A 107629-nucleotide genomic window follows, 5' to 3' on the forward strand; every position below is an offset into this window, starting at 1 on the left:
CTTTTTCTTGGTGGTGTGATGAGGTTGCGATGCAGAATCTGAATGTGCCGCTCAATGCGGTATGGGACCACGTCCATTTGCGCGTCAGCGATCCGGATGCCGTGGCTGCATGGTTCGAAGCCATGCTCGGGGCGGAGCCGGTGCGCGCGCCCGGCCGCGTCGATGTCGTTCTCGGCGGCCAGAAAATCTTTCTGCTGAAAGCACCGGGCACCGACATGCCGTCGCCGGCCCATCCGCATCGCGGGCTCGATCATTTCGGTCTCAGGGTGAAGGACGTCGATCAGGTCGCGGAGCATTTGAAGGCGAAGGGCGTTCGCTTCACGGCGGAGCCTCATACCCCGCGCCCCGGCATACGCATCGCGTTTCTTGAGGGGCCGGAGGGAATCTCGATCGAGATATTGGAACGGGACGAGAAGTATAAATAAGGGCGCTCAGTCGTCGTCGCGCTCCCGCGACACCGTGATGTTGGTGCCGGTCTTCGTACCGATGCAATGGACGTCGAGCTTGCGGTAGCGGGTCTTGATGTCCTTGCCGCGCAACAGGCCGATACGGCCCAGGCACCGGTTGATGCCGCGCAAGGCGTCCTTTTTCGGAATGGTGAAAATCTGTGCCACGGCACTCGCGACGAACGAGGTGAATTCCGCCGATGGCTTCTTCTGGTTGGTCGCCGCGTAGAAATCGCCCTGCCGGTTGCGGCTGGGGCAACCAAGCGACGCCTGCGTGGCGACGGGGTGCTGCAGATAGATGATGCCGCCGCGCGTTTTTCCGACCTTGAGGTTGTCGATCTGCTGGGAGAGCGAGCGGGCAAGCTCGTCGCAGGGGTCGGCCATGGCGGGAGACGCTACGCCGGACACGAAAAGGATCGTGGCGGCGGTAGCAAGGTGCAGGCGCGCGGGTACAAGGTCCATGGCGGTATTGAAGCGTGGGAACTGTTGTTCGGCAAGCCGTTCTTCGTCCCGCCCGGTACCGCGACTTTCGGGGTCTTTGCCGGGCAGGGGAAAGCGATTAGAACGCTTCGAAATTATCCTGCCGCCCTGAGAGGCTCCGATGAACGCACCTTTCGCCGCTCCCGCCGTGCCGCCTTACAAGCACACCCCGCTGTTTCCGCTCGGCAAGGACGAGACGCCCTACAGGAAGATTTCCGCCGATGGCGTGCGGGTCGAAACGGTGCTGGGCAGGGAGATGCTGGTGGTCTCGCGCGAGGCGCTCAAGGCGCTGGCGGAAGCTGCCTTCGTCGATATCAACCATTATCTGCGTCCCGGCCACCTCGCGCAGTTGCGGAAAATTCTCGCTGACCCCGAGGCGAGCGACAACGACAGATTCGTGGCCTTCGACTTTCTGAAGAACGCTAACATCGCGGCCGGCGGCGTGCTGCCGATGTGCCAGGACACCGGCACCGCGATCATCATGGGCAAGAAGGGCAACCGCGTCCTCACCGAGGGCGACGATGAGGCCGCGCTCTCGGAAGGCGCGCGCGATGCGTATCTCAAGCGCAACCTGCGCTACTCGCAACTCGCGCCGATTTCGATGTTCGAGGAAAAGAACACGCGCAACAACATGCCCGCGCAGTGCGAGATTTATGCCGAGGGTGACGACGCCTACAAATTCATGTTCATGGCCAAGGGCGGCGGCTCGGCCAACAAGAGCTTCCTGTTTCAGGGCACGCCGTCGCTTCTGACGCGCGACCGCCTACTGGCGTTCCTGAAAGAAAAGATTCTCACGCTCGGCACCGCGGCGTGTCCGCCCTATCACCTCGCCATCGTCATCGGCGGCACCTCCGCAGAGTTGACGATGAAGACGGTGAAGCTCGCTTCCGCCCGTTATCTCGATGCGCTGCCGACCCAAGGCAGCGAGGATGCACATGCCTTCCGGGATCTCGAGATGGAGCAGGAAATCTGGAAGATGACGCAGTCGATGGGCGTCGGCGCGCAGTTCGGCGGCAAGTATTTCTGCCACGACGTGCGCGTGATCCGGCTGCCGCGCCACGGCGCATCACTTCCCATCGGTCTTGGTGTGTCGTGCGCGGCGGACCGTCAGGTGCTCGGCAAGATCACCAAGGACGGTGTTTATCTCGAGGAGCTTGAGCACAATCCGGCGCAGTATCTGCCGGAGGTCGAAGGTTCGCTCGGCGGCGAGCCGGTGAAGATCGACCTCAACAAGCCGATGAAGGACATTCTGGCGACGCTGTCGCAATATCCGGTGAAGACGCGCCTTGCGCTCACCGGCACCATCATCGTCGCGCGCGACCTCGCTCACGCCAAGCTACGCGAGCGGCTGGAGAAGGGCGAACCGTTGCCGGATTACTTCAAGAACCATCCGATCTATTACGCAGGCCCCGCCAAGACGCCGGAAGGCTATGCGTCGGGTTCGTTCGGTCCCACGACAGCAGGGCGCATGGATTCGTTCGTCGATCAGTTCCAGGCGGCGGGCGGTTCGATGGTGATGCTCGCCAAGGGCAACCGCGCGCCTGTGGTGCGCGATGCGTGCAAGAAATACGGCGGCTTCTATCTCGGTTCGGTCGGCGGTTCGGCTGCGAATCTCGCCGAGCATTGCATCAAGAAGGTCGAGGTCGTGGAATATCCCGAACTCGGCATGGAAGCGATCTGGCGCATCGAGGTTGTCGATTTCCCGGCCTTCATCATCATCGATGACAAGGGCAGCGACTTCTTCAAGGAATTGAATCTGGGCTAGGTGGTCCCGTTGTTAAACGCGAACTGGGCGTCGAAGGCCCGCTGGTAGGCGGGCCGCGTCTCGCCGCGGGCGACATAGGCGGCCAGAGTCCGGTGCTCGTCCAGAATGCCTGATGGTCTCAGCCGGAGCAGCACCGACACCATCATCAGATCGCCGGCGCTGAATGCGCCGTCGAGCCAGTCGGCCTCGCCCAAACGAGTGGATAGCTGTTTCAGCCGGGTGTGGATGCGGTCCACGACCAGAGTCATGCGCTCCTTGGCCCATGGCTTGTCACCCTCCAGAATTTTGGCGGTGACGAGTTCAAGGATTGGCGGCTCGACCGTGTTGATCGCGGCGAACATCCATGTGATCGCGCGTGCCCGCGCATTGGGATCGTTCGGCAGCAGCCCCGCATGGCGTTCGGCGATGTGGAAGACGATCGATCCTGTCTCGAACAGGGTGAGATCGCCGTCCTGATAGGTCGGAATCTGGCCGAACGGATGCAGCGCGAGATGCGCGGGCTCCTTCATCGCGCGGAACGAAACAGCGCGAACCTCATAAGGCTGTCCCACTTCTTCAAGCGCCCAGCGAACGCGGGTGTCGCGCGCCAGCCCCTTGCCGCCATCCGGCGATTTCTCGAAGGCGGTGATGATGACGGTCATGGTGAAGCAGCTCCGGCAAAATGTTGGGTTGACGTCATGGCTCCTGTATCGTATTTAACTTATAAGTTAAATAAGAGAATACCCCAATGGACCGGCTTTCCAGCACGTTTGCAGCCCTTGCCGACCCGACGCGGCGCGCCATTCTGGCACGGCTCGCGCTCGGCGAAACCTCGGTCAACGAACTCGCAGAGCCGTTCGACATGAGCCTTCCCGCAGTCTCCAAGCATCTCAAAGTGCTGGAAGGGGCAGGGCTGATTACGCGCGGGCGCAACGCGCAATGGCGGCCGTGCAAGCTCGAAGCCGCGCCGTTGAAAGAGGCGGCGGGCTGGATCGATTTCTATCGCAAGTTCTGGGAGGCGAGCTTCGATCGCCTCGACGCCTATCTGCAGCGCCTGCAGGCGGGCGACGACGATGGCAAGGGATCAAAACCGAAAAAGCCGAAAGCGAAAGGAAAGAGCGATGACCGCAAGTGAAACGACCGCTCAGGAATTCACCGTCACGCGCACATTCAATGCGCCGCGCGATGCGGTGTGGAAGGCATGGACGGAGCGCGAGGCGCTGGAAGAATGGTGGGGGCCGAAAAGCTGCGCCATCGAAGTCGAGCAACTCGATGTGTCTCCCGGCGGTATATTTCACTATTCGATGGGCATGCCGGACGGCAGCAAATGGTGGGGCATCTTCCATTACGTGGAGGTGGTGAAGCCGGAACGTATCGTATTCGTCAATTCGTTCTCGAATGAATCGGGCGACATCACCCGCGCGCCGTTCAGCGAAACTTGGCCCAAGGAAATCCGAAACGTTGTGACCTTCCATGAGGAGGGCGGCAAGACGCGGCTCGAATTGCGCGGCCGGCCGATCAATGTCTCCGCGGAAGAGCAGGCGATGTTCGAGAGCATGTTCGGCTCAATGCAGCAGGGCTTCGGCGGCACGTTCGATCAGCTCGACGATTATCTTGCGACACAAAAGTGACGCATCGCGTCTGCACAGTGCGATCAATCACAATCGGAGGACACACCCATGAAGATCAATCCCTATCTGTTTTTCAACGGCCAGTGCGAAGAAGCAATCAAATTCTATGCAAAGGTGCTCGGCGGCAAGATCGAGATGATGATGCCCTACAAGGACATGCCGGGCGATGAAAAGGTTCCGGCGGAATTCGCCAATCACATCATGCATGCTCGCCTGTCGGTCGGCGATCAGGCCATCATGGCCTCCGATGCCGGGCCGGGCCGCTACAACAAGCCGCAGGGTTTCGATGTCAGTCTGAATGTCGATACGGTGGAGGAGGCCGAGCGGATTTTCAAAGGGCTGTCGCAAGGCGCTCAATCCATCGGCATGCCGCTTGGCGAAACGTTCTGGGCGCAGCGGTTCGGTGCGTTCGTGGACAAGTTCGGCACCAATTGGATGATCAACTGCAGCAAGCCGATGTAATCGCCGCAGACAGAGCCTTTCATGTCCCGACACATGTCAGCATCCGCCAGCCCGTTGCCGCTCGCCGAGCAGGAGCTTGTCGTCTCGCGCATCTTCAAGGCGCCGCGCGAGCTTGTCTGGAAGGCGTGGACCGATCCGTATCACGCCAAGCACTGGTGGGGCCCGCCGATGTGCCCCGCCATCGAGATGCACATGGATCTGCGCGTCGGCGGGAAATGGCGTCACTGCCTTCAGTCGGCGGAGGACGGCTCGCATCTCTGGCAGCACGGCGTGTTCAAGGAGATCGTGCCGCCGGAACGGCTGGTGTTCACCTTCACCTGGGACAACAACAAATACGTTGAATTTCCAAATGCGGACATGATGGTAGCGATCACGTTCGAGGAGCGCAGCGAAGGCACGCTGGTGACATTGCGTCAGATCGGCTTTCATTCGATCGCCGATCGCGACGGCCATGGCGTCGGCTGGACTGGTACCTTCGATCGTTTCGAAGAATATGCCCGGCAGATGTCTGCAAGCGGCGCATAACGGAGTTCAGTGATGTCGAATCTGTTTCCCTGTCTGTGGTTCAAGTCGGAAGCCGAAGAGGCGCTGCGGTATTACGTTTCCATCATCCGCAATTCGAGCATGGAAAATGTGCATCGCGCGGGCGAGGTAGGACCGTTCTCGAAAGGCGCGGTGATTTCCGTCACCGCCTTGCTCGACGGCCAGCGCGTGCTTGCGCTGAACGGCAATCCGCAATTCCAGTTCAGTCCGGCGACCTCGCTGGTGGCGTTGTGCGATACGCAGGCGGAGATCGACGACTATTGGGACAAGCTCGGCGCGGGCGGCCAGACCATGGCCTGCGGCTGGCTGACGGACAAATACGGTGTCGCGTGGCAAATCGCGCCGCGTATTTTCCCGAAGCTGTGGAGCGGCGATCAGGCCTCCACCGACCGCGTGATGACGGCGATGATGAAGATGGTCAAACTTGACATCGCCGGTCTGCAAAAAGCCTTTGACGGTCAATAAATCGTCATCGCCCTTGGGAATATTTGGGAATAGTGCCGATTTGAGGTAGATGCTGTGCATCGCCCCGCAGAAGCGGGGCCGGTCAGCATCCATCCTTTGTATCAAGCATGTCGTGATTTCCGCCCTGATGGAAACCACCAAGAAAGATTTGTCCGTGTCCGCGCGAAGCTACGCCAGAAACGCCATCGTCCTGGGCCTGTTGTCGGCTGTCGGTCCGTTCGCGATCGACATGTATCTGCCGGCGCTGCCCTCGATTGCGGCCGACCTGAAGGCCTCCACGGCCGCGACGCAGATGACGCTGATGGCGTTCTTCATGGCGTTCGGCGTGTGCCAGCTCATTTACGGGCCTCTGTCGGATGTGGTCGGCCGCAAGCCGCCGCTCTATGCCGGACTGACGCTGTTCATCGTGGGTTCGATCGGCTGCGCATTCGCGCCGAGTGTCGAATGGCTGATCGCGGCGCGCGTGGTGCAGGGCATCGGCGCTGCGGCGGGGATGGTCATTCCGCGCGCCATCATTCGCGACCTGCACACCGGCAATGAGGCGACGCGGCTGATGTCGCTGGTGATGCTGGTGTTCAGCGTCTCGCCGATTCTGGCGCCGGTGACCGGCAGCGCGCTGATCGTGCCGTTCGGCTGGCGCGCGGTGTTCGTCGCGGTCACCATCGCGGCGGTGCTGGCGTTCGCGCTGATCCTTGTCTTTCTGCCGGAGACGCGGCTGCATCATCAGCGGCTCGAGGCGAACGTGCGCAGCGTGCTGGGCGGGTTCGGCCATTTGCTGGCCGATCCGCGTTTTCTCGGCCTGACCTTCATCGGCGGGTTCGGCATGGCGAGCTTCTTCGCTTTTCTCGCCAGTTCCTCGTTCATCTATATCGGCCATTACGGCCTGACGCCGACGCAATACAGTTTCGGTTTCTCCATCAACGCGTTCGGCTTCATCGGCGCATCGCAATTCGCCGCGACGCTCGGCAGGCGGTTCGGCCTGTCGCGCGTGGTGATGACCGCGGCCGCGATCTACACGTTTTTCGCGCTGCTGCTGCTCGGCGTGACGCTGGCCGGGGTGGACAGCCTCGCCGTGCTGATCGCGCTGCTGTTCATGAGCTTCGCCTTCCTCGGCCTCGTCATTCCGACCACCATGGTGCTGACCCTGGAGGAGCATGGTCCGATTGCGGGAATCGCCTCGTCGCTGGCCGGGACGCTGCAGATGGTGGCTGGTGGCGCGGTGATCGCGCTGGCGAGCCTGTTTTTCGATGGCCATCCGCTGCCGATGGTGGCGATCATCGCCGCCTGCGCCTGCTGCGCTTTGTGTCTCAGCTTGGTGACGCTGCGGCGTGACGCTCTTGCGCCACAGCCTGCAGAATAGGCGCTTTCCCCGGAACCCGTGGACAGCCTCAATAGATTGGGGACGGTCATGCCAATGTCATATGGAATTTCCTGAAAGGCATGACATGCTGGCCGGAATCGCTCTACTAAGCGGCGTACTCTATCCTGTGGTCGGTCATGCCTGTTATCTCGTCGAATAAGCCCTATCGTATCGGACGCTCCAAGACCGGCCTCGGTCTGTTTGCCACCAAGCCGATCAAGAAAGGCACCAAGATCATCCGCTATTTCGGCCCCATGCTGGATTGCCGGAAGAAGGAGGATGACGCGGTCGAGAACAAGTACCTGTTCCAGATCAACAGCCGCTGGACTATCGACGGGTCGGTCCGCAAGAATACTGCCCGCTACATCAACCACGCCTGCCGGCCGAATGCGGAATCCGACGTCAATTCCCGCAAGCGTACGGTCTATATCCGCGCCATCAAGAACATCGCGCCGGGCGAGGAGATCAACTACGATTACGGCACCGAGTATTTCAAGGAATACCTCAAGCCGATCGGGTGCAAGTGCGCGGCCTGCGAGAAGAAGCGGGCGAAGCAGCGCGCCGAGGCCCGCGCCGAAAAGGCGAAGGAGAAGCTGAAGGCGCAGAAGAAGGCGGCCAAATCCACGAAGGCCAAGCCAACCAAGACCAAGAACGCCAAGAGCAAGAGTGTGAAGGCCTCCACGACGGCTCGTGCCTCGAGCCGCAGGACGGCGGAATACGCGCGGGCGGCCAGCAGCGGCGCGCGTCCCGGCCCGCAGGCGGAGGGTGCCGTGCGCGCATCTCGCGGCACGGCGTTGCGCAGCGGCAGCGTCACCGCCTGAGGCTTGCTTATTCTCCTCTTGCGCTTATCTCGGGATCATTCCCGCGCGAGAGTTTGTCATGGCTTCTTCCCATCCGCTTCAGATCGATGTCGTCTCCGATGTCGTTTGCCCATGGTGCTACATCGGCAAGCACCGTTTCGAGCGCGCGTTGGCGCTCGTGCAGGATATTCCCGTCGAGGTGAACTGGCGGCCGTTCTTCCTCAATCCGTGGGTGCCGCGCGAAGGCATGTCGCGCGAGGATTATCTCGTCACCAAATTCGGATCGGTCGAGGCCTACAAAGGCATTGCCAGCCGCGTCAAGGAAGCGGCGGCGGAGGAGGGGTTGCAGTACAACTCCGAGCGCATGCAGCGCCAGCCCAACACCCTCGATTGCCACCGGCTGATCCACTGGGCGGGCGCGTCTGGCGCGGCGGCGGCCATGAAGCAACGGCTGATGGAGCTTTATTTCCACGACGGCGGGGATCTCACGAAACTGGATGTGCTGGTGCAGGCTGCGGCCGATATCGGCCTCGATGCCGACGAGATGCGTGAGCGCCTTGGCTCCGATACGGATATCGATCTCGTCTCGGCACAGGCGGCTGAAGCCTCAAACAAAGGCATCAGCGGCGTGCCGACCTATGTTTTCGCACAACAATACGCCGTCTCCGGCGCGCAGCCGCCCGAGCAACTGGCGGCGGCAATCCGTCAACTTGCGACGGAGACAAGCCGCCAAGCCTGAAGGATATCAGGCCTTCAGGTAATAATTTGCGTTCTTGCCCAGCGCGATGCGACGAAGCACACGGCGCATCGTCTCCGATTTGCGCAGCGGCTCGATGATGCTGCGGCTTGTGCGGAAGACCGCGAGCTTCACGGCATCCCAGCCCGGATTTTGTCCGGGCGCAGCCTGCGGCAGGCCAAGGCCGCGCAGCATCGAATTGAAAGTGTGAAGGTCGTTCAGGCGGCGGACTTCGGGCGTCTTCCAGGTCACCGCCATCGAGATCGAGTAAGAGTCCGCCGTCCTGACCCAGTGCGGCCACTGGTAGGGCACGTAGCACCCATCGCCGCCGACCAGATGATATTCCACGCCGCGCGGCTTGAAGCTGTCGTTGTAAGGCACGTTGCGGTGCTTGGTGGTGCAGTATTCGACCTGTGCGTTGTCGGCGATTGCGCCGTCGCGGTTGTCGAAAATGGCGAAGGTTTTGTCGCCATGGATCTGCACGAAGAAATTGTCCTCGCCATCGAGATGGAACGGCGTGGTGGAGTTCGGCGAGGATACGAACAGAAAGCCCTCGATCTGCGAGAAGCCCGCCTCGGCGAGGCTGTTGAAGCCGCGGGCGCGCGCGACCGACAGCAGAGTGTCTTCGAGCAACGCGCGGTATTCCGGCGACTTCTCGATGCGCTTGAGCACCATCCATGCGCCCGCCGTCTCGATGCGGTTGACGACCTCGACCGGATCGAGATTGACCGACTGCACCTTGTCGGGGTCCTGGCTGATATTGGCGGCGCCGGAATTGTATTCGATCAGGTCGCGCGGCAGGTCCGAGGCGAGCTTGGCGATGCGCGGCAGCGTCAGCAGCGGATGCCCGGCCAGCATGTGACGGATCGCGAACGGCTTCAGCGGGAAGTCGCGGTTCAGTGAATCGTTCGATGCCATGATCACGGGAGCGACATGAGAGGCGGCGTTCATGAGCGTTTTTCCTTTATGCGTCGAATGAGATGCACGGCCTTGCGCGCAGGCACCATCGCGGCGCGGCGCAGCGCCATTGCGCCGCGGATCAGCGGCACGAACGGATCGTTGCGGTGGAGCGGAATCAGGATGTCACCGACGGCGAGGCGTTCGCGCCAGATCGGATCGATCATGGAGTGGTTGGCGTCGGCGGTGGAGTCGACAGAAGCAATCGCGGGATCGGCGCACATCTGCCGGGTCAGTTCGAGCGTCATCTGCACGCCCGGTGAGTATTTGGCGAAACGCTCATTGACGCCGAGCTTGAAATAGATCGCGCGGTCGAGGTGGCGCAGGACGACCGCCGCCGCCACCGGGGTGTTGCCGGCATACAGCGAGATGACCTGACCATGCCCGCGCGCCGCCATGTCGCGCACGGCGCGGCGGATGAAGGCGAGGTGTCCTTCGTTCTGCAGCAGCGCGGTGCCGCGCTTGCCCTTCCAGCCGCTGGCTTCGAGCTTGAGGAAGACCTCCAGCGCGGGAATGACCTCGTCGGAGGTGGAGGCGATGCGATACGTCACCTCGCCGGACTCGCCGAGCCGGTTGCGCTGACGCCGCAGCTCCTTCAGCTTCTTGGAGCCGAGCGCCTCGTGCAGCAATTCGTCGGCATCGCGCGTCGCGTCGAGCAGCGCGCGCTTGTGCGCTTTCAGAACGATCGGGCGTAGGCCGCTCCAGCCGAGCACGCGGGTGAAGGCCTGCATCACCGCGCCCTCAATCGGCGTATCGCGCAGGATCAGAGCACGGGCACCGTTCTCGCGGGCCTGCTGCATCAATCCGCTGACGGCTTCATCGGCCTTGTCGCGGTCGATCAGGATGGTGCCGAGCGGCGGAAAGGCATCCGCCGTTACAAAAGCGGGCAGCGGCAACTGGTAGGCGCGCAACGCGGAGACCGTAGGCATCAGGCCGATCAGTTCGCCATTGTCAGCATGGCAACTCAGCGCCCTGGCATTGGTGCGACCCGGGGAAAAGGCGTTCACCGCCAATTCCCATTCGGGCAGGTAGCAGGCGTTCGGTTCGGCGGCGCGTTCGGCAAGAGACTGCCACGCGGGAAGGGAAATGCCGGTCAGGGAGATTGCGCGGACGCCATGACGCGGCTGCGCAGCGGCGTTCGCCGAATCCGGCGAGCGGGCCTGGCCTGCAACAGAGGCGGCATGCATGGTGTCGGTCACGTCCGAAGTCCCCAGCCGCCTCGCACGGCAATAGGGTGCGCGGACGGTGGGTGGAACCTAGCGGGGAGATTTCAAGATAGGCTTGGAGCAATGCTCCAAATTCGAGCCCTCGGCTTAGCCGCTTTTTAACCACGAACAGGCGGATGGTGCGGGAAACCGTTATCCTGCAAGGGCTTGATGCAGGTCGAGATCGGCTTGGACCGCCGCTGCCGATTTTGCTATAAGCCGCTCCGGATTGGAGAGTTTGTCCATGAAAAGACAGGATTATTTCGCGGCCTGTCTGGCCGCCGCACTGATCGCTTTGCCGGGCGGGGCCGCAATGGCGCAGGGAATGCCGATGCCGGGCTTCCAACTCGGCGGCGGCAACCAGATGTCGCCAGAGGAAAAGGCGCGGCAGGATAAGCTTGAGAAAGCGGCCCGCGATGCCCAGTCCAAGATTCCGGATCAAAAGGCTAGCAACGATCCCTGGGCGAACGTGCGTTCAGCCGAAACGGCCGCGCCGAAGAGCGGTCATAAAGCCAAGAGCTCAAGCAAGAGCGCCGCGAGGGCTGCGCACTAGCGCTCAGCTTTTTTAATTTTCATTCTGTTCGATGCGGCGTCAGCGTCCGATCGGAGGACGCAAGTCGGAAGCATTCAGCCAGCCTTCGATATGCGCCGACATTTCGAGCAGTTCTGCACGCTCCAGGATTTTGTCGCGGTCGCGCCCTTCGGGAGCGGCGTCCGCTTCCGCGCGTGCCTGCGCGACAAGAGTCTTCCAGTTTAATGGAGCGATGGAGATACGGTCGTTCATGCGAGCGTCTCCGTAAAACGTCTAACGACAGACGGGAGCTCAACGGTCTCTCAGTCACCGCGAATTGCCTGGAGGCTAAGCGGTGATGCCAAGAGTATGAGCGTCGTGCTTTCAAAACGCGAGTCCTAAAAACATCAGTCACGCAAAACATCTGGAATCCGTTCTCACGATTTCGGGATAATGGCTGGCATCCCAGCGTAAAGCGTGCGGCTGCGACAACAGCGCACAGATTCGGCGGAACCTTCAGCTTGATTCAACATTGATGTGTTTGCACATGATTATTTTTACGCGAGGCGTGAAGCCATGCGATACTTTTTCAAAATCGCCGTTGTGGCATTTGCTCTCCTAGCAGCCTTGTCCGTAACGACCGACGCGCGTCCGCGTGGCGGAGGCGGAGGACATGGCGGCGGCGTTCATATGGGCGGCGGCCGCGGTGGCGGCGCGCATTTTGGCGGCGGCCATATCGGTGGTGGACGAGCTTTCCACGGAGGCGGCGCCCGTTTCAGCGGCGGGGCCCGTCATTTCGGCGGAGCGCATGTTGGAGGCGCACGCCATTTTGGCGGTGTGCGCCAATTCCATGGAAACCGTCATGTCGGGGCTTCCCGTTCGTTCGCAAGGCCAAGTGGGCCGCGCAATGCCGGCCGCGCCGTCAACCGCGGGCCCCGGAATGCGGCGCGCACGGCATCGCAGCGCACCGGGATCGCTGCGACGAACCGTGCGGCACGAGTGAATTCGCCCCGGGCGGCTGCGGTGCGTCAGGGATTGCGTTCGCGTTCGGTCAATGGCGCGCTGCGTAATCGCAACGCGCTGCGCAGTCCGGTCGCGCGCACGGCGCTGGTCGCAGCCGCGGCGACGGCCGGCTGGCAGGGGCATCGTCACGGCTGGTGGCGCCATGGCCATGGCGGCTATGGCTGGGTCGGACCGCTGTTCTGGCCGTTCGCTTATTACGACCTCTATGACTACGGTCTGTGGGGCTATGATTACGGTCCGGCCTTCTGGGATTACGGCTATGGCGACATCTATGCCGGGCTGTTCTCACCCTACGGCTACGATTCGCTGAGCGGTTATTTGCCGTCACGTCGAAGCGCACCTTCCGCTGGCTCCGGCAGTCAGGCCGCGCAGACGCCACCGTCCGACGAGGACCAGTTGGCCCAGATGTGCGGAGCCGACAGTGGCGACATCGCCGGTCTGCCGATCGACAAGATCCAGCAGGCAATCTCGCCGGATGACGCGCAGCGCGCGGCGCTCGATGAGCTTGGCAATGCGTCCGTGAAGGCGGCGCAGACCATCCGTGAGGCCTGTCCGACGACGCTTCCGCTCACCGCGCCCGCAAGGCTTGCGGCGATGGAGCGGCGGATCGAGGCGATGAAGTCGGCGATTGGTATCATCCAGCCAGCGATGGAGAAGTTCTACGGCCTGCTCAATGACGACCAGAAGGCGAGGCTTGTTGCGATGTCGCCGCGCGAGAAGCAGGGCGGCAAGGGGACGACTTCGTCCGATGGAAGCTGTGGCATCACCTCGCTCTCGGATGCGGTGGCCTGGCCGACCGATGAGATCAACAAGCGCCTGCAACCCAGTGACGCGCAGAAGGTGAAGCTGACCGCACTGCAGGATGCGACCTTCAAGGCCGCGGATTCGCTGAAAGCGACCTGCCGCCCGTCCACCGCGCTGACCCCGCCCGCTCGGCTTGCGGCGGCGAGCGAGCGCCTCGATGCGCTGCTCGGCGCGGTGAAATCGGTGCATTCAGCGCTGGACGACTTCTACGGCACGCTGAGCGACGAGCAGAAGGCACAGTTCGAAGCCATTGGCCCGGATCGCTCCGGCAGCCAGCAGGCCAGTAACGAGGATGCGGAGGATCAGCCCGCGCAGCGCAGGTCGCGCGGGCGGCGCCACCACCGCCATGGCATCCACGGGGTGGAAAGTGTGCTGAGGCACATCATCACCATCGTCCGTTAAAGGGAATGGTGATAAACTAGAAAGCGTTGCAAAACAGAAATCGTATCCAGTGGAGGCGGCTTATGCATCTTCACTTCAAGGGCGGTTTTGATGCAGTCGATCTGCAGCTTCTGGCCATCGTTGCGGTCATGGTTGCGCTCGGAGGCGCAATCTATCTGTTCGGTGACATCTACGAGATAGGAGCGCAGGCGGAGCGTGTGGCCCGCGCAGTTCCGCCATTTTAGCAAGGTCGGCCAGCCCTTCCGGGTGGCAGCTCATTATATCGCATCACAACATCAGGATGATTTGGGTTCGGGAAAGCTTGCCCCGGGGGCACTTTATTCGCGGAAACTGGTAAAATCGCCCAGTTTCATTTACGGGGCCTTGAGGGTTCGCCGGTACGGTGCCTCCCCATGAAAACCTTGAAACGCTTCTTCCTGGATCAGTCCGGCGCGACCTCGATCGAGTATGCCATCATCGCTGCGGGGCTTTCGATCGTTATCCTCGTGGCGGTCAATGGGATTGGCTCGGCGCTGAACGGCAAGTACGAGATGATCCGCGCCGCCGTACAGTAACGAAGCCGCCGTGCTTGCTTCGGCGGATTGCAGCCGCTAACCTTCTTGAACCATGATGGGGATGGAGTTCCCCCGATAACCGCCGCAAGGCTGATGACTCCTACCAGGCGCTTTCGCGTCGGTAGGAGCGATTCCTCCCAGCGATGCGCCCAGGAAAGGGTGCATGACAATGGCTGGGTCGCCTCGTGAGAGATCTTCTCGTTCAAGACTTCCTCATTCTCTTGCCATCGCACTTTGGATCACAAGCTCGATCTGGGCCGTGACGGTTGCTGCGTATCTGCTCGATGCGGATACGGAGTTGATCGTGCCGTTGATGATGCTCGGCCTGCTGACAGGCATGGCTGAATGGATGATGGGAGGACGAGACAAGTGAACTGGATTTTTATTCTGGCAGTGGCGCTCGGTGGAGCATTGGGTTCGGTGACGCGCTATCTGGTAGGCATCGGCGCGGGCAGGCTGTTTGGCACGGATTTTCCTTGGGGGACGCTCATCATCAACATCACCGGTTCGTTCGTGATTGGGCTCTTTGCGGGCCTGTTCGCGATACGATGGAATCTGCCGCAGGCGGTGCGGATCTTTCTCATCGTTGGCTTTTGCGGCGGCTACACTACGTTCTCGACCTTCTCGCTTGATTCTTTTTATCTGATCGAGCGCGGTGAATTCGCCGCGACCGCCGCCTACATGGTGGCTTCGGCGCTGCTGTCACTCCGCGCTCTGATCGGTGCGATGCATCTGGTGCGGACGATGGCGTGAGCAGAGGATGGAGGATTGGGGTGGTCTTAAGCAGGGTTGGCTCGCAACTCTGCTGACGATCGTCGCAGGACGATGAAGGCCCCCTGCAATGCAAGCATGGCCATGATCGACGCCACAATCACATCCGGCCAGCCCGTTCCGGTGCCGAACACACCGGCGGCGGCTGCAAGAACAGCAAGATTTCCTAGTACGTCATTTCGTGTGCATATCCACGCCGAGCGCATGTTGGCGTCGCCATCGCGATAGGCCCAGAGCAATGCGAACGAGGCTACGTTGGCGAGCAGCGCGGTGAAGCCAACCACGCCCATGGTGTAGGCGTTGGGAAGCGTTCCCTGAACAACATGCCAGATGAGGGTTGCGATCACCCATAGCCCGAATATGGCCATGGTCGCGCCCTTGGCCGTGGCGGCGAGCGCGCGATAGCGGAGAGCCATGCCGACGACGATCAGGCTGATCGCGTAGTTTGCCGTATCGCCGAGAAAGTCGAGGGCGTCTGCTTGGAGCGATGCAGAACCGGCAGCGAGTCCGGCGATGACCTCAACGGCGAACATCGCCCCGTTGATTGCCAGAACAGCCCACAGGGCTTTGCGGTATCCCGGATTTCCTTGGTGAGGATCGGGAGCACAGCAATGATCTGAACTACAACATCCGCTCATGAGATAAGTATAAGGATCATCATTCGAAATTGAACTCGGCTGCGGTTGTTGCGCCATCAGGTTTTGTAAAATTTGGGCCGCTCGCTGCAAGAACATATTGCGAACAAGGAACAAATAGGGTACATTCACCCCATCGGACGTTTTCAGCGATTCCGGTCCGCCGCTTCAGGGAAGCCCGTTTGTCCGGCCGGCGAATCCCGTACATAAGGAGTGACCCCTATGGCCCCAGCCGCCCTGCGTATCGTTGAAGGAACGTCGATGGACAAGACCAAGGCCCTCACGGCCGCCCTGTCGCAGATCGAGCGCCAGTTCGGTAAAGGCTCGGTGATGCGGCTCGGCAAGGCCGACCGCTCCATGGACATCGAGGTGATCTCCTCGGGCTCGCTCGGGCTCGACATCGCGCTCGGCGTCGGCGGGCTACCGAAGGGCCGGGTGGTCGAGATTTACGGTCCTGAATCCTCCGGCAAGACCACGCTGGCGCTGCATACGGTGGCCGAGGCTCAGAAGAAGGGCGGCACCTGTGCCTTCATCGACGCCGAACATGCACTGGACCCGGTCTATGCCCGCAAGCTCGGCGTCAATGTCGATGAACTGCTGATTTCCCAGCCCGACCATGGCGAACAGGCGCTTGAGATCGCCGATACGCTGGTGCGCTCCGGCGCGGTGGACGTGCTGATCGTCGATTCGGTCGCAGCTCTTGTGCCGCGCGCCGAACTCGAGGGTGAGATGGGCGACGCGCTGCCGGGTTTGCAGGCGCGCTTGATGAGCCAGGCGCTGCGCAAGCTGACGGCTTCGATCAACAAGTCCCACACCATGGTGATCTTCATCAACCAAATCCGCATGAAGATCGGGGTGATGTACGGCTCGCCGGAAACCACGACGGGCGGCAATGCCCTGAAATTCTATGCCTCCGTCCGCCTCGACATTCGCCGCATCGGCGCGATCAAGGAGCGCGACGAGGTGATCGGCAACTCCACCCGCGTCAAGGTGGTGAAGAACAAGCTCGCACCGCCGTTCAAGCAGGTCGAATTCGACATCATGTATGGCGAGGGTGTCTCCAAGATGGGCGAGATCCTTGATCTCGGCGTCAAGGCCGGCATCGTCGAGAAGTCCGGCGCCTGGTTTTCCTATGACAGCCAGCGCCTCGGTCAGGGCCGCGAGAATTCCAAGGCATTTCTGCGCGACAACCCGGACATGACCGCCAAGATCGAAGCCGCGATCCGGCAGAATTCCGGCCTGATCGCCGAGCAGATTCTAGCCGGCAAGCCGGAGAGCGATGACGACGAGGAAGCGGAGGACTGATCGTCCTTCTCGTGCGGGATCGCGCTTGGCACGCTTCGCATGAACAGACAAATTCCGGGGCTTGGGAACTGCTCAGGTCCGGGCGATGCGGGCAAGCCGGGAATCCTTGCCCGGACACCATCGTCCTTCGGAAGGCAAAGCGGGCGCTGCGGATGTTGAGTTGCCGACATCCTCAGGGCCCGTTTTGTTTTGGAAACCGGTTACTCCGCCGCCTGCGCGTAATTGCTGATCGGCGGGCAGGAGCAGACAAGGTTACGATCGCCATAGACGTTATCGACGCGGCCGACCGGCGACCAGTATTTGTCCTGCTGCGGGCTGCCGTCGGGGAAGCAGCCTTGCGCGCGTGAGTAAGGCCGCTGCCAGTTGTCGTCGGCGATGTCGTGAACGGTGTGCGGCGCGTAGCGCAGCGGCGAGGCATCGATCGGAAACTTGCCGTCTTCCACCTCGGCGATCTCGCGGCGGATCGCGATCATCGCCTCGCAGAATCGATCCAGCTCCGCCTTCGATTCGGATTCAGTCGGTTCGATCATCAGTGTGCCGGGCACCGGAAAGCTCATGGTCGGCGCATGGAAGCCGTAATCGATCAGCCGCTTGGCGATGTCATCGACGGTGACACCGCACGCGGCTTTCAGCGGGCGAGGATCGATGATGCATTCGTGCGCGACGCGGTCGTTGTGGTTGCGATACAGCACCGGGAAATGCGCATCCAGGCGCTTTGCGATGTAGTTGGCGTTGAGGATCGCCACTTCGGTGGCTCGGCGCAGCCCGTCCGCACCCATCATCAGGATGTACAGATAGGAAATGGTGAGGATCGAGGCCGAGCCGTAGGGCGCAGCGCTGACCGCGCCTGTCTCAAGACTGATCGGCGGCAGGAACGGCGCGAGATGCTTCTTCACGCCGATCGGCCCCATGCCGGGGCCGCCGCCGCCATGCGGAATGCAGAAGGTCTTGTGCAGGTTGAGATGGCTCACGTCGGCGCCGTAATCGCCGGGGCGGGCGAGGCCGACCTGGGCGTTGAGGTTGGCGCCGTCGAGATAGACCTGCCCGCCATGGGCATGGACGATATCGCAGATCTCGCGGATCGCTTCCTCGAACACGCCATGCGTCGAGGGATATGTGATCATGATCGCGGCGAGCGTGTCGGCATGCGCCTCCGCCTTCTTGCGCAAATCGGCGACATCGACATTGCCGTGCGTGTCGCAGGCCACAACCACCACCTTCATACCCGCCATGCTGGCCGACGCCGGGTTGGTGCCGTGCGCGGACGCGGGGATCAGGCAGACATCGCGCTGTGGCTCATTGCGCGAGGCATGATAGGCGCGGATCGCGAGCAGGCCCGCATATTCGCCCTGGGCGCCGGAGTTCGGCTGTAGAGACACCGCGTCATAGCCGGTGATTTCCGCAAGCCACGTCTCCAGCCGTGCGAACAGTGCATGATAGCCGGCGGCCTGTTCTTTCGGGGCAAAGGGATGGACGTTGCCGAATTCGGGCCACGTCAGCGGAATCATCTCTGTGGTCGCGTTCAGCTTCATGGTGCAGGAGCCGAGCGGGATCATCGCGCGGTCGAGTGCGAGGTCGCGGTCGGACAGCTTGCGCATATAGCGCAGCAGTTCCGTTTCCGAGCGATAGGCATGGAACACCGGATGGGTGAGGAACGGGGCGGTGCGCAAGAGCGCGGAGGGAAGTGCGTCATGCGTCTCACGCTCGACCTGTGCGTAGTCGAGCGCGCCGCCGAATGCGCGCCACACCGCCTCGATGATCGCGGGCGTGGTGGTCTCGTCCAGCGCGATGCCGATTTCGTTCTTTCCGATCCTCAGATTGAGCCGCTCGGCTTTTGCGAGGGATAGAATCTCGGCCCGCTGGGCGCCTTCCGCCTTTACCGTTACGGTGTCGAAGAAGGTGTCGCTGGCAAGCGTGAAGCCAAGCTGCCGCAGTCCGCCGGCGAGTGTCGCCGCGCGGCGATGCACGGTCCGCGCGATGTCGATGAGGCCTTCGGGGCCGTGATAGACCGCATACATCGAGGAGATGATCGCGAGCAGCACCTGCGCGGTGCAGATGTTGGAGGTCGCCTTCTCGCGGCGGATATGCTGCTCGCGCGTCTGCAAGGCGAGACGATAGGCGGGCTGCCCGCGCGAATCCACCGACAGGCCGACGAGGCGGCCGGGCAGTGCGCGTTTGAGCGCATCTTTCACCGCCATGTAGGCGGCGTGCGGGCCGCCATAGCCCATCGGCACGCCGAAGCGCTGTGTCGAGCCAATTGCGATGTCGGCGCCAAGTTCGCCGGGCGAGGCGAGCAAGGTCAGCGCCAGAATGTCGGCGGCGATGATGGCGATGCCGCCCTTGGCATGCAGCGCCGCAATGGCGGGGCGGAGATCGCGGATTGCGCCGTCCATGCCGGGATACTGCAACAGCGCGCCAAACACGTCCGCGCCGTCGAGGTCATGCGCGGGATCGCCGACGATGAGCGTCCAGCCGAGCGGCTCGGCGCGCGTGCGCAGCACCGCGAGCGTTTGCGGGAGCACGTTGTGGTCAACGAAGAACGCGCGATTCTTTGTGGTGCTCGAGCGTTCGGCCAGCGCCATCGCTTCGGCTGCCGCGGTTGCCTCATCGAGCAGCGAAGCATTGGCGACATCAAGCCCCGTGAGGTCGCAGATCATGGTCTGGAAATTGAACAATGCCTCCAGCCGGCCCTGGCTGATTTCCGGCTGATACGGCGTATAGGCAGTATACCAGGCCGGATTTTCCAGAATGTTGCGCAGGATCACCGTGGGCAGTTGCGTGCCGTAATAACCTTGTCCGATCAGCGAGGTGAAAACCCGGTTCTGCCCCGCGAGTTCGCGCATGTGCGCGAGCGCGTCGGCTTCGCTCAGGGCAGGCGGAAGATCGAGCGGACGGTTGAGCCGGATATTGGCTGGCAACGTCTCATCCATCAGTGCGTCGAGGCTCGATGCGCCAATCGTCTTCAGCATCGCATCGATGTCACGCGGCGAAGGGCCGATATGGCGCCGGGCGAAGGTGGTGGCGGGCTCGTTGGATGGGCGATGCATCGTCATGGGATATCCTCGAAGGAAATCTGTCTGGTCTCGTCATGCAGAGCGCGTCCCGGCATGACGAAAAGGGTCACTCCGTCTGCGCCTTGTAGGCCGCTTCATCCATTAGCCCGTCCAGTTCGCTCTTGTCGGCGAGCTTAAGCTTGAAGAACCACGCCTTGCCCTGCGGGTCGGAATTGATGAGCGAGGGATCGGCGGCGAGCGCGTCGTTGGACTCGATGACTTCGCCGGACACCGGTGCGTAGACGTCCGATGCCGCCTTCACGCTCTCCACGGTCGCGGCGGTTTCGGCCTTCTTCAGGGTGCGGCCTGCCTTGGGCAGCTCGACGAACACCACGTCGCCGAGCTGGTTCTGTGCGAAGTCGGTGATGCCGATGGTTGCGGTATCGCCGTCGATCTGGAGCCATTCATGATCGGAAGTGAAAAGCGTGGTCATGGATTTCCTCAGCGTTGATAGGTGGGAGCGACGAAAGGCAGTTTGGCGGTCTGCATCGGCAGGCGGCTTCCGCGCACTTCGGTGAACAGTCCGGTACCCGGCGTGGCGAGCGGGGTGGGCACATAGCCCATGGCGACGGGCCCGTTGACGCTCGGGCCGAAACCGCCGGATGTGACGCGGCCGATCTTGTTGGTGGAGGATGCGTCGGCGAATAAAGGCGCGCCTTCACGCACCGGGGCACGTCCTTCCGCCTTCAGGCCGACGCGACGGCGCGGGGCGCCTTCTTCCAATTGGCGCAGGATGGTGGTTGCACCGGGAAATCTGCCCTCGCGCGCGCCGCCCTTGCGGCGGGCTTTCTGGATCGACCATTCAAGCGCCGCTTCAATCGGCGTCGTGGTTGTGTCGATGTCGTGGCCGTAAAGACAGAGACCAGCTTCGAGCCGCAGACTGTCGCGCGCGCCAAGACCCACGGGAAGCACCGCGGCGTCCGCGAGCAACGTCGTCACCAGCCGCTCGGCGTCCGCGGCGGGGACCGAAATCTCAAAACCGTCCTCGCCGGTATAGCCCGAGCGCGAGACGAAGCAGGGGATGCCCATCAGGGTGCGCGGGCCGCTGTCCATGAAGCGCATCGACGCGATAGCGGCATCGAACTTCGCCAGCACGTCCACGGCCTTCGGGCCCTGCAGGGCGATAAGTGCGCGGTCGGGCAGGGGGATGATCTCGCAATCGCGGGCCAGATGGTCGCGCAGATGCGCCTCGTCGGCAGCCTTGCAGGCGGCGTTCACCACCAGAAACAACTCGTCGCCGAAATTAGCGACCATCAGGTCATCAAGGATACCGCCCTCATCATTGGTGAATAGCGCATAGCGCTGGCGCCCCGGTGCGATGCCAAGAATGTCCTGCGGAACGAGACGCTCCAGCGCCGTTGCCGCATCCTCGATCCGGCCCGATTTCGGCCGGAGCCTGATCTGGCCCATGTGTGAGACGTCGAACAGGCCGGCGGAAGTGCGAGTATGGAGGTGTTCTTTCAATACCCCAGCCGCGTATTGCACCGGCATCTCATAGCCGGCGAATGGCACCATTTTGCCGCCGCAAGAGACGTGCAGCGCGTGCAGGGGTACGTTTTTCAGTTCGGAAGGGGTGTTGGGTTGCGCCAGCATGGGTTGCTCCTGTGGGTTTGCGGGAAAAGTCCCGAAACCCTGCCGAAGCCCCACCTGTCGCTGTGCCTGAGAGTATTATCCCGTCGGCGGATACCGCACCGTTTCCGGCCGTATCTCTTTCCAGATGTATCGTCCCTCACACGGTCCTTTTGCCTGAGAGTTTCCGGGGCGGTTGCTCCTTCGGCGCCGGCTGCTTTCCATTTCAAAGCGGCCAGTCTCTCCCGGTGTGCGGGTCGTTATGCTGCAAAGCAAAACACGGGATTCTGGGACTGTCAACGCGGCTGTCTGCCGTCATCCCTCCGTTAAATGATGGTTTGCCGGGTTTCGCCCGTTTTGTGGACAAGGATGGCATCCCCCGTCTAAAAGCGGCTGGAAAATCTGCATTTTGCCCGGCATGGTCCGGCACGGATTCGCAAGGTCGATTGGACGGTTATGAGCGGCGTTAACGAGATCAGGTCTGGGTTTCTCAATTTTTTCGCGAAAAACGGGCACGAGATCGTCCCGTCCTCGCCGCTGGTTCCCCGCAACGATCCGACATTGATGTTCACCAATGCGGGCATGGTGCAGTTCAAGAACGTGTTCACGGGTCTGGAGAAGCGCCCTTACCAGCGCGCCACCACCTCGCAGAAATGCGTCCGCGCCGGCGGCAAGCACAACGACCTCGACAATGTCGGCTACACCGCTCGCCACCACACCTTTTTCGAGATGCTGGGCAACTTCTCGTTCGGCAACTATTTCAAGGATCGAGCGATCGAACTGGCGTGGACGCTGATTACCAAGGATTTTGCGCTTCCCAAGGATCGCCTTCTGGTGACGGTCTATGCCGAGGACGACGAGGCATTCGGGCTGTGGAAGAAGATCGCAGGGCTGCCCGAATCCAGGATTGTTCGCATCGGGACCTCCGACAATTTCTGGCAGATGGGCGACACCGGCCCCTGCGGACCGTGCTCGGAAATCTTCTTCGACCATGGCGACAAGGTGCCGGGTGGTCCTCCCGGATCGCCGGATGAAGATGGCGACCGCTTCATCGAGATCTGGAATCTCGTCTTCATGCAGTTCGATCAGATCGCGCCGGGCAATCGCAACCCGCTGCCGCACCCCTCGATCGATACCGGCATGGGCCTCGAGCGCATCGCCGCCGTGCTGCAGGGCAAGCACGACAATTACGACATCGACCTGTTCGTGGCGTTGATCCGTGCCATCTCCGATCTCACCGGCGCCGATCCGCATGGTGCGCAGAAGGCGTCGCTGCGTGTGATCGCCGATCATCTGCGCGCCTCGTCGTTCCTGATTGCGGATGGTGTGCTGCCCTCGAACGAAGGCCGCGGTTACGTGCTGCGCCGGATCATGCGTCGCGCGATGCGTCATGCGCAGTTGCTCGGCGCAAAGGATCCGCTGATGCATCGCCTCGTCTGGGCGCTGGTGCGCGAGATGGGGCAGGCGTATCCCGAACTGGTGCGTGCCGAAGCGCTGATCGAGGAAACGCTGAAGCTCGAAGAGACCCGCTTCCGCAAGACGCTGGATCGTGGTCTTGCTATTCTCGATGAAAAGAGCGCGGCGCTGCACAAGGGCGATATGTTCGATGGCGAGACGGCGTTCACGCTGTACGACACTTACGGCTTCCCGCTCGATCTGACGCAGGACGCGCTGCGCAATCGCGGCATCGGTGTCGATCTCGCATCCTTCACCGACGCGATGGAACGCCAGAAGGCGAAGGCGCGCGCGTCGTGGGCGGGCTCGGGCGACACCGCGGCGGAGAAGATCTGGTTCCCGCTGCGCGAGGAACTCGGCGCGACTGAATTCCTCGGCTACGACACCGAGATCGCCGAGGGCGTCGTGACGGCGCTGGTGAAGGACGGCGCAAGCGTTGAGAGCCTGAAGGCGGGCGATGCAGCCTCCGTGGTACTGAACCAGACACCGTTCTACGGCGAATCCGGCGGTCAGGTTGGCGACACCGGCGTTCTCACCGGCGACGGCGGTGTGCGCTTCCGCGTGACCGACACGCAGAAGAAGGCTGGCGATCTGTTCGTTCACATCGGCCAGCTTGAGCAGGGCACCCTGAAGAAGGGCGCGCCGCTGCAGCTCGAAGTCGATCACGCGCGTCGCGGTGCGATCCGTGCCAACCACTCGGCAACGCATCTTCTGCACGAAGCGCTGCGTCAGGTGCTCGGCGACCATATCGCCCAGCGCGGCTCGCTGGTATCGCCGGAGCGATTGCGCTTCGACTTCGCGCACACCAAGCCGATCACGCCGGACGAATTGAGCCGCATTGAGGACATCGCCAACGATATCGTGCTCGAGAACGGCGAAGTGACGACGCGGCTGATGGGCATCGAGGATGCCCGCAGCTCGGGCGCGCGGGCGCTGTTCGGCGAGAAATACGGCGACGAAGTGCGCGTCGTGTCGATGGGGCAAGGGAGCGGCAACGCGCTCGGCTGGTCGGTCGAACTGTGCGGCGGCACGCATGTGAGGCGCACCGGCGACATCGGTCTTGTTTCGATCACCGGCGAAAGCGCGGTGGCCTCCGGGGTGCGCCGCATCGAGGCGCTGACCGGCCGAGCCGCGCGTCAGGCCGCCAACCACAGCATCCAGACCGCGAAGACAGCGGCCGCGGAATTGAAGACCACGCTCGAAGACATGCCGGTGCGTGTCGCGGCGCTGATCGAGGAGCGCAAGAAGCTTGAACGCGATCTCTCTGAGGCGCGCAAGAAGCTCGCGATGGGCGGGGGAGGCAGCGCCGGCGGGGCGGCAGCTGCTTCGGACGTGCGCAGTGTCGGCGATGTCAAACTGCTTGCCCGCGCGGTGCAGGGTGTCGAGGTTAAGGATCTCAAGAGCCTCGCCGATCAGGGCAAGAAGCAGATCGGCTCCGGTGTCGTCGCGCTGGTGGCGACCAGTGAAGATGGCAAGGCCAGCGTCGTTGTCGGCGTGACGCCTGACTTGACGTCACGCTTCAGCGCCGTCGATCTCGTGCGCAAAGCCAGCGAAGTGCTGGGCGGCAAGGGCGGCGGCGGCAAGCCGGACATGGCGCAGGCGGGTGGGCCGGACGGCTCGAAGGCCGATGCGGCGCTGAAGGCGATCGAGGCCGCGATGGGCGCCTGACGTTTCAGGCGCGTTCGGAACTATCAATGGACAAAGAGGCATCCACCCATCAGGCCCGATTGGGCGGACTTCTTTTTCTCGCATGTACGGCGATTGGCTGGGGACTGAACTGGCCAGCCATGAAGATCATCCTGCGTGACTGGCCGCCTTTGTTTGCGCGCGGGATTTCCGGTGTTGTAGCGACGCTCATCTTATTCGCGATTGCGGCGGCGAACCGCGAACGCTCGGCTGTGCCGCGAAAGACGTGGGGGGCGCTGCTCCTTGCTTCATTCACCAATGTTTTTGCCTGGATGGGTTTTACCACTATCTCGATGACGACGCTGTCGATCAGCGAGGCTTCACTTCTCGTTTATACAATGCCGATCTGGGCGACGCTTCTTGCGTGGCCCGTTCTCGGTTCGCGCCCGAAACCGCGAGACGTGGCGGGACTCATTTTGGGATTCGCAGGACTCTTCGTTCTCTTTTCAGACCACCCACTTGGGTTTGCATCCGACAAGATCGTCGGCGTCGCTCTGGCACTCGGCGCCGCTATTCTGTTTGCACTCGGCAGCCTTCTGAATGCCCGGCTTGTGCCAGTGGCACCGATTTCCTTTGTAGCCTGGCAGATAGGATTGGGATCTCTCCCAATGGTCGTACTGGGCCTCGCATTCGAACATCCGGACATGGGAGCGCTCAGGATCGACAGCGGCCTTATGCTGGCCTACATGACGCTTGTGCCGATGGGGACATGTTACCTGACGTGGTTCGCGACCATTCGCCGTCTTCCCGCAACGACCGCGGCGGTGGGGATGCTGTCCGTGCCTGTGATCGGCATTCTCGCGGGAGCCCTCTTTCTGGGTGATGGCATCGGCTGGCGCGAAATATGTGCAATTGTACTTACGCTGGCCGGGGTCGCACTGGCGCTTTCAAAGCCGAAGCCCGTAATCGAGCAGGGCGTTTGAGAACGCCAGCGCCTATATGGTCAAGCCGAAAGGCCTGATGGCTCGGAGGCCGCGCGTAGCGCTGATGGATGGCCGGTCATTTTCCTCAGTGTGACATGAAGACGGGTGCCGTCATTGAAGTGAGAATGCTGCGCGTCGCGCCGCCGAGGACGAATTCGCGCAGGCGAGAATGTCCGTAGCCTCCCATGACGATGAGATCGCTGCCGTGTTCGCCGACGTAGGACAGGATCGTGTTGGCGACGCTGACGTCGGGGGCGTGCTGCATCTTCAACCGGGTGTTCAGTCCATGACGGGTGAGGTGCTTCACGATGCCTTCGCCGCTCGCCTGGTGACGGGAATCCTCCGTCTTTTCGTTGGCGATAATCAGGATGTCGATATTTTTGGCCCGAGTCAGGAGCGGTAGGGCGTCGTTGACCGCTCGTGCGGCGGTAGAACTGCCGTCCCAGCAACATACGACATGATCGAGTTTCAGCCCCTCTTTCTGGATGTACGGCACAATCAGGACAGGCCGGCCAGAATCGAACAGTGCGGTCTCGATGATAATCTCGTTGTCGTCGTCGGCGTGTTCTGTCTGCTGAACGACGCTGAGATCGGAGCGGCGAGCCTTTACCGCGAATGCCTGTGCCGATTGAGGCAGGCGGTGGGTGATGATTTCGTGTTCGTAGGAAATGCCATGGCTCTTCGCGATTTCCTCGAAACGCGCGAGGGCTGCGCGTGCATCGCGTTCCTTCTCCGCCCTGATGTTCGAGAGCACCGAGTCTGGTATTGATGGAATGGGGTATTGTGAAAAACTGATCGGATCGCAGGATGCCATCGCGATGATATGCGCGTTAAAAGCCTTGGCTATCGACACTGCATAATCGAGTGAACGGTCGCGGTCCGGGTTGGTTTCGAGCTTGAGGGTGATATCCTTGATCATGAATACCTCCAATCGGCTGGTAAAATGATGAGAGATCATCGCGCGGCGGAATGATAACGCGTTGAGGCATATCAACAGTATGCTTTGTAGGCCGGTTGACGTGTTGCTGTCACATGCTCATCCGGCCGAAACTGCGGCGATGAGTAGCCGGACAACGCTCTGGCCTCTCATTCGGGAATGCCGCAAAATGCCGCATGAATCATAACACTCCTCTGATCTCTACGATTGTCGTTGGCCTTGTACTGGCTTTTGTGTTCGGCGCGCTGGTCCAGCGCGTCCGCATCTCGCCGCTCGTGGGCTATCTGCTTGCGGGCGTGGTGATGGGGCCCTTCACACCTGGGTATGTTGCGGATCAGAACATCGCTAATGAGCTTGCCGAAATCGGCATCATTCTCCTGATGTTCGGCGTCGGGCTTCATTTCTCCCTGAAGGATTTGTGGTCGGTGCGTGCGATCGCGCTGCCCGGTGCGGTTGTCCAGATTTCGGCCGCCACGGTGATGGGCTGGGGCCTTGGCTGGCTTCTCGGCTGGAGCAGCGACAAGGGCATCATGTTCGGCATCGCGCTTTCGACGGCTTCGACCGTCGTGCTGTTGCGCGCGATGCAGGAGCGGCGGCTGATCGATACTGAGCGTGGCCGTATTGCGGTGGGCTGGCTGATCGTCGAGGATATCGCCTGCGTTCTGACGCTAGTGATGTTGCCGCCGCTGGCCGGATTCATGAAAGGCCATGCGGCAGGCGATATGGATATCGTCTCGCTGGCGTGGCCGCTCGCGCTGACGCTCGGCAAGGTCGCGGCGTTCGTGGCGCTGATGCTGGTGGTCGGCCGCCGCGTCATTCCGGCGCTTCTGCATTACGTCGCGCATACGGGTTCGCGCGAATTGTTCCGTCTTGCGGTGTTCGCGATCTCACTTGGCGTAGCCTTCGGCGCGGCGATCCTGTTCGATGTGTCGTTCGCGCTGGGGGCTTTCTTCGCGGGCATGATCCTGAGCGAATCCGAACTCAGCCAGCGCGCCGCCAGCGAAACGCTGCCGCTACGCGATGCGTTCGCGGTGCTATTCTTCGTCTCCGTCGGCATGCTGTTCGATCCCTCGATCATTGTGAAGGAGCCGCTGCCGCTTCTGGCGACGCTGTTCATCATTCTGTTCGGCAAGTCGCTCGCGGCTTACGGCATCGTGCGCGTGTTCGGATATTCCAAGTCCACGGCGCTGACGATCTCGGCGAGTCTCGCGCAGATCGGCGAATTCTCGTTCATCCTTGTCGGTCTCGGCGTCAGTCTGTCGCTGATGACCGAGCGCGGGCGCGACCTCGTGCTCGCCGGGTCGATCATCAGCATCATGCTTAATCCGTTCTGGTTCGCGGTGCTCGATCGCATCCTGGCGGAGAAGAAGGATACGCCACCATTGCCGCCGGACGAGAAACCCGCAGTGCCGCGTGTCGAATTGCCGGTTACCAGGCTCTCGAACCATGTCGTTCTGGTGGGGTACGGCCGGGTTGGCAGCGTGGTCGGCAAGGCGTTGCGTGCGGCGAATACGCCCTTCCTGGTGATCGAGGATAATCCCGGCGCGGTCGAGCGATTGCGGCAGGAGGGCGTCGAGGTCATTAGCGGCAACGCGGCTGCGCCAGGTATGCTGCAGGCGGCCAATCTGGATGTCGCCCACGGCCTGCTTGTCGCGATCCCGGATGCGTTCGAGGGAGGCCAGATCGTCGCCAAGGCGCGCACGATCAGCACGACATTGCCGATTATCGCGCGGGCGCATTCGGAAGAGGAGATCGCCCACCTCAAGCACCACGGTGCGAATTCGGTCATCATGGGCGAGCATGAGATCGCCAAGGCGATGATCGCACAAATCGGTGAGGCGGACGCGCCATCGCTGGCGTCCTGAATTGCCTCTGTTCAAAAAGGTAAAGCAGGGCGGGCTTGTTTAGGCCGGCCGCATGTGCCGTGCGTAAAATGCGAGTTCGATTGAAATAAAGCGTCCGTAGCTGTCGCGCAGATAGGTGGTTGCGCGTGGAGCTCCTGTCTCGTCGGTGGCAAAAAAGCCGAGGCGGCTGCCCTCGGCGATCATGTTCGATACTTGTGTCTTCGACAGCCCGAAACGTTTGGCGATCTGCGCCCGGCTCGGCAGCGGCGTGCCGTTAATATCGGACAGCATGACCGCTAGCACTACAGGGATGGCGCCCTCACGCTTTCCGAAGAAGCAGGTGAATTCGGGCATGCGGTCGATCAGCGGGATGCCTGTCGCATGTTCGTGTCCGGCGGCGGCGGCGAAACGCCGGATGAAATCCGGATCTTCCGCAAGCATCTGCGCGCGGCGCATGTCCGGCTGTACGGCGTCGAGGGCGTTCACCGCATGGGGCATCCAGCTCTTGACGAAATCCACCATGCGCGGCGTCGGATGATAGGATTTCGAGCGGCGGTCGGATGGGTGTCGCAATGTTTTGATGAAGCCTGCCAGCTTCAGCAGGGTCAGCGTTGTCTTGAGGAGACGTGGGCTGAGCTCCTCCCGCTGCGCACATAGTTCGAGCAACTGGGTGTAGGTGACGCCGCCATGCGGGCCATGTCTTTCATAATAGGCAGCAAAACAGAACACATAAGCGGTCAGACGGAAGCGTGTTTCCGAAGCCATCAGCTTGTTGATCAGGCGCGGTGCCTCGCGAAACCGGGCGATTGCGACCGTGTATTCGCGCATGGCGGTGGCGAAGGTCGGCGAGGCGCGTAACTGGGCGGCTTCTGCCAGTAGCGAATCGTTCGGGTCAGCGTCGGCGGGGGCCAGTGAGATGTTGTCTTGCCGCAATGATCTCGCCCGGGGCCGGAGAATAGGGCGCGTTTGTGACCGCGCCAGATACCTATGGACCGTTTATGCCTTTCTATGAGTCGAGGAAACCGGAAATCAATGCGGCGCTGCGGCAGCGCGCGGTTACCGCCGGTCGGGCGGCGAGTTTCAGCAATTTCATTCACGAAACTTTTTCATGACGGAAAAGGCGCGGAGTGATCCGCGCCTTTTATTTTGTGAACCTGCCTTGGGTACCTGAACCGCGTTAGGCGGTAGCCATCGCCTTGGTGAGGTTCTCTGCGACCTTGTCGAGGAAGCCCGTGGTGGAAAGCCACTTCTGGTCGGGGCCGACCAGCAGCGCCAGATCCTTGGTCATGAAACCGCTTTCGACGGTATCGACGCAAACCTTCTCCAGCGTCTTGGCGAACTTCGCCAGTTCGGCGTTGTTGTCGAGCTTGGCGCGGTGGGCCAACCCTTGCGTCCACGCAAAGATCGACGCGATCGAGTTGGTCGAGGTTTCCTTGCCCTTCTGGTGCTCGCGGTAGTGGCGAGTTACCGTGCCGTGAGCGGCTTCGGCTTCCACCACGCTGCCGTCTGGCGTCAGCAGCACCGAGGTCATCAGGCCGAGCGAACCGTAGCCCTGCGCCACGGTGTCGGACTGAACGTCGCCGTCGTAGTTCTTACAGGCCCAGACATAGCCGCCGGACCATTTCAGCGCCGAGGCTACCATGTCATCGATCAGGCGGTGCTCGTAGGTCAGACCCTTGGCCTCGAACTTCGACTTGAACTCGGCGTCGTAGATCTCCTGGAAGATGTCCTTGAAGCGGCCGTCATACACCTTGAGGATGGTGTTCTTGGTCGACAGGTACACCGGATAGCCGCGTGACAGGCCATAATTCATCGAGGCGCGGGCGAAATCGCGGATAGAGTCGTCCAAATTGTACATGCTCATGGCGACGCCGGCGCCCGGGGCCTTGAAGACTTCGCGCTCGATCACGGAGCCGTCCTCGCCGACGAACTTCATCGTCAGAACGCCCTTGCCGGGGAATTTGATGTCGGTGGCGCGATACTGATCGCCGAAGGCATGGCGGCCGATGATGATCGGCTTGGTCCAGCCCGGCACGAGGCGCGGCACGTTCTTGCAGATGATCGGTTCACGGAAGATGACGCCGCCGAGGATGTTGCGGATGGTGCCGTTCGGCGACTTCCACATCTCCTTGAGGCCGAATTCCTTCACGCGGGCCTCGTCCGGGGTGATGGTCGCGCACTTGACGCCGACGCCGTGCTTCTTGATCGCGTTGGCCGCGTCGATGGTGACCTGATCGTTGGTCTTGTCGCGGTATTCCATCCCGAGGTCGTAATATTCGAGCTTCACATCGAGGAAGGGATTGATCAGCTTGTCCTTGATGTACTGCCAGATGATCCGGGTCATCTCATCGCCGTCGAGTTCGACGACCGGGTTGGCTACCTTGATTTTGGCCATGAGGATGCGTGCCTTTTTTGAGGTTTTTGGAGTGTGGTACCGAGGAATGCGCGCCTCTTAGCACCCGCGGAACGGCGGCGGAAGGCAGCTCAAAGCAGCATGCCGGACGGGATTTTCGAGGCGGTATCAGGAGGCGATAGGTCGTGCCGGAGCGTGCCTTTGCCGGGGCGGAATCAGCGATTCAAAAGGGTTCCGTAACCCATTCCGATTACAATCGAATTTGAGGCCTAGCGGGCGCCGTTTTCCGGCGATTTTCCGCCGCCGGCGGGCGTTGAATCGCTTTCTTCAGAAGTTGATTCAACTTCTTAAGCGCTTGAATCATCGTCTTCAGACGTTGATTCCGATTGTTCGCCTTCTGAATCAAAATCTTATTGGGTTGATTCAATGCCTTCACGGCTTGATTCAGCACCTTGAGGGCTTGAATCACCACCTTCGATGGTTGATGCAGACGCTTCAGCCATTGAATCGGAAAGCGAAGACATGTCGGGGACCGACAAGACCAAGCCGCGCACCGATCTGCCGGGCCCCGTGGTGGTGCTGGTGGAGCCGCAGCTTGGCGAGAACATCGGCATGGCCGCGCGCGCCATGGGCAATTTCGGACTGACACGTTTACGTTTGGTGAAGCCGCGTGACGGCTGGCCGAACATGGCGGCCCAGCGGGCGGCGGCAGGTGCCGATCACATTCTGGAACGGGTGGAGTTGTTCGAGACGGTCGAGGCGGCGGTGGCGGATTGCGCGCTGCTGTTCGCCACCACCGCCCGCGCACATGATCAGGCTAAGCCAGTGGTCGCACCGGACGCTGCTGCCCGCGAGATCGTCGGGGGAACGGCGCAGGACATAACAGCGGGCATCCTTTTCGGACGAGAGCGTTCAGGCTTGACCAACGAGGAGGTCGCACTCGCCAACCGGATTGTGACCTTCCCGGTCAATCCGGGATTTGCCTCGCTCAATCTGGCCCAGGCCGTGCTTTTGATGGGATACGAGTGGTTCAAGCTCGCGTCCGGTGGCATGATACCATTTTCAATGCCAGAACGCTCCGAGCCGGCTTCCCAGCATCAGATGCAGGCGTTTTTCGACAATCTGGTCGCGGAACTCGACAAGGTGGAATTTTTGCGTCCGGCCGAGAAGCGCGATGTGATGCTGGTTAATTTACGTAATATTTTCAGTAGGATGGAGCCGAGTAAACAGGACATGCACACTCTGCATGGGGTGGTCATGGCGATTGCCGAGGGCCGCAAGGGTCCGGCCAAGGGTGGGGTGCTCGATGGAACTCAGGCCACGCAGCTACGGGCGCTGTTGGCGGAGCAGGGTTCCCCTGCAACGGAGGGTAGATCGAGTTCCGTGCGAGGACTGGCGCGGCTCCTACGCCGCAATCCGACCGATGCCGAGCGCATCCTGTGGCAGGCGCTGACCAAGGACCGCCGCTTCGCCGCGCAGTTCAAGCGGCAAACGCCGGTCGGCCGCCACATTCCCGATTTTGTCTCGTTTCCCCGGCGGATGGCGGTTGAGATTGTTCACCCGGAGGAAGGTGACGCTGTTGTCCGCGAGCGTGCTGCCCGGGGCGCATGGCTCGCCGAGCGGGGCTATCGCGTGGTCGCACTGCGGGCTGCCGATATAGAGCGCGATCTTGAGGCGGAGTTGAAACGTCTCGAAAGCGCCTGATGCGATCGCCTCCTGCGCGGCGTTCTCATTGCCCAATTTTGCGGCGGCAGGCGCAGGCGTTGAGCAAGGCGACCCGTTTGGCGCGTGAAATCGCATTCCCTGCCGCGAAAAGCGGCTGGCACGACTGTTGCTCTTAATGAGGCATCCACATTTTCAGGAGGCCTCATGAAGCGATCCGATCTCACCGAGAAACTGCTCGACATCAAGCGCGAGAATGGATGGAGCTGGAAGCACATCTGCTCCGAGATCGGCGGTCACTCGGACGTGCTGATTGTGGGCGCCATTCTCGGGCAGATGAAGCTGACCAAGCCGCAGGCGGCGGTCGCGGCGAAGCTGTTCGGTCTCTCGAAGGTCGAGCAGGCGCTGCTCAACGAAGTGCCGATGCGCGGCGAAGGCGTGCCGATGCCGCCGACCGATCCGCTGATCTATCGCTTCTATGAACTGGTAATGATCAACGGCCCCGCGTGGAAGGCGCTGATCGAGGAGGAGTTCGGCGACGGCATCATGTCGGCGATCGATTTCGACATGACGATGCAGCGCGTGGCCGATCCGAAGGGCGACCGAGTCAGCATCGGGATGTCTGGCAAGTTCCTGCCGTACAAGTATTACGGCGCGACCGGTAATAACGCGCCGCTCGGCTACAAGGAGGAATGAGCGGTGGCCGATTCGTCACCCTTCGAGGCTCGGGCTTTGCCCTCGCGCCTTCGCGCTCTCGAAGGATAACGAATCAATGAGCGGCGAAACTACGTCCCGGCCTTGATCTGGGCCACTGCGACGGCAGCCAGTTCATCCATTTTCATGCGAATCTGCTGTTCCGAAACGCCCTTGTCCGCAAGGTCCCGGGTGACCTTGCCCAACACGTCGCTGTCGCCGGAGACCTCGAAATCGGCGGCTACGACCTCCTTGGCATAGGAGGCGGCTGTGTCGCCGGTCAGGCCGAGCTTTTCGGCCGCCCACAGGCCAAGCAGCTTGTTTCGCCGCGCGATCGCCTTGAACTTTTGTTCCTCGTCGACGGCAAACTTCTTTTCAAAGCCTTCCTCGCGCTTATCGAAACTCGACATATATCTGACCTGCCAGTTGAATCCCGGAATTGGGAGCTCATTTGAATATTGTAGGCGGGGGTGGTTCCCGCAACGTCCCGAAAGGTCGCAGGACGCCGATAAGAAGCCGGTAAAACCCCCGAAAATAGCCGGGGTTGCGTTGTAACAGGGGGACCGATCGGTTAGGTTGCCCGTGAGTCTAGGTTCGCGGTTTGTTTTCGTGGATCAAGGGCTTCGCGGCAGCTCCGCCGCGTGTCGCGTAGAGTTTCGGAGCATCCCGATCCATGGATTTCAACAACACTCGGTACATCCCAATGAGCCGTCGGCGTCGCATCTACGAAGGCAAGGGCAAGGTTCTTTATGAAGGACCGGAGCCTGGCACCCTGATTCAGCATTTCAAGGATGACGCCACCGCGTTCAATGCCAAGAAACACCAGGTCATCGAGGGCAAGGGCGTCCTCAACAACCGGATCTCGGAATACGTTTTTCAGCATTTGAACGAGATCGGCGTGCCGACGCATTTCATCAAGCGGCTCAATATGCGCGAGCAGTTGATCCGGGAGGTCGAGATCGTGCCGCTTGAGGTTGTGGTCCGCAATGTCGCCGCAGGCTCGCTGTCGCAGCGCCTCGGCATCGAGGAGGGCACGCAGCTCCCGCGCTCGATCATCGAGTTCTATTACAAGAACGACCAGCTCGGCGATCCGATGGTGTCCGAAGAACATATCACCGCGTTCGGTTGGGCGACGCCGCAGGAGATCGACGACATCATGGCGCTCGCCATTCGCGTCAACGATTTCCTCTCGGGCGTATTCCTCGGCGTCGGCATCCGTCTCGTCGACTTCAAGATGGAATGCGGCCGCCTCTACGAAAACGAGATGATGCGCATCGTCGTCGCCGACGAGATCTCGCCGGATTCGTGCCGGCTGTGGGACATCAAGTCGAACGAGAAGATGGACAAGGATCGCTTCCGCCGCGATCTCGGCGGACTGCTTGAAGCCTATACCGAAGTCGCCAAGCGCCTCGGCATCCTGATCGAGAACGAGCGTCCGGCTGGTTCCGGCCCGGTGCTGGTGAAGAGCTGATTTCAGACACGTCATTCCGGAACGCGCGTGCTTCACGCGCGGACCCGGAATCCTGAAGTTATTGACGAGATTCCGGATCAACCCGCTGCGCGGCTCGTCCGGAATGACGAGGACAAAATGAAAGCGCGCGTCACGGTTACGCTGAAGAACGGAATTCTCGATCCGCAGGGCAAGGCTATTGAAGGCGCGCTGAAATCGCTTGGCGTCGATGGCATCGCCAGCGTGCGGCAGGGCAAGGTTTTCGACATCGAGGTCGAGGGTGGCGACAGGGTGAAGGCCGAGGCCGCGCTGAAGGCTGCCGCCGACAAGCTGCTCGCCAATACGGTGATCGAGAATTATCGCGTCGAGGTGTTGGGCTAGCCGACCGATGAAATCAGCCGTTCTCGTTTTTCCCGGCATCAATCGCGAGCGCGACATGGCGCGCACGCTGAAGCTCGTCTCGGGCCATGAGCCGAAAATGGTCTGGCACGCCGAGACTGAGTTGCCAGCCGGTACCGATCTCGTCGTCATTCCTGGCGGCTTCTCCTACGGCGATTATCTGCGTTGCGGCGCGATCGCGGCGCGCTCGCCGGTGATGGATGCGGTGCGCGTTTTCGCGGCCAAGGGCGGCCTCGTGCTCGGCGTCTGCAACGGTTTTCAAATTCTGTGCGAGAGCGGGCTTCTGCCAGGCATCCTGATGCGCAATGCGCGGCTGCAATTCGTCTGCCGCGACGTGCATCTGCGCGTCGAGCGCTCGGATACGCCGTTCACGCGCGGCTACAATGCAGGGCAGGTGATCCGCGTGCCGGTGGCGCACGGCGAGGGCAACTACGCCGCCGACACCGAAACGCTGAAGCGTCTCGAAGGCGATGGCCGCGTGCTCTATCGCTACTGTTCGGCCAGCGGCGATGTCGGAGATCTGCATAATTTCAACGGCGCGGCGGCGTCCATCGCGGGCATCGTCAGCGAGAAGGGCAACGTGCTCGGCATGATGCCGCACCCCGAGAACCATGTTGAAGATGTGATGGGCTGCACCGATGGCCGCGGGCTGTTCGCCGGCCTTGCCGCGCATCTGGAGAAAGCGGCGTGACCAAGCCTTTGCGTAACGAGCCTGCCATCACGCCTGAGCTGATTGCGTCTCACGGCCTCAAGCCGGATGAGTACGAGCGCATCCTGAAATTGCTGGGTCGTACGCCGACCTTCACCGAACTCGGCATTTTCTCGGCGATGTGGAACGAGCATTGCTCATACAAATCCTCGCGAATCCATCTGCGGGGCCTCCCGACAAAGGCGCCGTGGGTGATCCAGGGACCGGGCGAGAACGCCGGCGTGATCGATATCGGTGATGGCCTCGCCGTGGTTTTCAAGATGGAGAGCCACAACCACCCGAGCTACATCGAGCCGTATCAGGGCGCGACCACCGGCGTCGGCGGCATCCTGCGCGACGTGTTCACGATGGGCGCGCGGCCTATTGCCTGCCTCAATGCGTTGTCGTTTGGCGCACCGGAGCATCCCAAGACCCGGCATCTGGTGTCCGGAGTGGTTGCAGGTGTCGGCGGTTACGGCAACTCGTTTGGTGTGCCGACGGTCGGCGGGCAGATGCGTTTCCATACCCGCTACGACGGCAATAACCTCGTCAACGCGATGGCGGTCGGCCTCGCGGAAGCCGACAAGATTTTCTATGCGGCGGCAAGCGGCGTGAACATGCCGATCGTTTATCTCGGCTCGAAGACGGGCCGCGACGGCATCCATGGCGCGACCATGGCGTCAGCCGAGTTCGACGATGCCAGCGACGAGAAGCGCCCGACCGTGCAGGTCGGAGATCCGTTCGCTGAAAAGCTGTTGCTGGAAGCCTGCCTTGAGATCATGGAAGCAGGCTGCGTCGTTGCAATTCAGGACATGGGTGCTGCGGGTCTCACATGCTCCGCCGTCGAGATGGGTGCCAAGGGCGACCTCGGCGTCGATCTCGATCTTGATACGGTGCCGACGCGCGAAACCGGCATGAGCGCCTACGAGATGATGCTCTCGGAGAGCCAGGAGCGCATGCTCATGGTGCTCAAGCCCGAGAAGGAGAAACAGGCCGAGGCGATCTTCAAAAAGTGGGGGCTGGACTTCGCCATCGTCGGCTACACCACGCCGAGCCAGCGTTTTGTCGTCAAGCACGGTGGCGACGTGATGGCCGATCTGCCGATCAAGGAGCTGGAATCCGAAGCGCCGCTCTACGATCGCCCGCACGTCGCGAGCGAGCCGCTGCCGATGATCCATGCGCGCGACGTGAAGGCGCCGATGCCTGTGACGGACGCGCTGGTGAAGCTGATCGCGACGCCGGAACTATGCTCGAAGCGTTGGGTGTGGGAACAATACGATCATGTCATCGGCGGCAACACCGTGCAGCGTCCAGGTGGCGATGCGGCGGTGGTGCGCGTGCTCGATGGCCCGAAGGCGCTTGCGCTCACCGTCGACGTGACGCCGCGTTATTGCGAGGCTGATCCCATTGAGGGCGGCAAGCAGGCGGTGGCGGAAGCCTGGCGCAATATCACGGCGGTCGGCGGCAAGCCGCTTGCCATCACCGACAACCTCAATTTCGGCAATCCGGAGCGGCCCGAGATCATGGGCCAGCTTGTCGGCTGCCTGAAGGGCATTGCGCAGGCCTGCGTGGCGCTCGATTTCCCGATCGTGTCCGGAAACGTCTCGCTTTACAACGAAACCAACGGGCGTGGCATCCTCCCGACGCCGTCCATTGGCGGTGTCGGCTTGCTCGACGATTTCCAGAAATCGGCGACGTTGGCCTTCAAGGCTAAGGGCGAGGCGATCCTTCTGATTGGCGACACCCAAGGCTGGCTCGGCCAGTCGGTTTATCTGCGCGACATCTGTGGCCGGGAAGAAGGCGCGCCGCCACCGGTCGATCTTGCCGCCGAGAAGCGCAACGGTGACGTGGTGCGCGGCATGATCAAGAGCGGCACCGCGACCGCCGTTCACGACGTGTCCGACGGCGGCCTGTTGGTCGCGCTTGCGGAAATGGCAATGGCCAGCGGCATCGGCGCGATGCTGGATGCGGCACCTGAGCAGACGCTACCGCATGCGTGGTGGTTCGGTGAGGATCAGGCGCGCTACATCGTGACCGTGCCGGTCGATCATCTGCTGACTGTGATGAGCAAGCTCAAGGCGGTCGGCGTGCCGTGTGCCGAGATCGGCAAGACCGGCGGCGATGCGCTCGTGATCGAAGGCGAAGCGCCGATTGAGATCTCAAAGCTCCAGGAAGGCTTTGAAAGCTGGCTGCCGAACTACATGGCAGGCCGCGACTAAGAGCTTGCCTACAGCACGCGCTTTGCGCCCGGCAGGCTGCGCAAGACCAGCGTTGCGAGCCAGCTCACGCCCAATCCGAACACGAGTGACAGTCCTGCCTTGCTGAAGGCTGAGAGGTCCTTGCCGAGCAGCCAGTGCTGCATCCACAGCACCGGAACGTAGTGGATCAGGAAAATGCCGTAGGCGGAGGGCTGCATGGCGTCGAGCAGCGGCGCGCGGGATTTTTTCGAACCCATGAACCACGCGAGCACCGCGAAGGTCATCGCCGCGCTGAATAGCGGAAATGCGAAGGCATAGGCGATCTCCCACCATTCCGGCAGCATGTCGGGATCGGGAAGGATACCGCGCCGGTAATACACCAGCGCCACGATTGCGCTGTAGGCCGCGAGCGCGGCCAACGCCCAGCGGCCCCATTGCCGCGACAAGGCATTGCCCTCACCAAGAAGCCCACGTTCGGAATGGCCATAACCAATACCCGCACCGAACATGAAGCAGGCCGCATAGAGCAGGACGCGGCTCGCCTGAACCGATAGCGGCCCGAACTCGAACCATTTGCTGGGGCCGAAGCAAAGCCGCATCGGCACATAAGCCAGCGTCGTCACCGCGGCAAAGGCGATGAAAAACACCACTGGCCGCGCATATCCTGAAAGCGACAGGCGATTGATAGGGGCGGGGCTATCGGGGGCGACCCGATAGATCGTCGCCGCCAGCACGTCGAACATCAGCAGTACCCAGACGAACCAGACCGGCCCGCTCGGCCACGGCCCGACTGTCACTGTCTTCCACCAGAACGCGGCAAAGCCGAGGTGATCGGGGCGGCGCAGTTCGAGCGCGTAGTAGGCGAGCGGCATCAGCAACAGTGCCGCCACGGCGAACGGCAGCGCCAGCCGCAGCGCCCGGTCGGCCAGAAACTGGCTTGTCGATTTGCGGCGCAGGCTCGGCCAGACGAACAGGCCGGACAGGAAAAAGAATGCCGCCATGAAGAAGCTGTCGTTGGCGAGAACGATGCCGTCGAAACCGAGCCATGTCTGCGCGTCGGCATGCCCATAATAGGTGTAGGGGATGATCGCGTGATGAATGACGACGAGCACCGTCAGGGCGGTGCGGGCGCGGTCGAGGGCGATATTTCGTCCGGACATGGTCCCCGATAGCAGCGCGGCAAGTTCCGGGCAATTCTCAGGCGGGTAATTCCTCGATTTTCACCCGGTCGGGATAGAACGCCAGATGGCTGGCGATGGCTTTCACCGCATCATGCGGCGTCTCATAGGTCCAGACCGCGTTGTCGAGCGTCTCGCCGCCGGCATGGATGGTAAAATAGCCGGCGGCGCCCTTGTAAGGGCAATGGGTGTGGTGATGGGTGGCGGACAGAAGCGTCATGTCGGCATCGGCCCTTGGAATGTACTGGACCGCCGGATAGGAGGCTTCCTGAAGCACAAGGGCTCTCGCCGTCTCGGCGATCACCTTGCCGCCGGCGGTGATACGCACGCGCCGGGGGTTCAGCGCGATGGTGATGGGGTGATCCGGACCCGGGATTTTCATGGAGCACTCTCCTGTGGGTGCTGGCGATATAGGGACGGTTGCGGCGATTGCCCGCGTGACGCGGTGGCTTGATGGGGCTAGAATCACGCATATCTGATACGCACAGCTTGCAGGCTGGAGAGGAGACCCTGGAATGCCTATGGACGCGCGGGATATCGAAACCATGATCAAGGCGGCGATTCCCGATGCCACAGTCACGATCCGCGACCTCGCCGGAGACGGCGATCACTACGCTGCAACCGTGATTTCGGAATCGTTTCGCGGCAAGTCTCGCGTTCAGCAGCACCAGATCGTCTATCAGTCACTGAAGGGTCAGATGGGCGGCGTGCTGCATGCGCTGGCGCTGCAAACGGGCGTGCCGGAGTAACGCGCTGAGAACGGGCTCGCGGCCATGAGCGCGCCACGCTCTTTTCTGCGCCAGAAAAACCCGCACGGCCATCACCGCGTCACCTATGTCGAACTGTTCTTCGACCTCGTTTTCGTGTTCGCGATCACCCAAATCTCGCACACGCTGCTCGCGCGTTTCACCCCGCTGGGCGTCCTGCAGGTTTTGATCCTGTTCTTTGCGGTGTGGTGGGTGTGGATTTACACCTCCTGGATCACCAACTGGCTTGACCCCGAACGCACGCCGACCCGGCTGATGCTATTCGCAATGATGATCGCGGGCCTGTTGCTCTCGACCTCGATTCCGAAAGCATTCGAGAGCAGGGGACTTGCCTTCGCGCTGGCCTTCGTTGCCATGCAGCTTGGCCGCACGGTGTATTCCGCGTTCGCCGTGCCTGCGTCGGAAACCGCGATGCGGAGGAATCTGTGGCGCATCGCGATCTGGCTCGCCTGCAGCGGCATGTTCTGGATCGCGGGCGGCCTCGTTGAGGGTGCGCTACGTCCCATTTTTTGGTGTATCGCGCTGGCGATCGAATATGCGGGCCCCGCGATGCGTTTTCGCACGCCGGGGCTCGGTGCCTCGTCTTTTCAGGATTGGGATGTCGAAGGCGGCCACATGGCGGAGCGCTGTGCGTCCTTCATCATCATCGCTCTCGGCGAATCCATCGTGGTGACCGGCGCGACTTTCTCCGAGATTTCATGGTCGGCGGTGACGATTGCGGCCTTCATGGTCAGCCTGATCGGCAGCATCGCGATGTGGTGGGTTTATTTCCATCTCGGTGTCGAGGCTGGTGCGAAACAGATCAGTCATTCCGAAGAGAGTGGCCGGTTTGCGCGCATCGCCTACACCTATCTGCATCTGCCGATCGTGCTCGGCATCGTAGTGTCGGCGGTGGGAGACGAAGTGCTGCTGGCGCATCCGCAGGGGCACATGGATGCGAAGACTTCGCTCAGCATCATTGGCGGGCCTCTGCTGTTTCTTCTCGGCACGCTTTTGTTCAAGCACGTCATTCGCGGCATCTATCAACTGTCGCATCTGGTCGGAATAACGCTGCTGGTGCTCCTGTTCGCTGTCGCGCCATACCTCACGCCGCTCACGCTGGCGGCGCTGGTCGCCATCGTCCTGATCGTTGTGGGGGTATGGGAAGCGATTTCGCTTGGCGGGGCGGACCGCGCCGAAGCCTAACCCGCGCGCAACGCGTGGACCGAGAACATGTCCCGCGCGTCAGTCCACACCCTGTCCGGCATCCACCCGGCGCGGCGCGCCAGCTTCTGAAAGCGAGTGACGCTGTATTTATAACTCGACTCGGTGTGGATGCTTTCGTCAGCCCCGAACGAAAAAGTGCGTCCCAGCATGCGGACGGCGTGGGCTTTCCGACTGATCAGATGCATCTCGATGCGGTGCAGATGGTGATTGTAGAGTGCATGATGATCGAAGGTCGCCGGATCGAAATTTGCACCTAACTCGCGATTCATTCGCTCCAGCACGTTGAGATTGAATTTCGCAGTTACGCCGGTTGCGTCGTTATAAGCGGCGTGCAGCGTATCCTCGTCTTTTTCAAGATCGACGCCGATGATCATCGCCGCGCCACGGCCAAGGATCGCCCGCGCGCTGCGCAGGAAGGCTTCGGCGTCTGTCGGGTCGAAATTACCGATGGTCGAGCCGGGAAAAAATCCGACCTTCGGCATATTCTGGATTTCGTGGGGAAGCGGGAAGGCCGTGGTGAAATCAGCAGCTACGGGATAGACCTTGAGTTGCGGATGATCCGAGCGGAGTATCCTGGCTTGCTCCGTGAGGAAATCGCCCGAAATGTCCACCGGCACGTAAGCGCCGAACTCGCAAGTTTCCAGCAACAATCGTACCTTGGTGGTGGCGCCCGCCCCGAATTCCACAAGCGCCGCGTTTTCGGGAATCGAATCTGCGATATCCGTCCCGTGCTCGCGCAGAATGCGGAGCTCCGTGCGTGTCGGGTAGTATTCCGGCAGCAGAGTGATCCGCTCGAATAAATGCGATCCGATCTCGTCGTAGAAATATTTCGGTGAAATTTTCTTAGGGTATTGGCTCAGCCCGGAAATCGCATCCCGCGCGAACGCCGGATCGACAGAACTGGGTTCACGACGCTCAGTTCGCGCGGATACATGAATATTCATGCGTTACTCCGTTTGCAGATATGAATGTGAAGCGCGCTGCGCTCAGGTGGCATAATCCGCAAGCCGCAATCCGGTGAATTGCCAGCGATGATGCGGATAGAAGAAGTTGCGGTAGCTCACGCGTGCATGGCCCTCCGGGGTTGCGACCGAGGAGCCACGCAGCACGTACTGGTTGACCATGAACTTGCCGTTGTATTCGCCAAGGGCGCCTTCGATGGCGCGGTAGCCGGGATAGGGCGCGTAGGACGAGCGTGTCCACTGCCAGACGATGCCATAGGTGTCGTTGAGCTGGCTGGCCCGTGCCGCGACTTCCCATTCCATTTCGGTCGGCAGGTGCTTGCCGCTCCAGCGGGCGAACGCATCCGCCTCATAATAGCTGACGTGGCACACCGGGGCATCGGGATCGACCGGCTTCAATCCGGCGAGTGTCATGATGTGCCACTCGCCCCCGATCTTGCGCCAATGGCCCGGGGCATTCCATTCCTCGCGCTCGACAGCGGCAAAGCCATCCATCAACCACAGCGTGGCGGTGCGGTAGCCGCCGTCATTCATGAAGGCGAGCCATTCCTTGTTAGTGACGAGGCTGCGCGCGATCTTCACCGGACCGACCAGAACCCGGTGCGGCGGCTTTTCGTTGTCGAAATGGAAGCTGTCGCCCTGATGGCCGATCGTGTGAATGCCTTCGTTGAGCATGAACCATGGCTCACCGCCGCGATGGGAGGCGGGAAGCGACCAGTTCTCGTCATAGACGGGTGGAATCGGATTCTGCGCGAAGGCATGGAGGATGTCGGTGTGCATCAACTCCTGATGCTGCTGCTCGTGGTTGAAACCGACCTCCATCAGCGGCGCGATCTCGCGCAGCTTCTCCTCGCCGGCGCTTTCGAGAAAAGCGAGCATCTGCGCATCGACATATTGCCGATAGGCTGAGACGGCCTCGACGCCGGGCCGGGTCAGGTGGCCGCGCTGCGCGCGGGCGTGACGCGGGCCAGCGCTGACGTAGTAGGAGTTGAACAGGAAGGCGTAGTCGGGATGAAAGACCTTGTAGCCCGGCACATGCTGGCCGAGCACAAATTGCTCGAAGAACCATGTGGTGTGGGCGCGATGCCATTTCGCCGGGCTCGCGTCGGGCATCGACTGGATGAGTTGATCCTCGGCGGACAGGTGCGCCGCACGCCGCTCGGTTTCATCGCGAACCGTGCGATAGGCGTTTGAAAGCGTACGGGAGAGGGAGGTTTCGGGAAGTGCCGACGCAACGGACACGCCGGAGGCGGCAGAAGCTCGATTTGTCACGAAAATCTCCGGTTTGGGGAAGGAAACAGTGCTTTGGCAGTTAAGTTCCGGAATGAATTTATCTACGCCCGCGACGGGCGATTGTTATCCGGCGCGGCACACTTCGGCGTGATTTGGGGAAAATGCGCTGTTCTGACCGCAGAAAACCCGCTTTTTGGTGCGATTTCGTTGGATGGACATGCGATTCTGGCTACATATATAGGCGAGGCGGCAGCCTGCCCGTGATCCTGACATCGGAGGCTGGACCCGCGCCAAGGGATATGACGATGAGCATCGAACAATTTATCGAAAGTGAAGTGAAGTCGAACGATGTCGTGCTGTTCATGAAGGGCACGCCGCAGTTTCCGCAGTGCGGGTTTTCAGGACAGGTCGTCCAGATCCTCGATCACGTCGGTGTCCCCTACAAGGGCCTGAACGTTCTCGACTCGACTGATCTGCGCAACGGCATCAAGGAATATTCCAACTGGCCGACCATTCCCCAGCTTTATGTGAAGGGTGAATTCGTTGGCGGCTGCGATATCGTCCGCGAGATGTTCCAGAACGGCGAATTGCAGAAGATGTTTTCCGACAAGGGCGTCTCGGTACGCCAGGCGGCGGGCTAGTTTCTGCTCAACTCATGTTTCGCGCCGGCGATTGGCGCAAAGAAAAAGGCCGCCCGATGAGGCGGCCTTTTGATTTTGCAGTTCGCGCGGAAATTAGCGCGAATAGAATTCGATGATGAGGTGCGGCTCCATCTGAACCGGGAACGGAACTTCCGACAGGTTCGGAACGCGCGTGAACTTCGCGGTCTGCTTGCCGTGATCGACTTCGATGAAGTCCGGCACGTCACGCTCAGCGAGCTGATTGGCTTCCAGCACGGTGGCGAGCTGCTTGGAGGCGTCCTTCACCTCGATGACGTCGCCGACCTTGACCTTGTAGCTCGGGATGTTGACGCGCTTGCCGTTCACCTTGATGTGGCCGTGGTTGATGAACTGGCGCGCGGCGAACATCGTCGGCACGAACTTGGCGCGGTAGACGATGGCGTCGAGGCGGCGCTCGAGCAGGCCGATCAGGTTCTCGCCCGAGTCGCCCTTGAGGCGGGTCGCCTCGACGTAGACGGCGTAGAACTGACGCTCGGAAATGTTGGCGTAATAGCCCTTGAGCTTCTGCTTGGCGCGGAGCTGCGTGCCGAAGTCGGAGAGCTTGCCCTTGCGGCGCTGGCCGTGCTGGCCGGGCCCGTATTCGCGCTTATTGACGGGGCTCTTCGGGCGGCCCCAGATGTTCTGGCCCATACGGCGATCGATTTTATACTTCGCCTCACTGCGCTTAGTCATCGCGTCCTCTTTGCGTTGTTGCGCATGATCTGGTCCGAAAACCGGTATCCACTTTTCGGGATCATGCGCGGTTTGAGTTTTGAGGAAACGCGCCCTCCTGTGTAACCGGGAAATCCCGGATACCGACAGGTCGTCCCCATAAGCCTGACAGGGAAAACCACGGGTCGCGAAACACAACGCGGGCCGAAACGGCCCGCGAGCAGGGGTGTTCTTAAGGAAAAAGTGCCGCCAAGTCAAACGTTTGAGGCCTTGGCGGCAGGGAAAATCCGGCCTGAATTTTTACTTCAGGGGAGCCGGGGAAGCGACCGGCTTGCCTTTCTCAACAATGTAAATCCCTAGCAATTTTAAGGGTTTGCCGGGCGCCACCTTGACGTCATGGGGTGCATTGGGAGGCACCTGGATGACGACGCCGGGTTTCAGCGCCTGATCCGGCTTGCCGTCGACGATGAGTGTGCCTTCTCCCTCCAGCACATAGCTGACGTCGTAACCGGGATGGGTGTGGCGGCCTGCACTCGCGGTTCCCGCGGCAATTTCCGCGATCGCCTCGACCACATGATAGTTGCCTTGCAGATCAACATCCTGCAACGGCGTGCGTTTGATGGCCGAGGCCGCCGGAGCCGGTGCCATAGCTGTCTGTGCATTGGCCACGCTCATGCTGGCCAGCGCGATCGAAAAACAAAGTATCGTACCCTTCAACATGGACGTTCTCCCTCGTGCTGCCCTCTCCTGGGGCAGATGCATGAAGGCTAGCAGCGCGGTGAAAGGAAGAAAAAGAACTTAGGCGTGATCCAGGGCCTGTGCGCCGAAGAACGGTTGCAGCGCTCTCATCAGTGCAGGCGAGGGAGACTTGCCCGACGTGAATAAAAATTTGGCGGGGGCTGGAATATTTTCGCTCTCCGATTTGTCGAGCAGGCTTTCGACGCGCCGCGCGATGGCGGGCGAGGGATCGATCCAGTCAACCGTCCAGGGCGCGATGCGCCGGATCTGCTCCAGCAGCAGCGGATAATGGGTGCAGGCCAGCACGACGGTATCGGTGCGAGGAGAGCCCTCGATGAAGCAGGGTGCGATCTCGGTAAGAACGGCGTCGTCGCTCACGCTCTCGCCGCGCAAGGCGGCTTCCGCCAGCGTGGCGAGGTTTCCCGCGCCGACGAGCGTCACCTCGCAATCGTGCGCAAAATCGGCGATCAGTTTCTTGGTGTACTCGCGCTTCACCGTGCCGCGCGTGCCGAGCACGGAGACCCGCTTCGTCTTCGAGGAGGCGCAGGCGGGCTTGATCGCGGGCACGGTGCCGACGAAGGGAACGGAATAGGCCTTGCGCAGGTGATCCATCACCAGCGTCGAGGCGGTGTTGCAGGCGATGACGACGAGATCGGGGGTGTGGCGCTCGATCAGGTCGCCGATCAGCGGCACGACGCGCGCGATGATCGCGCTTTCCTCATGCCGGCCGTAGGGGAAGAAGGCGTCGTCGGCCACATAGGTATAGGCGGCGTCTGGGCGGGCCGTGGTGATTTCGCGCAGCACCGTCAGGCCGCCGAGGCCGGAATCGAATACGAGGATGGCGGGCGGCTTCGACACGAAAAGAATATAGCTGGTCGTTGGTTAGGAATGAGTTGCACAGGCGGATGGCGTCAGTCTGTGCAGGATAACGCTATACTCTTATTTAGAGTAATTCCAAGCCGTTACTCGGCAGCTCGCTTGTTCCTGCCTTTCTTCTATGGCTTCTCCTCGGTTTAACCGGCGGTGGACAAGATGCTGAACACGACACGATCCTGGGGCGCGGTGGCGCGGGTATTCCATTGGGTGCTCGGCGCCGCCATCATCGGCATGATCGCCTATGGCTGGTGGATGAACAATTTTCCGGCGCGGGCGGATCGTTTTTTCTATCGCTCGATCCATGCCGATATCGGTTATCTCGTGCTGCTGTTCACGGCGCTGCGGTTGATCTGGAAGGTCTTTAATCCGACGCCTGCGTTGCCTGCCGGTGCGCCGGTCTGGGAGCGGGCGTTCGCTCGCCTCAACCAGTGGTCGCTCTATGTGCTGACCTTCGTCGTGGTGATGCTCGGCTGGGCGCATTCAGGCGCGCACAAGCCGGATTATGCGGATTTTTTCGGCCTGTTCCGGGTGCCGCAGTTCACGGTCGAGAACCGGCAGAATGCGGGTGACTTCGAGCATTGGCACATCTATGCGGCTTATGTGCTGCTGGCGCTGATCGCACTGCATGTCCTCGGAGCGCTCTACCATCGCTTCATCAAGAAGGACGGTGTGCTGGAGCGGATGGTCGACGGCAGGGTGCAGTAGGCGCCATCAAACCCGGTTGAGCAGTCGTCCGAGTAGCACCAGCCCCTGCGGCCAAAGCCCCAGGCGCGATGCTCCGTTGATGTGGCCAAGTTCCCCGGCATCATGGAAAGCCGAGTCCCAGTCCGAGGCGAGCGCACGGGCACGCTCCAACGTCACGAACGGATCGTTGCTGCTCGCAACCGTGATGGTCGGCACGGGAAGGGGCTTGCGCGGCAGCGGTGCGAAATTCCGAACCGCGTCTGGCGTGTGCTCGGGCGACCCCACATCGGAGGGCGCGACGAGGAACGCACCCTTCACGCGCCCCGGTGCGCGCGAGGTGAGCCAGTGCACCGCGAGCGCGACTCCGAGGCTGTGAGCGATCAGGACGGCGGGGCGCTTGCCTTGCGCGACGGCCTGATCGAGCCGCGCCAGCCAGTCGGCCAGTTGCGGAGTGTCCCAGTCGTCCTGCAGCACACGCGAAGCATTCGGGAATGCCATCGACCAATGCGACTGCCAGTGGTCGACCCCGGAATTGGTCAGGCCGGGGAGGATCAGAAAATCGAAGGCCTCGCAGGACGGGATCATGGCGCGTGCCGCGTCAGGCTTTTCCGAACACCCGGCTGAAGATCGTGTCGACGTGCTTAAAGTGATAGGCGAGATCAAATTGCTCTTCGATCTCCTTGTCGGACAAGTACTTTTTAACGTCCTCATCCTGTTTCAGAAGTGACTGGAAGTCGCCTTCGCCGCGCCAGACCGGCATCGCATTGCGCTGCACGAGCTTGTAAGCATCCTCGCGCGAGGCCCCCTTTTGAGTGAGCGCCAGCAGCAGCCGCTGCGAGTGGACGAGGCCGCCGAGGCGGTCGAGGTTCTTCTGCATGTTCTCAGGATAGACCAGCAGCTTCTCGATCACGCCGGCGAGGCGGTTGAGTCCGAAGTCCAGCGTCACGGTGGCGTCGGGGCCCATCATCCGCTCGGCGGAGGAGTGCGAGATGTCGCGCTCATGCCAGAGCACGACGTTCTCCAGCGCAGGCGTAACGTAGGCGCGGACCATGCGCGACAGGCCGGTGAGGTTTTCCGTCAGTACCGGGTTGCGCTTGTGTGGCATCGCGGAGGAGCCTTTCTGCCCCTGCGAGAAGAATTCCTCGGCCTCCAGCACTTCGGTGCGCTGCATGTGGCGGATTTCGATGGCGAGACGTTCCATCGATGCTGCCACGACGCCGAGGGTTGCGAAGAACATGGCGTGGCGGTCGCGTGGAATGACCTGGGTCGAGATCGGCTCCACGGTCAGTCCCATCGCCTTGGCGACGTGGGCCTCCACGCGCGGATCGATTTGAGCGAAGGTGCCGACCGCGCCGGAGATGGCGCAGGTTGCGATTTCCTTCCGCGCGGCGACGAGGCGAGCGCGGTTGCGATCGAATTCCGCATAAGCGTAAGCGAGCTTGAGGCCGAAAGTGACCGGCTCGGCGTGGATGCCGTGCGAGCGGCCAATCACCGGCGTGAGCTTGTGCTCGAACGCCCGCGTCTTGAGCGCCGCAAGCACACGGTCGATATCGGCGATCAGCAAGTCGGCGGCGCGCGCGAGCTGGACGTTCAGGCAAGTGTCGAGAACGTCCGACGAGGTCATGCCCTGATGCACGAAGCGGGCTTCGGGGCCGACGATTTCCGCCAGATGGGTCAGGAAGGCGATGACGTCGTGCTTGGTCTCGCGCTCGATCTCGTCGATGCGATCCACATTGAAGGTTACGCCCTTGGCCTTTTCCCAGACCTTCTTCGCTGCCTCCTTCGGGATCGTGCCGATCTCGGCCAGCGCGTCGGCAGCATGCGCCTCGATCTCGAACCAGATCTGGAAGCGCGTCTGCGGGTCCCAGATGGAGGTCATTTCGGGGCGGGAATAGCGTGGAATCATCGAAACGTCCTATCGTCTTCAGTTGTCGCGCCTGCATCGCGCCGGATTGTCCCGGCTTCGATCAGATCGCTTCGCCCCGCGCAGTGGCAGCGGCTGTGCGGATCGCAGAAATGTTGGCCTTGTAATGGTCGAACGTGCCGCCCTTGAAAACCGAGGAGCCTGCGACGAACGCATTCGCGCCAGCAGCGGCGATCTGCGCGGCGTTGCCTGCCGTGACACCACCGTCCACCTCGATGTCGATCGGGCGTCCGGCGCACATCGCGCGAATGGTGGTGATCTTCTCCAGCACGGCGGGAATGAAGGACTGGCCCCCGAAGCCCGGATTGACTGACATCACCAGCACGATGTCGACGAGGTCGAGCACATATTCGATGGCATTTGCGGGCGTCGCCGGGTTGAGCGCGACGCCGGCCTTTTTGCCGAGTGCGCGGATCGCCTGCAGCGAGCGGTGCAGATGGGGGCCTGCTTCGGCGTGAACCGTGATGTGGTCGCAACCCGCCTTGGCGAAGGCCTCGAGATAGGGGTCGCAGGGCGCGATCATCAGATGCGCGTCGAAGATCTTGTTGCTGTGAGGGCGCATCGCCTTGATGATGTCCGGCCCATAGGAAATGTTCGGCACGAAATGGCCGTCCATCACGTCCATGTGCAGCCAGTCGGCCCCGGCGGTATCGACGGCGCGGACTTCCTCACCCAGCCGGGCATAGTCGGAGGCGAGGACCGATGGTGCGATAATCAGCGGACGGTGTGCGGACGGCTGGGACATGGCACGAGGGCTTGCTTCGGAGGATGTGGCGGATGGCGTTTCGCTATCATGCCTCAGGCCTCGGCGCAAAACGGGAATGGCCTTTAAGGGCCGGTCTGCACGGCATTTTCTGCCCCTTGCGGCAGCTTTTGCCGGATGACGGCGTGCCGTTTCACCCAAAAATATCGATTTTTCGGGCATTTTGGTCCGGCACGACAATTGCTGGAACTCCTGCAGGGCCGCGCATGCGCGGCGGAGGGAGTATGGCCATGTATCTGGCTTTGGCGGGTGCCGCGTCCACAGCGCTCGATCTGTTGTCGTCGCTGACGTCGTCGAAATCGTCGGCGTCGAAGCCGACGACCGGGGTCACCCAGAATTCGAATCCTTTCAGTCTGACGTCCAGCACGCCCGGTTCGACGGCGTCCTCGACCGCGTCGAATTGGGGGCAGAGCGGGGTGTTGTCGCCGGATACCTGGAGCGCGCTGCTGGCGGCACAGTCTCCATCGGCGAGCACTACGTCCGCGTCGTCATCTGACGCGATGAAGGACCTGTTCTCGCAGCTCGACGTCAATGGCGATGGTTCGATCTCCAAATCGGAATTCGAGCAGCAGCTCGGCGCAGGCGGTACCAATGTCGCGGCGGCCGATAACGTGTTCTCCAAACTTGATACGGACGGAGATGGCTCCGTCAGCATCAATGAGCTGACAAGCGCGCTGCAGACCAGAAAGAGCGGCGGCAGCCATCACGCTCACGGTGGACATGGTGGCGGTGGGGGCGGCGGCCTTGCCGATGCCCTGTCGCAATCGATCGACGGCGCCACGACCGCCACGACAACCAATTCAGATGGATCGGTGACAACGACACTGACCTATGCCGACGGCTCGAAGGTCACCTCGACCAGCGCGGCATCGAGCGCTGGCTCATCCAGCGCGGCATCGTCCTACAATCTGATCGAGAAACTGATCCAGTCGCAGTCTCAGGCGGTCTCCAATGCGGCGAGTTCGTCTGTCAAAGTCTAGCGCGTAGAATACGCGTCTAGCTCACCACCCCGTACGCACACACACGCGGTACCAGTGCGCCCGATGCTTACGTAGCAATACGTGACATCGGGCGATTTTCATGTCTCGCTAACGATAGCCACTGCGTAATCGCCATGAGGTTGGCGTGGCGGGGCGGCATGTTGCGGAATGCGTTGCTGTGCGGAAGTCTGATTGTGGCGGCAATCCATCCTGCGTTGGCGGAGGATGAATTCGCAGCCTCTTTGCGGCTGCGCGGTGGGTTCGATTCCAATCCTCAATTTTCCAACGGTAGTGGTATCGGTGGTTCTGCCTTCATCGGCACCGATGCCTCCATGGCGGCGGCCCATAAGGATGGCGATACGAGTCTTGGGATTGCGGCGGAGGCGAGCCAGACCCAATACGCCAATCCGCAGGCGACGTCTGGCTTAAGCGGCAAGGTCATCATGCGCGGCATGCTCGGGAGCGACGATCTGAACGTCAGTTCGGTCACGACGACTGCCGATGTCACTACCTATAATCTGCGCTCGTCGGACCTTATCCAATCTATCAAAGGCGAAGCGAAAGTCGGCTCATTCAAGCTGTTCGCAACGGGTGAGGGCGCGCGCTCCAGCCTGAACCAGACCAACGCCATCTTTCAGGACTTCCTGCCCGAAGCGCAGCAATATCTGCGCGGGACACTCATTCCTGGCATGGCTTATGTTCGCGGCAAGTTCGAGGTGGGGGCTTCAATCAATCTGTCGATGCGCCGCTACGCGCAGGAGTTTGATGTGTTCGGTTATCGACGCGATAACGAACGGATCCAGCCGTTCGTATTCGCTAAATATGCCGACAAGGATTTCAGCGTTACCGGATCGTTGTCGCAGTTACGCGGCACCTGGCACGATCCCGATTTTAGCAATGTAAAGACGTTGCTTTATGAAAGCAATCTGCATTGGCGTCGCGATGCGTGGACGCTGGATCTGACGGCATGGAAGCGGGCCAACGAGACGACGTTCCCGATTTCGCCGATCACTATCGATGCAGCCTATACCGGCAAATTATCGTGGACGGTGACGCCTCAACTGACGCTGAGTGCGGCTGCCGGATATGCGACGACGCGCTATCTCGATTCGCCGTTCGATGCGCAGACCGCGACGGTGGCGTTCGGCGGTTCCTACGATCTGGGCAATGATTATGCGCTGGGGGTCGACCTGACCTATGCGCGCGGCATTCTGATTTCCGGGGACAAAGCCGATGCGTTGATCCTGTCATCGTCGATCACCAAGAAATTCTCGCCATTTGTTAGCGCGGCGGCAGATGACGGCAAGGGGAGCGTTGCTCGCAAAATATAGGTGCGGATGGGAAGCTCCCATCCGCGTTATCGTAGGCTCGCGCTCAGTAACCGCAGCCGCAACCGCCGCCATGGCCGCCACCGAGGATGCCGCCGCGGCCAAGCACGGCGCCGAGCACGCCACCCTTGCCGGTGGTCGCCGCCGTGTTGACGACGAGGGTGCTGCGCCCGTTGAGCAGACCAAGCACGCCGCTTTTGCCGGTCAGCACGTTTGCGCCGATGCCGATACCGCCACCTTTCGCAAAGCTCGGGGTTGCGGCGAGAGCCGTTGCGGCGATGGCGAGGATCAGGATTTTCTTCATGACGTTTGCTCCACTGTTGATGTGCGCAATGTGCACACGCAACTCACCGTGGAGAGGCGAGAGAGCTGCGCCAACTGAAACCGGAAGCTAACCTTAAACTCTACGGAAAGAAGCGTATGCCGTTCAGATTTGACGTCAGAACGCTACCGCCTGCCGTGCAGGGATCGGGAACCTGTTTTGTTAACTCGCCTGACGATGGGGAGTGAGGATTTCGCGACAGCCATAATGGTCGCGGATTTCACGGTTGAAAAATCCACCGCGTGACTCAGCGTGACTGAATGCAGAGAATTTCTCCGGCGGGACATCGAAATAAACGTACTGGCGGCCGGATACGAATGTGACCCACAATTCGCGATCGATCGGATCGTACATGATGCGGCGGATAGCGGTCGAAGACATTGGCGCTCTCCTCTCGGAGAGATAACGCGCCGAGTGTTGCGAAGTTCAAACGAAAAGTTCAAAAAAGAGGCCCGGCGGGAGGGTCGGAGATCTCGCCGGGCCATGATCCTTCCAGGGACGCAGTTACATTCTTGGAAGGATCTTGTCGCCGTGGCCCATCGAGGGATCGGCCTTGTTGCTAAACATGATCACCGCAATAGAGCCGGAGAGCGCGGCACGCATCGAGTGGTTCACGAGTGCATAAGCGCCTTCCTTCGGTGAGATGATGTCGAAGGTCGCGGCATCGCCGGGAGCAACGGTGTAGTTTTGCATCCCGACCAGTACGTTCTTTGGATTGCCGGACGGATAGACGCGATCCCAGATGCCCGCGATCGGGTGGAAGCCGGAGAATTCGTTCGGGCCGGCGTTGATCAGGTAGATGCGTACGCGCTCGCCGGGCTTGGCCTCGAGCGTCTGCGTGGCGTTCACGTCATGGACCGGATCATACTGGAAGGGAACGGCGTTGAAGGCGTCGTGCTGCCAGTTGTTGGCCATCATGCCCTTGACGTCCTCCGGATTATCGAAGGTCTGGTGCTCGACCAGGACGTATTCGCGATCCGCCTTCGGCATCTCGTTCGAATCTTTCGGGTCGATAATGATCGCGCCGATCATGCCGCGCGCGATGTGCTGGATCATCGGGTCGGCGCCGCAATGGTAGAAGAATGCGCCTGGATGGTCGGCGGTGAACGTGAAGCTCTTGGTCTCGCCGGGCTTGATCGGAGCGAAGGCCGTCAACACGTCGGCGCGTGCTGCGTGAAAGTCGATCGAATGCGAGTTCTTGTTGCCCGGATCGTTGGTCAGCGTGAACTCGATGGTGTCGCCTTCGGTGGCGCGGACCACGGGGCCGGGAATCTGGCCGTCATAGGTCCAGCCGATCGCCTTGTGGCCCTCATTGTCGATCGGCACCATGGTCTCCTTGGCCGTGAGATGGACCTTGACGGTCTTGGCCTCGGCGTCACTGGCAACGGCGCTCGCGCAGGCTGCCATCGCCACCACGCCGCCTGCCATCAGCGTGGCCCGTAAAGTTCTGTTCATCGTATGCTCCTTTATGAAACTGATTTCGTTGTGTCGTTGCGCGCGGGATCACTTGCCGCAATGGCAAACCGTTCTGAGGTACTTCACCATTTCGGTGATCTGTTTATCCGAGAGGACCGCGCCCCAACTCGGCATCAACACGGACTTGTTGACCGCGAGGCCGCCTTCCTTGATCGCCTTGAACAGTTCGTCGTCAGGCGTATCGCCCATGCCTTTACTGTCGGTGTGGTCGCGCGGCCGAACCGAGAGGCCGGGAAGATTGACGCCAGTGCCGTTGCGCTTGAGACCGTGGCACTGTGCGCAATAGACGTTGTAGACCTGATCAATCGGCGGATCGGCGCGACTGATTTCCGGTGTGAGAAGCAGGGCGGCGCCCGCAAGCGCAGGAATAAGCGCGAGGCTTTTCCATGTCCGTGTAGCGGGAGCCGGATGGTTCGCGAAGGTGCTCATTTTTTGTCTCCCCGGCCTTGTACCGACAGGTATGCGGTGATCCGCTGGATGTCCTGATCCTTCAGGCTGAGAGTCGGCATCCAGATGTGCGGATCGAAGCGCTGCGGATCGATGGTGTAGGCGGCGATGAAGTCCGGCTGCAGCCGCGCGCCGGCATCGGTGAGTTCAGGCCCCGAGAAGCCGCCTTGCCCGTTCTCGCCCTGATGGCAGGTCACGCAGCCACGCAACTTGGTGAAGGCAAGTGCGCCCATGCGCGCACCGGCGGTGTCACCCTTGAAGGTGCCCGCAGGCACGAGGTCGGGCGCTTTCAGTGCCATCAGCGCGGCAGCGGCACTTTCCGCTGCGGCCTTCGTGAGCTTGGGATGCGGAGTGATTTTGGATGGATCCGGCACATCGTGGTCAGGCCCTTCCTTGATCGTCTTGAAATAAGGATAGCCCGCCGGACGGATCGGCTTCGGATCCTGCAGCCAGGCCACTAGCCAGTCGGCATTGAATTTGTTGCCGGCGTACCAGAGGTCGGGTCCCTTGCGGGACATCAGCCGCTCGAGCGACGTATCGGTCGGCTTGGTGAGGGCGTGGCAGGAGGCGCAACTGGCGTCGAGCTTGTCGGCGGCATGAGCCCCGCTGAGCAGAGCCACGGTCAGCACCGCGGTTGCCCAAGGCAGTTTGTATTTCATCTTGATTTTCCTCGTTCGGCACTATGGTGCCGGTACTCCCTTGAACACGGAGCTCTCGTACATGCCGAGTGGCTTCTTCAGCGATTCCTCGTAGTAGAAGTCGGGCACGAATTGCTTGTTCTTCCAGGTGTAGAAGGACTGTTCCTTCACCGGGATTTCTTCGTATTCGATGGTGGTCATGATGCCGCCCATCGGCGACTTGCCGTTTACGGTGTGACGATCGATGTGATCGTGAACCATCCAGATGCCTGGATTGTCGGCGCGCAGAATCAGGTCGTAGCGTTCGCCGGGGCCGAACAGGATAGTGTCGGCAAGATAGGGGTTGGCGAGCGGCCGTCCGTCCTTGGCGTAGACTTCGAAGTCATGCCCGTGGATGTGAATGGAGTGCATTTCGTCGCCGGCGCCGATCAGGCGAATCCGGATGACGTCGCCTTTCTTGATGCGCAGTGGCTGGGTATCGGGAAATGCCTTGCCGTTGACGGTGAAGAAGTCGGGCTCGTCGCCAGGAATGCCGCCCTGGCCGGGCTTGTTCGCCCACTGGGAGACCCAGCTTGAGAACATCATGATGTAGTCTTTGGTGACTTCCTTCTCGATCGCGGGCGGATCTTTCGGATCGACGATCAGAGGTCCCCACATGCCGCGCATCGCGACATGTTCATTCACGTTGACGTGGCAGTGGTACCACATCGTGCCGGAAGGTTCGGCCTTGAAGCGATAGGTGAAAGTTTCGCCGGGCGCGATCGCGGGTTGTGTCGTATCCGGAACGCCGTCGTTCTTCCAGCTCCCGCGCTGAAACATGCCGTGCCAATGGATCGTATGCGGCAGCGTGGTCTGGTTCTCGACGTCGATGACGAGATCGTCGCCTTCTTTGACGTGAATCAACGGTCCCGGTGTTTGGCCGTTGAACGAGAATGTGTGGAAGGTCTGCTTATCCACCAGTGTGAGGACGGTGTCCTCGATCGTCATCGAGAAATGGCGGGTTTCTGCGATGGCGGGAGAGACGAACATCGTCAGTCCCGAGGCGATAACGGCAGAGAGGAAGGTAGCGATAGGCAAGCGTCGTCCGTAGGCAGTCATGGCGAGCCTTTAAGATATATTTATAATAGATGTTTTGTGGCGAGAGCGACAGGAAACGTCCGGCAGGGAGAGGAGGGTTGCCGGACGCTCCCTGTCAGGCCCCCGAAGATGTGGAAGGATGTTTCATGATCGATCCCCAAATCGAATTTGATGAGAGGCACCCTGTCACTGTTATTGTTTCAAAGCAATATTTAAAATACATCTTTTAACATTCCTCCCGATAAAATATTTCGGGCCACGATGTTTTTCGTTTCACATTCCTGCAACGCACAACGCTTCGAGAGCGAGTCGACTGACGCCAACCTGTTCGGCGGCTTCAGGCATGATTTGCCACAGCCGCGCGTACCATAATGGATCGTTTCCGACGGTACGCATCAGTCCGACGAACTTGACGAGTGCAGGTTTGGGCTTGCCATTCTGCAGCATCCAGTGCGCCATATAGAAGCGGGCCACGAGATCGTTCGGGTTTGCCTGCAGGACGTCTTCAAACTCGATTCGTGCCCGTTCGCTGATTTTCCCATTATCAGAGAGTGCAAGAGCTTCGCCGAGGGCTGCGCGCAAAGACGTATTGGCCTGATCGTCGGCAACCGCCTGTTCGAGAGCCGGGACGGCGAGCGAAGGCAAGCCGCTTTCAAGCAGGGCGCCGCCAAGAATGGTCCATTTTTGAGGTGGTTTGGACGTCAGGAGCTTGGGTAGATCAGGCAGGCTTCCAATCGGGTCGGGTGCAATGGTCGCGGCACTGTTGAGTGGCGTGGTGATGCGGTGGGTTGTGAGCGGCGGCAGTCTCGTCAATGCGATAGCGGCGATAGCTCCGATGCCGATGCCTGCCACAGAGGCAGCGATATAAAGCTGCCGTCCGGCGCAAATGCTACGCAAGGTGAAAGCCATGTTCGACTCCGCAAAAAGGATTGTCTCTTACGGCTTCCGATTTAAGATGTAAACGAAATATATGTTTTAGAACAAATATTGCGAAGTGTTGTATCGATGATTCAAATATCAAGCGTGACGATCTCGCCATGCGGGAAGCGCGTCCGCAAAGGGCAGGGCGCGACCTTCGTAAACGCCACGGGCAATGGCGCGCGCAACTACGTTGGCTGCCTCCATCCCCAGTTGCGTCAGACCGTAAAGTGGATCAACCGGTTTGTCGCCGAGCGAGACGGCGAACACAATGTCGCCGTCGAGCGGAGCATGGGCCGGATAGATCGCGCGCGCAAAGCCGGTCTGCGCGAGGATCGCAAGCCGGCGGGCCTGCGGTTTGGTCAGGGCCGCATCGGTTGCGACGACGACAAGCGTGGTGTTTTCGCCAGCGTTGGCACGATCGGCACCCTTCAGGCGAGCCGCAAGCATGTCAGGCGTGAAGATCTGCGGCAGACCGCGGCCGCCGAATTCGCCGTTCTGCTCGAAGGGCGCGGACCAGAACCAGGGGCCGTCGCCGACAGTGACAGTGCCGACCGCGTTGACCACGGCCAGTGCTGCGACGCCGATGCCGCCGAGCGTAGTCGCCGACGCGGAGCCGAGGCCGCCTTTGAAATTCGCGGTAGTCGCGCCATATCCCGCACCCGCATTGCCCAGCGTGAAGGTGCCGTCCGTGGCGCTCATTGCCGCCTCGAAGCCGAGATCGCGGTACGGAGAGAAGCGGCCCCATTTCTTGTTGCCGCCATTCAAAAGGTCGAACACCACCGCACCCGGCACGATCGGCACGCGCGCGTCCCCGATGGCGAAACCACGCCCTTGTTCGGCAAGGCAGGCCTGCACGCCGCCGCCGGTCTCCAACCCGAAAGCCGAACCACCAGACAGCGCCAGCCCATCGATCCGCTCCACCGTGTTGGCGAGATCGAGCAGCGCGCTGTCCCGCGTGCCGGGTCCGCCGCCGCGAATGTCGAGTGCCGCGACCGCAGGCGTGTCGAACAGGATCGCGGTTGCGCCAGACGCCAGAATCTCGTTATGCGCGTGGCCGACTTTAATGCCTTCGATATCTGTGAGCAGATTTTTCATGGTGTCTCCCGGCACCAGATGAGCGCGTCCATCGCATGTGGTCAATCCGCCCGTGTTACGGGCGCGGAGACGATCACACGTAAAAGTGAGGCCTTGCGCTTCGATGAGCGATGGAGGCATTTACTGTGGCGGTTCGAGAGGTTCGCTGGTTTTCTCCGCGTGCTCCTCAAGTGAACCTCTCGAACCTAAACCACACTAGAATCATAAATTTGCTAGTGTCCTTTCGAATTCGAAGTTCGCGACGGAAGGTGCTGCACGATGAGGCGAACTTCGGATTCGGGACACTAGCCGCATGATTCAGAATATCTCCATCCCCACAGCCTTGTTCGCGGGCTTTGTCAGTTTCCTGTCACCCTGCGTATTGCCTCTGGTGCCGGCCTATCTCGTGTACCTGACGGGGGCCACGGTCGAACATGTCGCGAGCGAGGAGAAGCCTGCGGCGTCGCGCCGCGCGGTGCTGCTGTGCGCACTTCTGTTCGTGCTGGGTTTTTCCACGGTATTCGTCGGGCTCGGGGCCAGCGCGAGTGTGGTCGGCTCAGCCCTGCGGCGTTGGTCGGCTGAACTGTCGATCGTCGCCGGACTCGTCATCATCGTGATGGGGCTGCACTTCCTCGGCCTGACACGCATTCGCTTCCTGATGCGTGAGGGACGGATTCCGATCCCGAAGCCGGTCGGGTTATGGGGCGCCTATGTGATGGGACTTGCCTTCGCGTTCGGCTGGACGCCCTGCATTGGGCCGGTGCTGGCCGCGATCCTGTCGATCGCAGCCTCGGAGAATACCGTTCAAAAGGGCGCGCTGCTGCTTGCGGTGTATTCGGCCGGATTGGGAATTCCGTTCATGCTCGCCGCAATTCTGATCGAACGCTCGTCGTCAGCACTCGCGCGGCTGAGGCGTTATCTTCCGACCGTCGAGCGTGTCATGGGCGGGCTAATGGTTCTCGTCGGCATCGCATTCCTGACTGGCGCGGTGTCGAATATCGGGGTCTGGTTGCTGGAAGCTTTCCCGGCGCTGCAAAGCATCGGGTGAGGCTCTCTCCCGAAGGAGAGAGCCTGCGCGTTTAGTTTGGCAGTTCGGCGTAGCCACCCTTGTCGTCCCACTTATAGACGACGTAACCGGTCTGCTTGATGTCGCCCTTGGCATCGAACGATAGCGGCCCGATCACCGTATTCCACTCACCGGCCTTGATGGCGGTAGCGACCTTCTGCGGGTCGGTGGTGTTGGCCTTGGCGGCCGCCTGCGACCAGACCTGGAAAGCAGCGTAGGTGTAGAGCGTGTAGCCTTCCGGATCGACGTTCTTGGCCTTGAACTTGTCGACGATAGCTTTCGCGTCCGGCCGGTTACGCGGATCGGGACCGAAGGTAAACAGCGTGCCGGCTGCGAGCGGGCCGGTAATGGAGGCGAATTCCTTATCGTTCATGGCGTCGCCCGCCATCATCACGGTCTTCAGGCCTTGGTCGCGCATCTGGCGCAGGATCAATCCGGCTTCCTGATGGTAGCCGCCGACATAGACGAGATCGATGTTCTCGCGCTTCAGGCGAGAGACGATGGAGTTAAAGTCCTTGTCGCCCTTGTTGTAGGACTCGAACATTTTCTCCTGAATGCCGCCTGCATTGAGCGCTTTCTTGGTCTCATCCGCGAGGCCCTTGCCGTAGGTGGTCTTGTCGTTGAGGATGGCGATGTTCTTGCCTTTATAGTGCTTCAGCAGATACGCCGCCGCCGCGCTGCCCTGCTGGTCGTCGCGTCCGCAAACCCGGAACACATTCCACAATTTGCGCTCCGTCAGCACCGGATTGGTCGAAGCTGGGCTGATCTGGAGGACGTTGCCGTCGGCGTAAACTTCCGAGGCCGGGATCGAGGAGGACGAGCAATAATGCCCGGCTACGAAAACCGAACTATTGTTGGCGATTTTTTCGGCGATCGAGCGGGCCTGTTTCGGGTCGCAGGCATCGTCTCCGACTTGCAGTGCCAGTTTCTTGCCCAGCACGCCGCCGGATGCGTTGATGTCGGCGACTGCCTGTTCGGCGCCGTTGCGCAATTGCCGTCCGAAGGCGGATTCGCCGCCTGTCATGGGGCCGGCGACGGCGACCGGAATGGTTTGTGCCATGGCCTGCGCGGAGAAGCCGAGCAAGGCAGCCGCACAGGTTACGGCAAGCAAGCGAATAGGGGTCATGCGTGTCATCCCTTGGTGAAGATCAGAACTGAAATGGGAGTGGATACTCGAACGAATTAGCCGCCGAGTCATCCATGAAAGTTGGCCGGAGGGACAGTTGCAGGCAGTTTTAATGCGACGAGCCATGCTGCGGTGCATCTTGTCGCAGCTTCCAGCCAAGCGGGCCACTGGCTTCATAAAGCCAGTAATATTGCTGCACCATCTGCCTGGCGCGGGTGTGCTGGAAAGCGAGGCAGATCACGGCGAGCATGACTGCCGTTTCCGCAATCCAGGGCAGGATTGCAAACAACGTTTCCTCGAACAATGCGAAGTGCACGAAGCGCACGGCCATTGCCATCGGGATGGCAGCGAGCAGCGCGACATGGACGCCGCGCCAGGTCCGGGCGATGGCGCTTCCGGCGAGCCATGCGCCGCCGCCCCCGAGGATGAGGGTAAGAATGACCGACTGCCACCCGGCTTCATTGGCGTAAAGATCGTGCATCAGTGCCGCCCGCCTTCGAGATAGGCTGCGCGGATCTCCGGCCGCTCCAGCAATTCGCTCGCCACTCCTGACATGGTGATGAGGCCATTGACCATGACATAGCCGCGATGGGCGAGCTTCAGCGCATGGTTTGCGTTCTGCTCGACGATCAGCACGGTGAGACCATCCGTCTGGTTCAGCGTGCGGATGGCGTCGAAAATCTGGCGGGTAATCAGCGGCGCGAGGCCAAGCGAAGGCTCGTCCAGCATCAAGAGGCGTGGACGACTCATCAGCGCGCGGCCAATCGCGAGCATCTGCTGTTCACCGCCCGACAGCGTGCCGCCGCGCTGGGTCAGTCGTTCCTTGAGGCGCGGAAATAAAGTGAGGACACGCTCCAGATCGGCAGCGCATTCGCTTTCGCTGGCTTCCGCAGCATCCGCGCCCATTTGCAGGTTTTCGGCAACGCTCATGCGTGGAAAAATTCGCCGTCCCTCTGGCGATTGCGCGATGCGCAGCCGCGCGAGTTGGTGCGTCGGCGTATGGGTGATGTCATCACCGTCGAACAGGATTTCACCCGCGCGGGCGCGCGGGCGGCCGAAGATCGTCATCATCAAGGTGGATTTACCCGCACCGTTGGCGCCGATCAGCGCGACGATCTCGCCACGCTTCACGTCGATATCGATGCCCTTCAGTGCTTCGATATTTCCGTACGCGGCGCGCAGACTGCGAATTTGGAGCAGGGAATCGCTCATGCGTCCTGCTCCATCACTTCGATGGCGGTTTTTTCGTCGGCGCCGAGATAGGCTGCGATGACCTTCGGATCGTCACGGATCTCGCGTGGCGTGCCTTCGGCAATCTTGACGCCGTAGTCCAGCACTACGATGCGGTCGGCAATCTCCATCACCACCGACATGTCGTGTTCGATCAGCAGGATCGATGTCCCGTGATCCTTGCGGATTGACAGCAGCAGGTCGCTCAATGCCTCGCCTTCGCGGGCGTTCAACCCGGCGGCGGGTTCGTCGAGGCAAAGGAGAGCTGGCTCTGCGCACATCGCACGTGCGATTTCCAGCCTGCGCTGGTCGCCATAGGGAAGATTTCCGGCCGCGTCGTCGGCGCGGGCGGTGAGGCCGATGCGATCAAGCCAATGGCGCGCGAGTTCGATGGCATGCCGTTCGGCTGTATGAAAAGTGGGCGCGCCGATGAGGCCGAGAAAGCTGAAACCGGATGCCCGCATCAGGCGGTTGTGTTGCGCGACCATCAAGTTCTCGAGCGCCGTCATGCCCGAGAACAGGCGGATGTTCTGGAAGGTGCGGGCGACCTTTGCGATCTTCGAGACTCGATAATCGAGCAGTCGCTCCAGCAGGAATGCGCGGCCATTCTCATGGGTTAAACGCAGCATGCCCGTGGTCGGCTTGTAAAATCCGGTGATGCAGTTGAACACCGTGGTCTTGCCTGCGCCGTTGGGACCGATCAGCGCGGTGATGTCTCCGCGTTGTGCCTCGAACGACAGATCGTTGACAGCCATGATGCCGCCGAAACGCATCGACAGATGCTGGACGTCGAGGATGGTGCCCGGCGCGTTCATCGGCCCTCCTTGACGAGGTCGGAGGAAACCTTGGTGCGCGTCGCGAGAAACAGGGACGGTTCGCGATGAGCGATCAGGCCGCGTGGCCGCCAGATCATCAAGAGCACCATCGCGCCGCCGAATGCCAGCATGCGGAATTGCTCGAAGCCGCGGAACAGTTCAAAGCCGCCGATTAGCGCGAGCGAGGAGAGCACGACGCCAAGCTGGGAGCCCATGCCGCCAAGCACGACGATGGCCAGCACCAGCGCTGATTCCTGAAACGAGAACGACTCGGGGCTAATAAAGCCCTGGCGCGTGGCGAAGAACGCGCCCGCAAATCCGCCGAACATCGCGCCAGTGGCGAAAGCGGTGAGTTTGGTGGTGGTGGTGTTGATGCCGAGCGAGCGGCAGGCAATCTCGTCTTCGCGCAAGGCTTCCCATGCGCGGCCGATCGGCAGCCGGCGCAGGCGCAACGTGACCCAGTTGGTCAGCAGCGCCAGCGCAAGGATGATATAGAACAGCAGCACGAGCCGGTGTGTCGGCGAGAACGGAATGCCGAGATGGGCGGCGAGGCCGTTCGGGCCTGCCGTCAGCGGAATGCCGAACAAGCTTGGGCGCGGAATTCCGGAAATGCCGTTGGGGCCGCCGGTGACGTGCTGCCAGTTCAACAGCACGAGGCGAATGATCTCACCGAACGCCAGCGTCACGATGGCGAGATAGTCACCGCGCAGCCGCAACACCGGGAAGCCCAGCAACATGCCCCAGAATGCGGCGAGGATTCCGGCGAGCGGCAGGCAGATCCAGAACGACAAGCCGAACGTCGTCGATAATAGTGCGTAAGAATAGGCGCCGACGGCATAGAAGGCGACGTAGCCGAGATCGAGCAGGCCCGCGAGGCCGACCACGATGTTCAATCCCCAGCCGAGCATCACATAGGTCATCACCAGAATGCCGAGATCGAGCATGTAGCGTTGTTTGTAGAAGATCACCGGCACGAGGAAGGCGAATACCAGCAACAGTGGCACCACGAGGCGACCGAGCGTGGACAATCCGCGTTTCGCGCTCTCCGGAAGAAGGGGTGCGTGCTGCCGCGCCGCGAACCGCTGCCGGAACAATTCGGTGAGAATGCTGCCAGCAAAGACGAGGACGACCATGATCGCGAGGTCGCCGAAGCGCGTCCAGTAGATCAGTTGTCCGGTCGGTCCCGCTTCTGTGCGGATGCCGATCATCAGCGAGAACAGCACCAGCGCGACGAACGCGCTGAGCAGCGACTTCTTCAGGATGAAGGCGGCGCCCATCTGTGGAGCGCGTTTCGGTTTTGGGGTGGAGGATGTCTGATCCGTCACGCCGGTACTCAGACTTTTTCGACTTCGGGACGGCCGAGAAGGCCGGTCGGCAGGAAGATGAGCACGACGATCAGGATCGAGAAGGCGGCGACGTCCTTATATTCGGAGGAGAAATAGGCGGACCAGAGCGTCTCGATGAGTCCGATGGCAAGCCCGCCGAGCATGGCGCCGGGGAGCGAGCCGATGCCGCCAAGCACGGCGGCGGTGAAGGCTTTGATGCCCGCCACAAACCCCATGTAGAAATCGACCACGCCGTAATAGAGCAGGTACATCATGCCCGCGACGGCGGCGAGCGCCGCGCCGATGACGAAGGTCATCGAGATCGTCCGGTCGACATCGACGCCGAGCAGCGCCGCCATGGTCTGGTCCTGCTCGCAGGCGCGCATGTCGCGGCCGAGCCGCGTGCGTGTCACCATCCACGAGAAGATCGCGAGCAGCACCACGGTGGTCACAACGACGATGATCTGGATGTTGGACAGGCGGACGACAAAGCCGTCCTGCTCGAACAGCGTATAGCCGCCGGTGATGATCGGCGGCACGGGCTTGACGCGGGCGCCTTGCGCGACCTGCGAAAAGTTCGACAGCACGAACGACATGCCGATCGCCGACAGCATTGGGGCGAGGCGAAAGGAATGACGCAGCGGCCGGTAGGCGATGCGCTCGACCGTCCAGCCGTACAGTGCAGTGGTCGCCATCGCCACGAGAACGACCAGCAGCAACACGACGGGAACGGCGGTGATGCCAAGCGACACCAGCACGAGGAATGAAATCAGGGCGATGAAGCCGCCGATCATGAAGATGTCGCCGTGGGCGAAATTGATCATGCCGACGATGCCGTAGACCATTGTGTAGCCGATCGCGATCAGCCCGTAGATCGAGCCGAGTACCAGTCCGTTGATGAGCTGTTGTGCGAAATAATCCATCGGCTGCCGCGGTTGGCGTTGTGGTTCGGCGTTCCCGGCTCCGGCAGCCAAGACGTTGGAATGGGACAATTTTTATCAGCGGGAACCGGGTGCGGCAACTGCGACGGACGGTTGCGGCTTGATTGGGAAGGAACCGGCCGGATCACGGCATGCTGAAGGGAAACCGGAGATTCTGCGGAACGTGATTTGGGAGAGGTCGTTTCACGGGGCGTTCAACAGGAGGACATCATCCAATGTCGAACCAGAACCAGCAGTCTCAGCAGAACCAGAAGCCCGGCCAGCAGCAGGGCGGCGGACAGAAGTCCGGCCAGCAGCAACAGCAGCAGCAACAGGGTTCCCAACAGGGCAAACAGCAGAGTGGTCAAAAAGGCGGCCACTAGCCGGCTGTGGACAACTTCACTGAAAAACTTGAGGAAAACCCCGCTTTTGGCGGGGTTTTCTGCTTGGTATGGGCCAATGGCCTAGCCCGTTAACGTAAACAGACGGTTTAGATTGCCGCTCTCAGGCTCGCGTGGCACTGCGCGAGTGTGCGCCCTTTTTCGGTGCGGAAGGAGCGAGACGATGAAGGGATGGCGGCTCGGCATTTTCAACGGTGTGATGCTGGCTTGCTATTTCATTCCGAACTGGACCATCTCCGCCTTCAAGGTCGTGATGTCGCCGGTTCGCGGGATGTATGAGCCCGCCAATATCGCCCCCGCGATGTTCGTGAGTGATCATCTGTCGTGGTCGGCGCTTGGGCTCGTCCGTTTCGCCTGGCTGTTCGCGCTGTCGAAATTTCTGGTGGCGGCTTTTTTTCTCACATTCCTGTTTCTGGTGATTCGCGAGGCGCTGTGGCGCAGGCGCGGTGCAGAGGAGGCGCTTGCCTTCGCGCTGACGCTCGGCAGCCTCATCAGCTTCGGCAGTATGCTTGCGGCTTCTTATGTCGGTGAGGCTGCCGCAATCCGGCTCCATGCCACCGAGCTTTTGATGCTGCTTGCGGCAGGCATCGTGCTGCTGGTCGAGGGCGGCGTGCACGAGCGCACACGTGCCGACGTGCCGTATGTCGGTCGCCAGCCGTCGAGTGTGATCTCGTCCTCTAACGCTGCGTGAGAAAGCCGGTCAGCGCTTCGTTGAAGCCATAGGAGGCTTCGACGTTGGACAGGTGTGCGGCCTCGAGGATCGTAAGACTTGCACCCGGAATGCCCGCGCGGATCGTGGCCGCCATTTGCAATGGCGATGATGCGTCATAACGCCCGGCAATGACCAGCGTCTGCGCCTTGATGCGCGGCAGGGCTTCTCGCAAATCGAGCCCGATCAGCGCACCGCAACTTGCCGTGTAACCGGCGATCGAATTGGAGCTCAGCATGGTGCGGATGCGGTTGACCGTTTGCGGGTCACGTTCGCGAAATTCCTCGGTGAACCATCCGGCCATGACGCCATCGGCGATCGCGTCGAGGCCCTTTTCAGTCACGGTCTTGATGCGGGCCTGCCAGGGCGCCGGGTCGGAAACGTGGCAGGTGGTGTCGGCAAGCACCAGACGATCGATCCGCTCCGGTGCGTTCGCCGCGAACCATTGTCCGACCGCGCCGCCGATCGAGAGGCCGCACCAATGCGTACGTGCGATGTTGAGGTCGTCGAGGATAGCCAGCGCATCCCGGCCGAAATCCGCGACGGTGTAGGGGCCGGGGGGCGTGCCCGATTTGCCATGACCGCGCCGGTCGTACCGGATGACGCGAAAGAATCGGGTCAGGGCTGCCATCTGCGGCTCCCAGACCTGTAGCGTTGTCCCGAGCGGATTGGAGAGCATCAGTGTGGGGCCGCCGTCGCGGCCTTCGACGGAGACATTGAGCAGGCAGCCATCGGCGTCGATCATTGGCATAATAGAAATCCAGGCTTATTTCACAGGACGAAAGCGCGCAGGCCAAATGGGCGTAGAGTGAGGTGCCAAATCCGGCTTAAGGCATGTATAATCGGGTCTTTCGAATGCTCGAAATCCGGATCGGCCATCGCGGGATTTATACAGGAATATTCCGAAGTTTGTGCAGGACGGATCATGTTGGATCGAGATGAGGATCTGTTACAGGCAGCGGAGGGCTGGGTCGTTGCCGGCCATGGCGCCGCACTGGCAACCGTGGTGCAGACCTGGGGGTCGGCGCCGCGTCCGGCGGGCTCCAACCTTGTTATCAAGGACGATGGCGTGTTTCTGGGTTCGGTGTCGGGCGGATGTGTCGAAGGCGCGGTGATTACCGAGGCGCTCGACGTGATCGAGAGCGGCACGCCGAAGCTGCTTGAATTCGGCGTCGCTGACGAGACGGCATGGAAGGTCGGCTTGTCGTGCGGCGGGACCATTCGTGTGTTCGTCGAGAAGATCGAAGCGAAGGGCTGATCGTGAAGCAGGACACCCTGGCGCAACTGAATGCCGAGCGAATGGCGCGCCGTCCTGTCGTCGTGATCACAAATATCGCGACTGGAGAACAGCGGCTCGTCAAGGCGGCCGATGTTGGGAAAGACCCGCTGCATGTCGAACTCGACAAGCATCTGCGCATGGGCCGAAGCGAGCTGATCCAGGTCGATGGCGAGAATCTGTTCCTGAACATCTATGCGCCGACAGCGCGCCTCGTCATCATCGGCGCCGTTCACATCAGCCAAACTCTTGCGCCGCTGGCGCAATCTCTCGGCTACGATGTTTGCGTCGTCGACCCGCGTACCGCGTTTGCTTCGCCCGAGCGCTTTCCCGATTTGCGCGTGATCGCGGATTGGCCTGAGACGGTGCTGCCGCCGATGAACATCGACCGGTACACCGCGGTGGCGGCCGTAACGCACGATCCCAAGATCGACGATTTCGCGCTGCTGCATGCGCTCGAGAGAGACTGTTTCTATATCGGCGCGCTTGGCTCCCGCAAAACCCACGGAAGGCGGCTCGACCGTCTGAAGGCGGCGGGGGAGACCGACAATTCACTGTCCCGCATCCGCTCGCCGATCGGCATGGATATCGGCGCGGTTTCGCCGGCCGAGATTGCCGTGGCGGTGATGGCGCAGATCACTGCCGCCTTGCGTTTGCCGACATCGAGTATCAATACCGCACGTGTGAGTGCTCCAGCATGAAATTCGGACCCGTTTCGCCCAAGGAAGCCATCGGTGGTGTCGCCGTTCATGCGATCCGGCAGAGCTCCTTTGTTCTGAAGAAAGGCACGCTGATTACGCCAGTCGAAGCCAAGGCGCTCGAACAGGCCGGGATCAAGCAAATCGTGGTGGCACGCCTTGAGGATGGCGATGTATCGGAAGATATCGCTGCCGCAGGCATCGCGCGGGTAATCGCGGGCGAGGGTATTCACGTCGAGAAGGCATTTACCGGCCGTTGCAATCTGTTCGCCGCGCATCCTGGAATCCTTGTGATCGACCGTGATGCCGTCGATCAGCTCAACCGTGTCGATGAATCGATCACCTTCGCCACGCTGCCGGCGTTCAAGGCCGTCGCTGAGGGCGAGATGATCGCGACTGTGAAACTTATTCCCTTTGGAATCGAGCAGGGCATTTACGACAAGGCTGTGGAAGCCGCGCGGCAGCGCCAGATCAAGATCATGCCATTCGCGGTCAAGCGGGTTGGCGTGGTGTCGACGATGCTGCCTGGCCTCGCGCCCAAGGTAATCGACAAGACGGTGCAGGTGACGAGAGAGCGGCTCGCCCGCGCCGGCGCCTCGATCATCGCCGAGCGGCGTGTCCAGCACAGCGAGCCCGCACTCAAGGCGGTGGTTGAAGAGTTGCTGAGCCTTGGCTCGGAGCTTGTCCTGATTTTCGGCGCATCCGCCATTGCGGACCGTCGCGACATTATTCCATCGGCGGTCGAGAATGCCGGTGGCGAGGTCGAGCATTTCGGCATGCCGGTTGATCCGGGCAATCTGCTTCTGGTGGCGCGGATCGGCAATGTGCCGGTGCTTGGTGCGCCTGGCTGCGCGCGCTCGCCGAAGGAGAACGGCTTTGACTGGGTGCTGATGCGGCTTCTCGCCAACCTCAAGGTGACGCGCGAGGAAATCACGGCGATGGGTGTGGGAGGCCTGCTAATGGAAATCATTTCGCGGCCCCAGTCTCGCGAGCCGGAGAAGGCAGTGATCGAAACCGATGTGACTGCCGTTATTCTCGCTGCGGGCCGCTCGACCCGGATGGGTGGGCCCAACAAGCTGCTCGCCGAGATTGGCGGCAAGCCGCTGGTGCATATCGCGGTCGAACAGGCCTTGGCCTCGCGTGCGGAATCCGTTGTGGTGGTGACCGGCCATCAGCACGAGCGTGTCGAACAGGCCTTGCAGGGCCTCGATGTGAGGTTCGTGCACAATCCGGATTATGCCGACGGACTCGCAACGTCGCTGAAGACCGGCATTAACGCAGTCCCCGCCTCCAGTGGTGCGGCCATTGTCTGTCTTGGCGATATGCCGCTTGTTGGTAGCGGGTTGATTGACCGGTTGATCGAGGCTTACGCGCCCGAGCGCGACGGTCTGATAACAATTCCGGTGGCGGATGGCCGCCGTGGCAACCCCGTGTTGTGGTCGCGTAAATTATTCAAGGAGTTGCTGGCGCTCGAAGGCGACATCGGCGCGCGCCATGTCATTCAGAAGTATGCCGAAATGGTTGTTGAGGTCCCGGCGACTGGCGTCAGCGCATTCCTCGATGTCGACACCCTCGATGTGTTGGCGAGATTGCTGACGAAACGGTGAGGCTTCATTCACCAAGTTGAAACCGGTTCCCGGTAACGTCGCTTCCGCTTGGGGGAAGCGATATGATTTGCACCTTGATCCGGCATCTTGCCGGATTGTTTTTTGCTGCAATCCTGATCTGCGGCGTATTTGCTGCGCCATCCTATGCTGCGGGCGCGCTTGCTGTCGGCAAGTGTGGCGCCTATGGACAGGCTTTCGGTTACAAACACCAGAACGCTGCGATCGCCGCCGCCCGTAAGCAATGCAAGGGCGACTGCACCGTCATCACGATGCGGCGCGCCTGTGCGGCGCTCGCCATCGACATGAAAAATCCTTGCGGTGCGTTCGGCTATGCCGTGGAGCCGCGGATTTCGAGTGCGCTAAATGCGGCCAGTAAGAAGTGTTACGCCTATGGTGGCAAGGAATGCGTGATCCGCGCCTGGGCCTGCGACGCGCGCGGCTGAGGTTTATCGCCGCGTCAGAAGACTGAAACGGCCGTACATTCCCGAGCGTCTGTCGTTGTCGCGAACATAGCCCGCGCCGAAGACCCATTCGAAGCCGCCGAATTGCAGCGAGGTGACATGTGCGCCCGCCCGATATTGCCGGTAGGTACGATCACCCGAGGTCTCGATCTCCGGGCCGAACCAGAGGCGCTCGAACATGCGCCATCCGGTGGCGGCGCGGACGCCGTAATTGTTGCCGATGGTCGAACCGGTCAGCGTGGTGGCGACCATCATCCGGGCCGGGAGAGGCTCCCACCACGTGTCGATATTGAAGCGTACACCTGTGTGCGTACCGCGCAGCTTGTTCGATGGATCGGAGGGCAGCGTCCAGTGATGCTGGATGTCGAGACCGGCGTACATCTTGATTTCGAGGTTGCCACGCTTGAAGCGATAGCCTGGCAGAATGGAGGCCACCACATCAGCGCCCCGTATATCCGTTCCCGCAGACTGATAGAGGTAGTCTCCGCCCGCGAGGAGCGTCTTCAGCGTGAAGCCATCCCTGTTCAGCCCGGCGGGTGACCATACTGCGCCGCCATAAGCAGAGCTGCCTTGGTGCCACAGGTCGGCGCCAGTGAAATAAAGAATGGTCGCATCCCGGCTGCTGGGCGGCGGCGCAGCGAACCAGTCGTCGGGTAAAGAGCCAGCCATCACCGGCCCTGCAAGAACCGAGGTTACGCCAATCCACGCAACGGTGAGACCGCGAACGCAGCGCATGCCCTGAACTCTGGGGCTATTTTGAAACTGACTACGTGAAAATACGGAGACCAGTAAACCGGCAGGCGCCGCCGCCGTCCAGAGGCATGGCGAGAACGCCTACGGAACGGATGAAAGAATCTAAAGTTGCGGCGCAACAAGATTTTCCGTGGTGACGTGATCGCGCTTTTCAATGATCTCGGCGATGAAATGGCGGTGGCAGTTGGTGTGGTCGCGCTCGAAACAGAGCAGGCACACCGGGCCGGACGTTTTGACGAGATGAGCGAGCTCGTCCATTTCCCTTTCTGCCTGCAGCGTTTTCAGGTGCGCGTCGTATATTGTCTTCATCGTCGCGGCGTCGCCCTTGCGTCTTGCCTCGCGGCCTTGCTTCGGCGTGCCCAATCCGCGCAAGTGGATGTAACCGATGCCGCGCTCATAGAGGCTCGCAGCCAACTGGTTTTTGGAAAATCCCGCGCGGCGTGACGATGTGATGGCGCGCACATCGACCAGCAGCTTGACGCCGGCCTGCTCAAGCTTGTCGAGAACCGCGCGGGAGCTGACCTGTTCATAGCCGATGGTGAAAATCTTTTTTGTCTTTGCCATGGCTTTGGTTTTCTTATTTGCCGCTCACATGGCTGATCAACTCCATCGCCCCGGCTGGCGCATGCACCTTTCCGCCGTGGATGATGTAGGCGAACACGTCGCGCGGCTCTTTCTTCGCGGGCTTGTTGCCAACACGCGGCAGATCGTCCGACTCGCCGCCGCCGGCCCATGTTTGAAGCCTCTGTGCCCATTGGGTGAGTTGCTTTGGCGGATATGCGGTCTTCACGCTGTCCTGCCCGGTTTGCAGGCGGGCATAGACGAAATCGCCGGTGATGTCGGCAATCGCCGGATAAGTCGCGTGATCGGCGTAGACGACCGGGACCGAGAATTTTCTAAGCAGCGCGACGAAGGCCTCGTTCTGGAAGCTCTCGTGGCGAACCTCGACCACATGGCGCAACTTGCGGCCATCGATGTCGCGCGGCAGCAGTTCGAGGAATGCGCCGAAATCGGCCTCGTCGAATTGTTTGGTCGGCATGAATTGCCACAGCACCGGGCCGAGCTTGTCGCCGAGTTCAAGCACGCCGGAATCATAGAACCGCTTGATGGAATCACCCGCTTCCGCGAGCACGCGGCGATTGGTGGCGAAGCGTGGCCCCTTGAGAGAGAAGACGAAACCGTTCGGCACTTCGGCGGCCCATTTGCGGAAGCTGGCCGGCTTCTGCGAACCATAATAGGTACCGTTGATTTCGATCGAGGTCAGTTTGGAGGCGGCGTAGCCGAGCTCCTTGGACTGGGCGAGCTTCTCCGGATAGAACACGCCGCGCCAGGGCGCGAAGGTCCAGCCGCCGATTCCGATGTAAATTCTGCCTTGTTTTGCCATGCGGTTCCTTGCAGCCGTTGGGCCTCTTGAATATCCGGTTTGAGTCCCCATCTCCATCATAACGGCGATGTCGCTGCTCCTCCCGCACCATCGCCGAGACGGCCACGAAAAACAGGCGGATCGCTGATCTGCCCCGGGCGAGCGCCGGATGTACGCGCAGCCTGGCCCATTCGTGGCCGTTACCATTTTCAATCCTGAATTTATTTTGCGCCGGGGCATCTCCAAACCAATGCGCCGCAGTTCTGCGTCGTGCGGAACTTTGCACAGGGTGGGGCTTTTCATGACGACGGACGGCATGGTTAGCTGGTCCGATGTCGGGCAGGGCACTCAACGTCGCAAGCTTTGGGAGAACGCCATGGGTTTCGGACTGGGATCTCGCCGTGTTGCCGGATGGACGGTTGCCTCGATGCTGATATGCGCGCCCTCGTGGGCTGTGGCACAGCAGGGAACGGCGGCCGATCGTGAAGCCTGCACGCCCGATGTCTTCAGGCTGTGCGGACGCTACATCCCGGATGCGGATCGCATTGCGAACTGCCTGCAGCAAGCGGGGCCACGGCTCAGTCCGGCCTGTTATGCGGTGTTCTATCCGCAAAGTTCGCGCGCGCGCAATGCACGCACGGCGAAGCGGTATTATGACCCACCGCCGCGCCAGCGCGACGACGACGATGATGATGACGATTGAATTTGTGTTCGCTACCCATGAAGAACGCCACGCGAAATGCGTGGCGTTCTTTTTTTTGGGGCTGCGATCAGTAGCAGACGCGCTTGGTGGTGACGACGCGGCGGCCATACGGACCACGGCGCACGATCTTGCGCACGGTGCAGTGCGGACCGCGGCGGACGACACGGCGTTCCACATAGGCCTTCGTTACGGCAGGATGCGCGATAGCGGAAAGGCCGGGGGCAGGCACGGCTACCGGTGCAGCGGATGCCGGAGCCGCGAACGCGGCAAAGCCGAGGACAAGGGCGGCGCCAAATCCGGAAGCAATCGTCTTCATGAGTGAATCTCCTTGGGTGGACGAAAGGAAAGGTCGTGGCGCGATATGAATCATCACCATGGCCATTGTTTCTGATGTGCGATGACTGCTGCATGAACTAAGCATGGCGAGACGACGACGCAGGCTCCGTGAACAAAATTTCATGTTGGTCCCTTATCGTGCGGATGGCGCAAGCTGCATGATGTTTTTTGCCGTGCGCGGCCTGCCGATGCGGCGGCACAGCGCGAGCAGGGGGCGCTCCAGCACGATGTTGAGTGCAAGGCCCGCTGCGATCACGAGAGCGCTCGCCGATGCAACGAGCGACAGCGGATGAATTTGCGGAAACAGTGCGGCCATGCCCTGCGCCGCGAACACCACCAGCGGCGCCTGTATCAGGTAAATCGAGAACGACGCATCGCCGAGCCGCTCGCAAACGCGCTCCAGCCGTGATGCGCTGGTGCGCAGGCGGCTGATCCACGCCGCGATGCCCACCAGCGCAACGGACGGCAGGCCATAGACCAGCGCGCGGTTCGCCGGGTCCTTCACCAGCAGCACGGCTATGGCGCAGCCAGCGGTGAACAGCATCGCGCCGGTGTGCCGCTCTCCGCTCATCCCGTTCATGAACAGGATGCCGGCAAGCACGCCGAAGATGAATTCCAGAATCAGCGGATCGGTGAAGAAGGTATAATGGCCGAGCGCATCCGCGACGCCGGGAATCTGGCCGATCATCGCGAGGCCGCAGAACGCCACCACGACGGCGCGCCATGCATCCAGCGTCAGCATCATCAACAGCGCGAGCGTGAGATAGAAAAACATCTCGTATTCGAGCGACCAGCCGACAAATACCACGGGCATCTGGCCGTCGGTGAAGGAGATAAAGGCGAGCGACTTCAGCACGTGGCTTGGACTGTACCAATCCGGCGTGCCGAACGTGGCGGGGAGAAGAACCGCAAGCGCGGTCATCGCGAGGATGGCGAACGCATAGAGCGGCACGATGCGCTCGACGCGGCGGCGCAGGAAGGCGGAAGGCGAAAGCTCCTTGCCGCGCGCGATGGAGGTCTGCGTCGCGTAATAGATGATGAAGCCGGAGATCACGAAGAACAGATCGACGCCATGCCCGAAATGCCAGAGGCCGAGCGAGGGCGTGTCCGCCGGTACATCAATGTGGTCCGGCGCGATGCCCCAGACATGAAACGCCACCACGGCGGCGGCGGCGAGAAATCTCAGGATCTGGATGTGAACGAGCATGTGCCTCCTTCGCGCCCGGAGGGGCACCTGACGCGAACGAATGAGGCATGATGTCGTTCCCTGCAAAAATTCATGGCTGCGTTGAGGTCCTTCAGACGTGCGTAATCGCCCCTGTTCTTGAAGGCGCGGGGGCGCCGTCACCGTTCAACCGTCACCCCCTTTCAAGAGGGCGCGCGGAACGCCGGATGCGCGAACGCATCCGCAGCCTCGCGTGCAAAAAGTGAAAAGCACACGAGCGTAGTCACCACGGTTACGCCGCATCATCCGGCGTTCCGCACGCAATGGTTTTAACGGCTTGTTGCGTGATGACCCCCGGTGGCCGGTGCTGAGTACACCACCGATGCGGGGACTTATGGACTCTTTCGCCATCCTCTGTACGAGACGTGGCAACGTTGTCCTGCCCCTGGCGCGAAGCCGATGCGCCGGGATGACACGCCTTGGGCCGTCCGCGCGCGATGCCGTCGTCAGCACGGGCAACAAAAAAGGCCCGGAACATTGCTGCCCCGCGCCCTATCAATCGCCCGCGCATCGAACACCGTGCGCAGCCACCGCATCCCGCCTCGCGTTTGTGACGATCGCGAAACGCCCCTCAAGTGAGGCGGGATAAGTAGGAATATAGTCTTATAAAAGAAAATGTCAAGTCGGTGGACAATTATGGTGCTTAGTCTATTTTGATAGGAATCAGTTACTCGACCGAGAAAGAAAACTTGATGGCAAAATCTTCTGGTCAAATTCCAACCAAACCTAAATCTTCTGGCGACTTCCGCTCTGCTCGGGCAACCGTTTGGCGTGAGCTAGGCTCAATACGGGAGGCCGCAAAAACAGGAATTATTACGAAGGTAAGAGACTCTTATGTGCGTTCAGGTTCTGCCGGACAATTTTTGGAGAAACACAAAGATAAGAAATGAGCGAATTTTATACTGATAAAGATTATGGCCGCGTAGCCAGCGTTTCCAAGGGCGATATATCAGAACCTTTTAGGTCTCCATTTCGAAGAGACATCGCTCGATTGATTCATTCTCCGAGTTTCCGAAGGCTTCAGGGAAAGACGCAAGTGTTCCCTGGAAATGATTCTGATTTTTTTCGAAACAGACTAACGCATAGTTTGGAAGTTGCTCAAATTTCGAAGTCGCTTGCGATAAAACTAAATGCAACGAGTCCGTATTTCGAAGAGCAAAAAATTGATCCAGATCTGACTGAGTTCGCGGCGCTCGCGCATGATTTAGGCCATCCGCCTTTTGGTCATAATGGTGAGGAAGCACTTGATGAATTGATGCAGGATCACGGGGGCTTTGAAGGAAATGCACAAACGCTCCATATCCTTGCAAAGATCGAGAAAAAAGAAGTTTTAGAAAAAATTGATGATGAATTTGTCCCGATTGGTGATGATGGCAGAGACCTCCGCTGCGGGCTCAATCTTACATACCGTTCTCTAGCGTCGGTGCTGAAGTATGATCATTGTATTCCTTCAAGAAGCGACGATCGTAAGCTAGGCGATCCAATCAAGGGATACTACGCCGACGAAAAAGACTTGGTAGCTGCGATTAAAAAGGCGACGGTTGGCGATGAGAATTCGAAGGATTTTAAAACAATCGAATGCTCGATCATGGATATCTCAGATGATATCGCGTATTCGACCTATGATCTTGAGGATTGTTTTAAGGCCAAGTTTCTGACGCCTCTTGATCTTTTTACGCTCGATCACCGCTTGGTATCGAACGTAGTCAGGAAAATAAAGCAAAGGATTGGGAAAAGTTACAACCTGGCTGCAGCGGGTGCGTTTGACGAGCAAGAAGTAATAGCCCACTTGTTTGCTGTGTTCTCCGATATGTTCGAAATTGGAGACGAGGAGAAGCAGTTCCTTAAAGATAGGAGAGTCTCCTGGGAGCAGAAGAAATTATATACTTCCGCTCAAGTAAAGCGATTATCTGAACGGATCGCGGAGAATGGGTTTGAGAGGGTCAAATTAACGTCCGCGCTGGTTCAAGCCTTTATGGATGGAGTCGAGATTGTCCCTCACGATTCTTTTCCTCAATTGCATCGCGCTCGTTTGGATCTAGATACATTCAAGACCGTAGAGGTGCTGAAGAACATTACGTATGAGGCGATTATCATGTCTCCTCGTGTTAAGTTGGTCGAGTATCGTGGAAAAGATATTATTAATAAAATATTTGAGGCTATCGATGACTCTAAAGGGTACTTGCTGCTGCCAGATGACTATCAGGGATTGTACGCTGCTTCAGGTGGTGCCGCACGGAGGCGTGTGATTTGCGATTTTATCGCGGGTATGACTGATCGATACGCTTGGGAGTTTTATAATCGACTGTATGGAGCGTCGAATATTACGATCCATAAACCCATATAAAATTTGTTGTTCGGCCAATGCTTAAGGTGGTTACGCTCGCAGTGCTTTTCATCGCAACCGCCATTTCCACTTCCCCCACACTCGCCACCGAACAATGCCCGATCACCGACGCTGCTATCACGCAGGCGGGTGGTTATGCCAACGCCGTCGAAGCCGTTGTGAAGTCCGCGCCGGATTGCGAGCGCGCGTACAAAACTCTTGAAATCTGCCAGCTTGGCTCAAGCGGCGACAATGCATTGTCCGATATCGTGCGCGACAAGTGCGAGCCTCTGTTTCTCGGAAAGGCAAGCCGCGGCGTGAAGGCGGCATATAAAAAGAAGCTGACCGGCTGCGAGCGGATCGCGAAGCAAAACGAAGGCACGCTGTATCTCGGCCTTGCCGCCGTCTGCCAGGCCAGGGCTTCGCGGGACTTCGCCCGCAAATATGCGAAGGCGCATTAGCAAGTCTGCTCCCGTGGGGGCGATGCGCATGAGCGCCGGTCATTAAAATTGTTGCGGTGTTTGCGGCGGTGCCGTCGGGCAGGAGAGCGCGCCGCGCGTCATTTTCGCAAGTCAAGCCGCATTGGCAGGCCCGCGCGGTTCCCGTAACATCGCGCAAATCGATCTTGGGGCAGGGCAGCTTGACATTGAACATTGTACGGCGGGGCGGAATTTTCAGCCGCGGGTTTGCCATGGTGCTGTGGCTTGCGCTGCTGCCTGCCGGGCTGGGCGCGTTAACCGCAACGCCTTGCCTGAGCCAGACGCCGCCCTCTGCCACGGGTGGCGAACTCGTCATCGGCACCAAGGTTGCGCCGCCTTTCGCGATGAAGGACGAGAACGGGCACTGGAGCGGCATCAGCATCGAGCTGTGGCAGCATCTCGCCGACCGGCTGAAGTGGAATTACCGTTTTGTCGAGGCCGAGACGGTGCCGGCGCTCCTCGACGGCGTGAAAGCGGGGAAGTTCGATGCCGCCATTTCCGCGATCAGCATCACGGCCGAGCGCGAACAGACGCTGGATTTCACGACATCCTATTTCTACGCGGGCACCGGCGTCGCCGTGCAGGCGGACCGGATCTCGAACTGGATGCCGGTGATCCGCTCGCTCACGTCCTGGAGCTTCGTGCAGGCGGCGCTGACCCTGCTTGGCCTCGCGGTGGGCGCGGGCATCCTGATCTGGCTGTTCGAGCGCAAGGCCAATGACGGCTTTAGCGGCGGCGCGGTGCGCGGCCTCTCATCCGGCGTGTGGTGGTCCACGCATACGATGACGCAGCGCGCGGCGGGCGGCATCGTGCCGATGACATTGCCCGGTCGTATCATCGCAATGATCTGGATGGTGACGTCAGTGATCGCGATTGCGGTGTTCACCGCGGGCATCACCTCGACGCTGACGACGAAGCGGCTGCACGGCATGGTGAACTCCGTGGCCGACCTGTCGTCGATCAAGGTCGGCGTACCCGCGGGTACCTCATCGGAAACCGGGCTGTCGCGGCTGCGCATCGTGCATTCACTGTGGCCCTCGCCGCAGGATGGGCTGAAGGCGCTGCGCGCGGGCAAGATCGACGCATTGGTCTATGACCGTCCGCTGCTGGCCTGGGTGATCCGGCAGCAGGGTCTGTCGTCCGTCGATCTGACGGACCTGATGCTGGAGCCGCAGCGTTACGCGATCGCCCTGCGCGCCAACAGCCCGCTGCGCAAGCGGCTCAACGTGGCGATGCTCGAGGTCGTCGAATCCGACTGGTGGCGCGATACGCTGTTTCGCTACCTCGGCACGACGCGGTAGGGCGCACGAAAAGCCCCGGCAGCACTGCCGGGGCTTTTGTTTGGTTGACGTGCCGGCTTAGCGCGGGCCACCGGTGACGTGGAGTGTTTCGCCGGTGATGTAGGACGCGCCCTCGGAGGCGAAGAAGGCGACGGTGTTGGCGATCTCATCCACCTTGCCGACGCGGCCGAGCGGGGTGATCGACTCGATCCACTGGCGCATGTCGCCCTGATCGTATCCCGCGGCCTTCACGCCTTCGGTGATGATCATGCCGGGGTTGACCGAATTGACGCGGATCTTGCGCGGGGCCAGCTCCTTCGCCAGCACGGCTGTGATCGCATCCACCGAAGCCTTGGTCGCGGTGTAGACCGCCGAGCCCGGAGGCGTCAGCGTCGAGACGCCGGACGAGATGTTGACGATGCTGCCGCCGTTCGGATTGAAATGCGCCGCCGCCTCCTGCGACACCAGCAGAAGGCCGAGCACGTTCAGATCGAACTGCTTGTGGAAGTGTTCGGGCGTGATGCCTTCGAGCGGCGCCATTTCGTAAATGCCGGCATTGTTGACGAGAACATCGATCGGCCCGAGCGCCTTCACGGTCTCCGCGACCACCGCTTTCGCGGCCTTCGGGTCGGAGAGGTTGCCGTGGACGGCGACCGCCTTGCCGCCCTTGGAAGTGATCTTCGCCACCACATCGTCCGCGCCTTTTTTGCTCGACGAATAGTTCACGGCGACGGATGCGCCTTGCTCGGCGAACTTCAGCGCGATTTCGGCGCCGATGCCCTTGGATGCCCCGGTGACCAGCGCCACCTTGCCTTGCAGTGTCTTGCTCATGGAAGTGTCCTCTGCGTTGAATTCCAATAGTTCGGAAATATTGAACTATTGAACCAGTTCAAGAGGGCGCCTATATTTTTTTCATGGCACGGTTCGTTCACCCCTCGAAAGACGACATCACGCTCGAAGGCGTGCTCGCGGCGCTGGCCGATCCGATGCGGCTGCGCATCGTCAAGTCATTGCTGGAGAAGAAGAATTGCAGCCTGTCGTGCTCGGCGGCGGCGCCGTGCCCGGAGATGGCGAAATCGACGCTCTCCAATCACTTCCGCGTGCTGCGCGAGGCCGGGCTGATCCACACCATCAAGCAGGGCGTGGAGCATCAGAACACCGTGCGCGAGGCGGACCTCAACGCGCGGTTTCCGGGGCTATTGAAGGGGATATTGAAGCACGCGGAGGAGTAGGGGCGAGACGACGCGCGCCTTCATCGAAGCGGGCAAGCTACCAACAGGTGAACGGACCGGCATTCTTTAAAGCAAGTCGAAGCTCCTGGGCAGCACGCAAGCATCAGCCGCGATGCTTTTTCGTTGCCTTTTTCCCGAAGGCGCGTTTCGCAGGTGGGGCGCTATCACGCTGCGGTTGTTCGGCATAGCCGGACTTGTCCTTGCGCTGCTTTTTCTTCTTGAAATTTGCTTCCTTGTGAAATCCCGAACCCTTTTCGCTGTGGGATTGGCCGTGGTGCCTCGCGCCTCTCTCATCACGCGCTTTGTCGTTCTGGCGCTCCCGGTGGTCAGTGCCATCGCCGTCGCGCCGTGGCTTATGTGGCCGCTTTTCGGCCGGTGCATGATCCCGAGGGGCATCTCCCATTGGTTCGATGCGGATGTTGTCTTCCTTGTCGGGGCGCCGGATTTTGGCAGCAAACGATTCTGCAGCCCGCTCCGAAATTTCAAACTCGGTGCTGGTTTCGCCAATCAGAATGCGGCCGATGTCCTGCTTGTCGATGCCGCCCCGGCGGCAAATCATCGGCAAAAGCCAGCGCGCTTCCGCGTTCTTTTTGCGCCCGATAGCGGCGCGAAACCACACGCTGCCTTCCGCCATGCCGTGGCGGGCTGAAGGTTTCTTCGTCTTCGACCGTGATCCGGTGCCGCGATCGTCGTCGCGCGATGATCGATCGTCCTTGGTCCGGCCGCGCTCGTCACGGGACCGGCCAGCATTTTGGCCGGGATCGAGAATGTCCTCCGGCGAAGGAAGCCGCGCCCGGTACAACCGCGCCAGTGCGGCGGCAATATCCTCGGGCGACCGCTCGGCGAGCAAGGCGCGCGCGAGGTTCAGATCATCGGCGGTCACTTCCTGTGCGAACAAATCATCCTGCAGCATGCGCTTCTGATCGAGTTCGCGGATTTCATCGGCGGTCGGCGCCATGCTCCAGTCGACATCGATGTTTGCGAGATTGAGCAGAATATCCGCGCGCCGCCTGCGCGCGGGCGGCACTAAAAGGACGCTCACGCCCTTGCGGCCGGCACGCCCGGTGCGGCCGGAACGATGCTGTAAGACTTCGGCGTCGTTCGGAAGGTCCGCATGGATGACAAGATCGAGGTTCGGCAGATCGATGCCGCGTGCGGCGACATCGGTGGCGACGCAGACGCGCGCTCGGCCATCCCGCAACGCCTGAAGCGCCTGTGTGCGCTCGTTCTGTGTCAGTTCTCCGGAGAGGGCGACCACAGAGAAGCCGCGCTCCATGAGAGCGACCTGCAAATGCTTGACTGCATTTCTGGTGTTGCAGAACACCAGAGCGCTTGGCGATTCAAAAAATCGCAAGACGTTGACGGTCGCATGCTCGACATCACTCGCCGCGATCCTGATGGCGCGATAGTCGATATCGGCATGGCCGCCTTCGTCGCCCGCGACCTCGACGCGAAAGGCCTGCTGCTGATACTGCTTCGCCAGCGTGATGATCCCGCGTGGAAAAGTCGCCGAGAACAATAATGTGCGGCGAGTCTCCGGCGTGGTCTCGAGGATGAACTCCATATCCTCGCGAAAGCCGAGATCGAGCATTTCGTCGGCCTCGTCGAGCACGACAGCCTTCAGCTCCGAGATGTCGAGACGGCCGCGACGCAGATGATCGCACAACCGTCCCGGCGTGCCGACCACGATGTGAGCGCCCTCGGCAAGCTCGCGCTGTTCCCGGCGCGGGTCCATGCCTCCGACGCAGGAGACAATGCGCGCGTCCGCATAGTGATAAAGCCACGTCAGTTCGCGATGGACCTGCAGGGCGAGTTCGCGCGTCGGCGCGACGATCAGGGCAAGAGGGGCCTCGGCGCGCGGAAACCGCTCGGCATCGCCCAGAAGATTTTTTGCAATTGCCAGCCCGTAGGCGACTGTCTTGCCCGAGCCGGTTTGCGCGGACACAAGAAGGTCGCGATCGGCCGCGTCATCCGCAAGGACGGCGGTCTGCACGGGAGTGAGCTTGTCGTAGTTGCGCTCCGCCAGGGCCCGGGCGAGCGGCGAACTTATCGTCGGGAATGTCACGTAATGGCCGATCTTGGTTTGGCCGGGGGAACATTGAACAGGGGCCTCATTTATGGGGCCGCGCCGCGTGCTTTTAAGAAATCCGCCCGGCGGATTGAGCGGCGTTGTCTTAGACCAAGTGAGGCCAAAGCGCCATGGTTGTGGTTTTGGACGGAATCGGCCGGATTCCGGGCCGCAATGGTACGGAAACGCGCGAGAGGATGAGCAGGCTTTCCAAGCAAAAAAGGCTCGGCAATCTGCCGAGCCTTCGCCGTCAATTCACTTTGCCGCAGATGTTACTTCTGTTGCGCGGGCGTGGCCTCGCTCTTGTTTTCCTGGTTCTGCTGAGGCATCGCAGGTTTGGCCTGATCCGGCGCGATAGCAGGCTTCGGAGCATCGGCAGCGACGACTGGTGAATTCGACATTGAGCTATCCTTTAAAACACACCTGAAGAAGTCTCCAAGCGTTGACTCAACGTGGCCATCAATTCGCCAGTTACAATGTCGCCGCTGCCTTATTCGCGCGAACTGCCGCGATTTGCCTGAAATAAACCCATGGCTATTCCCCTCGGAAAGGCGCACAGTTAACGTATGCCAGACTATCGCGTTGCTGCAGGGTGCTTCTCATGACCATGAGGACGCGGCGGGAGACGGTCACCTTCAATCATCCGGTGCGTATCAAGGGTATTGAGCGCTTGCTTCCGGCTGGCGCTTATGAGGTCGTGACCGACGAGGAAATGATCGAGGGTCTGTCGTTTCCCTGCTACCGGCGCACCGCGACGATGATCATGGTGCCGGGCGCGCCGCCGCACCAGAGTTCGATGGAAATGCTCTCGATCAGTTCGGTGGCTCTTGCCGATGCACAGCATCGCGACGCGGTGGCCTCAAATGCCCGATGATCCGGTCGAACTCGATTCCCACCGCGGCATGGCCGCGCAAAAAGCCACGGACCTGCGCCGCATTGTTGTCGAGGCCGAAGCCCATGCAGCCAATTTGCGCGAACGGCAATTGCATATCGAGATGGAACTGCTCGATGCACCTGTGGCGTCGTGGTCCGAAGCAGCAGCGAAGGCGCGATACGTTCTGAATCTCTACTACACGTCATTGAGTGCGCAGGACACGCGCCACCGTGATCTAGTGGCTTCTGTTCTCCGGGACTTCGCCCGGCTCGACAGCGAAGGCTGAATTTCATTTCGAGATTCGATTGTTTTCCGCAAACGATTGATTCTGAAACTTCATCCAGACGTCCGGCGGGGACGTGAGGAATTTCAATGCTTGATATGACCACGAAAGAACTGCAGTCACGGTACGTCAAACCGGAGGAAGCGCTGCGGCTTGGCGTCGTGTCGGGGTGGTACACCACCAAGATAAGCGGAACGTTCGTCACCGGCCCCCACGCCACCCAGGCAGAGGCAACTCTCAAGATCGCCGAACTCAATCCGCGCCCGGCACGGGCCGCGATGCGAAAATCGTAAGGGGCATTTTGCCCAACGGGATGCTTCATGAGTGCTGTGGAACATCTTGCGCCGCTGCGTGACCTCGAAAGCGAAAACGACCAGCTTCGGCAACTGCTGATTGAGGCAGGGGTCGAAGCTCACGCTCATGATGTTGCGGCGAGATTGCAAGCCGTGCTGATTGGAGAGCTTCATCATCGCGTCAAGAACATGCTGGCAATTGCGTCGGCCATCGCCTCGCAAAGCCTGCGCGATGCGTCATCCCTCGAGGCAGCCGCGAAGACGATCGCGAGCCGCCTCGCGGCGCTTGGCGTGTCGTACGATCTCCTGATCCGCGAGAGCTGGACGGGGGCAGGGTGCCGCACCCTAATCGAAAACGCGATTCTTGCGTTTCAGACCGACGGCCTCAAGCAGTTTACGATCAGCGGAGACAACATCGTCGTCTCATCCGGCCCGGCAGTGGCGCTGTCGATGGTGGTTCACGAGTTAAGCACCAATGCTGTCAAATATGGCGCGTTGTCGGTGCCGGAAGGACGCGTGTCGATCGCGTGGAAGGTCGATGCCAAAGCGGAGCGTTTCAAGCTCGTATGGCGCGAAAGCGGCGGGCCGGCGGTCGTCGAGCCGAAGGATAGAAGTTTTGGCAGTCGCTTCATCGAGCAGGCCTTGCCGGGCCAGCTTCAGGGCGAGGCGCGTCTGATTTTCGAGCCCACCGGGCTCGTATGCGACGTCAACATTCCGGTCAGTTCGCTGCAAGAGCCTGCGATAGGGCTGGCGTAGAAGCCGCGCCGTCTCCTGAAAAGCAGTGGTTAGGCAATAAAAAGCCCCGGTATCGCTGCCGGGGTTTTGCATTTTGTAAGTGCTGAGCGAGACTGAGCGGGAAAACAAAAAGGGCGCGGTTTGCACCGCGCCCTTTGCGTTTTGGTGGGAGTGGATTCTTAGAAGTCCATGCCGCCCATGCCGCCGCCGGGCATGCCGCCCGCAGCCGGTGCGTTCTTCTTCGGCAGTTCGGCGATCATCGCCTCCGTGGTGATCAGGAGCGAAGCGACGGACGCTGCGTTCTGGATCGCGGCGCGCACGACCTTGGTCGGGTCGATGATGCCCTTGGAGACGAGGTTGCCGTATTCGCCGGTCTGCGAGTCGAAGCCGTACGCATACTGATCCTTCTCGAGCACCTTGCCGACGATGACGCTGCCGTCCTCGCCTGCGTTGATCGCGATCTGGCGGGCCGGAGCCGACAACGCCTTGCGCACGATCTCGACGCCGGTCTTCTGGTCGTCGTTCTGGGTCTTGATGCGCTTGAGCTGCTCGGAGGCGCGGAGCAGGGCGACGCCGCCGCCCGGCAGGATGCCTTCTTCCACCGCAGCGCGGGTCGCATGCATCGCGTCATCAACGCGATCCTTGCGCTCCTTCACTTCGACTTCGGTCGCGCCGCCGACGCGGATCACCGCGACGCCGCCCGCGAGCTTGGCCAGACGCTCCTGTAGCTTCTCGCGGTCGTAGTCCGAGGTGGTCTCCTCGATCTGCGCGCGGATCTGCGCAACGCGGGCCTCGATGTCGGCCTTCTTGCCGGCGCCGTTGACGATGGTGGTGTTCTCCTTGTCGATCATCACCTTCTTGGCGCGGCCGAGCATCTGCAGGGTCACGTTTTCCATCTTGATGCCGAGGTCTTCCGAGATCGCCTGGCCGCCGGTCAGGATCGCGATGTCCTGCAGCATGGCCTTGCGGCGGTCGCCGAAGCCCGGCGCCTTGACGGCGGCAACCTTGAGGCCGCCACGCAGACGGTTGACGACGAGGGTGGCGAGAGCTTCGCCTTCGACATCTTCCGCGACGATGACGAGCGGCTTGCCGGTCTGCACGACAGCTTCGAGCAGCGGCAGCATCTCGTTCAGCGAGGACAGCTTCTTCTCGTTGATGAGGATGTAGGCGTCGTCAAATTCAACGCGCATCTTGTCGGCGTTGGTGACGAAGTAAGGCGAGATGTAGCCGCGGTCGAACTGCATGCCCTCGACGACGTCGAGTTCGGTGTCGAGCGACTTGGCTTCCTCAACGGTGATGACGCCTTCGTTGCCGACCTTGGCCATCGCCTTGGCGAGGAAATCGCCGATTTCCTTGTCGCCGTTGGCCGAGATGGTGCCGACCTGGGCGATCTCCTCGTTCGAGGTGACCTTCTTGGAGTTCTTCTGCAGGTCCGCGACGACGGCTTCGACGGCGAGGTCGATGCCGCGCTTCAGATCCATCGGGTTCATGCCGGCGGCGACGGACTTCGCGCCCTCCTTCACGATCGCCTGGGCGAGCACGGTGGCGGTGGTGGTGCCGTCGCCGGCGAGGTCCGCCGACTTCGAGGCCACTTCGCGCACCATCTGCGCGCCCATGTTCTCGAACTTGTCCTCAAGCTCGATGTCCTTGGCGACGGTGACGCCGTCCTTGGTGATGCGGGGTGCGCCGAACGACTTGTCGAGCACGACGTTGCGGCCCTTCGGGCCGAGCGTCACCTTGACGGCGTTGGCGAGGATGTCGACGCCGCGCAGCATCTTGTCGCGCGCGTCAACGCCGAATTTCACTTCTTTGGCTGACATGGATTGCTTCCTTTAATGAGAGGGGAGACGTGCTCAGGCGGCTTTCTTCTTCGAACCGGCGTCGGTGATGACGCCCATGATGTCGCTTTCCTTCATGATCAGGACGTCCTGACCATCGATTTTCACTTCGGTGCCCGACCATTTGCCGAACAGCACGACATCGCCGACCTTGAGGTCGATCGGGATCAGCTTGCCGGCTTCGTCGCGGCCACCCGGACCGACGGCGACGATCTCGCCCTGCGACGGCTTTTCCTTCGCGTTGTCGGGAATGATGATGCCGCCCTTGGTTTTCTCCTCAGCGTCGATGCGCTTGACCACGACGCGGTCGTGAAGCGGACGGAATTTCATGCAGTCCTCCTAAGATATTGGAATTGCTATCTATCTTTGAATTGGCAGTCAGCCTCATGGAGTGCCATGGCTGACATTGCCGGGAGATAGTCGGCCCCCTTGCTGCGGGCAAGAGGGCCTTAGCAAATTTTCTGGCACTCACAAACGACGGCTGCCAGAAATCGTTAATGGCGAGGGGGCGCCAGGGAACCAAGATACTCTTCCAACTTAGAATGTTTCTAATATAGCTTGGGCGCCTTACATCCGGAGATGCGCCCATGCCTGCCACCCCTCATGTCGAACGTCACTTTCTTGGCTCCGAAAGCGTCCGCGATGTGGTGATCGGCATGGCCGACGGTCTGACGGTGCCGTTCGCGCTGGCTGCCGGTTTGTCGGCGGCGGTGACTTCGACGCAGATCATCGTCACCGCGGGTCTCGCGGAAATTGTGGCCGGCGCCATCGCGATGGGGCTCGGCGGCTATCTCGCCGCCCGGACCGATCAGGAGCACTTCGCCTCGGAAGAGCGCCGCGAGGCCTGGGAAGTCGACAACATGCGCGAGGCGGAGGTCACCGAGGTGCGTGACATCTTCAGTGCCTATGGCCTCACAGGCGCGGCGCTGGACTCGGTGGTTGCGGCGCTGGCCGCGGACAAGAAACGCTGGGTCGACTTCATGATGCGTTTCGAACTCGGCCTCGAGAAGCCCGATCCAAAGCGCGCGCCGATCAGTGCCGCGACGATCGCGGTCTCATATCTTATCGGCGGTCTCGTCCCGCTGGTGCCCTACATGATCACCGGCGACCTTCACACGGCGCTGCTGTACTCGATCTTGTGCACGGGCGTTGCGTTAATCACCTTCGGCAGCATCAAGGGCAAGCTGACCGGGATCAGCGTGGTGAAATCCGGTTTCCAGACCTTGCTGGTCGGCGGCCTCGCGGCGGCGGCCGCGTTCTATCTTGCTCATCTCTTTGGCTGACCGCCTTTGTCAGCACCCGCCCGGTGTTGCTGCTAGCGCCTTGATAATTAACAGTTTATTCAATCTTTAGGCTTGAGATCGGGCAAGTTCATGCGTCAGATTTTCACCTGTGCTCCAGGAGGCGGCACGGGCCCGAAGACAGACGCTGGGGCGGGTTTTCGAAACCGGTCCTTTCGAAACAACGTCCTGCGCGCCCATCGGCGGCCCGCCGCTTCCCGGATGCACTCCGTTATGGAGGTTGGCATGGCGTTGCAGAAGGCGGCATCAGGCGGAGCGGTCAGTTCCGATTTTCTCAAACAGTTGAAAGGCTACGGCCTGACCACGGCGGAAATTCTCTATCGCCGCCCGGATCATCGCTGGCTGCTGCAATCCTATGTCTGGCAGGACTACGACCTGTTTCCCAACTTCCCCGCGCTGAAGGATTTTCTCGCCTTCTGGCAGGCCAAGCTCGAGGGGCCGCTGTTCTCCGTGACGGTCGCGCACTCAAAGCTCATCAAGCCTGCGGAGCTGAAGGCGGTGGATGGCGTGTTCAGGCTGCACTAGGTGGTCAGAGTTACCCGCGGCCCACGAACGGCATCTTGGTCGCCATGACGTTCATGAAGAGCACGTTGGCCTCCAGCGTGCGCGTCGCCATGAACACGAGGGCATCGGCGACGTTCTGCACATCCATGCGCGGCTCGACCATGGTCTGGCCGTTCGGCTGCAGGATGCCATCGGCCATCCGCGTGGTGAGATCGGTCGCGGCATTGCCGATGTCGATCTGCCCGCCCGCGATGTCGTAGGCGCGGCCATCGAGCGCGATCGATTTGGTGAGGCCGGTGATGGCGTGCTTGGTGGCGGTGTAGGCGACGGTGAACGGGCGCGGCGAATAGGCCGAAATCGAACCGTTGTTGATGATGCGCCCGCCGCGCGGGGATTGTTCTTTCATCATGCGGAAGGCGTGCTGCGTGCACAGGAACGGCGCGGTGAGGTTGGTATTCACCACCGCCTGCCATTTATCGAACGGCAGATCCTCCAGTGGCACCGCAGGCGCCCCGACGCCCGCATTGTTGAACAACAGGTCAAGCCGTCCGAATTTGTCTTTCACAGTCGCAAAGAGCGCGGCGATGGAGGCGGGGTCGGTCATGTCGGACGGCACCGCGAGGCAGGTGCCGAGCTTCATCCCTTCGGCGGCGGCCTCATCAAGCTTGTCCTTGCGGCGCGCCGTCAGCACCACCGTGAATCCCGCCTTGATCAGCGCGAGCGCGCAAGCCTTGCCGATACCCGCGCTGGCGCCGGTGACGAGAGCGACTTTAGTGTGCGACATGATTTTCCTTCCCAATATTTTCTAAGATCGTCCCCGCGAAGGCGAAGACCCATTCGTTATTGAAAGTCTGGGCTCCCGCCTTCGCGGGAGCGACGCCGTCAGTTTTTCTTCCGCACGTAAGGCGGGCGTGGAATGCTCTGGTGCGCGGCGCGCAAGGCCTCACTCCATTTCGTCCGCAGATTGGAAAAATAGGGATCGTCATACTCGATCCGCATATTGAGTTCGGCCTCGCAGACATCCGGGCGAAGCACCAGGATGTCGATCGGCGGGCTGACGCCGAGATTGGAGCGCATGGTCGAGTCCATCGAGATCAGGGCGATCTTCAGCGCGTCGTACAACTCGACATCGTAGGTAATGGCGCGGTCCAGCACCGGCTTGCCGTATTTGTGCTCGCCGATCTGGAGATAGGGCGTGTCGGTGGTGCATTCGATGAAATTGCCGGCCGGGTACACCATGAACAGGCGCATCCGTTCGCCCTTGATCTGGCCGCCGAGCAGGAACGAGACATCGAAATTGATGTCCTCGGCCATCAGCGCCGCGCCCTCGGTGCGGCTGACGCTGCGGATGGCGCGGCCAAGGCGCTGCGCCGCCTGGAACAGACTCGGCGCGTTCATCAGGGTTTCGGCCTCGCCAGTGATGGGATTCTCGACTCCTTCCGCGAGCGTCGAGAGAACCGATTGGCTGATCGCGAGGTTTCCGGCGGAGGCGACCGCCATGACGCGCTCGCCGGGATTTTCGAATACATGCAGTTTTCGGAAAGTTGAAATGTTGTCGAGCCCGGCATTGGTGCGGGTATCGGCCATCATCACGAGGCCTTCTTTCACCAGAATTCCGCAACAATAGGTCATTCAGATCTCCGCGCGTGCGGCCCGTTTTTACGCAACGCCGCGAGAGGGAGCAACCATCTGCCGGGCCGTCCGCCGCTTCGTCCCAAGATCAGTGCAGGTCACGTTTGCAGAAATGGAACGATCTAGCTCTGGCTCTGGCGGCTCGCCTGATCGACCCGGATTGCGACGCTGAGCGTCTCTTTGGCGCCGCCATAGCGCGTGCCCCGGATTGGGGCGGCGCCGAGATAATCGAGCCCGAGTGCAACGCGGACATGAGAGTCGGTGGTCGAAATGCCGTTGGCGGGATCGAATCCGACCCAGCCCAGCCCTTCGATATGGGCTTCCGCCCATGCATGTCCGGCCTCCTGCTCGACGACGCCATCCGCGCGCCGGAAGTGGCCGGAAATGTAACGTGCGGGTACGCCGCCGCTGCGGGCGCAGGCAACGAAGATGTGGGCGTAGTCCTGACAGACGCCGCGCTTGAGCGCGAATGCATCGGCTGCCGTCGTGCCGGGATGGGTCGGGTCGGTGTCGAATGTCATCTCGCGATGGAGCCGATGCCGCAGCGCGTGGCAAAAGTCGAGCGAACCGCCGTTTTCCGTGCGAAGATCCCGCGCAAGGGTCGTGAGTGCCTCGTCGCTTTCGGTCAGAGGCGTGGAGCGCAGGAACAGGCCGGGCGGAAAGCGTTCTTCCGTTCCCTTCAGAATGCCGCCGGTGTCTTGGGTGTCGACCGTGCCGCTGACGTCGATGGTGAGTTGCGGCAGCGCGCCATGGGTCAGCACATGGGTGACGTTGCCGAAGGCGTCGCGATGCATGTTGAGGCGCGCATCCGCCGAGGTGTCGATGCGCCAGCTCGCGACATACTGGCCATCGTGATTGCTGGGGGTCAGCCGCATCACCTGAATGAGGCCGGTGACCGGCGGATCAAACGTGTAGGTCGTCGAATGCGAGATGCGCAGGCGCATGTGCTCTTTCAGGCGGATAGCAGATATTGTTTTGAGACGATGTCGCCGAGGCGATTGTTATCGGCGATGAACTCCTGGATGAATTCGTGCAGGCCGCGCTGGAAAATATCGTCCATGTGGCTGTGCTCGAAGCGGTTGAGGATACAGCGCGCATGACGCTGCGCCGGGCCCTGATGGCCGTAGGCGACGCCGAGGCGGTCAAGATTGCGCACGAGGTTACCGTAACAGCTTGCCAGCGATCGCGGCAGCATATGGTTCAGGATGAGCAGGTCGGCGATCAGCCATGGCTTGAGTGCCTCGCGATAGACCCAGTGATAGGCGGTCAACGCGGAGACCGAGCGCAGGATCGAGGTCCATTGATAATAATCGAGCGGGCCGCCGACATGCTCTTCCTCCGGCAGCAGCAGATGGTATTTCACATCGAGTATGCGTGCGGTGTTATCCGCGCGTTCGATGTGCAGGCCGAGGCGGGAGAAGAAATAGGCGTCGTTGCGCAGCATGGTACGATAGGCGGAGCCGTCGAAGCGCAGTGACAGTTCCTGCACGAAGCGCAGGAAGGCGGTGAGCCGTTCGCGCGACGGGATGTCGCCCTGCGATGAATTCTGCAGATCGATCCATGCGGAGTTGACGGTGTCCCACATCTCGATGGTGAGCGCGGTGCGCACCGCGCGCGCGTTCAGGCGGGCATTTTCGATACAGTTGCGGATCGAGGACGGGTTGTGGCGTGAAAACGAGATGAATTCGACGACGTTCTTTTCGGTGGCTTCATCGTAATTCGCATAGAAATCGTCGCGGATGCCGGCGGTGAGCAGCGCCGATTCCCATTCGTTGGTGTTGCCGACATAAGCATCCGGCAGCGCCGTGGCGCGCAGCGTCGCCTCAATGGTGCGGGCGAGATAATCCGCACGTTCGGCATATCGCGCGAGCCAATAGAGATTTTCAGCGGTGCGCGAAAGCATGGGATACCTGCGCGTCATTCCAGGGCGTGAGCGCGAAGCGCGCACGAACCCGGAATCCGGTCGTTACAGTTCGGGATTCCGGGCTCGCGTCCGGCAGGTGCCGTCCGCGCCCCGGAATGATATTGACGGTGGCGACCGGCTCATTCATCGAGCACCCAGGTGTCCTTGGTGCCGCCGCCCTGACTCGAGTTCACCACCAGCGAGCCTTCCTTTAGCGCGACGCGGGTGAGGCCGCCCGGCACGACGGTGACGTCGTCCTTGCCGGTGAGGACGAAGGGCCGCAGATCGACATGGCGCGGCGCGAGGCCGCTGTCGGTGCAGGTTGGACAGGTGGACAGCGCCAACGTCGGCTGCGCGATGAAATTGTCCGGGTCGCGCATCAGCCTGGCGCGAAAATCCTCGATTGCGGATTTCGTGGCGGCAGGACCGATCAGCATGCCGTAACCGCCGGAGCCATGAACCTCCTTGACCACGAGATCATGCAGATTGTCGAGCACATGCCTGAGGTCGTCCCGCTCGCGGCAGCGCCAGGTCGGCACATTCTTCAGGACAGGTTCCTCGTCGAGATAGAATTTCACGATCTGCGGCATGTAGCTGTAGATTGCCTTGTCGTCGGCGATGCCGGTGCCGACCGCGTTCGCCAGCGTGATGTTGCCCGCCATATAGGCCGACATCAGGCCCGGTACGCCGAGCGCGGAATCGGGACGAAAGGTGAGGGGGTCGAGAAAGTCATCGTCGAGCCGCCGGTAGATCACATCGACCCGTTTCGGTCCTTCGGTGGTGCGCATGAAGACTTCATCGTTCTTGACGATGAGATCGCGGTCTTCGACCAGTTCGACGCCGAGCTTGTCGGCGAGGAACGAGTGTTCGTAATAGGCCGAATTGTAGATGCCCGGCGTGAGCAGGGCGATGGTGGGCTCGGTGGAAGCGGTGTCCGGTGCGACCGAGCCCAGTGCGGCGAGCAATTCGTCCGGATAGCGTTCGACCGGCGCAATGCGATGCCGCGAAAACAGATCCGGGAACAGCCGCATCATGATCTCGCGGTTCTCCAGCATGTAGGAGACGCCGGAGGGCGTGCGGGCATTGTCTTCCAGCACGATGAAGTCGTTGTCGTCGGTGCGGCTGACGTCGATGCCCGCGGCATGCACATAGATGTCGTGCGGCACGTCCTGACCGTTCATCTCCGGACGAAATACCGGATTCTGGAAAATCAGGTCGTCGGGAATAACGCCCGCGCGCAGGATGTCGCGCGCGTGATAGATGTCGCTGAGGAACATGTTCAGCGCCTTGACGCGCTGCTTCAATCCTTTTTCCAGATGGCCCCATTCCTTCGCGGACAGCACGCGGGGGATCACGTCGAAGGGGATCAGTCGCTCGGTGGATTCATTGTCGCCGTAAACCGCGAAGGTGATGCCGATCCGGCGAAACAGGAGTTCGGCTTCCTCGCGGCGGTATTGCAGGGCCTCGGGCGGGGTTTCCCCCAGCCATTGCGCAAGCTTGTCATAGGCGGGCCGTATTCCCGTCGGCCCATTCATTTCATCGAACGCAACTGCCATGTGACCGGTATCTCTTTCGCGCTGGCAAAGAGGACTGGATGACGTAAAGTCATGGTAGCAAGCATCGGGCCAGCCGGTTATGCATGGATTATGGGCGTCGGATGCCGCATTGCCCGGGAGGCGGGTGTTGACCTGCTGAACTTTGCGGCAGGATGATGCCGAAAAAGTCAGCCGCGGTTTTGGCGGCTCCGTTGAGGACAATGCAAGATGACCGAGATCGTCACGGCCGGCATTCTGGTAATCGGCGATGAAATTCTCTCCGGACGGACCAAGGACAAGAACATCGGCTTCATCGCCGAATACCTGACCAATCTCGGCATCGACCTGAAAGAGGTCCGCGTGGTCGCCGACGACGAGGACGACATTATTGCGGCGCTGAACGCGCTGCGCCAGCGCTACGATTACGTATTCACCACCGGTGGTATCGGTCCGACGCACGACGACATCACCGCCGACAGTGTGGCGAAGGCGTTCGGCGTCGGCATCGATCATCATCCCGGCGTGGTGGCGCGGTTCAAGGAGCGCTTCGGCGATACTCTGAACGAGGCGCGGCTGCGGATGGCGCGGATTCCCGACAGCGCGGAATTGATCGAAAGTGCGACGATCCTCGCCCCAGGATTCAAGATTGGCAATGTCGTCGTCATGGCCGGCGTCCCCTCGATCATGCAGGCGATGATGGACATCGTTGCGCCGAAGCTGCGCGTCGGCCGGCGCATGCTGTCGGATTCGGTGCGCGCCGACGCCAAGGAGGGTGATATCGGCTCACCGCTGCGTGAGATCGCGAGCGCCCATCCCGACACCAGCATCGGCAGCTATCCCTACATCGACGATAACGGGAAACCGAACACCAACGTCGTGGTGCGCGCGCGCGATCAGGTCAAACTCGATGCGGCGATGGGAGATGTGAAGGCGATGCTGACCACGCTGAATGGTGCGCGGAATCCGGCGCAGTGAGCGGGCGTGAAGAACAGCCCGGAGTCGCACGATGAATGAAGAGAGTGCGCGTAAACCGTTTCCTGTGTCATGGGATCAGTTTCATCGCGACGCCCGCGCGCTGGCGTGGCGGCTCAACGGCGCGGGGCCATTTCAGGCGCTGGTGGCGGTGACGCGCGGCGGCCTTGTGCCGGCGGCAATCGTGGCGCGCGAGATCGGCATGCGGGTGATCGATACGCTGTGCGTGGCGAGCTACGACCACACCACGCAGGGCGAGATGCAGATCTTGAAGGGGCTGTCGGATGCGGTGGTGAAGCTCGGCGGAGAGGGCGGCAAGGGCCTGCTGATCGTCGACGATCTGGTCGACACCGGCAAGACCGCGCGGGTGGTTCGCCGGATCGCGCCGAAGGCGCATATCGCCGCCGTCTATGCCAAGCCGATGGGCAAGCCGCTGGTCGATACCTTCATTACCGAAGTCTCGCAGGACACCTGGATTTTCTTCCCCTGGGACACCGGGCTGTCATTCCAGCCGCCGATCCGCGACGGCGCGGCATAACCGGGAAATTCTCGCGGGTTCAATCAGTAAACGCCTTGACCTCGTTCAACCCGCCACCCTCGCCATGCCATGAAATGATGCGGATCGTCATCCCGTCGGCCTCTTTATGGAAATCGGGAAATGTCACGTAGGTCCATTTCGGGTATCGGTTCACCGTAAGGACGTGGGTTGCCAGGATATCGGCCCCGTTTCGAATCGAGACCATCACATGGTTGGCCGCAGCGTTGTGGAGCGAGCCGTTATTCGTATTGAGGATACCTATCCGCCTGAGCCGGGATGGCTTTACGAAAGCAATATCCAGCTCGCCGCCCTGGTTTTTGGGCAGCAGCCAGAAACTCCGGCATTCTTCGAAGACAGCATTGTCATCTACGGCGGTGGGCGGAAAGCCCGGATGGGATGGGCCGTCTATCCTGTCGAACGGCACGCGGGATTTATAAAACTCCTTCAGTCGTGATTTTATCACGAAGAAAGCCGGGCATGTTTTGTCCGAAGCTGTGCTGATCGATTGAAACTCTGACTGCAATCTTGTCGCGAGTTCTGGAAAAGATTGGACGCCTTCCGACGACGGATCGTTAAATCCGAAATAGTGCGGACCCACGAAATCGATCAGGAAGGTTGCTGACGATTTGTCGAAGTCCCGCAAAAATCGCTCTCTGAAATATGGCCGCAATGGAAGATCATACAACTGGACTTCGTTCGTCATGTCGCGCGTGGCGGGACGGATGTTCGTGTCCAGATAGCACTTTGGATTCCAACCCCAGCACACGATGGAATCGTCCCGATTTGCGGAAAGCCAGGAAAGAATCTCGGGTGAGTGCAACAGGTCCGAGGAGAGATTCTGCGAGCTGCGAATGGTTACATCGCGCAGATATAAATATTGCGCCTTTGTCGCGGTCAACATCGAGATGATCGACACCAGAACAAGGAGCGGCGACAGGCTCCATAGCGGTCGCGACCGCTGTTCAAGGAACGAAAGAACGGAGATCCCGGCGATCATGAGCAGAACGATCGATGGGATCATGAATTGCAAGTAGTGAGGGAAAGCTTTTTCGGGTGTGACGACGGTGATGACCGCTATGGGCACGCTCAAACCGGCGAGGATCGCCAAAAATAGCAACAACCGTGGCGGCGTCCGCGCATTCTTGTATTTTGCGACGAGGAAAACCCCGCAAGCGGCAAGTGTGATGCCGGCGATCAGGTAAGCGCGGTGGAGGGGAGCTACACTCCGCAGGAATTTAACGGCCGAATAGTTCGGATCGACGATCGGCAGCCGATGATACTGTTCGATAAGGGCGCTTTTGATGAAATCATCGAAGTTGCCTGCCAGATAGGCGGGCAGAAGTAAAACCACGGCGGTGGATACTCCGCCGGCAAATACGACGGCCAGTCTTTTGCAGTTGGTTCTTGTGTCGCTGCGTTCGAGCAGGCAGGCGGCGGCAATGGCGAGACAAATGAAGCATGCCCAGACGCCGCCCTGAAGTTTTGCGAAAGGGATCGCGCCGGTCATGATCGCGGCGAAATACAAACTCGCCAGGCGGCGATCTTGCATGAATTGCGCAACGAAATAGAGCGCGCCGCAGATCAGGAAGACAGGAAGATGCTCGCTCGAGAACTGCGTGAAATCCGGATACAGAATAATAACGTAAAAAAGAGCTGCCGGCGCGACCGCGGCGATTGAGGGCGCGGGCGGCAACAGGAGTCTGGCCAAGCGATATAGAAAATATATCGCTCCCACCGAAAGAGCGGTCGCGGTCACGCGGCCGGAAAAAAGTGTGGCGTCGCCGCCGAAAATATAAGGCCAGGTCAGGACCATTGAATTCAGGGGGCCGGAAGTTGTGGGGTCCAGGATTCCCCATGTGGTCCACCCGTAAGTTGTCCGCATTGCGCCGGCGGCGAAAAGCGCCTCGTCCGGGTTGAGAAGAATGGGGGAGACTATGATTCGGAATCGGGCTGCCAGGATCGCGATCGACGTTGCAGTCAGAAAGCAGATGCCGATTTTTCTCTCGTGTCTGGATGCTCCATGAAAGCATGTGAGCGCCAACAGTGACGCGGAGTAGAGAGCGACAATGGCAAAATAAAAATTGTTCAAGGAAAATACCTTGGCCGCCATGCGGGTTCTTCCGATAGGAAATACCAGTCCGCCGTTGATCTGACGAGGCGTTAATAAGCCTCTCTCTTTCCGGTCACGGCCACCAGCCTCGATGGCGGCAGGCGGTATGCGGCCCCGCCACGATTGATATTGCTTGCGATCTTGTGGCCGCTGCCGCGCTCGATAGCCCAGGTCGGATCGATCCCGTCCTTGCCGCTTATGGGGGGTCCGGGCAGATTCGCCGTCCGGAATCAGGCGCCGGAAAGCCGCGCGAGAGTGTCCGGCGCGTGCAAATCGCAAAACACGCTGGATGTTTTGCGCGGAGCCCGTTGATTTTCATGTCTAAGTATTTGAAAAGAAAGCGTGCGGTCGTGGCGGAACTGGTAGACGCAAGGGACTTAAAATCCCTCGATGGCAACGTCGTGCGGGTTCGATTCCCGCCGACCGCACCAATGTCCTTCATTTAAATCCTTGGATCATATGACCGCTCCGACAGCCCCTGATCTCATCGGCTCCCGTGTTCGTCTGCGCGTGATGCACGAAGCCGATGCGGCGGCACTCGTGCGCGCGGCCTCCGACGGCGAGCTGTGGACTCTCAAGGTCACCTTCGTGCCGTCGGAGGAAACGGTCGCCGCCTACATGAAGCCGGCGCTGGATGGCGCGAAGGCGGGCACGGTTATTCCTTATGTGATCGAGACCATCGCCACCGGTGAGCCGATCGGCTCGACGCGGTTCTGGAAGCTCGACCGCGCCAACCGGACGGTGGAGATCGGGCATACCTGGATTTCGGCCTCATACCAGCGCATCAACACCGAAATGAAGCTCTTGATGCTGACCTATGCGTTCGAGACGCTGAACTGCGTCCGGGTGCAGTTCCAGACCGACGAGTTGAACGCGAAATCCCGCGCGGCGATCGCGCGGCTCGGCGCGAAGGAGGAGGGCATCCTGCGTAACGAGCGGATCATGCCGGACGGGCGCGTTCGCAACACCGTGATGTTCTCGATTCTCGATTCCGAATGGCCGGATGTGAAAAGCAAGCTTACCGCGCGGCTGGCGGGGTGAGGCCGCATCGGCTAGGTTGCGCCTGAAAATTCTCCCGGATGACCGAACGCATGTTCCATCGCACTCAATTGTATCTTGCCGCCGCCCTTCTGTTCGGCTCATGCGGCCTCGCGCAGGCGGCGAGCTTCTTCGTCGATCCTTCTCACTACGCGCTCTACAACTGCGACCAGTTGAACACCGCGCACAAACAGGTCGGCGCGCGTGTCGCGGAACTGAAAGGACTGATGGCGAAGGCGGAGACCGGCTTCGCCGGCGCGCTGATGTCGGGCCTTGCGTATCAGAGCGAATATGTGACGGCGCGCGGCGAGCTCGAACAGATCGACGAGAACCGGCAGAAGCTGAATTGCGGTCCGCTCCCGGTCGAGAAGCCGGCGCAGCCAGTTGCGCCCGAGACCAAGCAGAAGCATCGTAAAAAGCATTAAGGCATTGAGCCTTTACGCGCGCCAGCCGTAGAGCCAGTCCTGCCGCGCGAGCAGCCGCGCGCCGCCGAGTAATTGCATGGTGCGGTCGCGCGCGATTCTTGGCGCGCCCTTGAGGTGATAGATCTGTCCGTTGCGGCGTGACGTGCGCTGCACTCGCGCGATGCGCCCGCGCCGCAGGCTTTCATAATTGCGGAATGCGGCGGGCAGGTCGTCAGGTTGCGCTTTGATGCAGCGTGCGAGCACGGCCGCGTCCTCGATCGCCATCGCGGCGCCCTGCGCGGCGAACGGCAGCATCGCATGGGCCGCGTCTCCGAGCATGACGATATGATCTTTCGCGAATGCGCCGCCGGGCACTTCGAACAGCGCCCATTTGCGCCAGTTCGTGACGGCTTCGATCATCGCGCGGGCGCCGCCGTGCCATGCCGCGAAATGCCGGACGATCTCCGTGGGATCGCCGATCTCGTTCCAGCCGGGCCTGCGCCATTGATCGTTGACGATGGCGACGAGATTGACGTGACCCGCCCCCGCCATCGGGTAGGCGACGAGATGCGCGTCGGAGCCCATCCGCAGTTGCACACGGCGCCGATCGAATCCATCCGGCACGCGCGTGGCGTCGATCATGCCCCGCCATGCGATCCGGCCGCTGAATTGCGCGCGAACCTCGGGGAAAACCTGCCGCCGCACGGCGGACCACGCACCATCGGCGCCGATCAGGGCTTGGACATGATCCTGCCGCCGCGACATGCTGCGGCGTTGCGTGACGGTAACGCCGTTTGTGTCGTTCGAGACGTCATCGAACTGCCAGCCGAGTCGCAATTCGATGCCCGGTGTGGCTTCGACCTGCGCCAGAAGCGCGGCCTGCAGGTCGGGACGATGCAAGAGCCAGTAGGGCGCGCCATGACGCGCGCGAATTTTTTCGCCGAGCGGAATGCGGACGGTTTCCCGGCCGCTTCGCGCATTGATGATGCTGATGGCGTCCGGCGCGACCGCGGCCGCGGACAATCGTTGCTCGAGACCGAGATCGATCAGGATGCGGCTGGCGTTCGGCGAAAGCTGAAGACCCGCGCCGGTTTCCGTGAGGTGTGCCTCACGCTCGAACAGGATGATGCGGTAGCCGATGCGGTTGAGCGCCAGCGCAGCCGTCAGGCCTCCGATTCCGGCGCCTGCGATGGCAAGCGTGCGGGCCGGCGCCACGGCAGATCAGACGACCTTGTCTTCCACCACGCACTGGGGCGGCCGCGCCGCACCGGGCGCGAGATCGCCCGCGAAGCGGTACAGCGTCGAGCAGTACGGGCAGATGATCTCGTCGTCATTGCCGAGATCGAGGAAGACATGCGGATGATCGAACGGCGGGTTGGCGCCGATGCACATGAACTCCCGCGAGCCGATTTCGATCACGCTCACCCCTTGGCCATTATGGAAGTGTGGAACGATGTGGTCGGCCATGAGATCTACCTTGGGATTTACCGTGCGGAAGTCGAAAGCGGTTTTGTTCGTAGTTTCGGGTTCATCAGCGAGCGGGCAACCTATTACCCCCGGTGTACGCGGTATGCCAGAGGTTCAACGCGGACAACGACAGAATTCGCAACAGAAAATAACGAACTGATGCGTGGACGCCGGGGTCGACTCCATACGCTATTTGCTGCTGCGGAAAGCCCTTCTTTCGGAGGGCCTTCTTTTGGTGCACGGCTTCCATCAGGTGAAATTTTCGCCGCAAAATCGCCATAGGGTCGGGCACCAGACGCAGGGATTTGTGCATGCAATACCGGAAAACCACTGCGGCAATTGGATGCGTGGCTCTCTGCGCGGCGGCATTCGCGTTGCTGATGCCGCGGGCGCACACGGCTGCCGCCATTCTCATGGCGCAGGACGACCCTGCGCAATTGTCGGATATCCGTGTTGAATCAGCGCTGCACGAGGGAAGCGAGGCTGCGCGGCAATCCGCTATCGCCCGGCAAATCCGGCAGGCGCTTGATGCGGACGACCCGGAACTTGCCGACAGCTTTGTGTCACTGGCCCAGGGCAAGGGCATAGGTGTTGCACCGGACATGCAAGAGCGCGTCAGCACCGCACTTGCGGCGCACAATTCGACACAGGCGGTCGCGGGGCGATTCGTGCACGGACTTGTGACTGGCGAGGGCGATGACGGGGCGAGCCTCTCGGGCACTCTGGCGGGAGATTTGTTCGTGCTCGGCGACGTGCGCGACGTGGTGCGCGAGGGCAAGCGGCTGGCGATGGGCGAGGATGCCGACCGGCTCGTGCTGGGGCTGGCAAGCGTCGGCATCGCGGTGACAGCGGCGACTTATGTTTCGGTTGTGGGTGCGGCACCCCTGCGCGCCGGACTGACGCTGGTGAAGGATGCGCGTAAGGTCGGCCGCCTCGGCGCGGGATTGACGGAGTGGACCGGGCGCGCGGTGCGCAATGCGGTCGATACGCCCGCGCTCACGCAGGCCGTTCAGCACGCCTCGTTCACGCGGCCCGCGCAAAGCGTCGGCGCGCTGAAGGCGGCGTTCAAGGCCGAGAAGGCAGGCGCTCTGGTGCGTCTCGCCAAAGATACCGGCCGCGTCAGCGAGAAGATCGGCACCAGAGGCACGCTCGATGTGCTGCGTATCGCCGATGGCCCGCAGGATGTGGCGCGCGCCGCAAGGCTTGCGGAGTCCAAGGGCAAGGAGACGCGTGCGATCATAAAGCTGATCGGGCGCGGCGCGCTGCTGCTCGCCACCGGCGCATTCAATCTCGCCTGGTGGGTGTTCGCCGCGCTGATCGCGCTGCTCGGTTTTCTCGCTTCCATCAAATCCACCACCGAGCGGCTGACCTTTGCGTGGCTCGCTCGCCGCAAACGCAAAAAAGCCCGCGATGCAATCGCGCTGACGCAGGCCACATCTGCATAAATTGCCGGGCGTCAAGCACTGGCAAAGCCGCCGCGACGCGGTTAGAACGGCGGCCGTCTGGTTCCCCTGCAATGGAATGTGTTCATGCTGAGCTTTCACAACGGCTCCGTCGAGATCGCTTTTATCGATGAAGGCGAGGGCGAGCCCATCGTTCTCGTCCACGGCTTCGGTTCGACGGCGGGTACCAATTGGGTCTACCCTGGCTGGGTCTCGGCGCTGACCAAAGCGGGACGGCGCGTCGTCGCGCTCGACAATCGCGGGCATGGCGCGTCATCCAAGCTCTACGATCGCGCGGAGTATTCGCTCGACATCATGGCGGGCGATGTGCGCGCGCTGATGGATCATCTCAACATCGAACGCGCTGACATCATGGGCTATTCGCTCGGCTCGCGCATTTCGTGCAGGGTGGCGCTGCATCATCCCGAGCGTCTGCGCTCGCTGATCATCGGTGGCCTCGGCTATGGCCTGATTGAGGGCGGCGGTCCCGGCGAGGACGTGGCGGTGGCGCTGGAAGCGCCGTCGCTCGAGGACGTGACCGATCCGATGGGCCGCATGTTCCGCGCTTTCGCCGATCAGACTCGCTCCGACAGGCGCGCGCTGGTGGCGTGCCTGCGCGGTTCGCGGCAATGGCTGACGCCGGAGCAGGCGGCTTCGATCACATTGCCGACGCTGATCGCGGTGGGCACCAAGGACGATGTCGGTGGCTCGGCGCAGAAGCTGCACCAGATCATGACCCACGCCGAAGTGCTTGATATTCCGGACCGCGATCACATGCGGGCGGTGGGCGACCGCGTTTACAAAGAGGGTGTCTTGGCCTTTCTGGCCCGGCAAGGCTGAGGCAGAATATTATCCGTATTGCCACAAGGGTGGGATTGCAGCCTCCGCAGCGCCTATTATGTGGTAATCTCCCGAGCCCGGAATCTGGAAGATGCCTATGGCCAAAGTTAACGTGGATCCGAAAGCCGCCCTTTCGACGGTCGACCCGGTCTGGACGCGGATTCGCGACGAGGCCGAGGAAGTCGCGCGCCGCGAGCCAGAGCTTGCCACCTTCATCTATTCGTCGGTGCTGCATCACGACCGGCTGGAAGCTGCGGTGGTGCATCGCATTTCCGAGCGTCTTGATCATGCAGCCCTTTCGGCGGGCTTGATCCGGCAGGCCTACAACGAAGCGCTTCGCGACGATCCCGATATTGGCAACGCCTTCCGCGCTGATCTCGTCGCCGTCTACGACCGCGACCCCGCGACGTCGCGCTTCATCGATCCGCTGCTGTACTTCAAGGGCTTCCACGCCATTCAGGCGCATCGGCTTGCGCACTGGCTCTACAAGCAGGGCCGCAAGGATTTCGCCTATTACATTCAGAGTCAGTCGTCGTCGGTATTCCAGACCGACATCAATCCGGCGGCGCAGATCGGGCGCGGTATTTTCCTCGATCATGCGACGGGTTTTGTTGTTGGCGAGACGGCGGTGATCGAGGACGACGTCTCAATCCTGCACGATGTCACGCTTGGGGGCACCGGCAAGGAGAACGAGGATCGCCATCCGAAAATCCGCCGCGGCGTGATGATCGGCGCGGGTGCGAAGATTCTCGGCAATATCGAGATCGGGCATTGCGCGCGCATCGCGGCGGGCTCGGTCGTCGTCAAGCCGGTGCCGAACAACGTCACGGTCGCAGGCGTGCCTGCGCGCGTCGTGGGCGAGGCCGGGTGTTCCGAGCCGTCGCGCACGATGGACCAGATGCTCAACGCGAACGGTCTGTAAAGCCTTCTCTGCACTTTTATCGAAACGCGCGTTGCGCTATTGGCTCATGGGGCACGCTGCGCTATTGGCGTGCGGAAGGCTTCGCGTTAGGCTTAGGCGCGCGTGGCAGACATAATCATCATTGGAGACTGCCGTGGACGTTACCGAAGTCAGAAAGCTCGACGCTTATCTCAAGCGCACGTTCGGCAATCCGAAGGTCCGCGTCGTACCGCGTCCGAAAAAGGACGACTCCGCCGAGGTTTACATCGGCGAGGAATTCATCGGCGTGCTGTTCGTCGATGACGAGGATGATGATCGCTCGTATCAGTTCCAGATGGCGATCCTCGAGGACGACCTCGTCGAAGAGGATTGAGTTTTTCTCATCATGAAACGATGCGATGGCCGGCGTAAGCCGGCCATTTTCGTTTGCGGGAGATTACTTCCCCGGCCCCTGAAGCTGGTCGGCGAGTTTGTCCATCGCGTCCGCGACATCGCGCCAGTGGGCGAGCCATGCGCGCGGGAAGCGGAAGTTCAGGTCGGCGTCGCCGATCCGGCGTTCGCTCAGGCACATGCCTGGCGTCTGCGCATCGCGCGAGCAGCGCGCGGTGAAACTTTCGCCGTCGGCCATGAACAGGTCTTCACCCGCGTAAGGCGTGCCGGCGCGGAAGGCTTGCATCATCAGCGTGTCCTCGACGGTCGAGGCATCCGATTCCAGATAGCGCGGATAGATCGTCTTGGTGCGCTCCGCCGGCGATACCGCGTCGTGATGGGCGATGATGGAAACGAAAATACGGTCGATCGGCTCGGCCTTCGATGCGGCTTCCGCTTCGGCCTCGGCGGCGGTGATGTGCTTCTGCGCCGTTGGCGGCTTGAGTGAAGGATAGAGGAAGGAGAGATCGACGCGCTCCTGCGGGCCGGTGCGCTTCTGCAATCTCACCCGGATCGCCGCCGTCGGCACGTTGAACAGCGTGTGGCCGATCGTGATCGGCAGCGTATCGGGTTCGCTGGCGGATTGTTGTGGCTGCCAGGTCGGCTGGAGCAGGTAGATGACGGAGGCGAGAGCGGCGGAGCCGATCACGATGGAGGCGAGGATGGGAAAATAGGGGTTGTGGCGTTTGCGGGCGCGGGGCGGCAGAGGGGCAGCCATGGTGGAGCGGGTTCCAGAGCGTTTCGAATCGCGGACGTCGCGGCGAATATGGTCATGTCATAGAGCGGCTTATGTGGCGATGGCGAGGCCTGTAAGGGCTCTCGCGCGGCGTTTTTGCGGATATCCCGGAAAGGGGCGGTCCGCGAAATTAACCCTTTCTTAAGTATAAAGTGGCGGCGGCGGCAGGGTTCTGCGAAAGCGGAGACCACCTCTAGCGCGGGGCCTCACGATGTCGCCGGACACCCTGAATTCCTTCTTCTCACTGATGATCGGGTTTGCCTTCGCGGGCGCGCTGGCAAGCGGCTATCAGGCCTTCGTGGACCGCCCCGCAGGTTTCGGCATTCTGGAACGGAGTGCCGCGCCGCGCGCGGTGATGACCGTGCCGTTTCTGGTGTTCGCGGCGCCCTTTATCATTATGCGCAACACTATTCGCGGGCGGCGGATCGAAAATCGCCGCATCGTGTTTGTGATGGTTGCAACCGTGATCGCCGGTATCTGGAGCCTGATGTCAGGCACCTGCGTCGTCATGTTCTTGCAGGCGACCGGGATCGTCGCGTAGGCGAGCCTCGCATCCGTTTTTCGTTCGTGGCATGGTCGTCTCGCTAAGGAGACAAGAATGGCCACCTACGAACTCGACGGCGTCAGGCCGCAACTTCCCGCCGACGGCGACTATTTCATCGCAGATTCCGCCGAGGTGATCGGCAATGTCCGGTTGCAGAAAGGCGCGAGCGTCTGGTTCGGCTGCGTGATCCGCGGCGACAACGAACTGATCGACATCGGCGAGGGCTCGAGCGTGCAAGACAACTGCACCTTCCACACCGATCCGGGTTTTCCGATCACGATGGGGAAGAACGTCTCGGTCGGCCACAACGCCATCCTGCATGGCTGCACCATCGGTGAGGGTGCGCTGGTCGGCATGGGCGCGATCGTGATGAACGGCGCGAAGATCGGCAAGGAAAGCGTCGTCGGCGCCGGCGCGCTGGTGCCGGAAGGCAAGGAATTTCCCGAGCGCTCATTGATCGTCGGTTCCCCCGCGCGCGTGGTGCGGACGCTGAACGACGAGCAGGTTAAGGTGCTGACGCGCGCCGCGCCGCATTACGTCAAGAACAGCAGGCGCTTCAAGGCGAGTCTCAAGAAAATCGATTGAAGACGATCGGCTGAACGCGAGCCGCGCCCCAGGATTTGTGAGCGCCAAAAAGGTTGCGGCCAGCTTCCGGGGAAGAAGCTGGCCGCGCGCGAACCGGTCTCGGACGGGGAGGGGTGGGGATGTGACCGGGACGCGAGTAGGAACCTCAGTTTGTTGACGTGGCGGTGACGACAGCCGGGCGGTTGTCGCCAAGCGAGACCCACACATTCGGGTCGGTTTGCGACTGGCGTTTGACAAAGCGGTAGCCGGTGTCGGTCCAGGCCACGACGTCCTCGTTCTGGTTGTCGAGAACGAACTCGCCCTTGTCGGACTTCACCGTGAGAACGGCATGGCCTTCGCCCTTGCGGTCGCGCACCACCGTCACAAGCAGCGCTTCGCGCGGCCAGCCGGCATCGATCAGCATCTTGCGCTTCATCAGCACGTAATCTTCGCAATCGCCGTAGCCGTCGGTCGGATACGACCACTTTTCGACCACGCCCCAATGCTCCATGTCGGTCATCGGCTTGACGTTCTCGTTGACCCAGCGATTGACGCGCACGAGATCCTTCCATGCGGTCTGGGTCATGACGATGTCGCGGGCCTGCGTGGCGCCGCCCTTGCAGTCGGCGGCGTTCTCGGCGCAGAACTCGACCCAGCCGATCGGCGCGCGGGCGGTGTCGCCGAGGCTTGCATAAAGAACGTGACTCTGCGGCGCGGCCGGAGCGATCCGGCTGGCTGCCTGCGAAGCACTGGAAAAACCTGTCAGCCCGGCGGCGACCGCCAGACATACGCCCCATCCACGAATTGAAACCATTGTGGCCCCCGTTTTTTTGTTGGGGCCACTGTGGCAGCGAGGCTTTGCGCCGCCGCTAAATCACGTCGCGGCAATTGACTGAAATGATCGTCAAATCAAAGGCTTGTTTAAATCAATGTCGATTCAAATAAAGCTCAAATTTGAACGATCGGGATTTGATTCAAATTGTATCGATTGTCTCTCAAGCGATTGAATTCTCACGCCTCGCCCAAGGGAACGGAGCCTTCGCGAGAGCTTGAAGAGTGGTCCGAAAGTAGCTGGGGCCGGATTTTCCGAGGCGATGAGTGCCCCGTCCGGTGACAATGGTGAGAAAGCGCTAACCGCACGGCTTTACCCGGCGGTGACGCTGACGCGAAGCGGCTTGCATGCGCATGCCTTGATGCGCGGTTCAGGTCCATCGATTCAACAGGCTTCATGCATCGGCAAAAGCGATGCGCTGCTGCGGCTTAATTCTTTGGGGCTGCATGGGGCGAGGGTCTACGATGACGCTCGCACAGGATTGCCACACAGGAGAAATATCGATGTCCGATGGAATGTACCCAACCTCGACCACTGAGTTCGGAAAGATGCGCCGCGAGCTGACCCCTGACACCGAGGCTGCCTTTCAGGCTTTCAGCCAGAAGGTGTTCGCCGAAGGCGCGCTGCCGGTGAAGATGAAGCAGATCATTGCCGTGGCCGTGGCGCACGTCACGCAATGTCCTTACTGCATCAAGGGCCACACCAAGGCTGCATTACGCCATGGCGCGACGCGACAGGAGCTGATGGAAGCCATCTGGGTCGCTGCCGAAATGCGCGCCGGTGGGGCCTATGCGCATTCGGCGCTTGCGCTTGAGGAAGCAAAAGCTGCCGCCGGTTGAGCGCCTTTACGGCCTTTACGGCTTTTCCGGCGCGGCATAGCGTTCGCGGCGGGGAAGAGGGAGACCGTCCATGAAGGGCTGGGTTTTGGGAGTGGCCGCGGCGGCGGCGCTGTTTGCGACCGCCGCGCAGGGAGCGGAAGTGAATATTGTCGCACTGGGCGCGAGCAACACCTACGGTTCGGGACGGGGACGCACCAACGGAGGCGTGCCCTCGTCGCAGGCTTATCCGGCGCAACTGCAAAGACTGCTCGCGGCCAAGGGCGTGTCCGCGCATGTCGCCAACGCGGGAATTCCCGGCGACACCACGAGCGGAATGCTGGCGCGGCTGAATTCCGCCGTGCCGAACGGAACGTCGATCGTCATTCTCCAGCCGGGCGGCAACGATGCGCGGCGCGGAGAGGGAGCCTCACGGCAAGGCAACATCGCGGAGATCAAACACCGTCTGGCGGCCCGCCACATCAAGGTGATCATGCTCGGCCATCTCGGACAGATCGCGCCGAAAAATACGCGTGACCCCGATGGCCAGCATTTCAATGCGCAGGGCCATGCGGCGTTCGCGGCTTGGCTCGCGCCTCAGGTGATCGCGGCTGCACGCGGACAATAGCCAGCGAACGGCGAGGCACCTCAGGCGGCTGCGGCCGTCCACTCATCGACCTGCACCAGCGCCGGATCGTCGGCGTGCCGGATCAGCATCCGCTCGACGCGATCCTGCCAGAGCGCCGCGAAGCGTGCCTGCTCATCCTCGCTGGCCTGCTCGGCAATGACTCGCGGAAACACCGCCTGCATCTCGGGAGCTGACGGCACCGCGCCGGTGTTGAGATCGAGCGTGACGCCGCGCCCGTTATCCGTGCGGCGCAGGGCTATCAGGCCGTCGATCGGGGCTTCGAAATGCTGAAGGTCACGGCGCGCGAAACGGCTTTTTGCGCCGATGCCGCCGAAGCCTGTTTCGGGGGCGGCTCCGGTGAGGAGCGTCGCGACGGCGGCAATGACGCCGGTGGTGCCCTCATCGCGCGGGTCGCGCAGATACACCTCGATGCCGCCGCGCGCGGGCATCTCGTCGCCATAGAGCGCGCGAAGGCCGGCGCGCATCATCAGGTACGCGCCGGCGACGGTTGGGCAGGAATGGCCCGCGAGTTTTACGGCATCGGCGTAGGTGTAGGTGATGACGCCATCATCCGAGGCGCCGAGAAAGATGGCCAGAGGATCACGCAGCGTGATCGTCGGAACATCGGCGAAGAAGGAAGGAAAGCCCATCGCATCCTCCGGGGCATGTCAGGCCGCGCTCCATAGGGCGGCGCGCGAATATAATATGTATTTCTAGTACATGTTTATTCGGCCGACAATAAGGCACAGCGCCCCCGGACAGGAATCATCCGGATGCATCCTGCGGAGCAGGGAAGATCTAGTCCCGTGCGGTGACGTTGTCCTCGACGGTTTCAAGCACCTGCGGGTGATTGAACTCGATGGCGAAGCCTTCCTCGAGATGACGGACGACGCGCGCGGCGACGCGGCCGAGCATGACGTGGCTGCCGACTTCGGGGCGCATCTGGCCGGACAACGCCGCGCCGGAGAGCGACAGGTCGATGATGCGGCATTGCATCTCGCCGCCGCCTTCGAGCCTGAGCCAGCCCATCGCGTTGCGCGGCACGATACGATCGTGGCGGCGATCCTCGGGCAGATTGAGGATTTCACGGTTGGCGAGCCAAGTGAGCTGGGCGGCGAGCTTCTCGCGCTTGCGCGGCGTGGCGCTCACGGTCATGGCGAAGCCGTTGTCGAGCAGGCGGGTGATCTTGCCTTCGACGCGGCCGATATGATCGAGATAGGCGACGACCCGTTCGCCGAGATTGCCGATGCCCGGCGCCAGCAGCGCGAGGCCGCCGGGGGACATGTTGATGGCCTGACAGGGGTATTCGCGGCGATCGGACAGCATGTACCGGCCAAGCAGGTGAATTTTCACCCGCTGGAAGTGCCGCCGTTCCTCAGCCTGTGGCTGAAAATGTCTTTGTA

General features: G+C 61.2%; 124 protein-coding genes, 1 tRNA gene and 2 riboswitches (1 of these 127 running past the window's edge). Of the genes, 64 read left to right on the top strand and 61 right to left on the bottom strand.

Going from position 1 to position 107629, the window contains the following annotated elements:
- The first annotated feature begins 29 nt into the window (after positions 1 to 29).
- Complete coding sequence (locus tag AC1RNA_RS09680) at positions 30 to 425, top strand: VOC family protein (protein WP_492950956.1); 396 nt, start codon at positions 30 to 32, stop codon at positions 423 to 425.
- A gap of 6 nt (positions 426 to 431) precedes the next feature.
- On the opposite strand, the gene AC1RNA_RS09685 is transcribed toward AC1RNA_RS09680, so the two are convergent.
- On the bottom strand, positions 432 to 908 hold the full coding sequence (locus tag AC1RNA_RS09685) for a hypothetical protein (protein ID WP_492950957.1): 477 nt from the start codon (positions 906 to 908) through the stop codon (positions 432 to 434).
- A 139-nt stretch (positions 909 to 1047) separates the two neighbouring features.
- On the opposite strand from AC1RNA_RS09685, the gene AC1RNA_RS09690 reads away from it, so the two are divergent.
- Positions 1048 to 2691, top strand: a complete 1644-nt coding sequence (locus AC1RNA_RS09690) for a fumarate hydratase (RefSeq protein WP_009336945.1) — start codon at positions 1048 to 1050, stop codon at positions 2689 to 2691.
- On the opposite strand, the gene AC1RNA_RS09695 is transcribed toward AC1RNA_RS09690, so the two are convergent.
- Positions 2688 to 3332 (bottom strand): glutathione S-transferase family protein, encoded by a 645-nt coding sequence (locus AC1RNA_RS09695; protein WP_492950958.1) that lies wholly within the window; start codon positions 3330 to 3332, stop codon positions 2688 to 2690. The genes AC1RNA_RS09690 and AC1RNA_RS09695 overlap by 4 nt on opposite strands.
- 86 nt (positions 3333 to 3418) lie before the next feature.
- Between AC1RNA_RS09695 and AC1RNA_RS09700 the strand changes: the two genes are divergently transcribed.
- The 8 genes from AC1RNA_RS09700 (at position 3419) to AC1RNA_RS09735 (ending at position 8670) form a co-directional block, all read left to right on the top strand.
- Positions 3419 to 3805: an ArsR/SmtB family transcription factor gene (locus AC1RNA_RS09700; RefSeq protein WP_492950959.1), complete on the top strand. Its 387-nt coding sequence runs from the start codon at positions 3419 to 3421 to the stop codon at positions 3803 to 3805.
- Entirely contained in the window at positions 3792 to 4301 is a 510-nt protein-coding gene (locus AC1RNA_RS09705; RefSeq protein ID WP_492950960.1) for an SRPBCC family protein, read from the top strand. Before AC1RNA_RS09700 ends, AC1RNA_RS09705 begins: the two co-directional genes overlap by 14 nt.
- 48 nt (positions 4302 to 4349) lie before the next feature.
- A complete protein-coding gene (locus AC1RNA_RS09710) occupies positions 4350 to 4763 on the top strand; it encodes a VOC family protein (protein ID WP_492950961.1) in 414 nt (137 codons plus the stop codon).
- A gap of 33 nt (positions 4764 to 4796) precedes the next feature.
- Positions 4797 to 5288 carry an SRPBCC domain-containing protein gene (locus tag AC1RNA_RS09715; protein WP_048755739.1) on the top strand — a complete coding sequence of 164 codons (492 nt, stop codon included), beginning with the start codon at positions 4797 to 4799 and terminating at the stop codon, positions 5286 to 5288.
- 12 nt (positions 5289 to 5300) lie between these two features.
- Positions 5301 to 5771, top strand: coding sequence for a VOC family protein (locus AC1RNA_RS09720; protein ID WP_009336939.1), 471 nt, complete (start codon positions 5301 to 5303; stop codon positions 5769 to 5771).
- A 127-nt stretch (positions 5772 to 5898) separates the two neighbouring features.
- Positions 5899 to 7131, top strand: coding sequence for a multidrug effflux MFS transporter (locus AC1RNA_RS09725; RefSeq protein ID WP_492951204.1), 1233 nt, complete (start codon positions 5899 to 5901; stop codon positions 7129 to 7131).
- Positions 7132 to 7268: 137 nt separating this feature from the next.
- Positions 7269 to 7952, top strand: a complete 684-nt coding sequence (locus AC1RNA_RS09730; RefSeq protein ID WP_492950962.1) for an SET domain-containing protein — start codon at positions 7269 to 7271, stop codon at positions 7950 to 7952.
- 58 nt (positions 7953 to 8010) lie between these two features.
- The gene (locus AC1RNA_RS09735) at positions 8011 to 8670 is read left to right on the top strand and encodes a DsbA family oxidoreductase (protein ID WP_492950963.1); all 660 of its coding nucleotides are present in this window, start codon (positions 8011 to 8013) and stop codon (positions 8668 to 8670) included.
- A gap of 6 nt (positions 8671 to 8676) precedes the next feature.
- On the opposite strand, the gene AC1RNA_RS09740 is transcribed toward AC1RNA_RS09735, so the two are convergent.
- A complete protein-coding gene (locus tag AC1RNA_RS09740; RefSeq protein ID WP_492950964.1) occupies positions 8677 to 9618 on the bottom strand; it encodes a JmjC domain-containing protein in 942 nt (313 codons plus the stop codon).
- A complete protein-coding gene (locus AC1RNA_RS09745; RefSeq protein ID WP_492950965.1) occupies positions 9615 to 10823 on the bottom strand; it encodes a GNAT family N-acetyltransferase in 1209 nt (402 codons plus the stop codon). The genes AC1RNA_RS09740 and AC1RNA_RS09745 overlap by 4 nt, the downstream gene beginning before the upstream one ends.
- Positions 10824 to 11073: 250 nt before the next feature.
- Between AC1RNA_RS09745 and AC1RNA_RS09750 the strand changes: the two genes are divergently transcribed.
- On the top strand, positions 11074 to 11382 hold the full coding sequence (locus AC1RNA_RS09750; protein WP_492950966.1) for a hypothetical protein: 309 nt from the start codon (positions 11074 to 11076) through the stop codon (positions 11380 to 11382).
- 39 nt (positions 11383 to 11421) lie between these two features.
- Here the strand turns inward: AC1RNA_RS09750 and AC1RNA_RS09755 are convergent, their stop codons facing one another.
- Positions 11422 to 11613, bottom strand: coding sequence for a hypothetical protein (locus AC1RNA_RS09755; protein ID WP_009336932.1), 192 nt, complete (start codon positions 11611 to 11613; stop codon positions 11422 to 11424).
- A gap of 345 nt (positions 11614 to 11958) precedes the next feature.
- Positions 11959 to 12204 carry a hypothetical protein gene (locus tag AC1RNA_RS09760; protein ID WP_492950967.1) on the bottom strand — a complete coding sequence of 82 codons (246 nt, stop codon included), beginning with the start codon at positions 12202 to 12204 and terminating at the stop codon, positions 11959 to 11961.
- A gap of 135 nt (positions 12205 to 12339) precedes the next feature.
- On the opposite strand from AC1RNA_RS09760, the gene AC1RNA_RS09765 reads away from it, so the two are divergent.
- The 4 genes from AC1RNA_RS09765 to crcB all read left to right on the top strand — a co-directional run bounded on the left by AC1RNA_RS09765 (position 12340) and on the right by crcB (position 14876).
- Positions 12340 to 13569: a Spy/CpxP family protein refolding chaperone gene (locus AC1RNA_RS09765; RefSeq protein WP_492950968.1), complete on the top strand. Its 1230-nt coding sequence runs from the start codon at positions 12340 to 12342 to the stop codon at positions 13567 to 13569.
- 62 nt (positions 13570 to 13631) lie between these two features.
- Positions 13632 to 13793, top strand: a complete 162-nt coding sequence (locus AC1RNA_RS09770; RefSeq protein ID WP_492950969.1) for a hypothetical protein — start codon at positions 13632 to 13634, stop codon at positions 13791 to 13793.
- A 168-nt stretch (positions 13794 to 13961) separates the two neighbouring features.
- Positions 13962 to 14123 carry a Flp family type IVb pilin gene (locus AC1RNA_RS09775; RefSeq protein ID WP_009336929.1) on the top strand — a complete coding sequence of 54 codons (162 nt, stop codon included), beginning with the start codon at positions 13962 to 13964 and terminating at the stop codon, positions 14121 to 14123.
- Between the two features lie 48 nt (positions 14124 to 14171).
- Positions 14172 to 14233: riboswitch (Fluoride riboswitch) on the top strand.
- 259 nt (positions 14234 to 14492) lie between these two features.
- Complete coding sequence (gene crcB, locus AC1RNA_RS09780; protein WP_492950970.1) at positions 14493 to 14876, top strand: fluoride efflux transporter CrcB; 384 nt, start codon at positions 14493 to 14495, stop codon at positions 14874 to 14876.
- 26 nt (positions 14877 to 14902) lie between these two features.
- Here the strand turns inward: crcB and AC1RNA_RS09785 are convergent, their stop codons facing one another.
- Entirely contained in the window at positions 14903 to 15532 is a 630-nt protein-coding gene (locus tag AC1RNA_RS09785; protein ID WP_083801604.1) for a cation efflux transmembrane domain-containing protein, read from the bottom strand.
- 219 nt (positions 15533 to 15751) lie between these two features.
- Here AC1RNA_RS09785 and recA point away from each other — a divergent pair, with 219 nt between their 5' ends.
- Positions 15752 to 16834, top strand: coding sequence for a recombinase RecA (recA, locus tag AC1RNA_RS09790; RefSeq protein ID WP_009336925.1), 1083 nt, complete (start codon positions 15752 to 15754; stop codon positions 16832 to 16834).
- A 200-nt stretch (positions 16835 to 17034) separates the two neighbouring features.
- On the opposite strand, the gene gcvP is transcribed toward recA, so the two are convergent.
- The 3 genes from gcvP to gcvT form a co-directional block, all read right to left on the bottom strand.
- A complete protein-coding gene (gene gcvP / locus AC1RNA_RS09795; protein WP_492950971.1) occupies positions 17035 to 19887 on the bottom strand; it encodes an aminomethyl-transferring glycine dehydrogenase in 2853 nt (950 codons plus the stop codon).
- Between the two features lie 67 nt (positions 19888 to 19954).
- Positions 19955 to 20320 carry a glycine cleavage system protein GcvH gene (gene gcvH / locus AC1RNA_RS09800; RefSeq protein ID WP_009336923.1) on the bottom strand — a complete coding sequence of 122 codons (366 nt, stop codon included), beginning with the start codon at positions 20318 to 20320 and terminating at the stop codon, positions 19955 to 19957.
- 8 nt (positions 20321 to 20328) lie between these two features.
- Positions 20329 to 21480 (bottom strand): glycine cleavage system aminomethyltransferase GcvT, encoded by a 1152-nt coding sequence (gene gcvT, locus AC1RNA_RS09805; RefSeq protein WP_492950972.1) that lies wholly within the window; start codon positions 21478 to 21480, stop codon positions 20329 to 20331.
- A gap of 132 nt (positions 21481 to 21612) precedes the next feature.
- Positions 21613 to 21714, bottom strand: a riboswitch (glycine riboswitch).
- A gap of 198 nt (positions 21715 to 21912) precedes the next feature.
- On the opposite strand from gcvT, the gene alaS reads away from it, so the two are divergent.
- Together alaS and AC1RNA_RS09815 are read left to right on the top strand one after the other, a co-directional pair.
- On the top strand, positions 21913 to 24579 hold the full coding sequence (gene alaS, locus AC1RNA_RS09810; protein ID WP_492950973.1) for an alanine--tRNA ligase: 2667 nt from the start codon (positions 21913 to 21915) through the stop codon (positions 24577 to 24579).
- Between the two features lie 26 nt (positions 24580 to 24605).
- The gene (locus AC1RNA_RS09815; protein ID WP_492950974.1) at positions 24606 to 25520 is read left to right on the top strand and encodes a DMT family transporter; all 915 of its coding nucleotides are present in this window, start codon (positions 24606 to 24608) and stop codon (positions 25518 to 25520) included.
- 85 nt (positions 25521 to 25605) lie between these two features.
- On the opposite strand, the gene AC1RNA_RS09820 is transcribed toward AC1RNA_RS09815, so the two are convergent.
- A complete protein-coding gene (locus tag AC1RNA_RS09820) occupies positions 25606 to 26439 on the bottom strand; it encodes a universal stress protein (RefSeq protein ID WP_492950975.1) in 834 nt (277 codons plus the stop codon).
- A gap of 194 nt (positions 26440 to 26633) precedes the next feature.
- On the opposite strand from AC1RNA_RS09820, the gene ybaL reads away from it, so the two are divergent.
- Positions 26634 to 28322: a YbaL family putative K(+) efflux transporter gene (ybaL, locus tag AC1RNA_RS09825; RefSeq protein ID WP_492950976.1), complete on the top strand. Its 1689-nt coding sequence runs from the start codon at positions 26634 to 26636 to the stop codon at positions 28320 to 28322.
- Positions 28323 to 28361: 39 nt separating this feature from the next.
- Here ybaL and AC1RNA_RS09830 read toward each other — a convergent pair whose 3' ends face one another.
- Together AC1RNA_RS09830 and AC1RNA_RS09835 are read right to left on the bottom strand one after the other, a co-directional pair.
- A complete protein-coding gene (locus AC1RNA_RS09830; protein ID WP_492951205.1) occupies positions 28362 to 29219 on the bottom strand; it encodes a hypothetical protein in 858 nt (285 codons plus the stop codon).
- A 259-nt stretch (positions 29220 to 29478) separates the two neighbouring features.
- Positions 29479 to 30696 carry an NADP-dependent isocitrate dehydrogenase gene (locus AC1RNA_RS09835; protein WP_009336916.1) on the bottom strand — a complete coding sequence of 406 codons (1218 nt, stop codon included), beginning with the start codon at positions 30694 to 30696 and terminating at the stop codon, positions 29479 to 29481.
- Between the two features lie 480 nt (positions 30697 to 31176).
- Here AC1RNA_RS09835 and AC1RNA_RS09840 point away from each other — a divergent pair, with 480 nt between their 5' ends.
- Positions 31177 to 32358 carry a TrmJ/YjtD family RNA methyltransferase gene (locus tag AC1RNA_RS09840; RefSeq protein WP_492950977.1) on the top strand — a complete coding sequence of 394 codons (1182 nt, stop codon included), beginning with the start codon at positions 31177 to 31179 and terminating at the stop codon, positions 32356 to 32358.
- Positions 32359 to 32523: 165 nt separating this feature from the next.
- Positions 32524 to 33012, top strand: coding sequence for a cyanase (gene cynS / locus AC1RNA_RS09845; protein ID WP_009336914.1), 489 nt, complete (start codon positions 32524 to 32526; stop codon positions 33010 to 33012).
- An 89-nt stretch (positions 33013 to 33101) separates the two neighbouring features.
- Here cynS and AC1RNA_RS09850 read toward each other — a convergent pair whose 3' ends face one another.
- Positions 33102 to 33419 (bottom strand): DUF1476 domain-containing protein, encoded by a 318-nt coding sequence (locus AC1RNA_RS09850; protein WP_009336913.1) that lies wholly within the window; start codon positions 33417 to 33419, stop codon positions 33102 to 33104.
- A gap of 293 nt (positions 33420 to 33712) precedes the next feature.
- Here AC1RNA_RS09850 and purC point away from each other — a divergent pair, with 293 nt between their 5' ends.
- From purC to purL, 4 genes are all read left to right on the top strand, one after another.
- Complete coding sequence (purC, locus tag AC1RNA_RS09855; protein ID WP_156186818.1) at positions 33713 to 34480, top strand: phosphoribosylaminoimidazolesuccinocarboxamide synthase; 768 nt, start codon at positions 33713 to 33715, stop codon at positions 34478 to 34480.
- A 117-nt stretch (positions 34481 to 34597) separates the two neighbouring features.
- Positions 34598 to 34840: a phosphoribosylformylglycinamidine synthase subunit PurS gene (purS, locus tag AC1RNA_RS09860; protein WP_009336908.1), complete on the top strand. Its 243-nt coding sequence runs from the start codon at positions 34598 to 34600 to the stop codon at positions 34838 to 34840.
- A gap of 7 nt (positions 34841 to 34847) precedes the next feature.
- Entirely contained in the window at positions 34848 to 35549 is a 702-nt protein-coding gene (gene purQ, locus AC1RNA_RS09865) for a phosphoribosylformylglycinamidine synthase subunit PurQ (RefSeq protein WP_040297665.1), read from the top strand.
- A complete protein-coding gene (gene purL, locus AC1RNA_RS09870) occupies positions 35546 to 37765 on the top strand; it encodes a phosphoribosylformylglycinamidine synthase subunit PurL (RefSeq protein ID WP_492950978.1) in 2220 nt (739 codons plus the stop codon). The genes purQ and purL overlap by 4 nt, the downstream gene beginning before the upstream one ends.
- 8 nt (positions 37766 to 37773) lie before the next feature.
- Here the strand turns inward: purL and AC1RNA_RS09875 are convergent, their stop codons facing one another.
- Together AC1RNA_RS09875 and AC1RNA_RS09880 are read right to left on the bottom strand one after the other, a co-directional pair.
- Positions 37774 to 38904 (bottom strand): acyltransferase family protein, encoded by a 1131-nt coding sequence (locus tag AC1RNA_RS09875; protein WP_492950979.1) that lies wholly within the window; start codon positions 38902 to 38904, stop codon positions 37774 to 37776.
- Positions 38905 to 38941: 37 nt separating this feature from the next.
- Positions 38942 to 39304: a DUF427 domain-containing protein gene (locus AC1RNA_RS09880; protein WP_492950980.1), complete on the bottom strand. Its 363-nt coding sequence runs from the start codon at positions 39302 to 39304 to the stop codon at positions 38942 to 38944.
- A 133-nt stretch (positions 39305 to 39437) separates the two neighbouring features.
- On the opposite strand from AC1RNA_RS09880, the gene AC1RNA_RS09885 reads away from it, so the two are divergent.
- Together AC1RNA_RS09885 and AC1RNA_RS09890 are read left to right on the top strand one after the other, a co-directional pair.
- Positions 39438 to 39671, top strand: a complete 234-nt coding sequence (locus AC1RNA_RS09885) for a BolA family protein (protein WP_002715225.1) — start codon at positions 39438 to 39440, stop codon at positions 39669 to 39671.
- 24 nt (positions 39672 to 39695) lie between these two features.
- Positions 39696 to 40874 (top strand): low temperature requirement protein A, encoded by a 1179-nt coding sequence (locus tag AC1RNA_RS09890; RefSeq protein ID WP_492950981.1) that lies wholly within the window; start codon positions 39696 to 39698, stop codon positions 40872 to 40874.
- Here the strand turns inward: AC1RNA_RS09890 and egtD are convergent.
- Positions 40871 to 41839 (bottom strand): L-histidine N(alpha)-methyltransferase, encoded by a 969-nt coding sequence (gene egtD / locus AC1RNA_RS09895; protein WP_492950982.1) that lies wholly within the window; start codon positions 41837 to 41839, stop codon positions 40871 to 40873. The genes AC1RNA_RS09890 and egtD overlap by 4 nt on opposite strands.
- Before the next feature lie 42 nt (positions 41840 to 41881).
- Positions 41882 to 43129 carry an ergothioneine biosynthesis protein EgtB gene (gene egtB / locus AC1RNA_RS09900; protein WP_492950983.1) on the bottom strand — a complete coding sequence of 416 codons (1248 nt, stop codon included), beginning with the start codon at positions 43127 to 43129 and terminating at the stop codon, positions 41882 to 41884.
- Positions 43130 to 43162: 33 nt separating this feature from the next.
- On the opposite strand from egtB, the gene AC1RNA_RS09905 reads away from it, so the two are divergent.
- Positions 43163 to 43354 (top strand): hypothetical protein, encoded by a 192-nt coding sequence (locus tag AC1RNA_RS09905; protein ID WP_492950984.1) that lies wholly within the window; start codon positions 43163 to 43165, stop codon positions 43352 to 43354.
- 41 nt (positions 43355 to 43395) lie between these two features.
- A complete protein-coding gene (gene grxD / locus AC1RNA_RS09910) occupies positions 43396 to 43731 on the top strand; it encodes a Grx4 family monothiol glutaredoxin (RefSeq protein ID WP_082157021.1) in 336 nt (111 codons plus the stop codon).
- A 93-nt stretch (positions 43732 to 43824) separates the two neighbouring features.
- Here grxD and rpsD read toward each other — a convergent pair whose 3' ends face one another.
- From rpsD to murI, 3 genes are all read right to left on the bottom strand, one after another.
- Positions 43825 to 44442: a 30S ribosomal protein S4 gene (gene rpsD, locus AC1RNA_RS09915; RefSeq protein WP_009336893.1), complete on the bottom strand. Its 618-nt coding sequence runs from the start codon at positions 44440 to 44442 to the stop codon at positions 43825 to 43827.
- 279 nt (positions 44443 to 44721) lie between these two features.
- Positions 44722 to 45141: a cupin domain-containing protein gene (locus tag AC1RNA_RS09920; protein WP_492950985.1), complete on the bottom strand. Its 420-nt coding sequence runs from the start codon at positions 45139 to 45141 to the stop codon at positions 44722 to 44724.
- A gap of 78 nt (positions 45142 to 45219) precedes the next feature.
- On the bottom strand, positions 45220 to 46017 hold the full coding sequence (gene murI / locus AC1RNA_RS09925) for a glutamate racemase (protein ID WP_492950986.1): 798 nt from the start codon (positions 46015 to 46017) through the stop codon (positions 45220 to 45222).
- A 174-nt stretch (positions 46018 to 46191) separates the two neighbouring features.
- Here murI and AC1RNA_RS09930 point away from each other — a divergent pair, with 174 nt between their 5' ends.
- Complete coding sequence (locus tag AC1RNA_RS09930) at positions 46192 to 46740, top strand: cytochrome b (RefSeq protein ID WP_492950987.1); 549 nt, start codon at positions 46192 to 46194, stop codon at positions 46738 to 46740.
- A gap of 6 nt (positions 46741 to 46746) precedes the next feature.
- Here AC1RNA_RS09930 and AC1RNA_RS09935 read toward each other — a convergent pair whose 3' ends face one another.
- From AC1RNA_RS09935 to rpe, 3 genes are all read right to left on the bottom strand, one after another.
- A complete protein-coding gene (locus AC1RNA_RS09935) occupies positions 46747 to 47304 on the bottom strand; it encodes an RBBP9/YdeN family alpha/beta hydrolase (RefSeq protein ID WP_492950988.1) in 558 nt (185 codons plus the stop codon).
- A gap of 13 nt (positions 47305 to 47317) precedes the next feature.
- Complete coding sequence (purB, locus tag AC1RNA_RS09940; protein WP_492950989.1) at positions 47318 to 48625, bottom strand: adenylosuccinate lyase; 1308 nt, start codon at positions 48623 to 48625, stop codon at positions 47318 to 47320.
- A 61-nt stretch (positions 48626 to 48686) separates the two neighbouring features.
- Positions 48687 to 49388, bottom strand: a complete 702-nt coding sequence (gene rpe, locus AC1RNA_RS09945; RefSeq protein ID WP_492950990.1) for a ribulose-phosphate 3-epimerase — start codon at positions 49386 to 49388, stop codon at positions 48687 to 48689.
- Positions 49389 to 49636: 248 nt separating this feature from the next.
- Between rpe and AC1RNA_RS09950 the strand changes: the two genes are divergently transcribed.
- Positions 49637 to 50386: an EF-hand domain-containing protein gene (locus AC1RNA_RS09950; protein WP_492951206.1), complete on the top strand. Its 750-nt coding sequence runs from the start codon at positions 49637 to 49639 to the stop codon at positions 50384 to 50386.
- 158 nt (positions 50387 to 50544) lie between these two features.
- Positions 50545 to 51717, top strand: coding sequence for an outer membrane beta-barrel protein (locus tag AC1RNA_RS09955; RefSeq protein WP_492950991.1), 1173 nt, complete (start codon positions 50545 to 50547; stop codon positions 51715 to 51717).
- Between the two features lie 43 nt (positions 51718 to 51760).
- On the opposite strand, the gene AC1RNA_RS09960 is transcribed toward AC1RNA_RS09955, so the two are convergent.
- From AC1RNA_RS09960 to AC1RNA_RS09995, 8 genes are all read right to left on the bottom strand, one after another.
- On the bottom strand, positions 51761 to 52018 hold the full coding sequence (locus AC1RNA_RS09960; RefSeq protein ID WP_492950992.1) for a hypothetical protein: 258 nt from the start codon (positions 52016 to 52018) through the stop codon (positions 51761 to 51763).
- Positions 52019 to 52198: 180 nt separating this feature from the next.
- Entirely contained in the window at positions 52199 to 52417 is a 219-nt protein-coding gene (locus AC1RNA_RS09965; RefSeq protein ID WP_009336883.1) for a KTSC domain-containing protein, read from the bottom strand.
- Positions 52418 to 52540: 123 nt separating this feature from the next.
- Positions 52541 to 53464, bottom strand: a complete 924-nt coding sequence (locus tag AC1RNA_RS09970; protein ID WP_492951207.1) for a multicopper oxidase domain-containing protein — start codon at positions 53462 to 53464, stop codon at positions 52541 to 52543.
- A 75-nt stretch (positions 53465 to 53539) separates the two neighbouring features.
- Entirely contained in the window at positions 53540 to 53941 is a 402-nt protein-coding gene (locus AC1RNA_RS09975) for a c-type cytochrome (RefSeq protein ID WP_009336881.1), read from the bottom strand.
- Positions 53938 to 54618 (bottom strand): c-type cytochrome, encoded by a 681-nt coding sequence (locus AC1RNA_RS09980; RefSeq protein WP_009336880.1) that lies wholly within the window; start codon positions 54616 to 54618, stop codon positions 53938 to 53940. The genes AC1RNA_RS09975 and AC1RNA_RS09980 overlap by 4 nt, the downstream gene beginning before the upstream one ends.
- Before the next feature lie 21 nt (positions 54619 to 54639).
- The gene (locus AC1RNA_RS09985; RefSeq protein WP_009336879.1) at positions 54640 to 55695 is read right to left on the bottom strand and encodes a multicopper oxidase domain-containing protein; all 1056 of its coding nucleotides are present in this window, start codon (positions 55693 to 55695) and stop codon (positions 54640 to 54642) included.
- A 252-nt stretch (positions 55696 to 55947) separates the two neighbouring features.
- Positions 55948 to 56583 carry a tetratricopeptide repeat protein gene (locus AC1RNA_RS09990; RefSeq protein WP_009336878.1) on the bottom strand — a complete coding sequence of 212 codons (636 nt, stop codon included), beginning with the start codon at positions 56581 to 56583 and terminating at the stop codon, positions 55948 to 55950.
- A 108-nt stretch (positions 56584 to 56691) separates the two neighbouring features.
- On the bottom strand, positions 56692 to 57690 hold the full coding sequence (locus AC1RNA_RS09995) for a P1 family peptidase (protein WP_048755768.1): 999 nt from the start codon (positions 57688 to 57690) through the stop codon (positions 56692 to 56694).
- A 292-nt stretch (positions 57691 to 57982) separates the two neighbouring features.
- On the opposite strand from AC1RNA_RS09995, the gene AC1RNA_RS10000 reads away from it, so the two are divergent.
- Positions 57983 to 58717, top strand: coding sequence for a cytochrome c biogenesis CcdA family protein (locus tag AC1RNA_RS10000; protein ID WP_009336876.1), 735 nt, complete (start codon positions 57983 to 57985; stop codon positions 58715 to 58717).
- 31 nt (positions 58718 to 58748) lie between these two features.
- Here the strand turns inward: AC1RNA_RS10000 and AC1RNA_RS10005 are convergent, their stop codons facing one another.
- From AC1RNA_RS10005 to AC1RNA_RS10030, 6 genes are all read right to left on the bottom strand, one after another.
- Positions 58749 to 59861 carry a branched-chain amino acid ABC transporter substrate-binding protein gene (locus tag AC1RNA_RS10005; protein WP_048755770.1) on the bottom strand — a complete coding sequence of 371 codons (1113 nt, stop codon included), beginning with the start codon at positions 59859 to 59861 and terminating at the stop codon, positions 58749 to 58751.
- Positions 59862 to 59970: 109 nt separating this feature from the next.
- Complete coding sequence (locus AC1RNA_RS10010; RefSeq protein WP_492950993.1) at positions 59971 to 60342, bottom strand: DUF6867 family protein; 372 nt, start codon at positions 60340 to 60342, stop codon at positions 59971 to 59973.
- Positions 60342 to 61073, bottom strand: coding sequence for an ABC transporter ATP-binding protein (locus tag AC1RNA_RS10015; RefSeq protein WP_492950994.1), 732 nt, complete (start codon positions 61071 to 61073; stop codon positions 60342 to 60344). The genes AC1RNA_RS10010 and AC1RNA_RS10015 overlap by 1 nt, the downstream gene beginning before the upstream one ends.
- A complete protein-coding gene (locus tag AC1RNA_RS10020; RefSeq protein ID WP_048755772.1) occupies positions 61070 to 61906 on the bottom strand; it encodes an ABC transporter ATP-binding protein in 837 nt (278 codons plus the stop codon). The genes AC1RNA_RS10015 and AC1RNA_RS10020 overlap by 4 nt, the downstream gene beginning before the upstream one ends.
- Positions 61903 to 63183: a high-affinity branched-chain amino acid ABC transporter permease LivM gene (livM, locus tag AC1RNA_RS10025; protein WP_009336869.1), complete on the bottom strand. Its 1281-nt coding sequence runs from the start codon at positions 63181 to 63183 to the stop codon at positions 61903 to 61905. Before livM ends, AC1RNA_RS10020 begins: the two co-directional genes overlap by 4 nt.
- A 56-nt stretch (positions 63184 to 63239) precedes the next feature.
- Complete coding sequence (locus tag AC1RNA_RS10030; protein WP_048755774.1) at positions 63240 to 64154, bottom strand: ABC transporter permease subunit; 915 nt, start codon at positions 64152 to 64154, stop codon at positions 63240 to 63242.
- Between the two features lie 233 nt (positions 64155 to 64387).
- On the opposite strand from AC1RNA_RS10030, the gene AC1RNA_RS10035 reads away from it, so the two are divergent.
- Together AC1RNA_RS10035 and AC1RNA_RS10040 are read left to right on the top strand one after the other, a co-directional pair.
- Positions 64388 to 64534 (top strand): hypothetical protein, encoded by a 147-nt coding sequence (locus tag AC1RNA_RS10035; protein ID WP_492950995.1) that lies wholly within the window; start codon positions 64388 to 64390, stop codon positions 64532 to 64534.
- A gap of 181 nt (positions 64535 to 64715) precedes the next feature.
- Positions 64716 to 65243 (top strand): hypothetical protein, encoded by a 528-nt coding sequence (locus AC1RNA_RS10040; protein ID WP_009336865.1) that lies wholly within the window; start codon positions 64716 to 64718, stop codon positions 65241 to 65243.
- Here the strand turns inward: AC1RNA_RS10040 and pcaD are convergent.
- The gene (gene pcaD, locus AC1RNA_RS10045) at positions 65230 to 66012 is read right to left on the bottom strand and encodes a 3-oxoadipate enol-lactonase (RefSeq protein ID WP_492950996.1); all 783 of its coding nucleotides are present in this window, start codon (positions 66010 to 66012) and stop codon (positions 65230 to 65232) included. The two genes, AC1RNA_RS10040 and pcaD, sit on opposite strands and share 14 nt — an antisense overlap.
- 174 nt (positions 66013 to 66186) lie before the next feature.
- On the opposite strand from pcaD, the gene AC1RNA_RS10050 reads away from it, so the two are divergent.
- The 4 genes from AC1RNA_RS10050 to AC1RNA_RS10065 all read left to right on the top strand — a co-directional run bounded on the left by AC1RNA_RS10050 (position 66187) and on the right by AC1RNA_RS10065 (position 69285).
- Positions 66187 to 66519: an XdhC family protein gene (locus tag AC1RNA_RS10050; protein ID WP_492950997.1), complete on the top strand. Its 333-nt coding sequence runs from the start codon at positions 66187 to 66189 to the stop codon at positions 66517 to 66519.
- Positions 66520 to 66521: 2 nt separating this feature from the next.
- On the top strand, positions 66522 to 67238 hold the full coding sequence (locus AC1RNA_RS10055; protein WP_492950998.1) for an XdhC family protein: 717 nt from the start codon (positions 66522 to 66524) through the stop codon (positions 67236 to 67238).
- Positions 67235 to 68842 (top strand): NTP transferase domain-containing protein, encoded by a 1608-nt coding sequence (locus tag AC1RNA_RS10060; RefSeq protein ID WP_492950999.1) that lies wholly within the window; start codon positions 67235 to 67237, stop codon positions 68840 to 68842. Before AC1RNA_RS10055 ends, AC1RNA_RS10060 begins: the two co-directional genes overlap by 4 nt.
- Positions 68843 to 68904: 62 nt before the next feature.
- A complete protein-coding gene (locus tag AC1RNA_RS10065) occupies positions 68905 to 69285 on the top strand; it encodes a DUF4189 domain-containing protein (RefSeq protein WP_009336857.1) in 381 nt (126 codons plus the stop codon).
- 3 nt (positions 69286 to 69288) lie between these two features.
- On the opposite strand, the gene bcsS is transcribed toward AC1RNA_RS10065, so the two are convergent.
- The 3 genes from bcsS to AC1RNA_RS10080 all read right to left on the bottom strand — a co-directional run bounded on the left by bcsS (position 69289) and on the right by AC1RNA_RS10080 (position 71440).
- Positions 69289 to 70038, bottom strand: a complete 750-nt coding sequence (bcsS, locus tag AC1RNA_RS10070; RefSeq protein ID WP_492951000.1) for a cellulose biosynthesis protein BcsS — start codon at positions 70036 to 70038, stop codon at positions 69289 to 69291.
- 120 nt (positions 70039 to 70158) lie between these two features.
- Positions 70159 to 70620 carry a DUF488 domain-containing protein gene (locus AC1RNA_RS10075; protein ID WP_492951001.1) on the bottom strand — a complete coding sequence of 154 codons (462 nt, stop codon included), beginning with the start codon at positions 70618 to 70620 and terminating at the stop codon, positions 70159 to 70161.
- A gap of 13 nt (positions 70621 to 70633) precedes the next feature.
- On the bottom strand, positions 70634 to 71440 hold the full coding sequence (locus AC1RNA_RS10080; RefSeq protein WP_492951002.1) for a DUF72 domain-containing protein: 807 nt from the start codon (positions 71438 to 71440) through the stop codon (positions 70634 to 70636).
- A 355-nt stretch (positions 71441 to 71795) separates the two neighbouring features.
- On the opposite strand from AC1RNA_RS10080, the gene AC1RNA_RS10085 reads away from it, so the two are divergent.
- Positions 71796 to 72122, top strand: a complete 327-nt coding sequence (locus AC1RNA_RS10085) for a hypothetical protein (RefSeq protein ID WP_492951208.1) — start codon at positions 71796 to 71798, stop codon at positions 72120 to 72122.
- A 67-nt stretch (positions 72123 to 72189) separates the two neighbouring features.
- On the opposite strand, the gene AC1RNA_RS10090 is transcribed toward AC1RNA_RS10085, so the two are convergent.
- Together AC1RNA_RS10090 and AC1RNA_RS10095 are read right to left on the bottom strand one after the other, a co-directional pair.
- Complete coding sequence (locus AC1RNA_RS10090) at positions 72190 to 72438, bottom strand: hypothetical protein (RefSeq protein ID WP_492951003.1); 249 nt, start codon at positions 72436 to 72438, stop codon at positions 72190 to 72192.
- A 153-nt stretch (positions 72439 to 72591) separates the two neighbouring features.
- Positions 72592 to 73665, bottom strand: coding sequence for an acyltransferase family protein (locus AC1RNA_RS10095; protein WP_492951004.1), 1074 nt, complete (start codon positions 73663 to 73665; stop codon positions 72592 to 72594).
- A 710-nt stretch (positions 73666 to 74375) separates the two neighbouring features.
- On the opposite strand from AC1RNA_RS10095, the gene AC1RNA_RS10100 reads away from it, so the two are divergent.
- From AC1RNA_RS10100 to AC1RNA_RS10115, 4 genes are all read left to right on the top strand, one after another.
- On the top strand, positions 74376 to 74573 hold the full coding sequence (locus tag AC1RNA_RS10100) for a hypothetical protein (RefSeq protein WP_492951005.1): 198 nt from the start codon (positions 74376 to 74378) through the stop codon (positions 74571 to 74573).
- Positions 74570 to 76030 (top strand): dGTP triphosphohydrolase, encoded by a 1461-nt coding sequence (dgt, locus tag AC1RNA_RS10105; protein WP_492951006.1) that lies wholly within the window; start codon positions 74570 to 74572, stop codon positions 76028 to 76030. The genes AC1RNA_RS10100 and dgt overlap by 4 nt, the downstream gene beginning before the upstream one ends.
- A gap of 17 nt (positions 76031 to 76047) precedes the next feature.
- Entirely contained in the window at positions 76048 to 76470 is a 423-nt protein-coding gene (locus AC1RNA_RS10110; protein WP_492951007.1) for a hypothetical protein, read from the top strand.
- A gap of 179 nt (positions 76471 to 76649) precedes the next feature.
- Entirely contained in the window at positions 76650 to 77789 is a 1140-nt protein-coding gene (locus AC1RNA_RS10115) for a transporter substrate-binding domain-containing protein (RefSeq protein WP_492951008.1), read from the top strand.
- A 57-nt stretch (positions 77790 to 77846) separates the two neighbouring features.
- Here the strand turns inward: AC1RNA_RS10115 and AC1RNA_RS10120 are convergent, their stop codons facing one another.
- On the bottom strand, positions 77847 to 78599 hold the full coding sequence (locus tag AC1RNA_RS10120; protein WP_492951009.1) for an SDR family NAD(P)-dependent oxidoreductase: 753 nt from the start codon (positions 78597 to 78599) through the stop codon (positions 77847 to 77849).
- An 83-nt stretch (positions 78600 to 78682) separates the two neighbouring features.
- Between AC1RNA_RS10120 and AC1RNA_RS10125 the strand changes: the two genes are divergently transcribed.
- Positions 78683 to 79000 carry an ArsR/SmtB family transcription factor gene (locus tag AC1RNA_RS10125; protein ID WP_492951010.1) on the top strand — a complete coding sequence of 106 codons (318 nt, stop codon included), beginning with the start codon at positions 78683 to 78685 and terminating at the stop codon, positions 78998 to 79000.
- Positions 79001 to 79103: 103 nt separating this feature from the next.
- Here the strand turns inward: AC1RNA_RS10125 and AC1RNA_RS10130 are convergent, their stop codons facing one another.
- Together AC1RNA_RS10130 and AC1RNA_RS10135 are read right to left on the bottom strand one after the other, a co-directional pair.
- The gene (locus AC1RNA_RS10130; RefSeq protein WP_492951011.1) at positions 79104 to 81065 is read right to left on the bottom strand and encodes a DEAD/DEAH box helicase; all 1962 of its coding nucleotides are present in this window, start codon (positions 81063 to 81065) and stop codon (positions 79104 to 79106) included.
- A 275-nt stretch (positions 81066 to 81340) separates the two neighbouring features.
- Positions 81341 to 81469 (bottom strand): hypothetical protein, encoded by a 129-nt coding sequence (locus tag AC1RNA_RS10135; protein ID WP_283804998.1) that lies wholly within the window; start codon positions 81467 to 81469, stop codon positions 81341 to 81343.
- A gap of 200 nt (positions 81470 to 81669) precedes the next feature.
- On the opposite strand from AC1RNA_RS10135, the gene AC1RNA_RS10140 reads away from it, so the two are divergent.
- The 4 genes from AC1RNA_RS10140 (at position 81670) to AC1RNA_RS10155 (ending at position 83274) form a co-directional block, all read left to right on the top strand.
- On the top strand, positions 81670 to 81942 hold the full coding sequence (locus tag AC1RNA_RS10140) for a hypothetical protein (protein ID WP_009341143.1): 273 nt from the start codon (positions 81670 to 81672) through the stop codon (positions 81940 to 81942).
- Positions 81932 to 82228: a hypothetical protein gene (locus AC1RNA_RS10145; RefSeq protein ID WP_040298700.1), complete on the top strand. Its 297-nt coding sequence runs from the start codon at positions 81932 to 81934 to the stop codon at positions 82226 to 82228. Before AC1RNA_RS10140 ends, AC1RNA_RS10145 begins: the two co-directional genes overlap by 11 nt.
- A gap of 86 nt (positions 82229 to 82314) precedes the next feature.
- Positions 82315 to 82518, top strand: a complete 204-nt coding sequence (locus tag AC1RNA_RS10150) for a hypothetical protein (RefSeq protein ID WP_492951012.1) — start codon at positions 82315 to 82317, stop codon at positions 82516 to 82518.
- A 27-nt stretch (positions 82519 to 82545) separates the two neighbouring features.
- On the top strand, positions 82546 to 83274 hold the full coding sequence (locus tag AC1RNA_RS10155) for a sensor histidine kinase (protein WP_492951013.1): 729 nt from the start codon (positions 82546 to 82548) through the stop codon (positions 83272 to 83274).
- A 158-nt stretch (positions 83275 to 83432) separates the two neighbouring features.
- On the opposite strand, the gene groL is transcribed toward AC1RNA_RS10155, so the two are convergent.
- Positions 83433 to 85073, bottom strand: a complete 1641-nt coding sequence (gene groL, locus AC1RNA_RS10160; RefSeq protein WP_492951014.1) for a chaperonin GroEL — start codon at positions 85071 to 85073, stop codon at positions 83433 to 83435.
- 33 nt (positions 85074 to 85106) lie between these two features.
- Positions 85107 to 85421, bottom strand: coding sequence for a co-chaperone GroES (locus AC1RNA_RS10165; RefSeq protein WP_009341139.1), 315 nt, complete (start codon positions 85419 to 85421; stop codon positions 85107 to 85109).
- 257 nt (positions 85422 to 85678) lie between these two features.
- On the opposite strand from AC1RNA_RS10165, the gene AC1RNA_RS10170 reads away from it, so the two are divergent.
- Both AC1RNA_RS10170 and AC1RNA_RS10175 read left to right on the top strand, forming a co-directional pair.
- Positions 85679 to 86374 carry a VIT1/CCC1 transporter family protein gene (locus AC1RNA_RS10170; protein WP_009341138.1) on the top strand — a complete coding sequence of 232 codons (696 nt, stop codon included), beginning with the start codon at positions 85679 to 85681 and terminating at the stop codon, positions 86372 to 86374.
- 243 nt (positions 86375 to 86617) lie between these two features.
- Positions 86618 to 86917 (top strand): usg protein, encoded by a 300-nt coding sequence (locus tag AC1RNA_RS10175; RefSeq protein WP_009341137.1) that lies wholly within the window; start codon positions 86618 to 86620, stop codon positions 86915 to 86917.
- A gap of 10 nt (positions 86918 to 86927) precedes the next feature.
- Here AC1RNA_RS10175 and AC1RNA_RS10180 read toward each other — a convergent pair whose 3' ends face one another.
- The 5 genes from AC1RNA_RS10180 to AC1RNA_RS10200 all read right to left on the bottom strand — a co-directional run bounded on the left by AC1RNA_RS10180 (position 86928) and on the right by AC1RNA_RS10200 (position 91987).
- Entirely contained in the window at positions 86928 to 87680 is a 753-nt protein-coding gene (locus AC1RNA_RS10180) for an SDR family oxidoreductase (protein WP_492951015.1), read from the bottom strand.
- Between the two features lie 98 nt (positions 87681 to 87778).
- Positions 87779 to 88528 carry a proteasome-type protease gene (locus AC1RNA_RS10185; protein ID WP_009341135.1) on the bottom strand — a complete coding sequence of 250 codons (750 nt, stop codon included), beginning with the start codon at positions 88526 to 88528 and terminating at the stop codon, positions 87779 to 87781.
- A 122-nt stretch (positions 88529 to 88650) separates the two neighbouring features.
- Positions 88651 to 89472 (bottom strand): transglutaminase family protein, encoded by an 822-nt coding sequence (locus AC1RNA_RS10190; RefSeq protein ID WP_492951016.1) that lies wholly within the window; start codon positions 89470 to 89472, stop codon positions 88651 to 88653.
- 8 nt (positions 89473 to 89480) lie between these two features.
- Positions 89481 to 90431, bottom strand: a complete 951-nt coding sequence (locus tag AC1RNA_RS10195) for an alpha-E domain-containing protein (protein WP_492951017.1) — start codon at positions 90429 to 90431, stop codon at positions 89481 to 89483.
- A 140-nt stretch (positions 90432 to 90571) separates the two neighbouring features.
- Positions 90572 to 91987, bottom strand: a complete 1416-nt coding sequence (locus AC1RNA_RS10200; protein ID WP_492951018.1) for a circularly permuted type 2 ATP-grasp protein — start codon at positions 91985 to 91987, stop codon at positions 90572 to 90574.
- A 207-nt stretch (positions 91988 to 92194) separates the two neighbouring features.
- Between AC1RNA_RS10200 and AC1RNA_RS10205 the strand changes: the two genes are divergently transcribed.
- Positions 92195 to 92941 carry a competence/damage-inducible protein A gene (locus tag AC1RNA_RS10205; protein WP_492951019.1) on the top strand — a complete coding sequence of 249 codons (747 nt, stop codon included), beginning with the start codon at positions 92195 to 92197 and terminating at the stop codon, positions 92939 to 92941.
- Positions 92942 to 92972: 31 nt separating this feature from the next.
- Positions 92973 to 93476, top strand: a complete 504-nt coding sequence (gpt, locus tag AC1RNA_RS10210) for a xanthine phosphoribosyltransferase (RefSeq protein WP_009341130.1) — start codon at positions 92973 to 92975, stop codon at positions 93474 to 93476.
- A 19-nt stretch (positions 93477 to 93495) separates the two neighbouring features.
- On the opposite strand, the gene AC1RNA_RS10215 is transcribed toward gpt, so the two are convergent.
- Positions 93496 to 95586, bottom strand: coding sequence for an ArnT family glycosyltransferase (locus AC1RNA_RS10215; protein ID WP_492951020.1), 2091 nt, complete (start codon positions 95584 to 95586; stop codon positions 93496 to 93498).
- Positions 95587 to 95930: 344 nt separating this feature from the next.
- On the opposite strand from AC1RNA_RS10215, the gene AC1RNA_RS10220 reads away from it, so the two are divergent.
- The 3 genes from AC1RNA_RS10220 to AC1RNA_RS10230 all read left to right on the top strand — a co-directional run bounded on the left by AC1RNA_RS10220 (position 95931) and on the right by AC1RNA_RS10230 (position 97049).
- Positions 95931 to 96017: transfer RNA gene (locus AC1RNA_RS10220), tRNA-Leu, on the top strand.
- Positions 96018 to 96045: 28 nt separating this feature from the next.
- Positions 96046 to 96627 carry a GNAT family N-acetyltransferase gene (locus AC1RNA_RS10225; protein ID WP_492951021.1) on the top strand — a complete coding sequence of 194 codons (582 nt, stop codon included), beginning with the start codon at positions 96046 to 96048 and terminating at the stop codon, positions 96625 to 96627.
- Between the two features lie 50 nt (positions 96628 to 96677).
- Positions 96678 to 97049 (top strand): hypothetical protein, encoded by a 372-nt coding sequence (locus AC1RNA_RS10230; protein ID WP_009341127.1) that lies wholly within the window; start codon positions 96678 to 96680, stop codon positions 97047 to 97049.
- A 12-nt stretch (positions 97050 to 97061) separates the two neighbouring features.
- On the opposite strand, the gene AC1RNA_RS10235 is transcribed toward AC1RNA_RS10230, so the two are convergent.
- Together AC1RNA_RS10235 and AC1RNA_RS10240 are read right to left on the bottom strand one after the other, a co-directional pair.
- A complete protein-coding gene (locus tag AC1RNA_RS10235; RefSeq protein WP_492951022.1) occupies positions 97062 to 98243 on the bottom strand; it encodes an FAD-dependent monooxygenase in 1182 nt (393 codons plus the stop codon).
- 6 nt (positions 98244 to 98249) lie between these two features.
- Entirely contained in the window at positions 98250 to 98495 is a 246-nt protein-coding gene (locus AC1RNA_RS10240) for a zinc-finger domain-containing protein (RefSeq protein ID WP_009341125.1), read from the bottom strand.
- A gap of 311 nt (positions 98496 to 98806) precedes the next feature.
- Here AC1RNA_RS10240 and AC1RNA_RS10245 point away from each other — a divergent pair, with 311 nt between their 5' ends.
- The 4 genes from AC1RNA_RS10245 (at position 98807) to AC1RNA_RS10260 (ending at position 102051) form a co-directional block, all read left to right on the top strand.
- Positions 98807 to 99940 carry a hypothetical protein gene (locus AC1RNA_RS10245; protein ID WP_492951023.1) on the top strand — a complete coding sequence of 378 codons (1134 nt, stop codon included), beginning with the start codon at positions 98807 to 98809 and terminating at the stop codon, positions 99938 to 99940.
- An 84-nt stretch (positions 99941 to 100024) separates the two neighbouring features.
- A complete protein-coding gene (locus tag AC1RNA_RS10250) occupies positions 100025 to 100777 on the top strand; it encodes an alpha/beta fold hydrolase (RefSeq protein ID WP_492951024.1) in 753 nt (250 codons plus the stop codon).
- A 97-nt stretch (positions 100778 to 100874) separates the two neighbouring features.
- The gene (gene cysE / locus AC1RNA_RS10255) at positions 100875 to 101699 is read left to right on the top strand and encodes a serine O-acetyltransferase (protein WP_492951025.1); all 825 of its coding nucleotides are present in this window, start codon (positions 100875 to 100877) and stop codon (positions 101697 to 101699) included.
- 133 nt (positions 101700 to 101832) lie between these two features.
- Positions 101833 to 102051, top strand: coding sequence for a DUF3126 family protein (locus AC1RNA_RS10260; RefSeq protein ID WP_492951026.1), 219 nt, complete (start codon positions 101833 to 101835; stop codon positions 102049 to 102051).
- 63 nt (positions 102052 to 102114) lie between these two features.
- Here AC1RNA_RS10260 and AC1RNA_RS10265 read toward each other — a convergent pair whose 3' ends face one another.
- Positions 102115 to 102825 (bottom strand): hypothetical protein, encoded by a 711-nt coding sequence (locus AC1RNA_RS10265; RefSeq protein ID WP_492951027.1) that lies wholly within the window; start codon positions 102823 to 102825, stop codon positions 102115 to 102117.
- A gap of 229 nt (positions 102826 to 103054) precedes the next feature.
- Between AC1RNA_RS10265 and AC1RNA_RS10270 the strand changes: the two genes are divergently transcribed.
- Positions 103055 to 103384, top strand: coding sequence for a DUF6949 family protein (locus tag AC1RNA_RS10270; protein ID WP_009341120.1), 330 nt, complete (start codon positions 103055 to 103057; stop codon positions 103382 to 103384).
- 57 nt (positions 103385 to 103441) lie between these two features.
- Positions 103442 to 103972: a gamma carbonic anhydrase family protein gene (locus AC1RNA_RS10275; RefSeq protein WP_492951028.1), complete on the top strand. Its 531-nt coding sequence runs from the start codon at positions 103442 to 103444 to the stop codon at positions 103970 to 103972.
- Positions 103973 to 104117: 145 nt separating this feature from the next.
- On the opposite strand, the gene AC1RNA_RS10280 is transcribed toward AC1RNA_RS10275, so the two are convergent.
- A complete protein-coding gene (locus AC1RNA_RS10280) occupies positions 104118 to 104765 on the bottom strand; it encodes a transglutaminase-like cysteine peptidase (RefSeq protein ID WP_492951029.1) in 648 nt (215 codons plus the stop codon).
- 521 nt (positions 104766 to 105286) lie between these two features.
- Here AC1RNA_RS10280 and AC1RNA_RS10285 point away from each other — a divergent pair.
- A complete protein-coding gene (locus AC1RNA_RS10285) occupies positions 105287 to 105622 on the top strand; it encodes a carboxymuconolactone decarboxylase family protein (protein ID WP_492951030.1) in 336 nt (111 codons plus the stop codon).
- 70 nt (positions 105623 to 105692) lie between these two features.
- The gene (locus AC1RNA_RS10290) at positions 105693 to 106226 is read left to right on the top strand and encodes a GDSL-type esterase/lipase family protein (protein WP_492951031.1); all 534 of its coding nucleotides are present in this window, start codon (positions 105693 to 105695) and stop codon (positions 106224 to 106226) included.
- 20 nt (positions 106227 to 106246) lie between these two features.
- Here the strand turns inward: AC1RNA_RS10290 and AC1RNA_RS10295 are convergent, their stop codons facing one another.
- A complete protein-coding gene (locus AC1RNA_RS10295; RefSeq protein WP_492951032.1) occupies positions 106247 to 106876 on the bottom strand; it encodes a hypothetical protein in 630 nt (209 codons plus the stop codon).
- Between the two features lie 148 nt (positions 106877 to 107024).
- Positions 107025 to 107629: the 3' portion of a PilZ domain-containing protein gene (locus AC1RNA_RS10300; RefSeq protein ID WP_009341114.1), read on the bottom strand. 10 nt of this gene lie beyond the right edge of the window; only the last 605 of its 615 coding nucleotides appear in the window; its start codon lies off the right edge, out of view — the gene reads right to left on this strand; it ends in the stop codon at positions 107025 to 107027.

It is taken from the genome of Afipia sp. GW821-FHT14H12 (assembly GCF_058803465.1).

Excerpts from the sequence above, each read along its gene's own strand:
- AC1RNA_RS10270 (WP_009341120.1), top strand. The coding sequence starts at position 103,055 with ATGTCGCCGGACACCCTGAATTCCTTCTTCTCACTGATGATCGGGTTT.
- purS (WP_009336908.1), top strand. The coding sequence starts at position 34,598 with ATGAAAGCGCGCGTCACGGTTACGCTGAAGAACGGAATTCTCGATCCG.
- AC1RNA_RS10195 (WP_492951017.1), bottom strand. The coding sequence starts at position 90,431 with ATGCTTTCGCGCACCGCTGAAAATCTCTATTGGCTCGCGCGATATGCC.
- AC1RNA_RS09920 (WP_492950985.1), bottom strand. The coding sequence starts at position 45,141 with ATGTTGAAGGGTACGATACTTTGTTTTTCGATCGCGCTGGCCAGCATG.
- AC1RNA_RS10060 (WP_492950999.1), top strand. The coding sequence starts at position 67,235 with ATGAAATTCGGACCCGTTTCGCCCAAGGAAGCCATCGGTGGTGTCGCC.
- AC1RNA_RS09885 (WP_002715225.1), top strand. The coding sequence starts at position 39,438 with ATGCCTATGGACGCGCGGGATATCGAAACCATGATCAAGGCGGCGATT.
- groL (WP_492951014.1), bottom strand. The coding sequence starts at position 85,073 with ATGTCAGCCAAAGAAGTGAAATTCGGCGTTGACGCGCGCGACAAGATG.
- AC1RNA_RS10005 (WP_048755770.1), bottom strand. The coding sequence starts at position 59,861 with ATGACCCCTATTCGCTTGCTTGCCGTAACCTGTGCGGCTGCCTTGCTC.
- AC1RNA_RS10155 (WP_492951013.1), top strand. The coding sequence starts at position 82,546 with ATGAGTGCTGTGGAACATCTTGCGCCGCTGCGTGACCTCGAAAGCGAA.
- livM (WP_009336869.1), bottom strand. The coding sequence starts at position 63,183 with ATGGGCGCCGCCTTCATCCTGAAGAAGTCGCTGCTCAGCGCGTTCGTC.
- recA (WP_009336925.1), top strand. The coding sequence starts at position 15,752 with ATGGCCCCAGCCGCCCTGCGTATCGTTGAAGGAACGTCGATGGACAAG.
- purC (WP_156186818.1), top strand. The coding sequence starts at position 33,713 with ATGAGCCGTCGGCGTCGCATCTACGAAGGCAAGGGCAAGGTTCTTTAT.
- AC1RNA_RS10085 (WP_492951208.1), top strand. The coding sequence starts at position 71,796 with ATGGGTTTCGGACTGGGATCTCGCCGTGTTGCCGGATGGACGGTTGCC.
- AC1RNA_RS09705 (WP_492950960.1), top strand. The coding sequence starts at position 3,792 with ATGACCGCAAGTGAAACGACCGCTCAGGAATTCACCGTCACGCGCACA.
- cynS (WP_009336914.1), top strand. The coding sequence starts at position 32,524 with ATGAAGCGATCCGATCTCACCGAGAAACTGCTCGACATCAAGCGCGAG.
- AC1RNA_RS10225 (WP_492951021.1), top strand. The coding sequence starts at position 96,046 with ATGACCGCTCCGACAGCCCCTGATCTCATCGGCTCCCGTGTTCGTCTG.
- ybaL (WP_492950976.1), top strand. The coding sequence starts at position 26,634 with ATGAATCATAACACTCCTCTGATCTCTACGATTGTCGTTGGCCTTGTA.
- alaS (WP_492950973.1), top strand. The coding sequence starts at position 21,913 with ATGAGCGGCGTTAACGAGATCAGGTCTGGGTTTCTCAATTTTTTCGCG.
- AC1RNA_RS10250 (WP_492951024.1), top strand. The coding sequence starts at position 100,025 with ATGCTGAGCTTTCACAACGGCTCCGTCGAGATCGCTTTTATCGATGAA.
- AC1RNA_RS10100 (WP_492951005.1), top strand. The coding sequence starts at position 74,376 with ATGGCAAAATCTTCTGGTCAAATTCCAACCAAACCTAAATCTTCTGGC.
- AC1RNA_RS09950 (WP_492951206.1), top strand. The coding sequence starts at position 49,637 with ATGTATCTGGCTTTGGCGGGTGCCGCGTCCACAGCGCTCGATCTGTTG.
- bcsS (WP_492951000.1), bottom strand. The coding sequence starts at position 70,038 with ATGCGCTGCGTTCGCGGTCTCACCGTTGCGTGGATTGGCGTAACCTCG.
- AC1RNA_RS10080 (WP_492951002.1), bottom strand. The coding sequence starts at position 71,440 with ATGGCAAAACAAGGCAGAATTTACATCGGAATCGGCGGCTGGACCTTC.
- AC1RNA_RS10135 (WP_283804998.1), bottom strand. The coding sequence starts at position 81,469 with ATGTCGAATTCACCAGTCGTCGCTGCCGATGCTCCGAAGCCTGCTATC.
- pcaD (WP_492950996.1), bottom strand. The coding sequence starts at position 66,012 with ATGCCAATGATCGACGCCGATGGCTGCCTGCTCAATGTCTCCGTCGAA.
- AC1RNA_RS09835 (WP_009336916.1), bottom strand. The coding sequence starts at position 30,696 with ATGGCCAAAATCAAGGTAGCCAACCCGGTCGTCGAACTCGACGGCGAT.
- AC1RNA_RS09935 (WP_492950988.1), bottom strand. The coding sequence starts at position 47,304 with ATGATCCCGTCCTGCGAGGCCTTCGATTTTCTGATCCTCCCCGGCCTG.
- AC1RNA_RS09880 (WP_492950980.1), bottom strand. The coding sequence starts at position 39,304 with ATGAAAATCCCGGGTCCGGATCACCCCATCACCATCGCGCTGAACCCC.
- AC1RNA_RS10065 (WP_009336857.1), top strand. The coding sequence starts at position 68,905 with ATGATTTGCACCTTGATCCGGCATCTTGCCGGATTGTTTTTTGCTGCA.
- AC1RNA_RS10095 (WP_492951004.1), bottom strand. The coding sequence starts at position 73,665 with ATGCTCGTTCACATCCAGATCCTGAGATTTCTCGCCGCCGCCGCCGTG.
- AC1RNA_RS09890 (WP_492950981.1), top strand. The coding sequence starts at position 39,696 with ATGAGCGCGCCACGCTCTTTTCTGCGCCAGAAAAACCCGCACGGCCAT.
- AC1RNA_RS10180 (WP_492951015.1), bottom strand. The coding sequence starts at position 87,680 with ATGTCGCACACTAAAGTCGCTCTCGTCACCGGCGCCAGCGCGGGTATC.
- purQ (WP_040297665.1), top strand. The coding sequence starts at position 34,848 with ATGAAATCAGCCGTTCTCGTTTTTCCCGGCATCAATCGCGAGCGCGAC.
- AC1RNA_RS10000 (WP_009336876.1), top strand. The coding sequence starts at position 57,983 with ATGATTCAGAATATCTCCATCCCCACAGCCTTGTTCGCGGGCTTTGTC.
- AC1RNA_RS10040 (WP_009336865.1), top strand. The coding sequence starts at position 64,716 with ATGAAGGGATGGCGGCTCGGCATTTTCAACGGTGTGATGCTGGCTTGC.
- gcvH (WP_009336923.1), bottom strand. The coding sequence starts at position 20,320 with ATGACCACGCTTTTCACTTCCGATCATGAATGGCTCCAGATCGACGGC.
- AC1RNA_RS09875 (WP_492950979.1), bottom strand. The coding sequence starts at position 38,904 with ATGTCCGGACGAAATATCGCCCTCGACCGCGCCCGCACCGCCCTGACG.
- AC1RNA_RS10090 (WP_492951003.1), bottom strand. The coding sequence starts at position 72,438 with ATGAAGACGATTGCTTCCGGATTTGGCGCCGCCCTTGTCCTCGGCTTT.
- AC1RNA_RS10185 (WP_009341135.1), bottom strand. The coding sequence starts at position 88,528 with ATGACCTATTGTTGCGGAATTCTGGTGAAAGAAGGCCTCGTGATGATG.
- AC1RNA_RS10010 (WP_492950993.1), bottom strand. The coding sequence starts at position 60,342 with ATGCACGATCTTTACGCCAATGAAGCCGGGTGGCAGTCGGTCATTCTT.
- rpe (WP_492950990.1), bottom strand. The coding sequence starts at position 49,388 with ATGTCCCAGCCGTCCGCACACCGTCCGCTGATTATCGCACCATCGGTC.
- grxD (WP_082157021.1), top strand. The coding sequence starts at position 43,396 with ATGAGCATCGAACAATTTATCGAAAGTGAAGTGAAGTCGAACGATGTC.
- AC1RNA_RS09995 (WP_048755768.1), bottom strand. The coding sequence starts at position 57,690 with ATGAAAAATCTGCTCACAGATATCGAAGGCATTAAAGTCGGCCACGCG.
- AC1RNA_RS09930 (WP_492950987.1), top strand. The coding sequence starts at position 46,192 with ATGCTGAACACGACACGATCCTGGGGCGCGGTGGCGCGGGTATTCCAT.
- AC1RNA_RS09970 (WP_492951207.1), bottom strand. The coding sequence starts at position 53,464 with ATGGCAGGCGGCGTGGTGGCGATGGCAGCCTGCGCGAGCGCCGTTGCC.
- AC1RNA_RS10200 (WP_492951018.1), bottom strand. The coding sequence starts at position 91,987 with ATGGCAGTTGCGTTCGATGAAATGAATGGGCCGACGGGAATACGGCCC.
- AC1RNA_RS10050 (WP_492950997.1), top strand. The coding sequence starts at position 66,187 with ATGTTGGATCGAGATGAGGATCTGTTACAGGCAGCGGAGGGCTGGGTC.
- egtD (WP_492950982.1), bottom strand. The coding sequence starts at position 41,839 with ATGAATATTCATGTATCCGCGCGAACTGAGCGTCGTGAACCCAGTTCT.
- AC1RNA_RS09725 (WP_492951204.1), top strand. The coding sequence starts at position 5,899 with ATGGAAACCACCAAGAAAGATTTGTCCGTGTCCGCGCGAAGCTACGCC.
- AC1RNA_RS09730 (WP_492950962.1), top strand. The coding sequence starts at position 7,269 with ATGCCTGTTATCTCGTCGAATAAGCCCTATCGTATCGGACGCTCCAAG.
- AC1RNA_RS09815 (WP_492950974.1), top strand. The coding sequence starts at position 24,606 with ATGGACAAAGAGGCATCCACCCATCAGGCCCGATTGGGCGGACTTCTT.
- AC1RNA_RS09840 (WP_492950977.1), top strand. The coding sequence starts at position 31,177 with ATGTCGGGGACCGACAAGACCAAGCCGCGCACCGATCTGCCGGGCCCC.
- AC1RNA_RS10280 (WP_492951029.1), bottom strand. The coding sequence starts at position 104,765 with ATGGTTTCAATTCGTGGATGGGGCGTATGTCTGGCGGTCGCCGCCGGG.
- dgt (WP_492951006.1), top strand. The coding sequence starts at position 74,570 with ATGAGCGAATTTTATACTGATAAAGATTATGGCCGCGTAGCCAGCGTT.
- AC1RNA_RS10295 (WP_492951032.1), bottom strand. The coding sequence starts at position 106,876 with ATGGGCTTTCCTTCCTTCTTCGCCGATGTTCCGACGATCACGCTGCGT.
- AC1RNA_RS09965 (WP_009336883.1), bottom strand. The coding sequence starts at position 52,417 with ATGTCTTCGACCGCTATCCGCCGCATCATGTACGATCCGATCGATCGC.
- AC1RNA_RS10190 (WP_492951016.1), bottom strand. The coding sequence starts at position 89,472 with ATGCGCCTGCGCATCTCGCATTCGACGACCTACACGTTTGATCCGCCG.
- AC1RNA_RS10125 (WP_492951010.1), top strand. The coding sequence starts at position 78,683 with ATGGCACGGTTCGTTCACCCCTCGAAAGACGACATCACGCTCGAAGGC.
- AC1RNA_RS10150 (WP_492951012.1), top strand. The coding sequence starts at position 82,315 with ATGCTTGATATGACCACGAAAGAACTGCAGTCACGGTACGTCAAACCG.
- purB (WP_492950989.1), bottom strand. The coding sequence starts at position 48,625 with ATGATTCCACGCTATTCCCGCCCCGAAATGACCTCCATCTGGGACCCG.
- rpsD (WP_009336893.1), bottom strand. The coding sequence starts at position 44,442 with ATGACTAAGCGCAGTGAGGCGAAGTATAAAATCGATCGCCGTATGGGC.
- AC1RNA_RS09750 (WP_492950966.1), top strand. The coding sequence starts at position 11,074 with ATGAAAAGACAGGATTATTTCGCGGCCTGTCTGGCCGCCGCACTGATC.
- AC1RNA_RS10230 (WP_009341127.1), top strand. The coding sequence starts at position 96,678 with ATGTTCCATCGCACTCAATTGTATCTTGCCGCCGCCCTTCTGTTCGGC.
- AC1RNA_RS10035 (WP_492950995.1), top strand. The coding sequence starts at position 64,388 with ATGTCGAACCAGAACCAGCAGTCTCAGCAGAACCAGAAGCCCGGCCAG.
- AC1RNA_RS10030 (WP_048755774.1), bottom strand. The coding sequence starts at position 64,154 with ATGGATTATTTCGCACAACAGCTCATCAACGGACTGGTACTCGGCTCG.
- AC1RNA_RS10245 (WP_492951023.1), top strand. The coding sequence starts at position 98,807 with ATGCAATACCGGAAAACCACTGCGGCAATTGGATGCGTGGCTCTCTGC.
- AC1RNA_RS10175 (WP_009341137.1), top strand. The coding sequence starts at position 86,618 with ATGGCGTTGCAGAAGGCGGCATCAGGCGGAGCGGTCAGTTCCGATTTT.
- AC1RNA_RS10215 (WP_492951020.1), bottom strand. The coding sequence starts at position 95,586 with ATGGCGGCCAAGGTATTTTCCTTGAACAATTTTTATTTTGCCATTGTC.
- AC1RNA_RS09760 (WP_492950967.1), bottom strand. The coding sequence starts at position 12,204 with ATGACGGTTTCCATGGAATTGGCGCACACCGCCAAAATGGCGTGCGCC.
- AC1RNA_RS10120 (WP_492951009.1), bottom strand. The coding sequence starts at position 78,599 with ATGAGCAAGACACTGCAAGGCAAGGTGGCGCTGGTCACCGGGGCATCC.
- AC1RNA_RS09755 (WP_009336932.1), bottom strand. The coding sequence starts at position 11,613 with ATGAACGACCGTATCTCCATCGCTCCATTAAACTGGAAGACTCTTGTC.
- AC1RNA_RS09685 (WP_492950957.1), bottom strand. The coding sequence starts at position 908 with ATGGACCTTGTACCCGCGCGCCTGCACCTTGCTACCGCCGCCACGATC.
- AC1RNA_RS10075 (WP_492951001.1), bottom strand. The coding sequence starts at position 70,620 with ATGGCAAAGACAAAAAAGATTTTCACCATCGGCTATGAACAGGTCAGC.
- AC1RNA_RS10140 (WP_009341143.1), top strand. The coding sequence starts at position 81,670 with ATGACCATGAGGACGCGGCGGGAGACGGTCACCTTCAATCATCCGGTG.
- AC1RNA_RS09990 (WP_009336878.1), bottom strand. The coding sequence starts at position 56,583 with ATGGCTTTCACCTTGCGTAGCATTTGCGCCGGACGGCAGCTTTATATC.
- AC1RNA_RS09715 (WP_048755739.1), top strand. The coding sequence starts at position 4,797 with ATGTCAGCATCCGCCAGCCCGTTGCCGCTCGCCGAGCAGGAGCTTGTC.
- AC1RNA_RS10290 (WP_492951031.1), top strand. The coding sequence starts at position 105,693 with ATGAAGGGCTGGGTTTTGGGAGTGGCCGCGGCGGCGGCGCTGTTTGCG.
- AC1RNA_RS09975 (WP_009336881.1), bottom strand. The coding sequence starts at position 53,941 with ATGAGCACCTTCGCGAACCATCCGGCTCCCGCTACACGGACATGGAAA.
- AC1RNA_RS10275 (WP_492951028.1), top strand. The coding sequence starts at position 103,442 with ATGGCCACCTACGAACTCGACGGCGTCAGGCCGCAACTTCCCGCCGAC.
- AC1RNA_RS09700 (WP_492950959.1), top strand. The coding sequence starts at position 3,419 with ATGGACCGGCTTTCCAGCACGTTTGCAGCCCTTGCCGACCCGACGCGG.
- AC1RNA_RS09680 (WP_492950956.1), top strand. The coding sequence starts at position 30 with ATGCAGAATCTGAATGTGCCGCTCAATGCGGTATGGGACCACGTCCAT.
- AC1RNA_RS09785 (WP_083801604.1), bottom strand. The coding sequence starts at position 15,532 with ATGAGCGGATGTTGTAGTTCAGATCATTGCTGTGCTCCCGATCCTCAC.
- AC1RNA_RS09820 (WP_492950975.1), bottom strand. The coding sequence starts at position 26,439 with ATGATCAAGGATATCACCCTCAAGCTCGAAACCAACCCGGACCGCGAC.
- AC1RNA_RS09980 (WP_009336880.1), bottom strand. The coding sequence starts at position 54,618 with ATGAAATACAAACTGCCTTGGGCAACCGCGGTGCTGACCGTGGCTCTG.
- AC1RNA_RS09985 (WP_009336879.1), bottom strand. The coding sequence starts at position 55,695 with ATGACTGCCTACGGACGACGCTTGCCTATCGCTACCTTCCTCTCTGCC.
- AC1RNA_RS10265 (WP_492951027.1), bottom strand. The coding sequence starts at position 102,825 with ATGGCTGCCCCTCTGCCGCCCCGCGCCCGCAAACGCCACAACCCCTAT.
- AC1RNA_RS09695 (WP_492950958.1), bottom strand. The coding sequence starts at position 3,332 with ATGACCGTCATCATCACCGCCTTCGAGAAATCGCCGGATGGCGGCAAG.
- AC1RNA_RS09710 (WP_492950961.1), top strand. The coding sequence starts at position 4,350 with ATGAAGATCAATCCCTATCTGTTTTTCAACGGCCAGTGCGAAGAAGCA.
- gpt (WP_009341130.1), top strand. The coding sequence starts at position 92,973 with ATGAATGAAGAGAGTGCGCGTAAACCGTTTCCTGTGTCATGGGATCAG.
- AC1RNA_RS09720 (WP_009336939.1), top strand. The coding sequence starts at position 5,301 with ATGTCGAATCTGTTTCCCTGTCTGTGGTTCAAGTCGGAAGCCGAAGAG.
- AC1RNA_RS09775 (WP_009336929.1), top strand. The coding sequence starts at position 13,962 with ATGAAAACCTTGAAACGCTTCTTCCTGGATCAGTCCGGCGCGACCTCG.
- gcvT (WP_492950972.1), bottom strand. The coding sequence starts at position 21,480 with ATGCTGGCGCAACCCAACACCCCTTCCGAACTGAAAAACGTACCCCTG.
- AC1RNA_RS09740 (WP_492950964.1), bottom strand. The coding sequence starts at position 9,618 with ATGAACGCCGCCTCTCATGTCGCTCCCGTGATCATGGCATCGAACGAT.
- AC1RNA_RS10205 (WP_492951019.1), top strand. The coding sequence starts at position 92,195 with ATGACCGAGATCGTCACGGCCGGCATTCTGGTAATCGGCGATGAAATT.
- AC1RNA_RS10020 (WP_048755772.1), bottom strand. The coding sequence starts at position 61,906 with ATGAACGCGCCGGGCACCATCCTCGACGTCCAGCATCTGTCGATGCGT.
- AC1RNA_RS09770 (WP_492950969.1), top strand. The coding sequence starts at position 13,632 with ATGCATCTTCACTTCAAGGGCGGTTTTGATGCAGTCGATCTGCAGCTT.
- AC1RNA_RS09690 (WP_009336945.1), top strand. The coding sequence starts at position 1,048 with ATGAACGCACCTTTCGCCGCTCCCGCCGTGCCGCCTTACAAGCACACC.
- AC1RNA_RS10110 (WP_492951007.1), top strand. The coding sequence starts at position 76,048 with ATGCTTAAGGTGGTTACGCTCGCAGTGCTTTTCATCGCAACCGCCATT.
- cysE (WP_492951025.1), top strand. The coding sequence starts at position 100,875 with ATGGCCAAAGTTAACGTGGATCCGAAAGCCGCCCTTTCGACGGTCGAC.
- AC1RNA_RS09960 (WP_492950992.1), bottom strand. The coding sequence starts at position 52,018 with ATGAAGAAAATCCTGATCCTCGCCATCGCCGCAACGGCTCTCGCCGCA.
- AC1RNA_RS10285 (WP_492951030.1), top strand. The coding sequence starts at position 105,287 with ATGTCCGATGGAATGTACCCAACCTCGACCACTGAGTTCGGAAAGATG.
- AC1RNA_RS09735 (WP_492950963.1), top strand. The coding sequence starts at position 8,011 with ATGGCTTCTTCCCATCCGCTTCAGATCGATGTCGTCTCCGATGTCGTT.
- AC1RNA_RS10015 (WP_492950994.1), bottom strand. The coding sequence starts at position 61,073 with ATGAGCGATTCCCTGCTCCAAATTCGCAGTCTGCGCGCCGCGTACGGA.
- AC1RNA_RS10240 (WP_009341125.1), bottom strand. The coding sequence starts at position 98,495 with ATGGCCGACCACATCGTTCCACACTTCCATAATGGCCAAGGGGTGAGC.
- AC1RNA_RS10145 (WP_040298700.1), top strand. The coding sequence starts at position 81,932 with ATGCCCGATGATCCGGTCGAACTCGATTCCCACCGCGGCATGGCCGCG.
- AC1RNA_RS10170 (WP_009341138.1), top strand. The coding sequence starts at position 85,679 with ATGCCTGCCACCCCTCATGTCGAACGTCACTTTCTTGGCTCCGAAAGC.
- gcvP (WP_492950971.1), bottom strand. The coding sequence starts at position 19,887 with ATGACGATGCATCGCCCATCCAACGAGCCCGCCACCACCTTCGCCCGG.
- AC1RNA_RS09955 (WP_492950991.1), top strand. The coding sequence starts at position 50,545 with ATGTTGCGGAATGCGTTGCTGTGCGGAAGTCTGATTGTGGCGGCAATC.
- AC1RNA_RS09850 (WP_009336913.1), bottom strand. The coding sequence starts at position 33,419 with ATGTCGAGTTTCGATAAGCGCGAGGAAGGCTTTGAAAAGAAGTTTGCC.
- AC1RNA_RS10165 (WP_009341139.1), bottom strand. The coding sequence starts at position 85,421 with ATGAAATTCCGTCCGCTTCACGACCGCGTCGTGGTCAAGCGCATCGAC.